Origin of the sequence: Sphingomonas sp. MM-1, assembly GCF_000347675.2 — a bacterium.
In the GTDB taxonomy this organism is placed as follows: Bacteria; Pseudomonadota; Alphaproteobacteria; order Sphingomonadales; family Sphingomonadaceae; genus Sphingomonas_E; species Sphingomonas_E fennica.
Window position 1 is genome coordinate 2,087,501 of record NC_020561.1, and the last position, 110,577, is coordinate 2,198,077.

General features: G+C 68.5%; 113 protein-coding genes and 1 pseudogene (2 of these 114 only partly in view). 61 read left to right on the top strand and 53 right to left on the bottom strand.

Features of this window, described 5'->3' with window-relative positions:
- Positions 1–545 carry the 3' portion of an SDR family oxidoreductase gene (locus tag G432_RS10100; RefSeq protein ID WP_015458721.1) on the top strand. The gene continues 187 nt to the left of window position 1, outside the view, so only the last 545 of its 732 coding nucleotides appear in the window; the start codon falls outside the window, past its left edge; its stop codon occupies positions 543–545.
- A 13-nt stretch (positions 546–558) separates the two neighbouring features.
- Here the strand turns inward: G432_RS10100 and pdeM are convergent, their stop codons facing one another.
- The gene (gene pdeM / locus G432_RS10105) at positions 559–1,221 is read right to left on the bottom strand and encodes a ligase-associated DNA damage response endonuclease PdeM (protein WP_015458722.1); all 663 of its coding nucleotides are present in this window, start codon (positions 1,219–1,221) and stop codon (positions 559–561) included.
- A gap of 34 nt (positions 1,222–1,255) precedes the next feature.
- Entirely contained in the window at positions 1,256–1,969 is a 714-nt protein-coding gene (locus G432_RS10110; protein WP_015458723.1) for a dienelactone hydrolase family protein, read from the bottom strand.
- Positions 1,970–2,186: 217 nt separating this feature from the next.
- On the opposite strand from G432_RS10110, the gene gpmA reads away from it, so the two are divergent.
- The 7 genes from gpmA to G432_RS10145 all read left to right on the top strand — a co-directional run bounded on the left by gpmA (position 2,187) and on the right by G432_RS10145 (position 7,920).
- Positions 2,187–2,873: a 2,3-diphosphoglycerate-dependent phosphoglycerate mutase gene (gpmA, locus tag G432_RS10115; RefSeq protein WP_015458724.1), complete on the top strand. Its 687-nt coding sequence runs from the start codon at positions 2,187–2,189 to the stop codon at positions 2,871–2,873.
- Between the two features lie 97 nt (positions 2,874–2,970).
- A complete protein-coding gene (purE, locus tag G432_RS10120; protein ID WP_015458725.1) occupies positions 2,971–3,459 on the top strand; it encodes a 5-(carboxyamino)imidazole ribonucleotide mutase in 489 nt (162 codons plus the stop codon).
- Between the two features lie 9 nt (positions 3,460–3,468).
- Entirely contained in the window at positions 3,469–4,533 is a 1,065-nt protein-coding gene (locus G432_RS10125) for a 5-(carboxyamino)imidazole ribonucleotide synthase (RefSeq protein WP_015458726.1), read from the top strand.
- 47 nt (positions 4,534–4,580) lie between these two features.
- Positions 4,581–4,898 (top strand): hypothetical protein, encoded by a 318-nt coding sequence (locus G432_RS10130; protein ID WP_041865321.1) that lies wholly within the window; start codon positions 4,581–4,583, stop codon positions 4,896–4,898.
- A gap of 102 nt (positions 4,899–5,000) precedes the next feature.
- The gene (gene sucC / locus G432_RS10135; RefSeq protein WP_015458728.1) at positions 5,001–6,200 is read left to right on the top strand and encodes an ADP-forming succinate--CoA ligase subunit beta; all 1,200 of its coding nucleotides are present in this window, start codon (positions 5,001–5,003) and stop codon (positions 6,198–6,200) included.
- Positions 6,201–6,244: 44 nt separating this feature from the next.
- Positions 6,245–6,994, top strand: coding sequence for an electron transfer flavoprotein subunit beta/FixA family protein (locus tag G432_RS10140; protein ID WP_015458729.1), 750 nt, complete (start codon positions 6,245–6,247; stop codon positions 6,992–6,994).
- Entirely contained in the window at positions 6,991–7,920 is a 930-nt protein-coding gene (locus G432_RS10145; RefSeq protein ID WP_015458730.1) for an electron transfer flavoprotein subunit alpha/FixB family protein, read from the top strand. Before G432_RS10140 ends, G432_RS10145 begins: the two co-directional genes overlap by 4 nt.
- A gap of 81 nt (positions 7,921–8,001) precedes the next feature.
- On the opposite strand, the gene G432_RS10150 is transcribed toward G432_RS10145, so the two are convergent.
- From G432_RS10150 to uvrB, 5 genes are all read right to left on the bottom strand, one after another.
- On the bottom strand, positions 8,002–8,331 hold the full coding sequence (locus G432_RS10150) for a PilZ domain-containing protein (protein ID WP_015458731.1): 330 nt from the start codon (positions 8,329–8,331) through the stop codon (positions 8,002–8,004).
- A gap of 53 nt (positions 8,332–8,384) precedes the next feature.
- Positions 8,385–9,551, bottom strand: coding sequence for a Na+/H+ antiporter NhaA (gene nhaA, locus G432_RS10155; RefSeq protein WP_015458732.1), 1,167 nt, complete (start codon positions 9,549–9,551; stop codon positions 8,385–8,387).
- 122 nt (positions 9,552–9,673) lie between these two features.
- Entirely contained in the window at positions 9,674–9,958 is a 285-nt protein-coding gene (locus G432_RS10160) for a hypothetical protein (protein ID WP_015458733.1), read from the bottom strand.
- A gap of 104 nt (positions 9,959–10,062) precedes the next feature.
- Positions 10,063–10,620, bottom strand: a complete 558-nt coding sequence (locus tag G432_RS10165; protein WP_015458734.1) for a hypothetical protein — start codon at positions 10,618–10,620, stop codon at positions 10,063–10,065.
- A 210-nt stretch (positions 10,621–10,830) separates the two neighbouring features.
- Positions 10,831–13,026, bottom strand: coding sequence for an excinuclease ABC subunit UvrB (gene uvrB, locus G432_RS10170; RefSeq protein ID WP_015458735.1), 2,196 nt, complete (start codon positions 13,024–13,026; stop codon positions 10,831–10,833).
- On the opposite strand from uvrB, the gene G432_RS10175 reads away from it, so the two are divergent.
- Positions 12,964–13,638, top strand: coding sequence for a DUF3617 domain-containing protein (locus G432_RS10175; protein ID WP_236626753.1), 675 nt, complete (start codon positions 12,964–12,966; stop codon positions 13,636–13,638). The genes uvrB and G432_RS10175 overlap by 63 nt on opposite strands.
- Positions 13,639–13,959: 321 nt before the next feature.
- Here the strand turns inward: G432_RS10175 and G432_RS10180 are convergent, their stop codons facing one another.
- Both G432_RS10180 and G432_RS10185 read right to left on the bottom strand, forming a co-directional pair.
- A complete protein-coding gene (locus G432_RS10180; RefSeq protein WP_236626754.1) occupies positions 13,960–14,193 on the bottom strand; it encodes an arylsulfatase regulator in 234 nt (77 codons plus the stop codon).
- Between the two features lie 220 nt (positions 14,194–14,413).
- Positions 14,414–15,007, bottom strand: coding sequence for a recombinase family protein (locus G432_RS10185; protein WP_013039114.1), 594 nt, complete (start codon positions 15,005–15,007; stop codon positions 14,414–14,416).
- A 139-nt stretch (positions 15,008–15,146) separates the two neighbouring features.
- Between G432_RS10185 and G432_RS10190 the strand changes: the two are divergent.
- A pseudogene (locus G432_RS10190) lies at positions 15,147–18,120 on the top strand (Tn3 family transposase).
- 239 nt (positions 18,121–18,359) lie between these two features.
- Entirely contained in the window at positions 18,360–19,196 is an 837-nt protein-coding gene (locus G432_RS10195; protein WP_015458737.1) for a 2OG-Fe(II) oxygenase, read from the top strand.
- A 61-nt stretch (positions 19,197–19,257) separates the two neighbouring features.
- Here the strand turns inward: G432_RS10195 and holA are convergent, their stop codons facing one another.
- From holA to G432_RS10215, 4 genes are read right to left on the bottom strand one after another with little or no spacing between them, the layout of a single operon-like run.
- Entirely contained in the window at positions 19,258–20,286 is a 1,029-nt protein-coding gene (gene holA / locus G432_RS10200) for a DNA polymerase III subunit delta (protein ID WP_015458738.1), read from the bottom strand.
- A complete protein-coding gene (lptE, locus tag G432_RS10205; RefSeq protein WP_015458739.1) occupies positions 20,283–20,801 on the bottom strand; it encodes an LPS assembly lipoprotein LptE in 519 nt (172 codons plus the stop codon). The genes holA and lptE overlap by 4 nt, the downstream gene beginning before the upstream one ends.
- A complete protein-coding gene (gene leuS, locus G432_RS10210) occupies positions 20,798–23,317 on the bottom strand; it encodes a leucine--tRNA ligase (protein ID WP_015458740.1) in 2,520 nt (839 codons plus the stop codon). The genes lptE and leuS overlap by 4 nt, the downstream gene beginning before the upstream one ends.
- 13 nt (positions 23,318–23,330) lie before the next feature.
- Positions 23,331–23,777: a DUF3576 domain-containing protein gene (locus G432_RS10215; RefSeq protein WP_041865322.1), complete on the bottom strand. Its 447-nt coding sequence runs from the start codon at positions 23,775–23,777 to the stop codon at positions 23,331–23,333.
- 301 nt (positions 23,778–24,078) lie between these two features.
- Between G432_RS10215 and G432_RS10220 the strand changes: the two genes are divergently transcribed.
- Positions 24,079–24,768, top strand: coding sequence for a hypothetical protein (locus G432_RS10220; RefSeq protein WP_015458742.1), 690 nt, complete (start codon positions 24,079–24,081; stop codon positions 24,766–24,768).
- A 52-nt stretch (positions 24,769–24,820) separates the two neighbouring features.
- On the opposite strand, the gene G432_RS10225 is transcribed toward G432_RS10220, so the two are convergent.
- Positions 24,821–25,357 (bottom strand): thiamine phosphate synthase, encoded by a 537-nt coding sequence (locus tag G432_RS10225; RefSeq protein WP_236626755.1) that lies wholly within the window; start codon positions 25,355–25,357, stop codon positions 24,821–24,823.
- Between the two features lie 58 nt (positions 25,358–25,415).
- Between G432_RS10225 and G432_RS10230 the strand changes: the two genes are divergently transcribed.
- The 6 genes from G432_RS10230 to ssb all read left to right on the top strand — a co-directional run bounded on the left by G432_RS10230 (position 25,416) and on the right by ssb (position 34,173).
- The gene (locus G432_RS10230) at positions 25,416–26,105 is read left to right on the top strand and encodes a YggS family pyridoxal phosphate-dependent enzyme (RefSeq protein ID WP_015458744.1); all 690 of its coding nucleotides are present in this window, start codon (positions 25,416–25,418) and stop codon (positions 26,103–26,105) included.
- A gap of 12 nt (positions 26,106–26,117) precedes the next feature.
- Positions 26,118–26,636 carry a sigma-70 family RNA polymerase sigma factor gene (locus tag G432_RS10235; RefSeq protein WP_015458745.1) on the top strand — a complete coding sequence of 173 codons (519 nt, stop codon included), beginning with the start codon at positions 26,118–26,120 and terminating at the stop codon, positions 26,634–26,636.
- A 60-nt stretch (positions 26,637–26,696) separates the two neighbouring features.
- A complete protein-coding gene (locus tag G432_RS10240; RefSeq protein WP_236626756.1) occupies positions 26,697–27,635 on the top strand; it encodes a FecR family protein in 939 nt (312 codons plus the stop codon).
- A 41-nt stretch (positions 27,636–27,676) separates the two neighbouring features.
- The gene (locus tag G432_RS10245) at positions 27,677–30,118 is read left to right on the top strand and encodes a TonB-dependent receptor (RefSeq protein ID WP_236626757.1); all 2,442 of its coding nucleotides are present in this window, start codon (positions 27,677–27,679) and stop codon (positions 30,116–30,118) included.
- Between the two features lie 176 nt (positions 30,119–30,294).
- Complete coding sequence (locus G432_RS10250) at positions 30,295–33,525, top strand: autotransporter outer membrane beta-barrel domain-containing protein (protein ID WP_015458748.1); 3,231 nt, start codon at positions 30,295–30,297, stop codon at positions 33,523–33,525.
- Between the two features lie 96 nt (positions 33,526–33,621).
- The gene (gene ssb, locus G432_RS10255; protein ID WP_041864874.1) at positions 33,622–34,173 is read left to right on the top strand and encodes a single-stranded DNA-binding protein; all 552 of its coding nucleotides are present in this window, start codon (positions 33,622–33,624) and stop codon (positions 34,171–34,173) included.
- A gap of 309 nt (positions 34,174–34,482) precedes the next feature.
- Here the strand turns inward: ssb and G432_RS10260 are convergent, their stop codons facing one another.
- From G432_RS10260 to G432_RS10285, 6 genes are read right to left on the bottom strand one after another with little or no spacing between them, the layout of a single operon-like run.
- Positions 34,483–35,385 (bottom strand): ParB/RepB/Spo0J family partition protein, encoded by a 903-nt coding sequence (locus G432_RS10260; RefSeq protein ID WP_015458750.1) that lies wholly within the window; start codon positions 35,383–35,385, stop codon positions 34,483–34,485.
- Positions 35,382–36,176: a ParA family protein gene (locus tag G432_RS10265; protein WP_015458751.1), complete on the bottom strand. Its 795-nt coding sequence runs from the start codon at positions 36,174–36,176 to the stop codon at positions 35,382–35,384. Before G432_RS10265 ends, G432_RS10260 begins: the two co-directional genes overlap by 4 nt.
- Entirely contained in the window at positions 36,173–36,814 is a 642-nt protein-coding gene (rsmG, locus tag G432_RS10270; RefSeq protein WP_015458752.1) for a 16S rRNA (guanine(527)-N(7))-methyltransferase RsmG, read from the bottom strand. Before rsmG ends, G432_RS10265 begins: the two co-directional genes overlap by 4 nt.
- Complete coding sequence (mnmG, locus tag G432_RS10275) at positions 36,811–38,673, bottom strand: tRNA uridine-5-carboxymethylaminomethyl(34) synthesis enzyme MnmG (protein WP_015458753.1); 1,863 nt, start codon at positions 38,671–38,673, stop codon at positions 36,811–36,813. Before mnmG ends, rsmG begins: the two co-directional genes overlap by 4 nt.
- 55 nt (positions 38,674–38,728) lie before the next feature.
- Positions 38,729–40,000: a tRNA uridine-5-carboxymethylaminomethyl(34) synthesis GTPase MnmE gene (gene mnmE / locus G432_RS10280; RefSeq protein WP_015458754.1), complete on the bottom strand. Its 1,272-nt coding sequence runs from the start codon at positions 39,998–40,000 to the stop codon at positions 38,729–38,731.
- A 13-nt stretch (positions 40,001–40,013) separates the two neighbouring features.
- Positions 40,014–40,250, bottom strand: coding sequence for a DUF6489 family protein (locus G432_RS10285; protein WP_015458755.1), 237 nt, complete (start codon positions 40,248–40,250; stop codon positions 40,014–40,016).
- 63 nt (positions 40,251–40,313) lie between these two features.
- On the opposite strand from G432_RS10285, the gene G432_RS10290 reads away from it, so the two are divergent.
- The 3 genes from G432_RS10290 to G432_RS10300 are packed head-to-tail and all read left to right on the top strand — an operon-like array spanning position 40,314 to position 42,444.
- Entirely contained in the window at positions 40,314–40,769 is a 456-nt protein-coding gene (locus G432_RS10290) for a methylated-DNA--[protein]-cysteine S-methyltransferase (RefSeq protein WP_015458756.1), read from the top strand.
- Positions 40,770–40,771: 2 nt separating this feature from the next.
- The gene (locus G432_RS10295; RefSeq protein WP_015458757.1) at positions 40,772–41,467 is read left to right on the top strand and encodes a dienelactone hydrolase family protein; all 696 of its coding nucleotides are present in this window, start codon (positions 40,772–40,774) and stop codon (positions 41,465–41,467) included.
- Complete coding sequence (locus G432_RS10300; protein ID WP_015458758.1) at positions 41,464–42,444, top strand: quinone oxidoreductase family protein; 981 nt, start codon at positions 41,464–41,466, stop codon at positions 42,442–42,444. The genes G432_RS10295 and G432_RS10300 overlap by 4 nt, the downstream gene beginning before the upstream one ends.
- Positions 42,445–42,486: 42 nt before the next feature.
- Here the strand turns inward: G432_RS10300 and G432_RS10305 are convergent, their stop codons facing one another.
- From G432_RS10305 to hemE, 4 genes are all read right to left on the bottom strand, one after another.
- Entirely contained in the window at positions 42,487–43,158 is a 672-nt protein-coding gene (locus G432_RS10305; protein WP_015458759.1) for a YjbE family putative metal transport protein, read from the bottom strand.
- A gap of 130 nt (positions 43,159–43,288) precedes the next feature.
- Positions 43,289–44,545, bottom strand: coding sequence for a transcription termination factor Rho (gene rho, locus G432_RS10310; RefSeq protein ID WP_015458760.1), 1,257 nt, complete (start codon positions 44,543–44,545; stop codon positions 43,289–43,291).
- A gap of 160 nt (positions 44,546–44,705) precedes the next feature.
- Complete coding sequence (locus G432_RS10315) at positions 44,706–45,173, bottom strand: CopD family protein (protein WP_015458761.1); 468 nt, start codon at positions 45,171–45,173, stop codon at positions 44,706–44,708.
- Positions 45,174–45,184: 11 nt separating this feature from the next.
- Positions 45,185–46,246, bottom strand: coding sequence for a uroporphyrinogen decarboxylase (hemE, locus tag G432_RS10320; protein WP_015458762.1), 1,062 nt, complete (start codon positions 46,244–46,246; stop codon positions 45,185–45,187).
- Positions 46,247–46,558: 312 nt separating this feature from the next.
- On the opposite strand from hemE, the gene G432_RS10325 reads away from it, so the two are divergent.
- The 10 genes from G432_RS10325 to G432_RS10370 all read left to right on the top strand — a co-directional run bounded on the left by G432_RS10325 (position 46,559) and on the right by G432_RS10370 (position 52,649).
- Complete coding sequence (locus G432_RS10325; RefSeq protein WP_015458763.1) at positions 46,559–47,383, top strand: pyruvate, water dikinase regulatory protein; 825 nt, start codon at positions 46,559–46,561, stop codon at positions 47,381–47,383.
- A complete protein-coding gene (locus tag G432_RS10330) occupies positions 47,380–47,976 on the top strand; it encodes a Maf family protein (protein ID WP_015458764.1) in 597 nt (198 codons plus the stop codon). The genes G432_RS10325 and G432_RS10330 overlap by 4 nt, the downstream gene beginning before the upstream one ends.
- Positions 47,973–48,833, top strand: coding sequence for a shikimate dehydrogenase (gene aroE, locus G432_RS10335; protein ID WP_015458765.1), 861 nt, complete (start codon positions 47,973–47,975; stop codon positions 48,831–48,833). Before G432_RS10330 ends, aroE begins: the two co-directional genes overlap by 4 nt.
- On the top strand, positions 48,830–49,426 hold the full coding sequence (coaE, locus tag G432_RS10340; RefSeq protein ID WP_015458766.1) for a dephospho-CoA kinase: 597 nt from the start codon (positions 48,830–48,832) through the stop codon (positions 49,424–49,426). The genes aroE and coaE overlap by 4 nt, the downstream gene beginning before the upstream one ends.
- Positions 49,427–49,435: 9 nt before the next feature.
- On the top strand, positions 49,436–50,149 hold the full coding sequence (dnaQ, locus tag G432_RS10345; protein WP_015458767.1) for a DNA polymerase III subunit epsilon: 714 nt from the start codon (positions 49,436–49,438) through the stop codon (positions 50,147–50,149).
- A gap of 78 nt (positions 50,150–50,227) precedes the next feature.
- Positions 50,228–50,815 (top strand): ribosome hibernation-promoting factor, HPF/YfiA family, encoded by a 588-nt coding sequence (gene hpf, locus G432_RS10350; RefSeq protein WP_015458768.1) that lies wholly within the window; start codon positions 50,228–50,230, stop codon positions 50,813–50,815.
- A gap of 7 nt (positions 50,816–50,822) precedes the next feature.
- The gene (gene ptsN, locus G432_RS10355) at positions 50,823–51,332 is read left to right on the top strand and encodes a PTS IIA-like nitrogen regulatory protein PtsN (protein WP_015458769.1); all 510 of its coding nucleotides are present in this window, start codon (positions 50,823–50,825) and stop codon (positions 51,330–51,332) included.
- Positions 51,322–51,792 carry a PaaI family thioesterase gene (locus G432_RS10360; protein WP_015458770.1) on the top strand — a complete coding sequence of 157 codons (471 nt, stop codon included), beginning with the start codon at positions 51,322–51,324 and terminating at the stop codon, positions 51,790–51,792. Before ptsN ends, G432_RS10360 begins: the two co-directional genes overlap by 11 nt.
- Positions 51,789–52,127, top strand: a complete 339-nt coding sequence (locus G432_RS10365; RefSeq protein ID WP_015458771.1) for a DUF1491 family protein — start codon at positions 51,789–51,791, stop codon at positions 52,125–52,127. Before G432_RS10360 ends, G432_RS10365 begins: the two co-directional genes overlap by 4 nt.
- A gap of 36 nt (positions 52,128–52,163) precedes the next feature.
- A complete protein-coding gene (locus G432_RS10370; RefSeq protein ID WP_015458772.1) occupies positions 52,164–52,649 on the top strand; it encodes an MmcB family DNA repair protein in 486 nt (161 codons plus the stop codon).
- Positions 52,650–52,728: 79 nt separating this feature from the next.
- Here the strand turns inward: G432_RS10370 and G432_RS10375 are convergent, their stop codons facing one another.
- On the bottom strand, positions 52,729–53,340 hold the full coding sequence (locus G432_RS10375) for an ankyrin repeat domain-containing protein (protein ID WP_015458773.1): 612 nt from the start codon (positions 53,338–53,340) through the stop codon (positions 52,729–52,731).
- Positions 53,341–53,401: 61 nt separating this feature from the next.
- Between G432_RS10375 and G432_RS10380 the strand changes: the two genes are divergently transcribed.
- The 3 genes from G432_RS10380 to G432_RS10390 are packed head-to-tail and all read left to right on the top strand — an operon-like array spanning position 53,402 to position 55,123.
- Entirely contained in the window at positions 53,402–53,998 is a 597-nt protein-coding gene (locus tag G432_RS10380) for an SCO family protein (protein WP_041864875.1), read from the top strand.
- A complete protein-coding gene (locus G432_RS10385) occupies positions 53,986–54,426 on the top strand; it encodes a YcgN family cysteine cluster protein (protein WP_015458775.1) in 441 nt (146 codons plus the stop codon). Before G432_RS10380 ends, G432_RS10385 begins: the two co-directional genes overlap by 13 nt.
- The gene (locus G432_RS10390) at positions 54,407–55,123 is read left to right on the top strand and encodes a M48 family metallopeptidase (protein WP_015458776.1); all 717 of its coding nucleotides are present in this window, start codon (positions 54,407–54,409) and stop codon (positions 55,121–55,123) included. Before G432_RS10385 ends, G432_RS10390 begins: the two co-directional genes overlap by 20 nt.
- Here the strand turns inward: G432_RS10390 and G432_RS10395 are convergent.
- From G432_RS10395 to G432_RS10415, 5 genes are all read right to left on the bottom strand, one after another.
- Positions 55,099–57,159 carry a transglycosylase domain-containing protein gene (locus tag G432_RS10395; protein WP_236626759.1) on the bottom strand — a complete coding sequence of 687 codons (2,061 nt, stop codon included), beginning with the start codon at positions 57,157–57,159 and terminating at the stop codon, positions 55,099–55,101. The two genes, G432_RS10390 and G432_RS10395, sit on opposite strands and share 25 nt — an antisense overlap.
- 64 nt (positions 57,160–57,223) lie before the next feature.
- Complete coding sequence (gene msrB / locus G432_RS10400) at positions 57,224–57,634, bottom strand: peptide-methionine (R)-S-oxide reductase MsrB (RefSeq protein WP_015458778.1); 411 nt, start codon at positions 57,632–57,634, stop codon at positions 57,224–57,226.
- Positions 57,635–57,666: 32 nt separating this feature from the next.
- Complete coding sequence (locus G432_RS10405; protein ID WP_015458779.1) at positions 57,667–58,761, bottom strand: NAD(P)/FAD-dependent oxidoreductase; 1,095 nt, start codon at positions 58,759–58,761, stop codon at positions 57,667–57,669.
- The gene (locus tag G432_RS10410; RefSeq protein WP_015458780.1) at positions 58,740–59,435 is read right to left on the bottom strand and encodes a methyltransferase domain-containing protein; all 696 of its coding nucleotides are present in this window, start codon (positions 59,433–59,435) and stop codon (positions 58,740–58,742) included. Before G432_RS10410 ends, G432_RS10405 begins: the two co-directional genes overlap by 22 nt.
- On the bottom strand, positions 59,432–60,502 hold the full coding sequence (locus tag G432_RS10415; protein WP_443024281.1) for a type III polyketide synthase: 1,071 nt from the start codon (positions 60,500–60,502) through the stop codon (positions 59,432–59,434). Before G432_RS10415 ends, G432_RS10410 begins: the two co-directional genes overlap by 4 nt.
- Before the next feature lie 200 nt (positions 60,503–60,702).
- Here G432_RS10415 and G432_RS10420 point away from each other — a divergent pair, with 200 nt between their 5' ends.
- From G432_RS10420 to G432_RS10455, 8 genes are all read left to right on the top strand, one after another.
- Entirely contained in the window at positions 60,703–62,220 is a 1,518-nt protein-coding gene (locus G432_RS10420) for an aldehyde dehydrogenase (protein ID WP_015458782.1), read from the top strand.
- Positions 62,217–63,599 carry a glutamine synthetase family protein gene (locus G432_RS10425; protein ID WP_015458783.1) on the top strand — a complete coding sequence of 461 codons (1,383 nt, stop codon included), beginning with the start codon at positions 62,217–62,219 and terminating at the stop codon, positions 63,597–63,599. The genes G432_RS10420 and G432_RS10425 overlap by 4 nt, the downstream gene beginning before the upstream one ends.
- Positions 63,600–63,622: 23 nt before the next feature.
- A complete protein-coding gene (locus G432_RS10430) occupies positions 63,623–64,510 on the top strand; it encodes an ABC transporter permease (protein ID WP_015458784.1) in 888 nt (295 codons plus the stop codon).
- Entirely contained in the window at positions 64,507–65,346 is an 840-nt protein-coding gene (locus G432_RS10435; protein WP_015458785.1) for an ABC transporter permease, read from the top strand. Before G432_RS10430 ends, G432_RS10435 begins: the two co-directional genes overlap by 4 nt.
- Complete coding sequence (locus G432_RS10440) at positions 65,346–66,470, top strand: ABC transporter ATP-binding protein (protein WP_015458786.1); 1,125 nt, start codon at positions 65,346–65,348, stop codon at positions 66,468–66,470. The genes G432_RS10435 and G432_RS10440 overlap by 1 nt, the downstream gene beginning before the upstream one ends.
- A gap of 70 nt (positions 66,471–66,540) precedes the next feature.
- The gene (locus tag G432_RS10445; RefSeq protein ID WP_015458787.1) at positions 66,541–67,308 is read left to right on the top strand and encodes a gamma-glutamyl-gamma-aminobutyrate hydrolase family protein; all 768 of its coding nucleotides are present in this window, start codon (positions 66,541–66,543) and stop codon (positions 67,306–67,308) included.
- A gap of 2 nt (positions 67,309–67,310) precedes the next feature.
- Positions 67,311–68,717, top strand: a complete 1,407-nt coding sequence (locus G432_RS10450) for an aminotransferase (protein WP_041864877.1) — start codon at positions 67,311–67,313, stop codon at positions 68,715–68,717.
- Positions 68,714–70,060: a glutamine synthetase family protein gene (locus G432_RS10455; RefSeq protein ID WP_015458789.1), complete on the top strand. Its 1,347-nt coding sequence runs from the start codon at positions 68,714–68,716 to the stop codon at positions 70,058–70,060. Before G432_RS10450 ends, G432_RS10455 begins: the two co-directional genes overlap by 4 nt.
- A gap of 209 nt (positions 70,061–70,269) precedes the next feature.
- Here the strand turns inward: G432_RS10455 and G432_RS10460 are convergent, their stop codons facing one another.
- Positions 70,270–71,568 (bottom strand): NAD(P)/FAD-dependent oxidoreductase, encoded by a 1,299-nt coding sequence (locus G432_RS10460; protein ID WP_015458790.1) that lies wholly within the window; start codon positions 71,566–71,568, stop codon positions 70,270–70,272.
- 85 nt (positions 71,569–71,653) lie between these two features.
- Here G432_RS10460 and G432_RS10465 point away from each other — a divergent pair, with 85 nt between their 5' ends.
- Entirely contained in the window at positions 71,654–72,745 is a 1,092-nt protein-coding gene (locus G432_RS10465) for an ABC transporter substrate-binding protein (RefSeq protein ID WP_015458791.1), read from the top strand.
- A gap of 168 nt (positions 72,746–72,913) precedes the next feature.
- Here the strand turns inward: G432_RS10465 and G432_RS10470 are convergent, their stop codons facing one another.
- Positions 72,914–73,570, bottom strand: coding sequence for a DUF4893 domain-containing protein (locus G432_RS10470; RefSeq protein ID WP_041865327.1), 657 nt, complete (start codon positions 73,568–73,570; stop codon positions 72,914–72,916).
- Positions 73,571–73,795: 225 nt separating this feature from the next.
- On the opposite strand from G432_RS10470, the gene G432_RS10475 reads away from it, so the two are divergent.
- Together G432_RS10475 and G432_RS10480 are read left to right on the top strand one after the other, a co-directional pair.
- On the top strand, positions 73,796–74,770 hold the full coding sequence (locus G432_RS10475; RefSeq protein ID WP_015458793.1) for an alpha/beta hydrolase: 975 nt from the start codon (positions 73,796–73,798) through the stop codon (positions 74,768–74,770).
- Positions 74,771–74,841: 71 nt separating this feature from the next.
- Positions 74,842–75,372: a GNAT family N-acetyltransferase gene (locus G432_RS10480; RefSeq protein WP_015458794.1), complete on the top strand. Its 531-nt coding sequence runs from the start codon at positions 74,842–74,844 to the stop codon at positions 75,370–75,372.
- A gap of 42 nt (positions 75,373–75,414) precedes the next feature.
- Here G432_RS10480 and G432_RS10485 read toward each other — a convergent pair whose 3' ends face one another.
- From G432_RS10485 to G432_RS10495, 3 genes are read right to left on the bottom strand one after another with little or no spacing between them, the layout of a single operon-like run.
- The gene (locus G432_RS10485; RefSeq protein ID WP_015458795.1) at positions 75,415–77,919 is read right to left on the bottom strand and encodes an ABC transporter permease; all 2,505 of its coding nucleotides are present in this window, start codon (positions 77,917–77,919) and stop codon (positions 75,415–75,417) included.
- A gap of 28 nt (positions 77,920–77,947) precedes the next feature.
- The gene (locus G432_RS10490; RefSeq protein WP_015458796.1) at positions 77,948–78,628 is read right to left on the bottom strand and encodes an ABC transporter ATP-binding protein; all 681 of its coding nucleotides are present in this window, start codon (positions 78,626–78,628) and stop codon (positions 77,948–77,950) included.
- Positions 78,629–78,634: 6 nt separating this feature from the next.
- Positions 78,635–79,960 (bottom strand): efflux RND transporter periplasmic adaptor subunit, encoded by a 1,326-nt coding sequence (locus G432_RS10495; RefSeq protein WP_015458797.1) that lies wholly within the window; start codon positions 79,958–79,960, stop codon positions 78,635–78,637.
- Between the two features lie 235 nt (positions 79,961–80,195).
- Here G432_RS10495 and G432_RS10500 point away from each other — a divergent pair, with 235 nt between their 5' ends.
- The gene (locus G432_RS10500) at positions 80,196–81,593 is read left to right on the top strand and encodes a sigma-54-dependent transcriptional regulator (RefSeq protein ID WP_015458798.1); all 1,398 of its coding nucleotides are present in this window, start codon (positions 80,196–80,198) and stop codon (positions 81,591–81,593) included.
- Positions 81,583–82,923: a sensor histidine kinase gene (locus tag G432_RS10505; RefSeq protein WP_015458799.1), complete on the top strand. Its 1,341-nt coding sequence runs from the start codon at positions 81,583–81,585 to the stop codon at positions 82,921–82,923. Before G432_RS10500 ends, G432_RS10505 begins: the two co-directional genes overlap by 11 nt.
- Before the next feature lie 96 nt (positions 82,924–83,019).
- Here G432_RS10505 and G432_RS10510 read toward each other — a convergent pair whose 3' ends face one another.
- The 4 genes from G432_RS10510 to G432_RS10525 form a co-directional block, all read right to left on the bottom strand.
- Positions 83,020–83,217, bottom strand: coding sequence for a hypothetical protein (locus tag G432_RS10510; protein WP_015458800.1), 198 nt, complete (start codon positions 83,215–83,217; stop codon positions 83,020–83,022).
- A 75-nt stretch (positions 83,218–83,292) separates the two neighbouring features.
- Positions 83,293–83,823 (bottom strand): nuclear transport factor 2 family protein, encoded by a 531-nt coding sequence (locus G432_RS10515; RefSeq protein WP_015458801.1) that lies wholly within the window; start codon positions 83,821–83,823, stop codon positions 83,293–83,295.
- A 126-nt stretch (positions 83,824–83,949) separates the two neighbouring features.
- The gene (gene fumC, locus G432_RS10520) at positions 83,950–85,338 is read right to left on the bottom strand and encodes a class II fumarate hydratase (RefSeq protein ID WP_015458802.1); all 1,389 of its coding nucleotides are present in this window, start codon (positions 85,336–85,338) and stop codon (positions 83,950–83,952) included.
- Positions 85,339–85,474: 136 nt separating this feature from the next.
- On the bottom strand, positions 85,475–85,954 hold the full coding sequence (locus G432_RS10525) for an SspB family protein (protein ID WP_015458803.1): 480 nt from the start codon (positions 85,952–85,954) through the stop codon (positions 85,475–85,477).
- A gap of 79 nt (positions 85,955–86,033) precedes the next feature.
- Between G432_RS10525 and hisB the strand changes: the two genes are divergently transcribed.
- From hisB to G432_RS10560, 7 genes are all read left to right on the top strand, one after another.
- Positions 86,034–86,660 carry an imidazoleglycerol-phosphate dehydratase HisB gene (gene hisB / locus G432_RS10530; protein WP_015458804.1) on the top strand — a complete coding sequence of 209 codons (627 nt, stop codon included), beginning with the start codon at positions 86,034–86,036 and terminating at the stop codon, positions 86,658–86,660.
- Positions 86,650–87,273: an imidazole glycerol phosphate synthase subunit HisH gene (gene hisH / locus G432_RS10535; protein WP_015458805.1), complete on the top strand. Its 624-nt coding sequence runs from the start codon at positions 86,650–86,652 to the stop codon at positions 87,271–87,273. Before hisB ends, hisH begins: the two co-directional genes overlap by 11 nt.
- A gap of 56 nt (positions 87,274–87,329) precedes the next feature.
- Positions 87,330–88,061: a 1-(5-phosphoribosyl)-5-[(5-phosphoribosylamino)methylideneamino]imidazole-4-carboxamide isomerase gene (gene hisA, locus G432_RS10540; RefSeq protein WP_015458806.1), complete on the top strand. Its 732-nt coding sequence runs from the start codon at positions 87,330–87,332 to the stop codon at positions 88,059–88,061.
- Positions 88,058–88,819 carry an imidazole glycerol phosphate synthase subunit HisF gene (hisF, locus tag G432_RS10545; protein WP_015458807.1) on the top strand — a complete coding sequence of 254 codons (762 nt, stop codon included), beginning with the start codon at positions 88,058–88,060 and terminating at the stop codon, positions 88,817–88,819. Before hisA ends, hisF begins: the two co-directional genes overlap by 4 nt.
- A gap of 35 nt (positions 88,820–88,854) precedes the next feature.
- Positions 88,855–89,175, top strand: a complete 321-nt coding sequence (locus G432_RS10550; protein ID WP_015458808.1) for a phosphoribosyl-ATP diphosphatase — start codon at positions 88,855–88,857, stop codon at positions 89,173–89,175.
- Between the two features lie 20 nt (positions 89,176–89,195).
- Positions 89,196–89,576, top strand: a complete 381-nt coding sequence (locus G432_RS10555) for a histidine triad nucleotide-binding protein (protein WP_015458809.1) — start codon at positions 89,196–89,198, stop codon at positions 89,574–89,576.
- A gap of 99 nt (positions 89,577–89,675) precedes the next feature.
- Positions 89,676–91,238 (top strand): amino acid permease, encoded by a 1,563-nt coding sequence (locus G432_RS10560; RefSeq protein WP_015458810.1) that lies wholly within the window; start codon positions 89,676–89,678, stop codon positions 91,236–91,238.
- Positions 91,239–91,321: 83 nt separating this feature from the next.
- Here the strand turns inward: G432_RS10560 and G432_RS10565 are convergent, their stop codons facing one another.
- Together G432_RS10565 and hisC are read right to left on the bottom strand one after the other, a co-directional pair.
- A complete protein-coding gene (locus tag G432_RS10565; RefSeq protein ID WP_015458811.1) occupies positions 91,322–92,230 on the bottom strand; it encodes a prephenate/arogenate dehydrogenase family protein in 909 nt (302 codons plus the stop codon).
- Positions 92,230–93,342 (bottom strand): histidinol-phosphate transaminase, encoded by a 1,113-nt coding sequence (hisC, locus tag G432_RS10570; RefSeq protein ID WP_015458812.1) that lies wholly within the window; start codon positions 93,340–93,342, stop codon positions 92,230–92,232. The genes G432_RS10565 and hisC overlap by 1 nt, the downstream gene beginning before the upstream one ends.
- 118 nt (positions 93,343–93,460) lie before the next feature.
- On the opposite strand from hisC, the gene G432_RS10575 reads away from it, so the two are divergent.
- Positions 93,461–93,748, top strand: coding sequence for a hypothetical protein (locus tag G432_RS10575; protein WP_144062030.1), 288 nt, complete (start codon positions 93,461–93,463; stop codon positions 93,746–93,748).
- A gap of 192 nt (positions 93,749–93,940) precedes the next feature.
- The gene (locus G432_RS10580; protein ID WP_041864879.1) at positions 93,941–94,162 is read left to right on the top strand and encodes a hypothetical protein; all 222 of its coding nucleotides are present in this window, start codon (positions 93,941–93,943) and stop codon (positions 94,160–94,162) included.
- 27 nt (positions 94,163–94,189) lie between these two features.
- Here the strand turns inward: G432_RS10580 and G432_RS10585 are convergent, their stop codons facing one another.
- The 3 genes from G432_RS10585 to G432_RS10595 all read right to left on the bottom strand — a co-directional run bounded on the left by G432_RS10585 (position 94,190) and on the right by G432_RS10595 (position 99,817).
- Positions 94,190–95,473, bottom strand: a complete 1,284-nt coding sequence (locus G432_RS10585; protein WP_015458815.1) for a DUF445 domain-containing protein — start codon at positions 95,471–95,473, stop codon at positions 94,190–94,192.
- Between the two features lie 97 nt (positions 95,474–95,570).
- Entirely contained in the window at positions 95,571–98,642 is a 3,072-nt protein-coding gene (locus G432_RS10590; protein ID WP_015458816.1) for an efflux RND transporter permease subunit, read from the bottom strand.
- Between the two features lie 26 nt (positions 98,643–98,668).
- On the bottom strand, positions 98,669–99,817 hold the full coding sequence (locus G432_RS10595) for an efflux RND transporter periplasmic adaptor subunit (RefSeq protein WP_041865328.1): 1,149 nt from the start codon (positions 99,815–99,817) through the stop codon (positions 98,669–98,671).
- Between the two features lie 275 nt (positions 99,818–100,092).
- Here G432_RS10595 and G432_RS10600 point away from each other — a divergent pair, with 275 nt between their 5' ends.
- Together G432_RS10600 and G432_RS10605 are read left to right on the top strand one after the other, a co-directional pair.
- Positions 100,093–100,353 carry a GlsB/YeaQ/YmgE family stress response membrane protein gene (locus tag G432_RS10600; RefSeq protein WP_015458818.1) on the top strand — a complete coding sequence of 87 codons (261 nt, stop codon included), beginning with the start codon at positions 100,093–100,095 and terminating at the stop codon, positions 100,351–100,353.
- A gap of 134 nt (positions 100,354–100,487) precedes the next feature.
- A complete protein-coding gene (locus G432_RS10605) occupies positions 100,488–101,210 on the top strand; it encodes an SIMPL domain-containing protein (RefSeq protein ID WP_041865329.1) in 723 nt (240 codons plus the stop codon).
- A gap of 69 nt (positions 101,211–101,279) precedes the next feature.
- On the opposite strand, the gene G432_RS10610 is transcribed toward G432_RS10605, so the two are convergent.
- From G432_RS10610 to G432_RS10620, 3 genes are all read right to left on the bottom strand, one after another.
- The gene (locus tag G432_RS10610) at positions 101,280–101,537 is read right to left on the bottom strand and encodes a GlsB/YeaQ/YmgE family stress response membrane protein (protein WP_015458820.1); all 258 of its coding nucleotides are present in this window, start codon (positions 101,535–101,537) and stop codon (positions 101,280–101,282) included.
- Positions 101,538–101,782: 245 nt separating this feature from the next.
- Positions 101,783–102,082, bottom strand: a complete 300-nt coding sequence (gene sciP / locus G432_RS10615) for a CtrA inhibitor SciP (protein ID WP_015458821.1) — start codon at positions 102,080–102,082, stop codon at positions 101,783–101,785.
- A gap of 114 nt (positions 102,083–102,196) precedes the next feature.
- Positions 102,197–102,496 (bottom strand): hypothetical protein, encoded by a 300-nt coding sequence (locus tag G432_RS10620; protein ID WP_015458822.1) that lies wholly within the window; start codon positions 102,494–102,496, stop codon positions 102,197–102,199.
- A gap of 122 nt (positions 102,497–102,618) precedes the next feature.
- On the opposite strand from G432_RS10620, the gene mnmA reads away from it, so the two are divergent.
- The gene (mnmA, locus tag G432_RS10625) at positions 102,619–103,743 is read left to right on the top strand and encodes a tRNA 2-thiouridine(34) synthase MnmA (protein WP_015458823.1); all 1,125 of its coding nucleotides are present in this window, start codon (positions 102,619–102,621) and stop codon (positions 103,741–103,743) included.
- A 456-nt stretch (positions 103,744–104,199) separates the two neighbouring features.
- Here mnmA and G432_RS10630 read toward each other — a convergent pair whose 3' ends face one another.
- From G432_RS10630 to argH, 6 genes are all read right to left on the bottom strand, one after another.
- On the bottom strand, positions 104,200–105,162 hold the full coding sequence (locus G432_RS10630) for a zinc transporter ZntB (RefSeq protein ID WP_015458824.1): 963 nt from the start codon (positions 105,160–105,162) through the stop codon (positions 104,200–104,202).
- A complete protein-coding gene (locus G432_RS10635; protein WP_015458825.1) occupies positions 105,159–105,890 on the bottom strand; it encodes a precorrin-2 dehydrogenase/sirohydrochlorin ferrochelatase family protein in 732 nt (243 codons plus the stop codon). The genes G432_RS10630 and G432_RS10635 overlap by 4 nt, the downstream gene beginning before the upstream one ends.
- 67 nt (positions 105,891–105,957) lie before the next feature.
- Complete coding sequence (gene galU, locus G432_RS10640; RefSeq protein ID WP_015458826.1) at positions 105,958–106,824, bottom strand: UTP--glucose-1-phosphate uridylyltransferase GalU; 867 nt, start codon at positions 106,822–106,824, stop codon at positions 105,958–105,960.
- An 18-nt stretch (positions 106,825–106,842) separates the two neighbouring features.
- Entirely contained in the window at positions 106,843–108,117 is a 1,275-nt protein-coding gene (lysA, locus tag G432_RS10645; RefSeq protein WP_015458827.1) for a diaminopimelate decarboxylase, read from the bottom strand.
- 40 nt (positions 108,118–108,157) lie between these two features.
- Positions 108,158–108,397, bottom strand: a complete 240-nt coding sequence (locus tag G432_RS10650) for a hypothetical protein (protein ID WP_015458828.1) — start codon at positions 108,395–108,397, stop codon at positions 108,158–108,160.
- On the bottom strand, positions 108,394–109,770 hold the full coding sequence (gene argH / locus G432_RS10655) for an argininosuccinate lyase (RefSeq protein ID WP_015458830.1): 1,377 nt from the start codon (positions 109,768–109,770) through the stop codon (positions 108,394–108,396). Before argH ends, G432_RS10650 begins: the two co-directional genes overlap by 4 nt.
- Before the next feature lie 16 nt (positions 109,771–109,786).
- Here argH and G432_RS10660 point away from each other — a divergent pair, with 16 nt between their 5' ends.
- Both G432_RS10660 and G432_RS10665 read left to right on the top strand, forming a co-directional pair.
- Positions 109,787–110,341, top strand: coding sequence for a TlpA family protein disulfide reductase (locus G432_RS10660; RefSeq protein WP_319233311.1), 555 nt, complete (start codon positions 109,787–109,789; stop codon positions 110,339–110,341).
- Between the two features lie 188 nt (positions 110,342–110,529).
- Positions 110,530–110,577 carry the start of a P-II family nitrogen regulator gene (locus G432_RS10665; RefSeq protein WP_015458831.1) on the top strand. The gene runs 291 nt beyond the window's last position, so 48 of the gene's 339 nt are visible here — the first part of the coding sequence; the start codon lies at positions 110,530–110,532; the stop codon falls past the right edge of the window.

A 110,577-nucleotide genomic window follows, 5' to 3' on the forward strand; every position in this document is an offset into this window, starting at 1 on the left:
ACGTCACCGATCGCGCCAGCATGGAGGCCTTCGTCGCCACCGCTCTGGAGAAGCACGGCCGTGTCGACGTGCTCGTCAACAATGCCGGCCTGATGCCGCTTTCGCCGATCGCCGCGCTGAAGGTCGACGAATGGGACCGGATGGTGGACGTGAACATCAAGGGCGTGCTGAACGGCATCGCCGCGGCCCTGCCGCGGATGAAGGCCCAGGGCAGCGGCCATTTCGTCAACATCTCCTCGATCGCCGGCCACCGGGTGATGGAGACGGGCGCCGTCTATTCGGCGACCAAATATGCGGTGCGTGCGCTTTCGGAAGGGTTGCGGCTGGAAAATCAGGATATCCGCGTCACCGTGGTCTCGCCGGGCGTGACCGAATCCGAGCTGGCCGGCACCATCACCCATGCCGACACCCGGACGATGATCGAACGCTATCGCGAGACCGCCATCCCGGCCGATGCGATCGCCCGCGCCATCGCCTTTGCCATCGAGCAGCCCGGCGATGTCGATGTGAACGAGATCGTCGTCCGCCCCACCGCGGCGCGCTGAGCGCCGGTGGCGCTCAGGCCGCGAGCGGGAAGCGGAGCATCCGATCGGCGAGCGGCACCCAGGCCTGGGCGGGGCCGCCGACCGCGCGGAGGATTTCGGGATGGCCGGCATCGAGCCCGCCGGTGAGCGCGCCGAAGGCCGGCAGGATCAGCTTGGTGGCGCTGGCGACGAAGCAGCGGCGGGCCACCTGCCGGCCGCGCATCGAAACGCGCAGCTTCGGGTGATAATGGCCCGACAGCTCCGGCCGGGGATCGGCGGGGTCGGCTTCGTGGCGGAGCAGCAGGCCCTCCACCTCGGCTTCCGCCGTCACCGCCCCGCCGCAGCGATCGACCATGCCGGCATCGTGATTGCCGGTGATCCAGGTCCAGCACATCGCGCCCGCCATCCGGCGGAGCAGCGCCTCCGCCGGCGCAGGCAGCCGGTCGCAGCCGGCGGAATCGTGAAAGCTGTCCCCCAGGCACCATATCTCCGCCGCATCCACATCGCGCGCGATGCGATCGAGATCGGTGAGGGTGGCCATGGAATCATAAGGCGGCAGCATCTGCCCGCCGGCGGCGAACCAGCTCGCTTTTTCGAGATGGAGATCGGCGACGAGCAGCGCGCGCCGGCCCGGCAGGAACAGGGCGCCGTGCGGCAGCGCGGCCAGATCGACTCCACAGAACGAAAAGCGAACCATGGGAGGCGCTATAAGGCGAGCCCCCCGCCCCGCGCTACCCCCACAATTCGCCGAGGAAGTTGCCGAACGCCTGCCAGGAGCGGCGATCGGCATCGGGCTGGTAGGCAAGGCCAGGCCCGCTCGCCTCGGGCGAGGTGAAGGCATGGCCGGTGTGGCCATAGGCATGGATCTGCCAGTCGGCCCCGGCGGCCGTCAGCTCCCGCGCGAGCGCGACGGTCGCCTCCGGCGGGCAGAGCGGGTCGTCCCAGCCGTGGAACACGATCAGCCGGGCGCGGATCGGATCGGCATTGGCGAAGGGCGGCGGATCATAGACGCCGTGGAAGCTCGCCACCCCGTCCACGTCCGCGCCCGAGCGGGCGAGATCGAGCACGCACTTGCCGCCGAAGCAGAAGCCGATCGCGGCGACGCGCGCGGCGTCGGTTTCGGGCTGGGCGCGGATCGCCGCCAGCGACGCGAGCAGGCGGCCCTGCAATATCCTCCGGTCGCCGCCGGCTTCCTGCATCAGCGCGAAGGCGGATTCCCGGTCCGCCGGCCGCCTGCCCTTGCCATAGACGTCGGCGGCGAAGGCGACATAGCCTTGCGCCGCCAGCGCCTTGCCACGTTCGATGTCGAAGGCCTTGAGCCCCATGACATTGGGGAAGACCAGCACGCCGGGGCGCGGGCCGGAAACGGCATCATCCCATATATAGACGCCTTCGAACGGGCCGCCGGGGCCGTCATGCTCGACGGGTCGGGTCTGGATCGTCATGGGGCCTTCCTCCGGCAGGGCGGGTTCGTCCGCGTTCCTAGAGCCTTTTCGAAGCAGGTGGAATCTCCCATGGCGCGGAAGGGCGCACCGGGCGGGCCGTTCGGCGCCGACGGCCCGGAAAGTGCGCCCGCCCCGACGGCAATCGTGCCGAGACACGTTGCGCCCGCCGCACGAGCCGCTAGTTAGCGGCCCGAATCGTCAAAATCCGGGAGCCGCCATGCCCACGCTCGTTCTGATCCGCCACGGCCAGTCCGCCTGGAACCTCGAAAACCGCTTCACCGGCTGGTGGGACGTGACGCTGACCGAGCAGGGAATCGCCGAGGCCAAGGCCGCCGGCGAGCTGATGGCCGCCAAGGGCCTGGATTTCGACATCGCCTTCACCAGCCTGCAGACCCGCGCGATCAAGACGCTGAACATCGCCCTGGAGGCGATGGGCCGGCTGTGGCTGCCGGTGGAGAAGGACTGGCGGCTGAACGAGCGCCATTATGGCGGGCTGACCGGCCTCAACAAGGCGGAGACCGCCGCCAAGCATGGCGATGCGCAGGTGAAGATCTGGCGCCGCTCGTTCGATGTGCCGCCACCGCCGCTGGAAGCCGGCAGCGAATGGGATCTTTCCGGCGATCGCCGCTATGCCGGCATCGCCATCCCCAATACCGAAAGCCTGAAGGACACGATCGCCCGCGTGCTGCCTTATTGGGAACAGCGGATCGCGCCCGCGCTGCGTTCCGGCCAGCGGGTCGTGATCTCCGCGCACGGCAATTCGCTGCGCGCGCTGGTGAAGCATCTGTCGCACATCCCGGATGACGAGATCACCGAGCTGGAGATCCCGACCGGGCAGCCGATCGTCTACGAGCTTGCCGACGATCTTTCCGCGAGGGACCGTTACTATCTGTCCGAACGCTGAGGTGGCGCCCGCCGGCGCCGGCGGGCCGCAGACCCAGTTGCATCTAGCGCGCCGCGCCGTCCCGCATTAAGGACCGCGCTTTGCCGGGGGAACGAGAATGGCCGATGCCGGGCCGCTGATCGGGATCATCATGGGCTCCCGCTCCGACTGGGAGACGATGCGCCATGCCGCCGAGACGCTCGACGCGCTCGGCATCGCGCACGAATGCAAGGTCGTTTCCGCGCACCGCACGCCCGAGCGGCTTTATGATTATGCAAAGTCCGCCGCCGGGCGCGGCCTGCGCGTGGTGATCGCGGGTGCCGGCGGCGCCGCCCACTTGCCGGGCATGGCCGCATCGATGACGCGCCTGCCCGTGCTGGGCGTGCCCGTGGAATCCAAGGCGCTGAGCGGCATGGACAGCCTGCTTTCCATCGTCCAGATGCCGGCGGGCATCCCGGTGGGCACGCTGGCCATCGGCCGGGCCGGCGCGGTCAACGCCGCCCTGCTCGCCGCCGCGATCCTCGCCACCACCGACGAGGCGCTGGCCGCCCGGCTGGACGCCTGGCGCGCGCGGCAGACCGCCGACGTCGCCGAAACGCCGGAGTAAGGGCTGAGAATGATCGTTCCCCCCGGTTCGCGCATCGGCATCATCGGCGGCGGCCAGCTGGGCCGCATGCTGGCCCTGGCGGCGGCGCGACTCGGCTATCGCTGCCATATCTACGCGCCCGAGCCGAGCGGACCGGCCGCCGACGTTTCGGCAAGCTGGACGCAGGGCGCCTATGAGGATGCCGATGCGCTGGCCACCTTCGCCGCCACCGTCGACGTCCTGACCTACGAGTTCGAGAATGTGCCCGTGGCGCCGGTGAAGCTGCTGGCATCGCGCCTCCACCCCAATCCGATCGCGCTGGAAGTGGCGCAGGACCGGCTGGCCGAGAAGGATTTCGTCGCCGGGCTCAACCTGCGGCCAGCGCCCTATCGCGCGGTGGACGATCTGGAGGGCTTGCGCGCCGCGATCGCCGATCTCGGCGCGTCCGCGATCCTCAAGACGCGCCGCTTCGGCTATGACGGCAAGGGCCAGGCGCGCATCGCCTCCCCCGCCGATGCCGAGGCCGCCTGGGCGGCGATCGGCAGCCGGCCGGCGGTGCTGGAGGGATTCGTCCGCTTCGACCGGGAATTCTCGATCATCGCCGTGCGCGGCATCGATGGCGCCTTCGCCACCTGGGACGCACCGGACAATGTCCACGAAAACGGCATCCTCGCCCTTTCCACCGTGCCCGCCGGGCCGCTGGTGCAGGCGCAGGTGGAGGAAGCCGTGGCGATGACCCGGCGAGTCGCCGAGGCGCTGGATTATGTCGGCGTGCTCGCGGTGGAATATTTCGCCACCGCCGGCGGGCCGGTGTTCAACGAGATGGCGCCCCGCGTCCACAATAGCGGCCACTGGACGATCGAGGGGGCGGTGACCTGCCAGTTCGAAAACCATATCCGCGCGATCTGCGGCCTGCCGCTCGGCTCCACCGCGCTCGCCGCGCCGCGAGTCGAAATGCGCAACCTGATCGGCGCCGAAGCGGACGACTGGCCCGCGATTCTCGCCGATCCGACCGCCCATCTCCACCTCTACGGCAAGGGGGCGCCGCGCCCCGGGCGCAAGATGGGCCATGTCACCCGGCTGCTCGCCGGCTGATTCCCGCTCAGCTCCGATTCATCGGTTCGGACAAAATAAGCATGGCCATGAAGACATATTTCCCCGTGATCGCCGGCGCGCTCGCACTTGCCGGCTGCGCCTCCACCTCGCCCGAGGCCCGGGTGCGGGCATCGCTGATCGACGCCGGGATCGCCCCGCCGATCGCCGGCTGCATGGCGGAACGCATGGTCGACAGGCTTTCGATAACCCAGCTCAAACGCTTGCAGTCGCTGGCGAAGATGCCCGATCGCGATATCGGATCGATGACCATCGACCAGTTCCTCCACCACCTGCGCGCATTGAAGGACCCGGAGATATTCGCCGTGGTCAGCCGGGCAGGCATAGGCTGCGCCATAGCCGGCTGACCGGCCCATCTTTGCGCCGGATGCCGCGCGTGCGGGCTTTCATTCGCGACACTTTCATGCTTTAGCCCGGCGGATTTTGAACCGGAGCAGGCTGGGAGCGTCATGAACATCCACGAATATCAGGCCAAGGAACTGCTGGCGAAGTTCGGCGTCGCGATTCCCGCGGGGCACGCCGCCCTGACGGTCGACGAAGCGGTCGCCGCCGCCGGCAAGCTCCCCGGACCGCTTTATGTGGTGAAGGCCCAGATCCACGCGGGCGGCCGCGGCAAGGGCAAGTTCAAGGAACTGCCGGCCGACGCCAAGGGCGGCGTGCGCCTTTCCAAGACCCTGGACGAAGTGCGCGCCAATGCCGCCGACATGCTGGGCAACACCCTCGTCACCATCCAGACGGGCGAAGCCGGCAAGCAGGTGAACCGCCTCTACATCACCGACGGCGCGGACATCGCCAAGGAATATTACCTCTCCATGCTGGTCGATCGTAAGACCGGCCGGATCGCCATGATCGTCTCCACCGAAGGCGGCATGGACATCGAGGAAGTGGCGCACAGCACGCCCGAGAAGATTCGCACCATCACCATCGACCCGGCCGAAGGCTTCCAGCCGCACCATGGCCGCGCCGTGGCCTTCGCGCTTCAGCTCAAGGGCGATCTCAACAAGCAGGCCGTGAAGCTCGCCGGCCAGCTCTACGAGGCGTTCACCGCCACCGACATGGCGATGCTCGAGATCAACCCGCTGATCGAGACGACCGACGGCAAGCTGCTGGTGCTCGACGCCAAGGTGAGCTTCGACTCGAACGCCCTCTTCCGCCACCCGGACATCCTGGCGCTGCGCGACGAGACCGAGGAGGATCCCGCCGAGGTCGAAGCGTCGAAGTATGACCTCGCCTACATCAAGCTGGACGGCAATATCGGCTGCATGGTCAACGGCGCCGGCCTCGCCATGGCGACGATGGACATCATCAAGCTCAATGGCGCCTTCCCGGCCAACTTCCTCGACGTGGGCGGCGGCGCCAGCAAGGAGAAGGTGACGGAAGCCTTCAAGCTGATCCTCAGCGATCCGGCGGTGGAAGGCATCCTCGTCAACATCTTCGGCGGCATCATGCGCTGCGACATCATCGCCGAGGGCATCGTCGCGGCCGCCAAGGAAGTGAATCTTTCGGTTCCGCTGGTCGTCCGCCTCGAAGGCACCAACGTCCAGCAGGGCAAGGACATCCTCGCCAATAGCGGCCTGCCGATCGTGGCCGCCGACGATCTGGGCGACGCCGCCAAGAAGATCGTGGCGCAGGTGAAGAAGGCCGCCTGATCGCTCCTCCCCAGGGAAGATCGGAAGGCTCAAGGAGACAGCTCATGAAGCTATTGGTGCCCGTGAAGCGGGTGATCGATTATAATGTGAAGCCGCGGGTGAAGATGGACGGGACCGGCGTCGATCTGGCCAACGTCAAGATGTCGATGAACCCGTTCGACGAGATCGCGGTCGAGGAAGCCATCCGTCTGAAGGAAAAGGGCGTGGCGACCGAGATCGTCGCGGTTTCGATCGGCGAGGCGAAGGCGCAGGAAACCCTGCGCACGGCGCTGGCGATGGGCGCGGATCGCGCGATCCTGGTGGTGGCCGAGGGTGAGGTGGAGCCGCTGGCGGTCGCCAAGATCCTGAAGGCGATCGTCGACGAGGAACAGCCCGGCCTGGTGATCCTGGGCAAGCAGGCGATCGACGACGATTCCAACCAGACCGGCCAGATGCTGGCGGCGCTGACCGGCCGGCCGCAGGGCACCTTCGCCAGCGCCGTCACCGTCGAAGGCGACAGCGTGAAGGTGACCCGCGAGGTGGACGGCGGCCTCGAGACCGTGAGCCTCAAGGCCCCGGCGATCGTCACCACCGATCTCCGCCTGAACGAGCCGCGCTACGCCTCGCTGCCGAACATCATGAAGGCCAAGTCCAAGCCGCTCGCGCAGAAGACCCCGGCCGATTACGGCGTGGACACCAGCCCGCGCCTCAAGACCCTCAACGTCTCCGAGCCGCCCAAGCGGACGGCGGGCGTGAAGGTTGCGGATGTTGACGAGCTTGTCGCCAAGCTCAAGGCGCTGGGAGTTGCGGCATGACCGTTCTGGTTCTGGTCGAACATGACAATGCGTCCGTGAAGGATGCGACGCTCGCCGCCGTCACCGCGGCGGGCAAGCTGGGCGAGGTCCACGCGCTGGTCGCGGGTTCAGGCGCGCAGGCCGCGGCCGATGCCGCCGCCAAGATCGCCGGCGTTTCCAAGGTGCTGCTGGCGGACGACGCGGCCTATGCCCATGCCCTGCCGGAAAATGTGGCGCCGCTAGTCGTGGACCTGATGGCGAATTACGATGCGTTCGTGGCGCCCGCCACGTCGAACGGCAAGAATATCGCGCCGCGCGTCGCCGCCCTGCTGGACGTGATGCAGATCTCCGACATCCTGTCGGTGGAATCGGCCGATACGTTCACCCGGCCGATCTATGCCGGCAACGCGATCGCCAAGGTGCAGTCGTCGGATGCCAAGAAGGTGATCACGGTGCGCGGCACCGCCTTCGAGAAGGCGGCGCGCGAGGGCGGATCGGCAGCCGTGGAAGCGGTGGCCGGCAAGGGCGATTCGGGGCTGTCGAGCTTCGTCGGCGCGGAAATCTCCAAGTCCGAGCGGCCGGAGCTGACGTCGGCCAAGATCATCGTCTCGGGCGGCCGCGCGCTGCAGAACAGCGAGAATTTCCACACGATCATCGAGCCGCTCGCCGACAAGCTGGGCGCGGCCGTGGGCGCGAGCCGCGCGGCGGTGGACGCGGGCTATGTGCCCAACGACTATCAGGTCGGCCAGACCGGCAAGATCGTCGCCCCGGAAGTCTATATCGCGGTCGGCATCTCGGGCGCGATCCAGCACCTCGCCGGCATGAAGGATTCCAAGACCATCATCGCCATCAACAAGGACGAGGACGCCCCCATCTTCCAGGTGGCGGACATCGGCCTGGTCGGCGACCTGTTCAAGGTCGTGCCGGAACTGACCGACAAGCTCTGAGCCTTCGGCCTCGTTAAAATGCGAAGGGCGGCCCGCGACGGCCGCCCTTTTGCTGTCCGGTCCCGGCCACCGGAGCCGGAATCAGTGGAGATTGGGCGCCTCGGCTACGATCCGCACCAGCATTTCGGGCGAGAGCGGCGTTTCGAACTGGCAGCCGAGCCGCTGGTCGTCGGACCAGATCACGCGCGCGGCCAGCGCCGGAAAGCCCGGCACGCGCAGCCAGATCGGCCGACCCGGCTCGACCCGCGCATAGCTGCGCGCCATGAAGCCGGCGAGCGAGATATTGGATAGCACGCAGCCGATGCCGCGCGCGCCGGCCATGCGCAGGCTGGCATTGATATCGACCGGACGGCGCGTGTCGTTGCGCGAATCTTCCGCCCGCTGTTCGTGAATCACCGCCAGTATACGCACGATCGTCCATCCGATTCCCAGGGGGAAGAACGAACGGAGGTAGCGATGGATGCTTAATTTTTTCCTTTTGCCGGCGCGAGGCGCAGCAGCGTGAAGCCGGCCAGCGCCGACAGCAGCGAGCCGCCGAGAACGCCGATCTTCACCTCGTCCATCAGCAGCGGATCGGCGAAGGCGAGGCCGCCGATGAACAGGCTCATCGTGAAGCCGATGCCGCAGAGCAGCGACACCCCATAGACCTGCAGCCAGGTCGCCCCGGCCGGGCGATCGCCGATCCGCAGCGCCACCGCCAGCCGGATGCTGGCGAAGATGCCGGCCTGTTTGCCGAGGAACAGGCCGAGCGCGATGCCGAGCGGCAGCGGCGCGAAAAGCTGCTCGGCCCCTACTCCCTTGAGCGAAACGCCGGCATTGGCGAAGCCGAACAAGGGGACGATGGCGTAGGCGACCCAGGGATGGAGGCCGTGTTCCAGCCGGTGCAGCGGCGAATCATCGGCATCGGGCGCGGCCGGCGTGACGCGCAGCGGAATCGCCATCGCCGCCAGCACGCCGGCGATCGTCGCATGCACCCCCGACGACAGCACCGCGAACCACAAGGCGGCCGCCAGCAGCAGATAGGGCCAGAGCCGCATCACCTTCAACCGGTTGAGGACGAACATCGCCGCCCACAGCATGGCGGCGGCCAGCAGCGCTGCTCCCCCGATGCTGGCGGTATAGGCGACGGCGATGATCACCACGGCCCCCATGTCGTCGACGATCGCCACGGTGGTGAGGAACAGCTTGAGCGATGTCGGCGCGCGGCTGCCGAGCAGCGCCAGCACGCCGATGGCGAAGGCGATGTCGGTGGCCGAAGGGATCGCCCATCCCCGGACCAGTGCCGGCGCCGCGCCGGTGACGGCGAGATAGACGATGGCCGGCGCGATCATGCCGCCGGCGGCCGCGACGATCGGCAGGCCGCGATTCTTCCAGGTGGAAAGATGGCCGTCGAGAAACTCGCGCTTTATCTCCAGCCCCACCAGCATGAAGAACAGCGCCATCAGCGCGTCGTTGATCCACAGATGCACCGTCATCGGCCCCAGCTTGTCGCTGAGCACCGGCCCGGTCCGGTGATGGAGCAGGTGGAAATAGGATTCGGCCAGCGGGCTGTTGGCGACGATCATCGCCAGGATCGCGGCGGCGATCAGCAGGATGCCGCCGGACGCCTCGGACCGCAGGAAATCGCGCAATGCGGAGTTCGCGCCCCGCCGGGGAAGTGGGGCTCTCGTCACTGCCGGTCCTCATCAGCCTGGAATGGATCGCGATCCAGCCTAGCCGATGATCCGGGCGAACTGAACCGCCGTGCGGCGGCTCAGGGCAGGTCGACCGGCATCTTCAGTTTGACGCCGGCCCCCCGCAGCCGCCAGCGGATGGCCGGCGGATCGGGCGCCGCGATGCGCAGCGGTTCGCCCAGCAGCCAGCGATCCCGCGCCATATCGGCCGGGCTCTGCCTTTCGACCGGCGATTTCCAGGCATCGGCAAGCAGCACCGGCATCGCCCCATGCCGGCCGGCCGCCGGCCTTTCCGGCGCGGCCGCCGCTTCGGCGGAAAGGCCGAGCGGCACGAATCCCAGGATAAGGACCGTCCTCCAGTCCATGGCACGCTCCCTTACGGCGCATGCGGGTAGAAAGCGCGGAGAGGCCCGGCGGTTCCCTTCGGCCCGGAAGGGCAGGCCCGGCGGCAACCGGGCCTGCCACGAGATCAGAAGTGGTAGATGATGCCGGCGGTCGGCCGGATGCTCTGGAAATCATAGGTGCTGGCTTCCAGCCGCAGGCGGACGCCGCTGGCGCGGGTGAGGCCGCCAAGGCCGATATCCTGCGGCCCGACCTCGACGCCCATGCCGTAGGACCAGTCGTCATCCTTGTTGCCGGGGCCGTCGGGATCGATCCACTGGCGGCCGCCCTTCACATAGATCAGCCCACTCTTGCCGGCGCGGGCGCCGAAGCGGCCATAGACGCCATATTCCCAGTCTATGCCGCTGAAGCCGCGCGCCCAATTGCCCTCGACGCCGACGAAGACCGGCCCGACCGGCACGTTGACGCCGCCGACCGCCTCGATCACCGCGCCGTCCACGCAGCCCGACGCGCCGTTGCAGTTGCGGGTAAGCGGGCCGCGATTGTCGCTGTCGAAATCATGATAGCCCGCCATCAGGCCGATATAGGGTTCCATGCCCAGCGGCAGGGAGCTGCCATCCTGGGCATATGCCGCGGCCGGCGCCAACAGGGCGGCGGCGGAGGCGATCATCAACATTTTGCGCATACTCATGATCCTTGCTGCCAAGGAGACGCGACGGTCATCCGCGCGCCGAGGACTCGCCCCCAAGCCCTCGCCCCGCACAACGCGGCGCGGTGTCATCCTGTTGCAAGATCATGGTTTTCGCCCGGAAACTGTGGCCCCAGCGCAACGCCGTGGAGACGGCAGGTGCGATTCCGGCGGCGGGCCGATCCAATGGCGGACGGAACGGAGGGCCTAGCGCCCCCGCCGGGCTGACCGTGCCGCCTTGGCCTTGCCGTAACGGGTGGTGCGGGTGCCGGGCCGGCCGCTGGAAGCATGTTCCCTGAGCGGGGCGCGATGCTCCTCGACCGGCAGGCCCAGCTCCTGCTGCTCCAGCCGGCGGATCTCGTCGCGCAGCCGGCCCGCTTCCTCGAACTCGAGATCGGCGGCCGCCTTGCGCATGCGGCCTTCCAGCTCCTCGATATAGGCGCGCAGATTATGGCCGACCATGTGCGGCCGTTCCTCGATGCCGGTATCGACCGTCACCTGGTCCTTGGACGCGAGATGGCCGACGATATCGGCGACCGCACGCTTCACGCTTTCCGGCGTGATGCCATGGGCGGTGTTGTAGGCCATCTGCTTTTCGCGGCGGCGCTGGGTTTCCGCCATGGCGCGTTCCATCGATCCGGTGATGCGATCGGCATAGAGGATCACCTTGCCGTCGGCATTGCGGGCGGCGCGGCCGATCGTCTGGATCAGCGAGGTTTCGGACCGCAGGAAACCTTCCTTGTCCGCATCGAGGATCGCCACCAGCCCGCATTCGGGGATGTCGAGCCCCTCGCGCAGCAGGTTGATGCCGACCAGCACGTCATAGACGCCCAGGCGGAGATCGCGGATCAGCTCGATACGCTCCAGCGTCTCGACGTCGGAATGCATGTAGCGGACCTTGAGCCCCGCCTCGTGCAGATATTCGGTGAGGTCCTCGGCCATCCGCTTGGTCAGCGTCGTCACCAGCGCGCGATAGCCCTGCGCCGCCACCGCCCGGCATTCGCGGACGAGATCGTCGACCTGGTCCTCGACCGGGCGCACCTCCACCGGCGGATCGATCAGCCCGGTCGGGCGGATCACCTGCTCGACGAAGACGCCGCCGGTCTGCTCCATCTCCCACGAACCCGGCGTCGCCGAGACGGATACCGTCTGCGGGCGCATCGCATCCCATTCGTTGAAGCGCAGCGGCCGGTTGTCGATGCAGCTCGGCAGGCGGAAGCCATATTCGGCCAGCGTGATCTTCCGCCGATGGTCGCCGCGCGCCATGCCGCCGACCTGCGGCACCGTCTGGTGGCTTTCATCGACGAACAGCAGCGCGTTTTCCGGCAGATATTCGAACAAAGTGGGCGGCGGCTCGCCCGGCAGGCGGCCGGTGAGGAAGCGGCTGTAATTCTCGATGCCGGCGCAGCTTCCCGTCGCGGCGATCATCTCCAGATCGAAATTGGTGCGCTGCTCCAGCCGCTGGGCCTCCAGCAGCTTGCCCTCGGCCTGCAGCTCCTTCAGCCGCTCGGCCAGCTCATGCCGGATCGCCTCGCTCGCCTGCTTCAGGGTCGGCCCCGGCGTCACATAATGGCTGTTGGCATAGACGCGGATATGATCGAGCGAGGCCGCCTTCTTGCCGGTCAGCGGATCGAACTCGACGATCTCCTCGATCTCGTCGCCGAAGAAGGCGATGCGCCAGGCCGAATCCTCATAGTGCGAGGGGAAGATTTCCAGATTGTCGCCGCGCACGCGGAAGGTGCCGCGGGTGAAGGCCTGGTCGTTGCGCTTATATTGCAGCGCCACCAGCTTGCGGATGATCTCCCGCTGGTCGACCGTCTGGCCCTTCTTCAGGTCGAAGATCATCGCCGAATAGGTTTCGACCGATCCGATGCCGTAGAGGCAGGAGACCGAGGCGACGATCAGCACGTCGTCGCGCTCCAGCAGCGATCGGGTGGCCGAATGGCGCATCCGGTCGATCGCCTCGTTGATCGACGATTCCTTCTCTATGTAGGTGTCGGTGCGCGGCACATAGGCTTCGGGCTGGTAATAGTCGTAATAGCTGACGAAGAACTCAACCGCGTTGTCCGGAAAGAAGCTCTTGAATTCGCCATATAATTGCGCGGCCAGGATCTTGTTGGGCGCCAGCACCAGCGCCGGGCGCTGCAGCGCCTCCACCACCTTGGCCATGGTGAAGGTCTTGCCCGATCCGGTGACGCCCAGCAGCACCTGATCGCGCTCGCCCGCCCTCGCCTGCTCCACCAGCTCCGCGATCGCGGCCGGCTGGTCGCCCGCGGGCTGGTAGTCCGAAACGAGCTTGAACGGCTTGCCGCCTTCCGCCTTGGGCGGCCGCTCGGGCCGGTGGGGGACGAAGCCTTCGCCGGTTTCCGGCTCGGCAAGGCTGGTGCGAATCTGGATTGCCATCGGGTGCGAATATGGGATGTTGCCAACCTGTTCGCAATCAGGCGGGCATTCGCAAAGGGGGCCCGGATGAAAATCGCCTATCTGCTGGTGCCGGCGCTGCTTGCCACCGCCGCCTGCGGCAAGAGCGGAACCGGCAACGAAACCGCCGGAACCGCGCCTGCCGCCACGGCTACGGCACCGTCCGGCGGAACCGTGAAGCTGAAGCCCGGCGCCTGGAACGGCACGTCCGAGCTGATATCCATGGAGATGCCGGGCGTGGACCCGGCGCTGCTGAAGAACGGCATCGGCCGGAAGACCGAGTTCCACAATTGCGTGACGCCCGAGCAGGCGGAGCGGCCGCCCGCCGATTTCTTCGCACATCCCGACGTGAAAAATGGAAACTGCACGTCGGAAAAATTCGACATGGCCGGCGGGAAAATCGACGCCGTGGTCGTCTGCGGCGCGCGCGAAGGGCAAGGCGAGCCGCTGCGGATGGAGATGTCGGGCACGTATGCGGCCGATTCCTACGACATGACCGTGCGGATGACGAGCCAGGGCGGCCCCGGCAGCAAGGGCATGACGATGGTGGCGCGTTCGTCCGGCCGGCATGTGGGCGACAGCTGCGAGGGTTGACGCTGGGCTGGCGGATCGTAGGATCGGTGTGCGGTGCACCATCCGCACCGCCGGACAAGCCCCGGCCCGCCTCGATCGAGGCCGATCCTGCTGAGTAGCGAGAAAGCCGATGCCTTTGCTGAATGTTCGCGACGTCCAGGGCTATTGTAGGTGCTTGCAATCGTAGCGGCGTTTGCTTGCAAACAGAGCCTTTTTTTGCTCGGATTATCTGACAACCGGCTCGGCGATCTGCTCGCGCTATCTGCCAATGTGCTCGCCATCATCCTGCGCTGCTCGCAATCATAAAGGTCTGCTCACATCCCCTGCCAGCGAAACAGGGCGTCAGCGCGGCACCCGGATGGAACCTTCCGCGATCCCCTCGGCGACATTGGAGAGCATGACGGCGTAGCGATGCAAACCGGGGAAGCGACCAGCGTTCTTGTCGATTTCACCGCCGTATCCGGCGTCGAGCAACGCCTTGAAGTCGGGCATCACGTCGAACATGCCGCCGAGCAGATCGATATCGGAGGCCCCGGTAAGCAACAGGGCGTTCGCATGGGCGTCGAGACGCTTCATCGTTTCCAGCATTTCGGTCCTGGTCATCGCATCCTGTCCGCTTGCGGGGTTCCATCGCCTAGCACGACGCGCCGGCCCTGTTCGCGAAAACCTTCCTTTCTGACGACCTCGCGGGCGGGCCATGACGACAACGCATTTCTGCGGCCCGCCGCTTGTCAGAACTGTTCTGGAAACCTGCTTCGCAAAAGGGGTGACTGCACGAAAGTGACTTATCTGCACGCTAAGAGCGAACGGACCGGGAACGCTGGGACTTTGTGTTCTTCTCCGTGGCTTCGAGGGCTTTGTAGAGGGCGGTTTTGCCGATCTTGAGGCGCGCGGCGGCCTCGCGAACTGTGAGGCCGGAAGCGATATGTTCGCGCGCCTTGCGGAGCTTGTCAGGTGTGACCACTGGCCGCCGCCCACCGGGGCGACCTCGCTCGCGAGCGGCCTTGAGGCCTGCATGGGTGCGCTCCCGGATCAGATCGCGCTCAAACTGGGCAAGCGAGCCGAAGATGTTGAACACCAGCATCCCGCCCGAAGTGGTGGTGTCGATGTTCTCGGTGAGCGAGCGGAACCCGATACCTCGCGTCGCTAGCTCGCCGACCTTCTCAATCAGATGGCTCATCGAGCGCCCAAGACGGTCGAGTTTCCAAACCACCAGCGTGTCGCCGCTGCGCAGATAGGCGAGCGCCTCGGCCAGGCCGGGCCGATCGGCTTTTGCACCAGATGCGTGATCGTCGAATATCCGGTCGCACCCGGCCGCGTTCAGCGCGTCGAGCTGGAGTGAGAGCTTCTGGTCTGCCGTCGAGACGCGCGCATAGCCGATCAACGCCACATGCAGCCCAATCCTGTCCGTTTTCCCATCATTATCTGATCTTGTCCGAATCGCCGTTATAGGTCCAGAGTTAACGGACATATTCCTGCTGGCCGCCAGAGGACCGTCTGACGGACACGCAAAGCGAAGGAGATGATGCTTGGCGAGACGGCGACTGGTGAGCCTGGAAATCTGGGCGAGGCATTATGGCGCGCCGCTCGATGAGCGCGAGATCGCGCGTCATTATACGCTGACCAGCGACGACCTGGAAATTGTCGGCCGCCGTCGCGGCGATGCCACCCGGCTCGGCTATGCGATGCTCATGCTATATATGAGATGGCCTGGCCGTGCGCTGGAAGCGGGCGAAGTCCCGCCCGCTCCTGTGCTCGCCTATGTGGCGCAGCAACTCGGCGTCGCGCCGGCAGCCTTCGCGGATTATGCCCATCGGGACCAGACCCGTCGCGAGCATCTCGTCGAAATCCGACGATCGCACGGGTTCAGGATTTTTGACCGCAACGCTTTCCGTGAAGTTGTCGCCTTCTCGGTCCCAATCGCGCAGACCATCATACACCCCGGCCAGATGGCAGACGTCATCGTCGATGAACTCCGGCGCCTGCAGATCCTCCTGCCTTCTCCGTCGATTCTCGAAGCGGTGCTGCGGCGGGCGCGCCAGCAAGCCGAACAGCTTACCTATGAAGTGCTCACGAATGGCCTGCTGCCTGACACCCTTCAGGGCCTGGACGATTTGCTGGCCCGACGACCGGGGCAGGTCGCGACATGGCTATCCTGGATGCGCAATGCGCCACAATCGCCGGCAGCGCGCAACATCCTGCGCCTGATCGAACGGCTCGCCTATATCCGCGCGCTGGGCCTCGATCGCGCCCGTGCCGACATGATCCCGGCTTTGACTTTTGACAGGCTGGCGGACGAAGGCAGCCGCATCACACCCCAGCACCTTGGCGAACTCAATGCCCTGCGCCGCCATGCGACGCTGGCGGCAACCGGCATCCGGCTTGAGGAAAGCCTGACCGACGCCACCCTGACGATGTTCGACAAGCTGTTGGGCAGCATGGCGCGGCCTTGTGGAGAGAGCTTTTGGCATTGGGCCCTCGGCGCTGACGGAGGCCAAGACGGTGCGCGAGTTGCAAGGCCACCTCCGGACGCTCACGGGGTCTTGCCGCCTCCTCATCGACGCGCGCAGCAAGGGCGTGGATTCTCTGGCGCAGATCGAGGCGCTGGACTGGCAGCACTTCGCCGTGGCCGTCGAGCAGGCCGAAGTGCTCGGGCGACCGGAAACCGTCGATCGCACCGCCGAATTGATCGAGCGGCATCGGACGGTGAAGCTCTTTGTCGGCGCTTTTCTCAACGCCTTCGAGTTTCGCGGCGCCGGCGCGGTTCAGGGGCTCCTGTCAGCGCTGGCCATCATCGCGGAGCTATATCGGACCGGCAAACGGCGCTTGCCTGATCGCGTGCCGCTACGCTTTGTGCCGCCCGCATGGCGCCCGTTCGTCCTGCGGGATGGCATCGTTGATCGTGCCGCTTATGAACTATGCGCCTTGTCGCAACTACGCGAGCGGTTGCGAGCCGGGGATATATGGGTCGCGGGAAGCCGGCAGTTTCGCGATTTCGACAGCTATCTCATACCGCCGGCGACCTTTGCGGCGCTGCGCGAGAAGGGGCCGTTGCCGCTCGCCATCGAAACGGATTTCGAGCGCCATATCGAGGAACGGCGCACCAGGCTCGACACGGCGATCGAGCAGGTAACGGTCCTTGCACGGCAAGGGGAGCTGCCCCAGGTTAAGCTTGACGAAAACGGTCTCATCATCTCGCCGCTGAAGGCGGCAACACCGCCCGCCACCGAGATTGCCCGTCGCGCCGCCTATGATCGACTGCCGCGCGTGAAGATCACCGATCTTCTGCTGGAGGTCGATGCCTGGACCGGGTTCAGCGAATGCTTCATCCATCGTCGTTCGGGCCGGGAAGCCGACGATCGCAATGCGCTGCTCACGGTCATCCTCGCCGATGGCATCAATCTCGGCCTCACACGCATGGCGGAAACCTGCCGGGGCGCAAGTCTGCGTCAGCTCGCCCATCTTCACGACTGGCACATCAGCGAAGCCGCCTATGGCGAAGCGTTGGGAAGGCTGATCGACGCCCATCGCGCCATGCCGCTCGCCGCGCTGTGGGGAGACGGCACCACTTCGTCGAGCGACGGACAGCAATTTCATGCCGGGGGCCGTGGGGCCGCGATCGGCGACATCAACGCGCGCAGCGGCAACGAACCAGGCGTTGCCTTCTACACCCATGTCTCGGATCGATATGACCCCTTCGCAAGTCGGGTGATCGCGGCGACCGCTGGCGAAGCGCCCTATGTGCTGGATGGCTTGCTGTATCACCAGACCGGCCTGACGATCGAGGAGCACTACACCGATACGGGCGGGGCATCGGACCATGTGTTCGGCCTCATGCCCTTCTTCGGCTACCGCTTCGCGCCGCGCCTGCGCGACATCAAGGAGCGTCGTTTACACCTCCTTCCCGGCCAAGAATCCGGCCCCTTGCTTGCCGGCATGACGGCCGAACCGATCGCATTGGGTCATGTCGCGGCGCATTGGGACGAACTGCTGCGGTTCGCCACGTCGATCCGCACCGGCACCGTCACTGCTTCGGCAATGCTGCGCCGCTTGTCCGCCTATCCGCGACAGAACGGACTGGCCCTCGCACTACGCGAGCTGGGCCGCCTCGAACGCTCCATTTTCATGCTCGACTGGCTGCGCGACATCGACCTGCGCCGGCGCACCCAGGCGGGCCTCAACAAAGGCGAAGCCCGCAACGCGCTCGCCCGCGCGCTCTTCTTCAACCAGCTCGGCGAACTGCGCGATCGTCGGTTCGAGAACCAGACCTATCGCGCCTCCGGCCTCAACCTGCTCGTCGCCGCCATCATCTTGTGGAACACTCGCTATCTCGAAATGGCGCTGGCGGACATCGGCACAGCCGACGAAATCGCACGCCACATCGCGCCATTGGGCTGGGAGCATATCTCGCTGACCGGTGACTATAGCTGGAATGTTGAAGATCAACCCGATCCGGACGCCTTGCGACCGCTGCGCGCCGTCAACTCCCTACTTGCCGCGTGACGTTCGCTATCCGTTCGCCCTTTCCGTGCAGATACGTCACTTTCGTGTAGTCACCCCCAAAAGCGCTTGCCGGCTACGGGTTTGGAGAGCCCATTGGCACGGAGCGTGAGCACAACGCCCCGTTTGCAAGCAGCGCCGGATGATGGCGAGCACACTGGCAGATAATTCGAGCAGGACGCTCCCCGCCAGTGGCAGAAAGCGTGAGCAGGAAATCAGGCTGTTTGCGAGCACACGCCGCTATGATTGCAAGCGCCTACAGCTATCTGCATTTCGATCCCGAGGAATGCCGCGCCGCCGGCGAGGCGCTGGCGGCGGACTATGCCGCGGCCGATCCCTTTCCCCATGCGGTGATCGACGATTTCCTGGATGCGGATCTGCTGCGGCGGATCGTCGCCCAATTCCCATCCACCGAGGGACGCGACTATTTCAATCGCGCGCAGGAACGGCTGAAATACCAGTTCCATCCCAAGTCGATCGAAAGCGCGCTGATCCGCAACCTGCTGGCCGAGCTGAACAGCGATGCCTTCCTGCGCTTCATCGAGGGGATATCCGGCATCAAGGGGCTGATACCCGATCCTTATTATTCGGGCGCCGGCCTGCATGAGATCCATGCCGGCGGGCATCTTTCCGTCCATGCCGATTTCAACATCCACGGCCGGATGAAGGTGGAGCGGCGGCTGAACCTGCTGATCTACCTCAACGACGACTGGCCCGAGGAATATGGCGGCCATCTGGAATTGTGGGACCGGGGCATGAAGGCGCGACAGAAGGTGATCGCGCCGCTGCTGGGCCGCGCCGTGCTCTTCAACACCGCGCTCGACAGCTATCACGGCCATCCCGAGCCGCTGGCCTGCCCGCCCGATCGGGCGCGGCGATCGATCGCGCTTTATTATTACACCGCCTTCCCGGACGGGGCGGCCGCCGTTCCCGAACGCACGACCGTGTTCAAGCCGCGCCCCGGCAGCGGCGACAAGACCGACTGGCAGGTGCGCGGCCGGCATTTCGTGAACGATTGGGTGCCGCACCGGCTGCAGCCCTGGGCGCGCAAGGTGCTGGGACGCGTCGGCCTGAGCTGATCGGGACGGGCAGAAAGCCCGTGGCGGGGCGATCCGGCCAGGGGGCCGGGCTGGATCCGGGCTAGCGCAGGCGGCTGGCGGCGCGGGCCAGCGCCAGTATCTCGGTTTCCATCGCGATGATCCCCGGCCCGCCGGAGCGCATCACCTGCCGGCCGGTATCGGCCATGCGGCCGAGCGCGGTGGCCAGCGCCTCGGGCGTCCAACGGGTCAGGAGCCGGGCCACCCGGTCCTTTTCCTTCCAGAACACCGCGCGTCCGGCCGGGCCCGCCATCACCGCGTCGATCGACTTGCCCTCGGCCACCTCGGCGCGGAGCTGGATCAGCAGCAGCAACTGGCGCTGGAAGGCGCGGACGATCGGGATGGCATCGGTGCCGAGCGCGATCAGCCGGGAAAGCTCGTCATCCGCGGCGGCGACGTCGCCGGCCAGCGCCGTATCGACGAGGCGGCTGAGATCGCCTTCCTCGCTGTCGGCCCCCAGCCTGTCCAGCGCTTCATGGTCGAGCGGCCTGGGATGGTCCCGATCGGCATCGAGGAAAGCCGCGAACTTGTCCAGCTCCTGCCCCAGCACCGCGCGGTCGCCGGCGCTGGCGGCCGCCAGCCGCCGGGCGACGTCGGGCTCGATCAGCAACCCCATCTCCCGCCCCAGCGCCACCGCGATGCGATCGGCGTCGCGCCCCTCGGGCACATAGCTGGCGAAGGCCATGGCCGCGTCGTCCGCCGTGGCGAGCTTCAGCAGCTTCGAATCCTTCCGCAGCGCGCCGGCGACGGCGACCACGGGATTGCCGGCCCGGGCAAGCGCCAGCAGCGCCTCGACCGCCTCCAATATCTCGTCGCCGGCCGGATCGATCAGGATATGCCGGGGACCGCCGAACAGGGCGATGGCGGCCGCCTCGTCCGCCAGCAAGGCGGGATCGGCCTTCAGCGTGGCCCCGGCCAGCGCCACCTTCTCGGCATCGGCGCCCAGCGCCTTGGCCAGCCGCTTCGCCAACGCGCGCGACGCCGATTCATCGGGGCCGTGGAGCAGGTAGAAACGGATCGCGGGATCGGCGCGGTCCAGCGCCTGCTCGATCTGCCGCTGGCTGGCCTTCATTGCTCCGTCTGGGTGCGCTTGGCGTAGAGCGCGAGGCGGGCGACGATCTGGTCGGCGATCTGGTTGGAGAGATTCTCGAGCGCGGTCTGTTCGGCCGCGATGGTCGCATATTCCGATCCGACCACGTCGATGCCGGCATCGGAGCCGGCGGTGGCATCCAGCAGCACGGCGGTGCCGTCGATCAGCTTGTAGCGGGCGCGCAGCGTCCGCCGCTCGCGCGTCACGGCATTGTCGGTGCGGACGCCGAAGCCGGTGAGCTGGTCGTCCAGCTCGATCTCCAGCCGGTAGCGCTTCTCCCCCGGCCCGCTGGCGGCCAGCCGGTCGTTGATCGCGTTGCGCACCAGCCAGCCGGCCTGCCCCGGAATCGGCGCCACCTCGATATTGGCCAGCGATTGCGCCACCGCGCCCTTGCTGCCGCCGGCATAAAGCGGCTGCAGCCCGCAGCCCGACAGCATCGGCGCGGCAAGGCCGAGCAACGCCAGCGCCAGCAGGGAGGCGGGGCGCGCCGGCCTCATGCGACCAGATTCACCAGGCGATCGGGCACCACGATCACCTTCTTGGGCGTCTTGCCTTCCAGCAGGCGGATCACCTTGTCCGATCCCAGCGCCAGCGCCTCCAGCGCCGGCCGGTCGGTGCCCTTGGGGGCGACCAGCGTGTCGCGCAGCTTGCCGTTGATCTGGATGGCGATCGTCACCTCGTCATCGACCAGCAGCGCCGGATCGGCCTCGGGCCAGGGCGCATCGGCGACGAGGCCGGTTTCGCCCAGCAGGCTCCAGGCTTCCTCGGCGAGGTGCGGCACCATCGGCGCGACGAGGCGCACGATCGTCCGCACCGCGAAATCGCGCGAGGCCGAAGGCTGGGCCTTCTCTATGGCGTTGGCGAGCTCGTAGAGCTTGGCGACGGCCTTGTTGAAGGACAGCGCCTCCACATCCTCCGCCACGCCGGCGATGGTTCGGTGGAGCTTGCGGTCCAGGTCCCTGTCCTCGCCCTCGGCGCCCGCGATGCTGCCGGCCAGGCGCCACAGCCGCTGGACGAAGCGCCACGCGCCCTCGATGCCGGCCTCGCTCCAGGCGAGATCGCGCTCGGGCGGGCTGTCGGACAGCATGAACCAGCGCACCGCGTCCGCGCCATATTGATCGACGATAGGCCCCGGATCGACGACGTTCTTCTTGGATTTTGACATCTTCTCGACACGGCCGGGCGTCACCGCCTCGCCGGTCTCGACGATCACCAGCCCGCCGTCGCGATTTTCCACCTCTTCGGGGCTCAGCCAGCGGCCGTCGGGCGCCTTATAGGTCTCGTGCGTCACCATGCCCTGCGTGAACAGGCCGGTGAAGGGCTCGGCAATGTCGATCCGGCCGATCCGCTTGAGCGCCCGCGTCCAGAAGCGCGAATAAAGAAGGTGGAGGATCGCATGCTCCACCCCGCCGATATACTGGCCCACCGGCAGCCACTGCTCGGCCACGGCGCGATCGAATGGCCTGTCCTTGGGCGCGCTGGCGAAGCGGATGAAATACCAGCTCGAATCGACGAAGGTGTCGAGCGTGTCGGTCTCCCGGCGCGCGGGCGCGCCGCAGGACGGGCAATCGACATTCTTCCAGGTCGGATGGCGGTCCAGCGGATTGCCCGGCACGTCGAAGGAAACATCCTCGGGCAGCACCACGGGAAGCTGGTCCTTCGGCACCGCCACGGGCCCGCAGGCGTCGCAATGGATGATCGGGATCGGCGTGCCCCAGTAACGCTGGCGGGAAACGCCCCAGTCGCGCAGGCGCCACACGGTGGTGCCGCGGCCCCAGCCTTCGCCCTCGGCCCGGGCGATCACCGCCGCCTTCGCCCCTTCCACCGACATGCCGTCGAGGAAGCGGGAATTCACCAGCCGGCCGGGGCCGGTATAGGCCTCGTCGCCGATCGGCGCGTCCGCCTCCTCGGGCGAAGGGGCCACCACCCGTTCGACCGGCAGCGCATATTTGCGGGCGAAATCAAGGTCGCGCTGGTCGTGCGCCGGGCAGCCGAACACCGCACCGGTGCCATAATCCATCAGCACGAAATTGGCGACGAACAGCGGCAGCTTCCACGTGGGATCGAGCGGGTGGATCACCGAAAGGCCGGTGTCGTAGCCCAGCTTCTCGGCGGTCTCGATCTCGGCCGCGGCGGTGCCGGTGCGGCGGCATTCCTCCGAAAAGGCGGCGAGCCGGGCGTCCTGCTCCGCCAGCGCCAGCGCGATCGGATGATCGACCGAGATGGCGGCGAAGCTGGCACCGAACATCGTATCCGGCCGGGTGGTGAACACGTCGAAGCCGTCATGGCCGGCGGCCGGCGCGTCCAGCTTGAAGGTGAAGCGCAGGCCCTGGCTCTTGCCGATCCAGTTTTCCTGCATCAGCCGCACCTTTTCGGGCCACTGGTCCAGCGTGGAGAGGCCTTCCAGCAGCTCGTCGGCGAAATCGGTGATCTTGAGGAACCACTGGCTGAGCTTGCGCCGCTCCACCAGCGCGCCCGAACGCCAGCCTCGCCCGTCGATCACCTGCTCGTTGGCGAGCACCGTCATGTCGACGGGGTCCCAGTTGACCGCCGATTCCTTGCGATAGACGAGGCCGGCCGCATAGAGATCGAGGAACAGCGCCTGTTCCTGCCCGTAATAATCGGGCTCGCAGGTCGCCAGCTCGCGGCTCCAGTCGAGCGCGAAGCCCAGCCGCTTCAGCTGGGCCTTCATCGCGGCGATATTCTCGCGCGTCCAGCTGCCGGGATGGACCTTCTTTTCCATCGCCGCATTCTCGGCCGGCATGCCGAAGGCGTCCCAGCCCATCGGGTGGAGCACCTCATGCCCCGTCATCCGCCGGAACCGGGCCAGCACGTCGCCCATCGTATAGTTGCGCACATGGCCCATGTGGATGCGCCCCGAAGGATAGGGGAACATCTCCAGCACATAGCTTTTGGGCTTGGGGCTGGCATCGTCGGCGCGGAAGGTCTGGCCCTCGTCCCAGGCCGCCTGCCAGCGCTTGTCCGCCGCCTGCGGGTTGAACCGCGTGGTCATGGGGCGTCCGTCCTCAGCCGGCGACCGCGGCGCGGCGCAGGTCGCGCGCCTTGGTGAGGATGATCTCCTCCAGCTTCTGCACCGTCGCCGCCTGGACGGGCGCATCCGCCCACTGGCCGTTCTGCATCACCTGGCGCGAGGCCGCGACCCGCAGCGCATCGGCGCGCAGATCCTGGTCGAGCACCGTCACCGTCACCTTCATCCGCTCGGTGGCGAGCGCGGGGTTCACATACCAGTCGGTCACCAGCACGCCACCATTGGCGTCCGCCTGCACCATCGGCATGAACGACAGGGTGTCGAGCGCGGCCCGCCACAGATAGGCGTTCACGCCGATCGTGGTGACGCGCGAGGCGGCGAGGTCCGTCTTCGGCCGCTCCTTGCCGCCACCGCAGGCGGAAAGCGCCACCAGCGCGGAAAGCGCGGCGGCCAGGGCAAGGGGAGAAACGGACGAGCGGGCCATGAAATAGTCCTTGGAAGGCATATGGTGTCGCGGGCCGTTATAGATGCTCCCGTCCGCCCCGCAAGCGCGGCATGCGGGGCGGAATCCGTCCGCCGTGCGGCGGCGCGCTTGCGTCGCGCGGGCGCTTGGCCGGGCGGCGGGATGCTGGCATGCCCGCGCCGCGCCCTCCCCGGGTTGTGGAGTTGGTGCAACAGGCCGTGGGAATTTGCAGACGAGTGGTGGAACCCGCCTGCCCGTTCATGTTAGGCGCAAGTTGCAGGGAGAGTATGCAACCGTGTCTGTGAGTCGCAAAACTGCTGGATTGGCGGGGGTCGCTGCGGCGGCCTGCGCCCTGGCGTTTGCGCCCGCGATCGCCGCGTCGGTCAAGCCCGCGAAACAGCGGGCGCCGGCCATCAGCCTGACGGCGCCGGGGAGCCTCGGCTCCTTCACGCCCGCCGCCGCCAATCCGAAGCTTGCCGCCGCCTTCAACGGCGCGGGGCTGTCGGGCGGCGGGGTCGGCGGCGCCTTCCGCTTCACGCCCGCTTCCTCCGCCACGAATCGCCGGGGCGTGACGGTGGCGGTCCGCGCCCGTGCGACCACCAAGGAAGAAGCCCAGCGCCTGGCGATCACGCCTTCCACCAGCATCACGCCGACCGCCTATAATCTGGGCGTCGCGGTGGGCTGGAAGCGCTTCGCCCTTTCGGGCGAGGTCGCCCGCGTCGATGGCGGCCTGCTGCCGGGCCGCGAGGCGGTGGATGTCGGCGTCAGCTATAACGCGCCCAAGTGGAGCACCAAGTTCCAGCTCGGTGCCGATCGGCCCACCGACGTCCGATCCGGCCTGATCGGCGTGGATGAGGCGGTCTCGGCCGATCTCAGCGGCTCCTACGCGATCACCCGCAATCTGGAGGTCACCGGCGGCGTCCGTTACCGCCTCCAGCGCGATCGCCTGTCGATCGAGGATGACCGGCGCGACAGCCAGGCCGTCTATATCGGCACCGCCTTCAAGTTCTGATCGCCCGGATAGCGCCTGATCGCCGGGCGGTGCGGAGCTTCCGCACCTGAATTCAGCCCTTCGCCGCTCCGATCCCCTGAGAATCCGGGCCCGTAAAGGCATCGATCCCCGCCCAGCCCGATGCGCCCAGGGCGCGCAGCCGCCGGTATCGCGGCGCATCCATGCCACCCAGGGCAATCACCGGAAGGCGGTCGCGCCCGGCCAGCAGGCCGAAGCGCACCGGCCCCAGCGCACGGGCGCCGGGATGGGATCGGGTGGCGAATGCGGGGGACAGGAAGACCAGGTCGGCCCCATGCCGCGCGGCGGCGGCCTGCTCCACCGCATCATGCGCCGGGGCGGTGCGCAGCAGCGGGCGCGCGGCAAAGCGGTGCGGGGAGCGGCCATGCGCGCCGTCCGCCTTCCAGGCAACCGCCTCGCGCGGCGATCCGGCCAGCACCAGCACCAGCCCGCGCGCCCGCGCGATCCGGCGGACGCGCTCATAGATGGCGCGGCGATCGGGCAGGCCATAATGGCGGAAGACGATGCCCGCCCCGCGCGGCAGCCGGCCGAGCGCGGTCCACAGCACCTCGCCCATCCGCGCATCGGTCATCAGCCAAAGGCGCGGGCAAGGCTGGCGGCAAGTCATGCGGCTCCCTATAGCAGCGACCATGGTTCCACACGAAGACTCCAGAGACGATGATGGCCTGCCGGCGCTTGAATCGGTGCGCGCGCGCATTGCCCGCGCCGCCCGCGTCGCCGGACGCGACCCTTCCGAGATCGAGCTGATCGCCATTTCCAAGACCCAGCCGGTGGACGCGATCCTCGCGCTCGCCGCGCAGGGCCAGGCGAGCTTCGGCGAGAATCGGGTGCAGGAGGCGCAGGCGAAGTGGCCCGCATTGCGGGATGCGGTGCCGGGGCTCCGGCTCCACCATGTCGGCCAGCTCCAGTCGAACAAGGCCGACGATGCCGTCGCCCTGTTCGATGCGATCCACGGCGTCGATCGCCCGTCGCTCGTCACCGCGCTCGCCCGGGCGATGGAGCGGGCCGGCCGCCGGCCGGATTGCTTCATCCAGGTCAATATCGGGGAGGAGCCGCAAAAGGGCGGCTGCGCGATCGCCGATGTGCCCTCGCTCCTCGCCGAGGTCCGCGCGGCGGGGCTGCCGCTCGCCGGGCTGATGGCGGTGCCGCCGGCCGATACGGAGGCCGCGCCCTATTTCGCGCTGCTGGCCAAGATCGCCCGCGATCATGGGCTGGCCGGCCTCAGCATGGGCATGTCGGGCGATTATGAGACGGCGGTGATGCTGGGCGCCACCCATGTCCGCGTGGGCACCGCCCTGTTCGGCGCGCGATTGGGCTGATAGCAAGCGGCCATGCGGAACAGCGGCGGCCTCGAAACGGTTTTTCTCGAGAATCGCGATCGGCTGCTTCGTTTCCTCGCCGCCCATGGCGCCGGCGAAGGCGCGGAGGATCTGCTGCAGGAATTATGGGTCCGCATCTCGGCGGCGCCGGCCGGGCCGGTGGCGCAACCGCTGGCCTATCTCTACCGGGCGGCCAACAATCTGATGGTCGATCGCCATCGCGCGCTCCGCACGGCGGAACGGCGCGACCATGAATGGAGCGAAGCCACTGGCGCCACGGTGCCGGGGGTTTCGGACATGCCGGGCGGCGAGCGGACGCTGATCGCGCGGGAAAGGCTGCGCCAGGCGGAGGCCGCGCTGGCGGCGCTGGGGACGCGGGCGGAAACCGTGTTCCGGCGGCATCGGCTGGACGGGGTTTCGCAGCGCGAGATCGCCATGGAGCTGGGCGTCAGCCTCTCCACGGTCGAAAGCGACCTGCGCCGCGCCTATCGCGCGATGATCGAGCTCAGGAGCCGTCTCGATGCCGAATGAAACGGGGCTGAGGCTGGCGGCATGTGATTCCGTCTACAGGGCGTGGCAATGATGGATGACATGACAATGCGCGAAGCGGCGCTCGACTGGCTGATCCGCCAGCGCGATCCCGCGTTCGGCGAATGGGAGGCGTTCGGCGACTGGCTGGCCGCCGATCCCGATCGCGCGCGCGTCTATCATGAACTTGCCGCCGCCGACGCCGATGTCGGGGAATGGTTCGCCGCCGCGCCGCCGGCGGCCGCGCCTGTCGAAGCCCCGCCGGTCGCCAATCCGGTCACGCGCCGTCGCTTCGGCGGCTGGCTGGGCGGCGCCATCGCGGCGTCGCTGGTCGCGGTCTCCGGCTATACGGTGCTGCAGAACCGGGCCGATCCCTACAGCATCGAAACCGCGCCCGGCGAACGGCGCAGCATCGCGCTGGCGGATGGCAGCCAGGTGGACCTGAACGGCGGATCGCGGATCACCCTCGATCACCGCAACCAGCGCATCGCCACGCTCGATCGCGGCGAGGCGCTGTTCACCGTCGTCCATGACGATCGCCGCCCCTTCATCGTCCATGCCGCCGGCGCGGAATTGCGCGACGTCGGCACGGTGTTCAACGTCGTCAGCGATCGGGCCGGGCTTTCGGTCGCGGTCGCGGAGGGCGCGGTGGTCTATAACCCGCGCGGGGAATCGGTGGAGCTTGGCGCCGGCCGCACGCTCCATGCCCGCGCGAACGATTCGGTGGTCACGCTGGGCACGGCCGATCCCGCCGCGATGGTGGCGTGGAAGCAGGGCCGCCTGATCTATGACGGCACCCCCATCGGCGTGGTGGCGGAGGATATAAGCCGCAATCTCGGCCTGCCGGTTTCGGTCGCGCCCGACGTCGCGGCCCGGCCCTTCCGTGGCGTCATCGCGCTGGACGGCCAGCGCGATCGCTTCCTGGAGCGGCTGGGGCCATTGCTCGACGTCCGCATAGAACGGGGCGGGAAGGGATGGGTTCTGACCGCCAAGCAGAAGTGAGCCGCTCCGCGCCTTCATGGATGATGCTCCCGGCGTTGCTGATGGCGGCGCCGGCCGTAGCCGCGTCCGCGCCGTCCGTTTCGCTCCAGATTCCCGCCGGGCGGCTGGGCGATGCCGTGGCGGCCCTGGCCGGGCAGGCCGGGGTCAGCGTCAGCGTGCCCGATGCCGCGCTCTGGGCGCGGCCGGTGCCGGCGCTCAACGGGCGGATGACGGTGCGCGATGCGGTGCGGCGGCTGGCCACCGCGGCCGGCGGCCGCGCCGTCGCGCTCCCCGGCGACGGCTGGCGGATCGTCGCCGCGGCGCCTGCGGCCGCGGCCCGCCCCGCGCCGCAAAGGGCGCCGGCGGCGGCTCCCCCGCCCGCCCCCGCCCCGGAAAGCGGCAGCGACATCATCGTCACCGCCAGCAAGCGCGATGCGCGGCTGGGCGATTATCCGGCCACCGTCAACATGATCGACGGGCGGGATCTGGCCTTCGGCGGGGAAGGCGGCACGGATTCGATCCTCGCGCGGCTTGCCAGCCTGTCCTCCACCCATCTTGGCGCGGGGCGCAACAAGCTGTTCATCCGGGGCATCGCCGATTCCAGCTTCACCGGCCCCACGCAGGCGACGGTCGGCCAGTATTTCGGCGACGTGCGGCTCAGCTACAACGCCCCCGATCCCGATCTGAAGCTCTACGACATCGCCCAGGTCGAGGTGCTGGAAGGCCCCAACGGCACGCTCTACGGCGCGGGATCGCTGGGCGGCATCATCCGCGTCGTCCGCAACGCGCCACGGCCCGGCATGCTCGAAGGCGCGCTCTCGGCCGGCGCCAGCCTCACCCAGCATGGCGATCCCGGCGCGGATATCGGGGGCATGATCAACCTCCCGATGGCCGACGACAATATGGCGCTGCGCCTCGTCGGCTACGGTGTCACCGAAGGCGGCTATATCGATAATCCGCTGCTCGACCGGAAGAACGTCAACCGCACCGATACCTATGGTGGCCGGGCCACGCTGCGGATCGCGCCGGGCGATGGCTGGACGATCGATATCGGCGCCACCTATCAGGACATTCACGGCGCCGACAGCCAATATGCCGATCGCGATGGCCCGCGCCTCACCCGGTCCACCCGGGTCGACCAGGGTTTCGACGGCAGCTATGCGCTCGGCGATCTGGTGGTGACGAAGGATTGGGACGATCTCCGCCTCGTCTCCTCCACCGGCATCGCCCGCCAGAAGCTGGGCGAACGTTATGACGCGACCGTGCCCGACGGCCCCGCCGACGACGGCACCGCGATCAACCGGCTGTGGCCGCTGCTCGCGGTGCGGGTCGCGGGTGTCACCGAAGGCGTGCCGATGGCCTTCACCCAGCACAATAATACCCGCTTCTTCTCGCACGAGACCCGGCTGTCGCGGCCGACGCGCGACGGCTTCGGCTGGGTGGTGGGGGCAAGCTATCTCGACAATCGCGCCAAGCTCCGGCGTTCGCTGGGGCCGGACGGGCTGGCGGTCCCGCTGACCGGCGTGATCAACCGCATCCGCGAATATACCGCTTATGGCGAGGCGAGCGTGGAGGTGCTGCGCGATCTCACCTTCACCGCCGGCGGCCGCGTCACCCATTCCCGCCTGTCGGGCGAGGGCGTGGACATCGCGCTCCCCTATCTGGCGCCGGAAAATCAGGACGAGGGCACCGCGCTCCAGCTTGCCGCCGCCAATGCGCGGCTACGCGCGGCGCGCGGCGAAACCAACGTCTCGCCCTCGCTCGCCCTGTCGGCGCAGCTTATGCCCGATCTCGTCTTCTTCCTGCGCTATCAGGAAGGGTTCCGCCCCGGCGGCCTGGCGATCGAGGACCAGTTCGTCCGCCGCTTCAAGGGCGATCAGGTGAAGACCTGGGAAAGCGGCTTCCGCCACGGCGGGCCGGGCGATGCCTTCATGCTCGCGACCAGCTTTTCCTACACGCGCTGGCAGGACATCCAGGCCGACTATATCGACGCCACCGGCCTGCCCACCACCGCCAATATCGGCGACGGCCGGATCTATTCCATCGCCGCCAATGCCGGCTGGCGGCCGTTCGCCGGGCTCGGCATCGACGCCGCCATCATCTACAATGACAGCAAGGTCAGCGATCCGGCGCCGGCCATCACCCTCGGCCGCCTGTCGCAGCTTCCCAACGTGGCGGAATGGTCCGCGCGCGGCGGCGTGGACTATCGCGCGATCCTCACCGACGATCTCGATCTCCGGGTCGGCGCCAACCTCCGCTATGTCGGCCGGTCGCGGCTGGGCGTGGGGCCGATCCTGGGGGAGGCGCAGGGCGACTATGTCGATACCGCGCTCAGCGTCCGCATCGGCCGGCCCGATCTCGGCGTCACGCTCACCTTGACCAACCTCGCCGACGCGGTCGGCAACCGCTTCGCGCTCGGCACGCCCTTCCTCATCAACCGTATCGACCAGATCACGCCCCTGCGGCCGCGCACGGTCCGCCTCGGCCTCGACGCGCACTTCTGAGCAGGCCCCACGCGGAAATCCGCTTTCCGCGCATTTCCAAATACTCATCAAAGACGATTTCTGTGGCGCACGATCAAGGTTCCGTGCTTTCGGCACCGTCTTCGCCATGACGGCCGGTCTCGTCTTCTATCCCGGAGACGAAGAATCCGCCGCGAGGGAAAAGGGAAAGTTCTTCGATGCGCAGCCTTCTTGCCACGACCTGCCTTACACCGCTCGGCCTCCTCATCCTGGCCGCCCCCGTCCAGGCCGAAACCACCATTGGAGACAAGCGCACGGCGGGCGTGGCGACGGCCACCGTCAATTCCGGCGCCGCCGACGACATCAAGATCAGCAGCGCCGGATCGATCGTCCCCACCGCCAGCGGCGCGGCCGTCACCGTCAACAGCGCCAACAAGGTCACCAACGAAGGCGCGATCACCTTCAGCGACGTGAACGACGCGACCGGCATCCTCGTCAACGATGGCATGACCACCACGATCACCAACAGCGGCAAGATCACCATCGACGAAACCTATGCGCCCACCGATACGGACAAGGACGGCGACCTCGATGGTCCGCTGGCGCAGGGCAGCAACCGCTTCGCCATCCGCACCGCGGGTGCGATGACCGGCAATATCGTCAACGGCGGCACCATCGCGATCGAGGGCAATAATTCCGGCGGCATCGTGCTGGGCGGCACGCTCACCGGATCGCTCACCAACAGCGGCTCGATCAACGTGATCGGCGACAATGGCTACGGCATCCGCACCCGCGACGTGAGCGGCGATGTCCGCGTGCAGGGCGCGATCAACGTGCAGGGCGCCAATTCGGTGGGCCTCGCCGTCGACGGCAATGTCGGCGGGGCGATGGTGGTGCAGGGCGCCATCACGGCGACGGGCTATCGCAGCACCTCGGTTTCCGATCCCAGCAAGCTCGATGCGGACGATCTGCTCCAGGGCGGGCCGGCCGTGCGCGTCGCCGGCAACGTCGCGGGCGGGATCGTCTTCGCCGCCCCGCCCAAGGACACCAATCCCGACGACAAGGATGAGGACAAGGACGGCATCGAGGATTCGAAGGAGGGCACGGCCGCCATCACCTCCTACGGCTCCGCCGCGGCGGTCGAGATCGGATCGGCCGCGCAGGACGTCGCCATCGGCGCCGTGGCGGGCAACGCCAACGGCCATGGCCTCGTCGTCGAAGGCGCGATCGCGGGCAACGGCGTCTTCGCCGGCATCGACGGCAATGCCATGGTGATCGGCGGACAGGGCAAGGCGGTCACCATCGCCGGCGGGATGACGGTGAGCGGCACGATCACCGCCACCGGCGCCGGGGCGGGATCGTCCGCCACCGGCCTGCGCATCGGCAGCGGCGCCACCGTGGCCGAGATCCGCAACAGCGGCGGCATCGGCGCGGGATCGGGCACCGGCGCGGAGGGCAAGGCCACCGCGATCCGCATCGATGCCGGCGCCAATGTCGGCACGATCCGCAACAGCGGCCAGATCAAGGCCTCGGCCGGCGGTGCGGACGGCGCCGCCACCGCCATCGTCGACAAGGCCGGCACCGTCACCCTCGTCGAAAATAGCGGCTCGATCGTCGCCACCGGCGCGCTCGCCACCTCCGATCGCAACGTCGCCATCGATCTGTCCGCCAATAATGGCGGCACCACCGTGAGGCAGATCGCCGCCGCCCAGGGCGCCGCCGCCCCGGCCATCCAGGGGGATATCCTCTTCGGCGCGGGATCCGACACGCTCGACATCGCCGACGGCGCGGTTTCGGGAACGACCCGCTTCGGCGCGGGCGCCAACCGGCTCCAGCTTTCGGGCGACGCCGCTTATGCCGGCAAGGCGGAGTTCGGCGCGGGCAATGACGTCATGGCGCTGTCCGGAACGTCGATCTTCAGCGGCACCGCCGATTTTGGCGGCGGGACGGACAGCCTCACCCTCAGCGATACCGCCCGGTTCAGCGGCACGCTCGCCGGCTCGCAGGGGCTGGCGGTGAACGTCGCGGGCGGCACGCTCGATCTCGCCAACACCGGCACCGTCGCCCTGGCCTCGCTCAACGTGGGCGGCACCGGCGCGATCCGCGTCAACGTCGATGGCGCGGCGGGCACCGGCACGCTCTACCAGGTCGCGGGCGACGCCAGCTTCGCCGCCGGATCGAAGGTGGTGGTGAAGCTCGCCAACGTCTCCGATTCCGAAGGCGTCTACACCTTCCTGCGCGCCGGCAGCGTTACCGGCGGCGATCAGCTCGCCTCGGCCGATACGGCGCTGCCCTACATGTTCAAGAGCAGCGTGGTCGCCGGCGCCAACGCCAACGAGCTGGCGATCGACATCCAGCGCAAGAACGCGACCGAGCTTGGCCTCAACCGTTCGCAGGCCGCCGCTTATGACGCGGTGTTCAAGGTGCTGGACAAGGACGCCAAGATCGCCGGCGCCTTCCTCGACATCGCCGATGGCGATCGCTTCCGCCGCCAGCTCCGCCAGATGCTGCCCGATCATGCCGGCGGCACGTTCGAGGCGGTGACCTCCGGTTCGCGCGCCAGCGCCCGCATGCTCGCCGATCCGCGCGCGCCCTTCGCCGATCAGGGCGGCTGGGGCTTCTGGCTGCAGCAGGTGGCCTGGGGCACGTCCAAGAGCCTGGGGGATACCGCCTCCTACGACATCACCGGCTGGGGCGCCTCCGGCGGCGCCGAGGCCAAGACGGACGGCTTCGGCAATTTCGGCGTGTCGCTCGCCTATCTCTACGGCAAGGATGCCGATGGCGGCACGGACAACGAGGTCCAGTCCAACCAGTTCGAGCTGGCCGGTTACTGGCGGGCCGATTTCGGCGCCCTCCACACCTTCGCGCGCGCATCCGGCGCTTATGTGAAGTTCAAGGGCCGGCGCGATTTCGCCGGCACGTTCGGGGACGAGGAGGTCACCCGCCAGACCAGGGGCAAATGGAACGGCACGCTCTTCTCGGCGGCGGGCGGCGCCTCCTACGAGATGCAGTTCGGCCGCGTCAGCGTGCGGCCGGTGGGATCGATCGATTATTACCGCCTGCATGAGAAGGGCTATGACGAAACCGGGGGCGGCGATGCCTTCAACCTGATCGTCGACAGCCGCACCAGCGACGAGTTCGCCGCCAACGGCACCGTCGCCGTCGGCCTGAACTTCGGTGGCAAGGATCCGGACGCCGGCTGGTTCCGCACCGAGATCGAGGGCGGCCGCCGCCAGATCATCGGCGGCAAGCTGGGCAGCACCACCGCCCGCTTCCGCGATGGCGAGGCCTTCACCCTGGTGCCGGAAGACCGCACCAACGGCTGGGTCGGCCGCCTCAGGCTGCTCGGCGGCAATAGCGGCTTCACCGCCGGCGGCGAACTGAGCGCCGAGGAACAGCAGGGCCACGCCGCCATAGCCTTCCGCGCCTCGATCAACATCGGTTTCTAGGCTCCCCGATCCCGCCCGTGCCGCAAGATGGAACGGGCGGGATTGCAGCGCGGGCTCCCGATGCTTAGAGCAGGCGACTGTTATCGGGAGACGGACATGGCTGGCAGCGTGAACAAGGTAATTCTGGTCGGTAATCTCGGCCGCGATCCTGAATCACGCAGTTTCCAGAATGGCGGCAAGGTGGTGAACCTGCGCATCGCCACCTCCGAAAGCTGGAAGGATCGCGCCACCGGCGAACGGCGGGAAAAGACCGAATGGCATTCGGTCGCGATCTTCAACGAAGGCCTCGCCCGCACGGCCGAGCAATATCTGCGCAAGGGCAGCAAGGTCTATATCGAGGGCCAGCTCCAGACCCGGAAGTGGCAGGACCAGTCCGGCCAGGATCGCTATTCCACCGAAATCGTCCTCCAGGGCTTCAACGCCCAGCTCGTCATGCTCGACGGGCGCGGCGAAGGTGGCGGCGGCGGCAGCCGGGGCGGCGGTGCCGGCGGCGGCTGGGGCGATGACGATCCCGATTACGGATCGACCGGCATGGGCGGCGGTGGCGGCTTCGGCGGCGGCAACCGGGGCGGCAGCCCGGCCGGCGGCGGCGCGGCGCGCCCCTCCAACCCGTTCGACAACGATCTCGACGACGACGTTCCCTTCTGATCCGCCTCCCTGCGATCGGCTGAGCGGGTCCCGCCCGTTCGAAATCCGGCGAGCAAACCAGTGAAGTCCAGCGCGCACTAGCCCCGAATGCGGCCTTCCGCTTCCGGGGCGGTGCCCGATTGAGCGGGCGAGCCGGCGGCGGGAAGCAATCGGCGTTCCCGGCGTCGAACGCCCGTCACGCGCCGGCGTCAGGCCGGACGATGGCCTGCCCGCCGCGACCGGCGCCCCACAGCAGCATTATATTGCGACAGGCCGCGCCAAGGCGCCCGATCCACGCGGATCGGCCGGATCAACCGCCGGAAATGCCTGTCAGATCGGTTCGCCGCTCAGCCGCTGGCAGACCATGTCGAGCTGGTCGAGCGAGGAATAAGCGAGCGTCACCGTGCCCCCCTGCCCGGCATGCTGGATCGAGACCTTCAGCCCCAGCATGTCGCCCAGTTGCCGCTCCAGCGCCGCGATATCGGCATCGTTGCCGGCCTTGGGCTCGATCTGGGCCGCCGCCCGGCCCGTGGCGCCCTTGGCCTTGCGCGCCAGCCCCTCGGTGTCGCGCACGGATAGCCCCCGCTGCACCACCTCGCGCGCGAGGGTTTCGGGATCGGCGGCGGTGATCAGCGCGCGGGCATGGCCCATGGAAAGCGCGCCATCGGCCACCATCGTCCGCACCGGCGCCGGCAGGTCGAGCAGGCGCAGCAGGTTGGCGACATGGCTGCGCGATTTCGCCACCAGCCGGCCCAGCGCCTCCTGGGTATGGCCATAATCGCGGATCAGCCGGCTATAGGCTTCCGCCTCTTCGATCGCATTCAGGTCCTCGCGCTGGATATTCTCGATCAGCGCGACTTCCAGCGTCTCCGCCTCGCTGAAATCGCGAATGATGACAGGGACTTCGTGAAGCTGCGCGCGCTGCGCCGCCCGCCAGCGCCGTTCGCCGGCGACGATCTGGAAACCGGTGCCGTGCGGCCGCACCACGATCGGCTGGATGACGCCGCGCGCGCGGATCGACTGGGCGAGTTCCTCCAGCGCTTCCTCGTTGAAGCGGCGGCGCGGCTGGCCGGGATGCGGGCGAATGGTGGCGACGGCGACGATCTGCACGCCGGGGGCGCGCTGCTCGCCATCGGCGGCGATCGGCTGTTCGCGCGCGGCCTCCCCCAGCAGGGCGGAGAGACCGCGGCCGAGGCCGGATGGACGGCGGCGGGCGGCCGCTTCCTCGCTCATGCCGCAACTCCGGCGCTGGCGGCGATCTTGGGCAAGCGGGCGATCAGTTCACGTGCCAATGCCATATAGGCTTCCGATCCAGCGCAGCGATAATCGTAGATCAAGGCGGGAACCCCATGGCTCGGCGCTTCGGAAAGGCGGACGTTGCGGGGAATGACCGTCTGGAACACCACCGGCCCCAGCGTTGCCCGCACATCCTGCGACACCTGTTCCGACAGGCGGTTGCGGCGATCATACATGGTGAGCGCGATACCGAGGATGCGCAGCTCGGGATTGAAGCGCGCGCGCACGCGTTCGATGGTGGTGAGAAGCTGGCTCAACCCTTCGAGCGCGAAGAATTCGCACTGGAGCGGCACCAGCAGCGATTGCGCGGCGACCAGCGCGTTGACAGTGAGCAGCCCCAGCGAGGGCGGGCAATCGATCAGGCAGATGTCCCAGCGGCCGGCCGGCGCCTCCGCCAGCGCGGTATCCAGGCGATGGGTGCGGTTGTCGAAATCGATAAGCTCGATCTCCGCCCCCGATAGATCGACGGTCGCGGCGATCAGATCGAGGCGCGGCACCTTGGTGGCGATCACGGCTTCGGCCACGCTGGCGTCGCCGGTGAGCAGTTCGTAGGAGGAGCGCACCCGCGCCGCCTGATCGACGCCGAGGCCCGTGGAAGCATTGCCCTGCGGATCGAGATCGACCAGCAGCACCCGCGATCCCGTGGCGGCGAGCGCGGTCGCCATGTTGATGGCCGTGGTCGTCTTGCCCACCCCGCCCTTCTGATTTGCGATCGCAATCCGGATCATCGCGCTTTCCCTGGCCTGATGGTCTTGGGCCGGACATCCGTGGCAACGATGACACCGGCTTCCGGATCGGTGACGCTCGGTTCGATCCGGAACGCACCCTGCCATGTTATCCGCGCGGTATCCAGTTCCGCCTGCGCGCTCCGCCCCTTGGGGAGCACCCAAATCGTATCAGGCGTGGCAAAACGGGCGGCGAGCGGCAGCAGCCGGTCCAGCGGGGCGAAGGCCCTGGCGCTGATCGCGGCGAAGGGCCGGCTTTCGATCTGCTCCAGCCGTTTGTCGATCACCGTCACGCGATCGGCAATGCCGAGGCGCTCCGCCGTCCGGGCCAGGAAGTCCGCGCGGCGGCGGCGCGATTCGACCAGGGTGACGGGAAAATCCCCCATCGCCGCGATCACCAGCCCCGGAAAGCCCGGCCCCGATCCCAGATCGATCCAGGGGCCGACCGGCGCATGGCGCAGAAGCTGGGCGGAATCGACGATATGGCGGGCCCAGATTTCCGGGATCGTCGCCGCCGATATCAGATTCTGATGCTCGTTTTCCGCAATGACTTCGGCCACGAAGCGTTCGAGCCGGTCAGATGTTTCACGTGGAACATCGAAATTGGCGGACAGCCAGCGCCGCGCCTCATCTTCGGTCATGCCGCCGCCCGGCGCCGGGCGTGGACGAGGATGGCGGCCAGCGCCGCGGGCGTCACCCCCCTCACCCGGGCCGCCGCCCCGATCGACGACGGCCGGGCCTTGCCTAGCCGCTCGACCATCTCGTTGGAGAGGCCCGGTATCCCGGCGAAATCCATGTCGGCCGGCAAGGCAATGCCGTCGTCCGACTTGAGCCGCTGTATCTCATCCTCCTGCCTGGCGAGATAGGGCGCATAATGCGCATCGGTGCGGAACTCCGCGATGATTTCGCCGTCGATATCGGCAAGCGCGGGGCGAAGCGCGAGAAGCGTGTCCGGCCCGACACCGGGGAAGCGCAGCCATTCGCCGAGCGATCGCACGCTCCCGTCGCGCGTCACCTGCGCACCGGTATCGGCGATGCGATCGGCCGAGAGCTGCTCGGTCGTCGCTTCCTCCAGCCGTTCGCGCGCGGCCATCCGGCTTTCGAACCAGGCGCGACGCTCGGGCCCCACCATTCCGGCCGCGATCGCCGCGCCGGTCAGCCGCGTCGGCGCATTGTCCGCACGCAGGCGCAGGCGATATTCGGCGCGCGCGGTCAACATCCGATAGGGTTCCGAGGCGCCATGCAAGGTCAGATCGTCGATCATCACCCCGATATAGCTTTCGGTGCGATCGAAGCGCATCGGCTGCGTGCCACCGGCAAAGGCTGCCGCGCTCATCCCGGCGACGAGGCCCTGCGCGGCCGCTTCTTCATAACCGGTCGTCCCGTTGATCTGCCCGGCAAGGAACAGGCCCTCCATCGCCCGCACCGCGAGGCCGGAATCGAGCGCGCGCGGGTCGATATGGTCATATTCCACGGCATAACCCATCTGCACGATCTCGGCGCGATCGAGCCCGGCGATACTCCGGACGAGGGCGGTCTGCACATCTTCCGGCAGCGAGGTGGAGATGCCGTTCGGATAGACGAGATGCGTGTCCAGCCCTTCCGGCTCGAGAAAGATCTGATGCCCGTCGCGATCGCCGAAACGGACCACCTTGTCCTCGATCGAAGGGCAATAACGCGGCCCCTGCCCCTCGATCACCCCCGCGAACAGCGGCGAGCGATCCAGGCCGCCACGGATGATCGCATGTGTCTCGGCATTGGTGCGGCTGATCGCGCAGAAAAGCTGGGGTGCGACCCGGCCCTTGCCCAGCGGCGACATCGCCCACGGATCGGCATCGGATTCCTGCCGATCGAGCGCCGCCCAGTCGATCGTCCGGCCGTCGAGCCGGGGCGGCGTTCCCGTCTTGAGGCGGGCCATCGGCAGGTCGAGCGCGCGGAGCTGTTCGGCGAGCGGCACCGATGCCCCCTCGCCCACCCGCCCCCCGGCGACATGACGCATGCCGAAATGGAGGCGGGCATTGAGGAACGTGCCTGTCGCCAGCACCACGGCGCGGGCAGCGAGCATACGGCCGTCGGCCAGCACCAGCCCTTCCACCCGGCGCCCCTCCGGCCCGCCGAGGCGAAGCGATGCCGCTTCGCCCTCGACGATCTCCAGCGAGGGCAGGTCCGCCAGAAGTTCGTGGATGGCCGCGCGATAGCGGACCCGATCGGCCTGCACGCGCGGTCCCTGGACGGCCGCGCCCTTGCTGGCATTGAGCATGCGATAATGGATCGCCGCATGATCGGCCGCGCGCGCGATCAGCCCGTCGCAAGCATCGACCTCGCGGACGAGATGGCCTTTGCCCAGGCCGCCGATGGCGGGATTGCAGGACATCGCGCCGATCATGTCGCGCCGCATCGAGACCAGGGCGACGCGCGCGCCCATCCGTGCGGCGGCAGCGGCGGCCTCCGTGCCGGCGTGACCACCGCCGACGACGATGATGTCAAAGCTATCGGGCATGCGGCCCGCTAGGCCAGCGGCCGGATCAAGTCAAAGCTGTTCCACGTGGAACATGTCATTTGCCGATGCAGAAGCGGCCGAACAGGCCATCCAGCATATCCTCGATTCCCGCCCGCCCGGTGATGCGATCCAGCGCCACCCGCGCCAGCCGCAGCCCCTCCGCAAAGAGCAAGGCATCGGGCGAGGTGGCCAGATGCAGACCCTCCAGAGCTTCCTCCAGCGCGGCCCGCTGCCGCGCATTGACGGCAAGGTCGGCCTCGCGCGGCAGCAAGGCCCGGACATGATCGATCAGCAGATCGCGTAACCGATCCATCCCCTCGCCCGCATGCACCGAAACCGACAGGTCGACACCCACCCTGTGCCCGGTCGCATCGCAGCGCGCGCCGATGCGGATCAGGCCGGGATGGTCGGGCGCCGCGCCGGGATCGCCAAGCCACAGCACGATGTCCGCGCCGGCCAACGCATCCTCCGCGCGGGCCACGCCGATCCGCTCCACGGGATCGTCGCCATCGCGAAGGCCGGCCGTGTCGATCAGCAGGATCGGCTGGCCCGCCAGCACGATCGGCGCTTCGATCACATCCCGCGTCGTGCCCGGAATATCGGTGACGATCGCCGCCTCGCGCCCGGCGAGCGCATTGAACAGCGTCGACTTGCCGGCATTGGGCGGGCCGGCGAGCACGACGCGGACGCCATCCCGCAGCCGCTCCGCCGGGGGCGCGGCAAGCAGGCGGGCGACGCCGGCGGCAACCCCGTCGGCGATCGCGCGGGGCCGTGCCTCATCGGCGTCGACATCCCCCTCGTCGCCGAAATCCAGTATCGCCTCGATCCGGGCGGAAGCCTCCAATATCGCCTGCTGCCACGCCTCGACCTGGCGGCTCAGCGCCCCGCCCGCAATGGCCAGCGCGTGCCGCCGCTGCCCTTCCGTCTCGGCGGCGAGGAGATCGCCGAGGCCCTCCGCCTCGGCAAGGTCGATCACGCCATTGGCGAAGGCCCGGCGGGTGAATTCCCCCGGCTCGGCGGGGCGCAGCCCGTCCATGGCGCCCAGCGCGGCCTGCAGCGCCGCCACCACGGCCCGGCCGCCATGAACGTGAAGCTCCGCCAGATCCTCGCCGGTCGCGGTGCGCGGGCCGGGAAACCACAATATCAGCGCGCGATCCAGCCGATCGCCCCGCCCGTCCACCAGCCAGCGCAGGGCTGCGGTGCGGGGCGCCGGCAAGGGTCCGGCCAGCGCCTCCAGCGCCGCGCCGGCGCGCGGGCCGCTGATCCGGATCACGCCGATCGCCGCGGGCGGCGATCCGCTCGACAAGGCGAAGATCGTGGAAGTCATCCGGCGCGGCGCCTCATTTCTTGCCGGTGCCGCTCATCTGCTCGAACAATTGCCGCCACATGCCCATTCCGGCCTCGCCCATGGGCGCCCAGCTCTGGATCATGCTGGTCAGCGTATCCGGGGTGATGCCGTCCTCGATCGTGCGGCGCATCTTTTCTAGATAGACGTCATGCACGCTGCTAAGATCGGGCAAGCCCATGAAACGGCGGGCTTCCTCGGGCGTGCAATCGACATCGACGCTGATCTTCATATTCGCCGTCTCCTGTTGAGCGAGCGCTATGCATGCTGGTAAAGCGTTCTCGGGAAAGGGTCCATGTCGCACGCAACCTATCTGAGCCCGATCGGACCGATATTCGTCACCGCGCGCGATGCCGCGCTGACCCGCCTGACGATCGGCAAGGCCGGCGGGGATGACCGATCGGATGCGATCATCGACGAGGCGCTGGCCCAGCTCGACGCCTGGTTCGCCGGGCGGCTGGTGGATTTCGATCTGCCGCTCGATCCTCTCACGACGCCACGTGGCGAGGCGCATCGCGCCGCGATGATCGCCATCCCCTATGGCGAAACCCAAAGCTATGGCGAGATCGCGCGGCGCATCGCATCGTCGCCCCGCGCGGTGGGCCAGGCCTGCCGCCGCAACCCCCTGCCGATCATCGTCCCCTGCCATCGCGTGCTCGCCGCCGGCGGCGCGATCGGCCATTATAGCGCCGGAGACGGCGTCCCCACCAAGGCGTGGCTGCTGCAACACGAACGACAACGGAAAGGCTGAACATGGGAAAGACGATCACGATCGAGGCGCTGGACGGCAGCGGCACCTTCAACGCCTATGTCGCGGAGCCCGCCGGCGGATCGCCCAAGGCGGCGGTGGTCGTGATCCAGGAAGTGTTCGGCATCAACGCCGGCATCCGCGACAAGGCGGACAGCCTGGCGAAGGAAGGCTATCTGGCGATCGCGCCGGACCTGTTCTGGCGGCTGGAGCCGGGCATCGAGCTTGATCCCGATACCCAGCTGCAGCAGGCGCTGGACCTGTTCCCCAGATTCGATCAGCAGAAGGGCATCGAGGATATCGAGGCCACCATCCGCACCGCGCGCGCGCTGGTGAATGGCGGCAAGGTGGGCGCCGTCGGCTACTGCCTGGGCGGGCGGCTGGCCTATATGACCGCCGCCCGCACCGATATCGATGCCAGCGTCGGCTATTATGCCGTGGGGATCGACGGGCTGCTCGGCGAAAGCCACGCGATCGCCCGGCCGCTGATGCTGCACATCGCCGGCAATGACGGGTTCGTGCCGCCGGAAGTGCAGAAGAAAATGCACGAGGGGCTGGACAATCATCCGCGCGTGACGCTCTGGGACTATCCCGGCCTCGACCACGGCTTCGCCACCCAGTTCGGCAAGCGCCGCGTGGACGATGCCGCCAGGCTCGCGGATTCGCGGACCTCGGCCTTCTTCGCCGAACATCTCGCATGAGCGGCGCCTGGCGGATCGTGGCCCGCCGCACCGGCGGGCCCGAGGTGCTGGAGCGGGAGGACATCGCGCTTCCCGTCCCCGGCCCCGGTGAGGCGAGGGTCAGGCACGAGGCCGTCGGCGTCAATTTCATCGATACCTATCATCGGGGCGGGCTCTATCCCCTGCCCCTCCCCACCGGCCTCGGCACCGAAGCCGCCGGCATCGTCGAGGCGGTGGGCGAAGGCGCGGACCCGGCATGGGTCGGCCGCCGGGTGGCCTATGTCGCGCAAGCGCCGGGCACCTATGCCACGCATGGCCTGGCGCCCGTGGCGCGCCTCTTTCCGCTGCCCGATGCCGTCTCCGCCGAAACGGCGGCCGCCCTGCTGCTCAAGGGCCTTACCGCCTGGATGCTCGTGGAACGGTGCGCCAGGGTGCAGCCGGGGCAGAGCGTGCTGGTCCATGCCGCCGCCGGTGGCGTGGGATCGGTGCTGGTTCCCTGGCTGAAGGCGGCGGGCGCGACGGTGATCGCCCATGCCGGCAGCGCCGCCAAGGCCGCACGCGCCCGCGACAGCGGCGCGGACCATGCCCTCCACCTCCCCTTCGACCAGCTCGCCGGGGAGGTCCGCGCGCTTACCGGCGGGCGCGGCGTCGATGCGGTGCTGGACGGCGTCGGGGCCGATAGCTGGGCAGCCTCGCTCGCCAGCGTCGCTAAGCGCGGCATCCTCGTCACCTACGGCAATGCCTCCGGCCCCGTGCCGGCGATATCGCCGCTGGACCTGCTGCGCGCGGGATCGATCTTCCTCACCCGGCCGACGCTGTTCGACTATATCGAAACGACGGACGACCGCCGGGCGGGCGGCGAACGTCTGTTCGGGCTGATCGCCGACGGCACGATCCGGGCCGATATCGGCCAGCGCTTCGCCCTCGCGGCGGCGGCCGATGCCCACCGGGCGCTGGAAGCGCGGGCGACGACGGGATCGACGATCCTGATCCCCTGAACGCAAGCCCTTCCCCGGCGGCGCGGGCCACCGGGGAGGGTTTCAGGCGAAGATGCGCATGAGGCCGACGCTGGGGTCGATCCAGCCTTCGTAGATCATCTTGACCGCGACGTAGAGGATCACGAGCAGGCCGACATAGGCGATCCAGCGGAACCGCTCGATATATTTGGCGATGATGTTCGCCGCGACGCCCATCAGCGCCACCGACAGGATCAGGCCGACGATCAGGATGCCGGGATGCTCGCGCGCCGCGCCGGCCACCGCCAGCACATTGTCCAGGCTCATGCTCACGTCCGCCACCGCCACCGCCCAGGCGGCCGCCGCGAAGCTCTTGGCCGGCGCCACGCCCGATCCTTCGTCGCCGGCGATCTCGGGCGATCCGGGGCTGTTCGGGGCGGGATGCAGCTCGCGATACATCTTCCACGATACCCACAGCAGCAGCAGGCCGCCGGCGAAGATCAGCCCGACGATCTGCATCAGCTGGGTCACGACCAGCGCGAAGGCGATGCGCAGCACCAAGGCGGCGATGATGCCGATCATTATCACCTTGCGGCGCTGATCGGCCGGCAGGCCCGCCGCCAGCGCGCCGACGACGATCGCATTGTCGCCTGCCAGCATGATGTCGATCATCAGCACCTGACCGAACGCCGCCAGGGCCGACGGCGAGCCGATGTTCGAAAAATCCGCGACGATGTGATGCCAAAGCTCAAGCATGATGCGTCCTTAGCGGATTCGAAAGTCCGCGCGCCACAGCCTTCCTCCGCCGTGACGCGCCAGACACATTAGGTTTCAAATGCCCGCGCGCGGATCGCGGCGGGGGATGGGGGAAGAACCGTCGATGGCCTTACTGGTTCATCGAATCGAAGAAGTCCTCGTTGGTCTTCGAATCCTTCATCTTGTCGAGCAGGAACTCCATCGCGTCGATCGTGCCCATCTGCATCAGGATGCGGCGCAGCACCCACATCTTGGAAAGCTTGGCCTTGTCGACCAGCAGCTCTTCCTTGCGGGTGCCGGACTTGCCGACGTCCATCGCCGGGAAGATACGCTTGTCGGCAACCTTGCGGTCGAGGACGATTTCCGAATTGCCGGTGCCCTTGAACTCTTCGAAGATCACCTCGTCCATGCGGCTGCCGGTGTCGATCAGCGCGGTGGCGATGATCGAGAGCGAGCCGCCTTCCTCGATATTGCGGGCCGCGCCGAAGAAGCGCTTGGGCCGCTGCAGCGCATTGGCGTCGACGCCGCCGGTCAACACCTTGCCGGAGGACGGGACCACCGTGTTGTAAGCGCGGCCGAGGCGGGTGATCGAATCGAGCAGGATCACCACGTCCTTCTTGTGCTCGACGAGGCGCTTCGCCTTCTCGATCACCATCTCGGCGACCTGGACGTGGCGCTGCGCCGGCTCGTCGAAGGTGGAGGAGATCACCTCGCCCTTCACCGAACGCTGCATGTCAGTGACTTCCTCGGGCCGCTCGTCGATCAGCAGCACGATCAGGAAGACTTCCGGATGATTGTCCGTGATCGCCTTGGCGATGTTCTGGAGCAGCACGGTCTTGCCGACGCGCGGCGGCGCCACGATCAGCGCGCGCTGGCCCTTGCCCTGCGGCGCGACGATGTCGATCACCCGGGCCGACTTGTCCTTGACCGTCGGGTCCTGCGGATCGAGCGTCAGCTTCTGCTCGGGATAGAGCGGGGTGAGGTTGTCGAAATTGACGCGATGGCGGACGACGTCGGGATCGTCGAAATTGACCGATACGAGCCGCGTGAGCGCGAAATAGCGTTCGCCGTCCTTCGGGCCCCGGATCTCGCCTTCCACCGTGTCACCGGTCCTCAGGCCGAATTTGCGGACCTGATTGGGCGAGACGTAGATATCGTCGGGACCGGCCAGATAATTGGCCTCCGGGCTGCGCAGGAAGCCGAAGCCGTCGGGCAGCACCTCGATGGTGCCCAGCCCCATGATCTGCTCGCCATTTTCGGCCTGCACCTTCAGGATCGCGAACATCAGATCCTGCTTGCGCAGCGTCGATGCGCCCTCGACGCCCAATTCCTCGGCCATGCCGACGAGTTCGGCGGGGGTTTTCTTCTTCAAATCCTTGAGGTGCATCGGATATTCCCGGGCAGGAAGCGCTGGAGGCGCGCAAGACGTAAGAATGATCAGGAAAATGGCCTAACACGGACGGCAGGCCTCGGTTCCGCGCGGTAAAGCAAGGCGGTGATTCAAGTCAAGCAGGCAGCGTCCGATTCAGCCGGAGCCGGCGGCCCGATCAGAAGGGCCGCACGATCACCAGGATCACGATCACCGCGGTGGCGATGCCGGGGATCTCGTTCATGATGCGCAGCGGCTTGTCGCTTGCCGGGCGGAAGCCGTCGGCCATTTTCCTGGCATAGCCGATCATCCAGCCATGATAGGCCGAAAGGCCCAGCACGGCCGCCAGCTTCGCGTGGAACCAGCCTTCCTGGAAGGCGCCGACATTGACGGCCAGCGCCAGCCCGATCACCCAGACGATGATCATCGAAGGGTTGATGATGATCTTGCGCAGCCGATCCTCGCGATTGATCCACAGCCTGTCCTCGGCCGATCCCGGCGGCACGGGCTGGTGGTAGACCAGGAAGCGCGGCAGCATGAACAGGCCCGCCATCCAGAAGATCACGAAGATCAGGTGGGCGGCCTTCACCCACGGATAGGCCGCGCCCATGAAACCGATTCCGGGAAGCAGGCTGGCGATGTCCATGGCGGCAAGCTCTAGCGTGACCTGAGGAGCGCGAGCAAGCGTTCGACATGCGCGATCGGCGCATCGGGCAATATGCCATGGCCGAGGTTGAAGACATGCGGCCGCCCGGCCAGCGCTGCGCGGATCGCGGCCACCGCCTCGTCCAGCGCCTCGCCGCCGGTGATCAGCGCCAGCGGATCGAGATTGCCCTGCACGGGAAGCCCCTCCGGCAGGCTGCGATGCGCCCAGTGCGGATCGACGGTTTCGTCGAGGCCGAGCGCGTCGACCCCGGTTTCGCGGGCATAGGCCGGCAATTTGCCGCCCGCGCCCTTCGGAAAGCCGATGATCGGCGTATGGGGATGGCGGGCCCGGAGCGCCTCGACGATGGCGACGGTGGGCGCGATCACCCAGCGTTCGAACTGGGCGGGGGCAAGGCTGCCGGCCCAGCTGTCGAAAAGCTGGACGGCATCGACCCCGGCCGCGATCTGCCCGGAAAGATAATCCACCGTCGCCGCCACGATCGCGTCGATGATCGCCTGGAAGGCGGCGGGATCGCGATAGGCCAGCCGGCGGGCTTCGGCCTGCTCCCGGCTCCCCTGCCCCGCCACCATGTAGGTCGCGACCGTCCAGGGCGAGCCCGCGAAGCCGAGGAAGGTGGTCGCGGCCGGAAGCTGCGCGCGGACCAGCCGCACGGTTTCGTAGACCGGATCGAGCCGTTCGGGCACCGCCGCCAGCCCGCCCAGCGCATGATCGACCAGCCGGGGGGCAAGCCTCGGCCCCTCGCCCGCCTCGAACCACAGGTTCTGGCCCAGCGCATGCGGGATGACGAGGATGTCGGAAAACAGGATCGCGCCGTCGAATCCGAAGCGGCGGATCGGCTGGAGGGTCACCTCGGCCGCGGCGGCGCTGTCGTTCACCAGCTCGAGGAACCCGCCTTTCTCGGCCCGGAGCGCGCGATATTCGGGAAGATAGCGGCCGGCCTGGCGCATCAGCCAGACGGGGGGTGGATCGCGCCTTTCCCCGCGCAGTACGGCGAGAAGGGGGCGATCTTGCGCCAGCGCGGCGTCGCGCGGCGTCGCGGGTTCGGACTCCATAACTATCCAATCTTAAGAATCTTAGAGATTCTGTAGAAGATTGTAGGGCGGTGGCAAACCGGGGTTAATTTCCTGGCCCCGATTCCGCCAACAGCTTGACTCGGCTGACTCATATCGATTCCCCGCAGAGTCGTTGAATCGCTCCCCGTTATCCACAGGCACCGATTCCGCTGGATAGCCTGTGGAGGAATCGCTGAATCGAGTCAGAATGGCGGGCATGGAATCCTCCGCTTGAATCCATGCCCAGCTTCACGCTAGCGCCATCCCCATGGTTTTCCACAGGGCTGTGCCCACAGATCGCCGGGGGGCGCTATGATCCGGCTCCATTTACATCTCCTCTCCGATTCCACGGGCGAGACGCTGGAGAATATCGCCAAGGCCGGCCTCGCCCAGTTCGACGGGGTGGAGACGATCAAGCATTTCTGGCCGATGGTGCGATCGGAAGGGCATCTCGATCGCGTGCTGGTCGAGATCGCGCAGCGACCCGGCCTCGTCATCTTCACCTTGGTCAATCACGAGGTGCGCCAGCGGCTGGAAACGCGCTGCCACGCGCTGGGCCTGCCGACGGTTTCGGCGCTGGACCCGGTGATCGAGGCGCTTTCGCGCGTGCTGGGGCAGGAGGCGATGGAGCGGCCCGGCCGCCAGCACATGCTGGACGCCGCCTATTTCGCCCGCGTCGAGGCGATCCAGTTCACCATCGCCCATGACGACGGCATCGCCGCCGAGGATTGGGAGGAGGCCGATGTCGTGCTGGCCGGCGTCTCGCGATCGTCGAAGACGCCGACCGCCATCTATCTCGCCAATCGCGGCTACAAGGTCGCCAATATCCCGCTGGTGCCGGAATCGCCGCCGCCGGCCTCCCTGTTCCGGCTGAAGCAGCCGCTGGTCGTGGGCCTCACCACCAGCCCGGACCGGCTCGTCCAGATCCGGCGCAACCGCCTGCTCTCGCTCAACCAGGCGCCGGAAACGCCTTATGTCGATCAGGAGGCGGTGGCGGCCGAGCTGGCCTTCGCCCGGCGGATATTCTCGGACAATGGCTGGCCGGTGATCGACGTCACCCGCCGGTCGATCGAGGAAACGGCGGCCGCGATCATCAATCTCGTCAACGAACGGCGCAAGCCGGAGAATGGGGAATGACGCTGATCCTCGCCTCGCAATCCGCCGCGCGCCGCGCGATGCTGTCCGATGCCGGCGTGCCGCATGACGCCATGGCGCCGGGGGTCGACGAGGATGCCGCGAAACAGGCGCTGCGGGCCGAGGGCAATGATGCCCGCCGCATGGCCGATGCGCTGGCGGAGCTCAAGGCGCTCAAATTGTCCCGCCGTTTCCCGGAGGCGCTGGTGCTGGGGTGCGACCAGACATTGGCGGCGGCCGACGGCGCGATGTTCGACAAGCCCGAGACCCGCGACGAGGCCGCGGCTCAGCTCCGCGCGCTGCGCGGCACCACCCACCGGCTGATCAGCGCGGCGGTGATCTGCCTGGGCGGCGAGCCGATCTGGCGCCACGTCGATGTCGCCAAGCTCGCCATGCGCGATTTTTCGGACGGCTGGCTGGAAACCTATCTCGACGCCGAATGGCCGGCGATCGCGGGGTGCGTGGGCGGCTATCGCCTGGAAGGGCTCGGCGCGCAGCTCTTCGCGCGGATCGACGGCAGCTATTTCACCGTGCTCGGCCTGCCGCTGCTGCCGCTGCTCGATTATCTGCGCGTTCGTGGAGTGCTGGGATCGTGACCGCCGCCGCCATTCCCCATGCCGAGGTGATCGGCGATCCGATCGCGCACAGCAAATCGCCGCTGATCCACGGCTTCTGGCTGGAAAGGCTGGGGATTGCCGGCCGCTACGGCAAGAGCCTGGTGCATGGGCCGGATCTCGGCGCCTTCCTCAAGGGCCGGCGGCAGGATGCCCTGTGGCGCGGCTGCAACGTCACCGTGCCGCACAAGCAGGCGGTGATGCCCTTCCTCGACCGGATCGATCCGGTCGCCCGGCGGATCGGCGCGGTGAACACGGTCGTCCATGACGGCGATCACCTCGTCGGCCACAATACCGATGCGGCCGGCTTCCTCGAACCGCTGCTGCCGCTGCTCGCCACCCGCCATCTCTACCGCATGGCCCGCATCCTCGGCGCGGGCGGCGCGGCGCGCGCGGTGGCGCATGCGCTGGCCGGCGAAGGCTTCACCCTGGTGATCGCCGCGCGCAAGCTGGAACAGGCCGAGGCGCTGGCGGCCGAGATCGAGGGCGTCGACACCCATGTCGCCACGCTCGATCATTTCGCCCGGCCCACCGATTTCGCCTTCGACGATCGCGAGGGCATCCTCGATATCGTCGTCAACACGACCCCGCTGGGCATGACCGGCCAGCCCCCCCTGCCCTTCGATTACAGCCATGTCCCGCCCGGCGCGCTGATCTACGATATCGTCTATGCGCCGCTGGAAACCGCCCTGCTCGGCGAAGCGCGCGCGCGCGGGCTCGTCGTCGTCGATGGCCTCGCCATGCTGATCGGCCAGGCGGCGGCGGCGTTCCGGCTTTTCTTCGGCCAGCCGGCGCCGCGCCAATATGATGCCGAATTGCGGGCGCTGCTCACGGCATGAAGATATTGGGCCTCACCGGATCGATCGGCATGGGCAAGTCCACCGTCGCGGCCATGTTCCGCGCCGAAGGCGTGCCGGTGTTCGATGCCGATGCCGAGGTGCACCGGCTGCAGGGGCCGGGCAGCCCGCTCCTCCCGGAGATCGAGGCGCTCCATCCGGGGACCACGCATCCCGATCGCGGCGTCGATCGCGCCGCGCTGCGCAAGGCGGTGTGGGGGAATGACGAGGCGCTCGGCCGGCTGGAACATATCCTCTACCCGGCCCTGCACAAGGTGCGGCGGCGCTTCCTGCTGCGCCATCGCGCCCGGCCTCTGGTGGTGCTGGACATACCTTTGCTGTTCGAAAAGGGCGGCTGGCGCAAGGTGGATGCCATCGCCGTGGTCTCCGCCCCGGCCTGGGTCCAGCGCCGCCGCGTGCTGGCGCGGCCCGGCATGACGGCCGGCCAGCTCGGCCATATTTTGTCACTCCAGACGCCAGACGCCGAAAAGCGGCGGCGGGCGGACTTCATTATCGATACGGGGGGGACACTCACCGTAACGAGAGCACAGGTTCGCCGTGTGATCGCTTGCCTCAGCCGTTCGGGAGGCCGATAACAGACTCAAATGCGTGAGATCGTCTTCGACACCGAAACCACCGGGTTCAATCCAGCGGATGGGCATCGCCTCGTCGAAATCGGCTGTGTGGAGCTGGTGAACCGGGTCGAGACCGGCCGCACCTTCCATGCCTATTTCAACCCCGGCCGGGCGATGCCCGCCGAGGCCGAGGCCGTCCACGGCCTTTCCGACAGGTTCCTGTCCGACAAGCCCTTCTTCCCGGATGGGGTGCGGGAGCTGCTGGAATTTCTGGGCGATGCGCCGCTGGTGGCGCACAATGCCACGTTCGACTTCACCTTCCTCAATGCGGAACTGGGTTGGTGCGGCCATGACGCCATCTGCCTGACCCGCATGGTCGATACGCTGGCCCTGGCCCGGCAGAAGCATCCCGGCGCCAAGCATTCGCTCGATGCGCTCTGCTCGCGCTACGGCATCGATCGCAGCCATCGCGTCAAGCATGGCGCGCTGCTCGACGCCCAGCTTCTCGCCCAGCTTTATGTCGAGCTTACCGGCGGCAGGCAGATCGGCCTGTCGCTTCGCAACGAACCGGCGGCGGATGCGTCGTCGGACGTACGCGCCGTGCCGATCCTGGAACGGCGCGTGGCCCGGCCGCTGCGGCCGGCAAGGCCGCACGCCCCCAGCGAGGAGGAAATCATCCGCCATCAGGCGTTTGTCTCCAAGCTGAGCAACCCGCTCTGGGAAAGCGCCGGGCCGCCCGGTTGACCGGGCAGAAGACCGGGCCTAAGGCGCGGCCGCTCCCGAACCACGGTGCGGTCGCACAGACTAATCGGAGGTGAAGCCATGGAAATCCGCGTTTCGGGTCATCAGGTCGACACCGGCGATGCGCTGCGCGCGCATGTCGAGGAACGGCTGCAGGGCATCGCCGACAAATATTTCTCGCGCAGCCTGTCGGCGCAGGTCACGTTCGGAAAAGGGCCTCACGACAACGGTTTTTCCTGCGATATCATCGCGCACGTCATGCAGGGCGTGATCCTGAAGGGATCGGGCCAGGCGATGGAGGCCCATCCGGCCTTCGATCTGGCGGCCGACAAGATCGAAACGCAGCTTCGCCGCTACATGCGCCGCCTGAAGGATCGCCACAGCAGCGGCGCCGGCGCCGTTAACGGCGTGGAATATGATGCCGGCTATACCGTCTTCGATGCCGGTGACGAGGAAACCGAGGCGGATAATCCGGTGGTGATCGCCGAAACCCGCGTCGACGTGCCCGAAACCAGCGTCTCCGATGCGGTGATGATGCTCGATCTGCGCAACACCACCGCGCTCCTGTTCCGCAACAGCGGCACGGGCGCCTATAACATGGTCTATCGCCGCACCGATGGAACGATCGGCTGGGTTGAACCCCAACGGGCGGTTTCAGCGGGAAATTGATCCTATCGTGAACAATGAAGTGAATGCGGTGGCGGGGCTCGCCCGGGCGCCTGACGATCTGAGCGATCTGCTGGCGCCCGAGGCGATCCTGGCGACCCTGCCCGTGCCCAACAAGAAGGTGCTGTTCCAGCAGCTCGGTTCGATCGCGGCGAAGCTCGCCGGGCTCGATGCCAAGCAGGTGGTGGAACGGCTGGCCGAACGCGAACGCCTGGGCTCCACCGGCTTCGGCGGCGGCGTGGCCATTCCGCACGGCAAGATCGACGGGCTCGATCGGGTGGTGGGCGCGTTCGTGCGCCTGGCCGCCCCGATCGATTTCGCCGCGATCGATGACATGCCGGTCGATCTCGTCTTCCTGCTGCTGTCGCCGCCCGATGCCGGGGTCGAGCATCTGAAGGCGCTCGCGCGGGTCAGCCGCCGGCTGCGCGATCGCGCCTTCGTCGCCAAGCTGCGCGGCGCGGGCTCGGAAGACGCGCTCTATGCGCTGTTCGCGACCGGCGAGGCGCGCAATGCCGCCTGAGGATGCCGTGGCGGAACATCCGGGGGAAGCGCATTTCCGCGCCCTGGAATCGCTCTACGCCGCGGCGCCGATCAACCAGATCTTCCATTCCCGGCTCGAGATCGTCGAGCCCGGCTTCGCGCGCATCCGCTTCAAGGTGGATGAAAGCGTCCACCATGCCGCCGGCGCGGTGCACGGCACCACCTATTTCAAGATGCTGGACGATGCCGCCTTCTACGCCGCCAACAGCCTGGTGGCGGAGCATTTCCTGCTGACCACCGCCTTCAACCTCTATTTCACCCGGCCGATCCTGGGGGGCGAGCTGGTGGCCGAGGGCAAGTGGATCAGCGGCCGCCGCCGCGTGCTGGTGGCCGAGGCCCGGCTGGTCGATGCCGATGGCGAGGAGGCCGCGCGTGGCACCGGCACCTTCATGCGATCGCGCATCCCGCTCGCCGAGCTGCCCGGCTACCGCCTGCCATGACGGCGCGGCTGGCGGCCGGGGTCCTCGTATCGGCGCTGATCCGCCGGGTCGAGGCCACGGGCGGCAGCGGCATGGTGCTGGCCAGGGGCGATCCGGTTTCGGGCGCGATCCTGCTGGTGATCCTCGATCGCGGGAGGACGCTGGCGGTGCTCCAGCGCACGCTCGATGCCGAAGGCCGCTATCGCTGGGCGGAAACCGGCCCCGCGGACCCGGATGCCCCCGGCGTGCTCGCCGATTATATCGCCCGGCAGCGGCGGTTCGATCCCGATCTCTGGGCCGTCGAGCTGGACGGGCCGGACGCACGCGCCATCGCCGATGAGATGACGGGCGGCTGACCTTGGATTTGTTCCCGTGATGTTCTAGAAAGCGGCATGGCCGCCACAGCCGAATCCTGTTTCGACGATATGCCGCTGGTCGCGCGCGACGTGGCGCGCGGCGTTTCCCGCCTGCTCTTCCGGCAGGACAGCTATGCCCTGTGCGAGGTGCCGCTGGCCAATGGCCGCCGCGCGGACCTGTTCGCGATCGATGCCAAAGGCGGCATCACCATCGTCGAGATCAAGGTTTCCCGCGCCGATCTGCGCGGCGACTGCAAGTGGCAGGAATATCTGGATTATTGCGATCGCTTCTTCTGGGCGGTGCCCCAGGGATTCGATCTCTCGCCCTTCGATGAACCCGGCTTCCTGCCCGAGACGGCCGGGCTGATCGTGGCCGATCGCTACGATGCCGCCGTGATGCGCGATGCCGCCCACCGGCCGATGCCGGCGCCCCGGCGCAAGGCGGAAACGCTGCGCTTCGCCCGGCGCGGCGCGCTCAGGATGCTGGGCGCGCTCGATCCGGGGCTGGCGGGCATGGATTAGGGCGATCTCGCCGCGATCGGCATCGATCGCCGGCCGGGAAATCGCGAACGCAAGAACGCCCGCGCCCGGCCACCCGCTACTACAGGGTCGGGCCGGCGACGGGGCCCTTGGGCTTGGTGCCCTTCGCGTCCTCGATCATCTTCAGGATGATGTCCGACCGCCCGTCCTGCCGGGCATAATCGCGGGCCGACATGCCGGCGATGCGATCGGGCATGCTGGCGTCGGCGCCCGCCGCCAGCAGCAGCCGCACCGATGCGACGTCGCGATTCTGGACGGCGATGATCAGTGGCGATTCGCCCCGGCTGTTGGTGGCGTTCACGTCGCCCTTGCCGGCGATCAGCGTCTGGATGCCGTCGGCGAAGCGCAGCTGGGCGGCGGCGATCATCGGCGTATTGCCCTCGCCGTCGCGGATATTGGGGTTGGCGCCCTTGGAAAGGAGGAAGTTGAGCCAGGTCGCGTCCCGCCGCTTCACCACGATATGGAGCGCGGTGTCGCCGGACGTCGTCTCCTTGGTGTTGATGATGGTCGATCCGGGCTTTTCGACCATCTCGGTCACGACATTGCCGTCCCGGTCGCGCACCGCCTTCAGAAACTTGTAGGAATCCGAAAATTGGGCCGCCGCGGGCGTCGCCGCGATCATCATGGCGGCCGCCGCCGCCACCCATCGACCCCAAAAGCCAGAACCCCGCATAACCACTCGTCCTGTCCTGCCGGCGCACGCGCCTCACTTGCACTCGGGCCAATAGCAAAGCATGGCTGGTCATGCCATGAACAAAGCCCGTCTCGCCGCCATCCTGCTGCCCCTGCTGTTCGCCGCCTGCCAGGCGCCGCCCGGCGAGGCGCCGCTGGCCGGCGCCCGCATCGGCGGCCCCTTCACCCTCACCAGCCAGACCGGCGCGAAGGTCAGCGACACCCAATTCGCCGGCAAATACCGGCTGATCTATTTCGGCTACAGCTATTGCCCGGATGTCTGTCCGGTCGATCTGCAGAAGCTGATGCAGGGCCTTGCGCGGCTGGAGAAGAGCGATCCGGCGAAGGCCGCCAGGATCCAGCCGATCTTCATCACCGTCGATCCCGCGCGCGATACGCCCGCGGTGCTGGCGCAATATGTCCCGGCCTTCCACCCGCGCCTGATCGGCCTTACCGGCACGGAGGCGGAAATCGCCGCCGTGGCCAAGGAATATGCGATATATTATCGCAAGGCCGATGGCGGCACGGCCGATGCCTATCTGGTGGATCACGCCCGGCAGGCGACCTTGTTCGGCCCCAAGGGCGAGCCGATCGCCCTGATTCCGCAGGAAGGAACGCCCGATGAGATCGCGGCGGAGCTGGCGAAATGGGTGAGCTGAAACCCTTCTGGGAAACCACGCCGCTCGACCGCATGAGCCGGGACCAGTGGGAATCGCTCTGCGACGGCTGCGGCAAATGCTGCGTCCACAAGCTGGAGGATGACGATACCGGGGAATTATTCCCCACCAACATCGCCTGCCGCCTGCTCGACCGGCGCAGCGGCCAGTGCCGGGACTATAAGCATCGCCGGGCCTATGTGCCCGAATGCGTGCGGCTCACGCCCACCCTGCTCCGCAAGATCGACTGGCTGCCGTCGACCTGCGCCTATCGCCTGGTGGACGAGGGCAAGCCCTTGCCCGAATGGCATTATCTGGTCTGCGGCGATCGCGAGGCGGTGCACCGGGCCGGCGAATCCGTGCGCGGCTGGACGGTTTCGGAAGACGAAGCGGGCGATTACGAGAATCATATTGTCGATCGACTCCTCTGATCCCGTCTTCACCGGCGGGGGGCGGACACGGCGGCTGGAGGTGCGGCGCATGGCGCAGGCGCGCGCGCTCAGGCTCGCCATCGATCCGCGCGACGGCGCCGTGCGGCTGACGCTGCCGAAGCGCGCCGCCCTGCGCCACGCGCTGGACTGGGTGGAATCGAAGCGGGACTGGATCGAGGCGGCCCTGGCCCGCCTGCCGGCGGCGGTGCCGATCGTCGCCGGCGGCGAGGCGCCGTTCGAAGGCCGGCTGCGCCTGATCGACTGGCGCGAAGGCGCCCCGCGCGCGGTGCGGCTGGAGGAGGATCGCTTCGTGCTGGGCGGGCCGGCCGATACGATCGCCGCCCGCCTGCTGCGCTGGATGCGGGCGGAGGCGCTCATCCGGCTCGATCGCGAAACGCGCGCCATGGCGGACGGCGCCGGCGTCTCGATCGCGCGGGTGGCGGTGGGGGATCCCCGCACGCGCTGGGGAAGCTGCTCGGCCACGGGCGACATACGCTATAGCTGGCGGCTGGTGCTGGCGCCGGTCGAGGTCCGCGAGGCGACGGTGGCGCATGAGGTGGCGCACCGGCTGCACATGGATCACAGCCCCGCCTTCCACGCCGCCGTCCGCCGCCTGCTCGGCCGCGATCCCGCGCCAGAGCGTGCCTGGCTGCGCGCCAACGGCGCCGCGCTTTACTGGTTGGGCCGGGTCGGCTGAGGCGGCCGCTCGCCGCGCGGCGAGCGGCCCAGGGCATTGTCGAGCCAACGATCGTCCAGCCGCTCCTCGGGCGCGGCCGGCTGCTGCGCGTCCTCCGGTTCGGGGGCGGGGGGGGCCGGCTGGGCGTCGGGCTCGGGCGCCACCGGCATGCCGTTCTCGTCCACGAAGCCCTCGGTCGGCTCGCCATAATAGGCTTCGGCGTCAGGCTCGAGCTGCCAGTCGGGCAGCGTCACCTCGGTATCGAATTTCTCGATCGGGCGGTTGGCCACCGCCACCTTCATGAAATCGCGGAAGGCGGTGGCGGGCGCGCGGCCGCCCTGCAGGCCGCCGACCGGCTTGGCATCGTCGCGGCCCATCCACACGCCGGTGGTGATCCCGCTCGAAAAGCCGAGGAACCAGCCGTCCTTGTTCGACGATGTCGTGCCCGTCTTGCCGGCGACGGGCCGGTCGATCTGCGCGGCGCGGGCCGTGCCGGTGTTGACCGCCGTCTGGAGAAGATCGGTCATCTGCGCGGCGACATAGGGCGCCACCAGCACGCGCTGGTCGTCGGGCTGATGCTCATACAGCACCTCGCCATTGCCGGCCGTCACCTTGATGATGCCGTAAGGCACCACCGCCACGCCCTTGCGGCTGACGGCGGCGAAGGCGCGGGTCATGTCGATCAGCCGCACGTCGGAGGTGCCGAGCACCATCGAGGGGTGGGTGTTGATCGGCGTGGTGATGCCGAAGCGGCGGGCCATGTCCGCCACGGTGGAAAAGCCCACCTCCTGCCCCAGCTTCGCCGCGACCGTGTTGATCGAGAAGGCGAAGGCGGTGCGGATGTCGATCTCGCCGGCATAGCGGCGGTTCGAATTGCGGGGGCTCCAGCCGTTGATGTCGATCGGCTCGTCGACCACGATGTCCTTGGGCGTGTGCCCGGCCTCGAGCGCGGCCAGATAGACGAACAGCTTGAACGCCGATCCCGGCTGGCGCACCGCCTGGGTGGCGCGGTTGTAGATCGACGACACATAATCCTTGCCGCCCACCATCGCGCGCACCGCGCCGTCCTGGTCCAGCGATACCAGCGCGCCCTGCAGCCCTTCGGGCGTGTTCGCGCGGATCGCCGCGTCGGCGGCGCGCTGCATGTTGATGTCCAGCGTCGTCCACACGTCGATCGGCTGCACCGTCTCCTCGATCATCGTGTCGAGCTGGGCGAGCGCCCAATCGGTGAAGTAGCGGACGCTGTTCTGCTTCGGCTCGGGCGCGAGCTTGACGTTCATGGGATCGGCGGCGGCCATTTCGGCCGGCGTGATCATGCCCTGCTCGCGCATCAGGCCGAGGACGACGGAGGCGCGGCCCACGGCGGCCTCGGCATCGGCGGTCGGCGAATAATTGGACGGCGCCTTCACCAGCCCGGCGATGATCGCCGCCTCGCCCAGGCTCAGGTCCGTGCCGGGATGGCCGAAGAATTTGCGGCTGGCCGCGTCGATGCCATAGGCCCCGCCGCCGAAATAGACGCGGTTCAGGTATAGCTCGAGGATCTCGTCCTTCGAGAATTTGCGCTCCATCGCCAGCGCGAGGATCCATTCGCGGAACTTGCGGCCGAAGGTGCGGGTGTTGGTGAGGAAGATGTTGCGGGCGAGCTGCTGGGTGATCGTCGATCCGCCCTGCGCCCAGCGCCCGCGCTCGACGCGCACCATCACCGAACGGATCATGCCGATCGGATCGATGCCGGGGTGCAGGCGGAAGCGCCGGTCCTCGGTGGCGACCATCGCATCCTTCATCGCCTGCGGGATGCGGTCATAGGGGATCCACTGGCCGTAGCTCGGCCCCATCGACACGATCACGGTGCCGTCGGCGGCGTGGACGCGGATCATCTGCCCGTTGGGCGAGGATTGCAGCTCCTGATAGCCCGGCAGGGTCGATCGCGTGACGAGCACCGCGACCACCAGCGCCGCGAACGCGGCAAGGCCCGCGAAGAAGCCATATTTGGCCACCTTCACGGTCGCGCCCCAGATCGGGCCTCTTTGCGGTCGGGGACGCTTCCTGGATGCCATCTTCGCTGTGGGGGATTAGAGCCTATCCGGTCCCGCCACAAGCCGGGATGGGCCGAAGCGTTGTTCAGCCGCCATGGCCCCTGGAACGGCCCCTGAAGTCCAGCGACACGCTGTTGATGCAGAATCGCAGGCCATCGGGGCCGGGGCCGTCGGGGAACAGGTGGCCCAGATGCCCGTCGCAGCGCGCGCAGCGCACCTCCACCCGGCGCATGCCGTGGCTGTCGTCGGCATGCTCGGTCACCGCGTCGGGGTTGAAGGGGTGGGTGAAGCTGGGCCAGCCGCTGCCCGAATCGAACTTGGCGTCGCTGTCGAACAGCACCGCCCCGCAGCCGGCGCAGCGATAGGTGCCGGGGGCCTTGTTGTCGGTCAGCAGCCCGGTGAAGGCGCGTTCGGTGCCGGCCTCGCGCAGCACATGATATTGCTGCGGGGTCAGCCGTTTCCGCCATTCCTGCTCGGACAGGTCGAGTCGCTCCATGGCGGGAAATGTGGAAGCCGGCCGGTGGGCGGTCAATGGCCGACGCGGGTGAGGCGCGCGGCCAGCGCCGCCGCGCCGGGCAGGGCGGCGGCGCGGAGCAGTAGCGCGCGGTGCGGGCCTTCGGCGAGTCGGCGGATCGCGCCGGCGATGGCGATCGGCCGGCGGGTGCGGGCGGCCAGCGCGCGGGCATGGTCCGCGGGCGACCGGCCGGCCAGGAAGGCGCGCGCGGCGATCGCGCCGCTGGCGAGCGCGATGGCGATGCCGTCGCCGGCCAATGAGGCGATGACGGCGGCCTGATCGCCCACGCGGTAGAGCGCCTCCTCTGCGCCGAGGGGCTGTTGCCACCCATAGGGCACCGCCGCGATCGCCTGCCAGGCTTCGCCGGTCGCCGCCGCCCCGCCGATGCGCGCGGCGAAACGGGGGGAGGCGGCGGCCAGCGCGGCGATCAGGCGGGCCGGGTTCCCGTCCGCCTCCGCCAGCCGCGATCGGGCGACGGAAAGGCACAGATTCACGCTGCCGTCCTCCTGCACCAGCAGGCCGGCATAGCCGCGATCGAACAGATGAAGCTCGATCCGGCCGGCAAGATCGGGGTCGGCCGGCAGCACGGTGCGCAGGCCGACGGCGGGATCGGCGCCCGGCGCGGGGCGGGGCCGGGGGCTGCCGCGCAGGTCGTGCTTGCCGGTGGCGAGGAAGACGGCCGGCGCGGCGATGGCGCTGCCGTCGTCGAGGCGGACGATGGCGCCGCCTCCGGGCCGGTCCTCGATCGCGCGGGCGGCCCGGCCGGTTTCGACGATCGCGCCGAGCGCCAGGGCGCGATCGCGCAGCGCGGCGTCGAGCGTGGCGCGCGACAGGCCGGCGGCGGCGAAGGGCAGGCGGCGTTCGACCATATGGCCGTGGGCGACGATGCGGAGGCGGTGGATCGGCCGCGCGCCCAGCGCCGGGGCATCGATGCCGAGCGCGGCGAGGGCGGCCAGCGCATCGCCGCCGAGGAAGCCGCCGCACACCACCGGCCGGGGCGTTGCCGCGCGCTCGATCAGCAGCGGCGGCCGGCCGGCGGCGGCGAGCGTTATCGCGGTGGCCGCGCCCGCCGGCCCGCCGCCGACGATCAGCGCATCCGTTCGACGCATAGCCGGAAGGGGAAGCGGCGGACGATGCGGGCGCCGTCTATCCCCGCCTCCGCCAGGATCGCCCGCCATTCGGCCGGGCGGAAGGCGCGCGCGATCGAAAGCCGGCCGTCCGCCGCGACGATCGGGTGCCAGCGCATCAGGGCGGCGAGCAGGGGGAAGCCGGCATGGGCGAAGCCGTGGCGGTGGAGGTCGTTGACCAGCCAGCCGGCCCGCGCCTCGGCCTCCATGAAGCGCAGGAAGGCGCGCAGCTGCGCATCCGTCATATGATGGGCGACGAGGCTGGAGACGATGAAGTCGAAGCCCGCGCCGGCAAGGTCGGCATAGTCGCCGGTGCGATAGTCGATGGCGGCGCCGATGCCGGCCGGCGTCGCCGCGCGGGCGGCGGGCGCGCTGTTGGGGTTGAGGTCCACGCCGACGAGATCGGCGGCGATCCCGCGCCGGGCCGCCCAGCGGGCGATGCGGCGCAGCATGTCCCCCTCGCCGAAGCCGACGTCGAGCAGGCGGAAGCGATCGCGGCCGCGCAGGCCCCGCGCGAGGAAGGACAAGGTGGGCCGGGCGGCGAAGGTGACGCGGTTGACCTGGGCGAGATCGGCGAGGACGGCCGCATAATCGGCCGCCGGCAGGCTGGGATCGTCCATCCGCTCCTCGGTCCGGGCGCGGATGGCGAGGCTCATGCCGCGCGCCCGAAGCCGAAGCCCTCGGCGGCGAGGCCGGGGCCGAAGGCGAGCGCCACGCCCGGCCCCTCGGCCCCGGCGGCGAGCAGGTCGGCCAGCACGAACATCAGCGTCGCGGAAGACATGTTGCCGAAGCGCCGCAGCACCGATCGCGACCCTTCCAGCGCCCCGCCGGCGAGGCCGAGGCCATGTTCCACCGCGTCGAGTATGGATCGGCCGCCGGCATGGACCGCCCAGGCGGCGACGGCGGCGGGATCGGCGCCGGCGGTGAGGGCGGCGCGGAAGCCGGGATCGGCGAGCGCCGTCGCGATGCGGCCGGGCACCTCGCCCGAAAGGTGCATGGCGAAGCCGTGATCGCCGATCCGCCAGCGGATCAGCCCGGCCGAATCGGGCAGCGTGGCGGCGAAGAAGCGATCGAGCGTAAGCCCCGGCCCCTCGGCCGTGACGAGGGCGGCGGCCGCGCCGTCGCCGAACTGGAGCATGGCCAGCAGCGCCTCCAGCTCGTCGGCGGGCTGGAGGTGGAGGCTGGAAAGCTCCACCGTCACCACCAGCACGCGCGCCGCCGGCTGCGACCGGGCGATATGATGGGCGACGCGCAGCGCCGCGACCGCCGCATAGCAGCCCATGAATCCCACCAGCGTCCGCTCGATCCCGCCGTCCAGCCCCAGCCGTTCGGCGATGATCTGGTCGATGCCCGGCGCGGTGAAGCCGGTGCAGCTTGCGACGACGAGGTGGGTGATGCCGTCCAGCCCCGTCCTGCGGCCGAGCGCGGCGACGGCTTCCAGCGCGAGCGCGGGGGCGGCGCTGGCGTAAAAGTCCATGCGGGCGCCGGTGCCGGGCATGCCGGCCGCGTAGAAGCCGCCGGGATCGACCGGCGATCCGCCGTCCGTGCCGTGCGGCAGGATCGACCAGCGATGGTCGATGCCCGATCGCGCCGCCATGCGCCGGAAGAGCGCGCCTTCGCGCGTCCCCAGCCGCGCCTCGGCCCAGCCCTGGAAGGCGGCGTGGATATCGTGATCGGGAACCGCGGTGCCGATGGCGGTGATACGGGCACAGGATCGATCCAAGGGCGGCATCCCGCAATGCGCCGCGCCTGCCGCGCGACGGGCAGGATATAGTGTCTCCCAAGGGGCAGGACAACGCCGCCGCCAAAGTCGCGCCGCGCGACTCGGGGGCCTAGGGGGAAGCGGATTTTGGCGGCTTCCCGTGCCGCCCGCCGCCGCTTATGGTGGGGCGGGGATTTGGAGGGCAGGATCGTGAGGGATCTGTGACGGAGCGCCCGACACCCGGCCTGACCGATAATCTGGCGCGGATCGCCGGCCTGGCGCCGCCGTCGCTCGCGGTGATCGACGGGGAGCTGCGGCCGGCGCGGGCCGGCGGCACCTTCGCCAACCTCTCCCCCCGCGACGGCAGCCTGATCGCGGAGGTGGCGTCGGGCGGGGCCGCCGATATCGACATCGCCGTGGCCGCCGCGCGGCGCGCTTATGCGGACGGGCGCTGGCGCAACCTGCCGCCGCGCGACCGCAAGCGCATCCTGCACGCCCTGGCCGATCTGATGGAGGCCCATGCCGAGGAGCTGGCGCTGCTGGAGACGCTGGATACCGGCAAGCCGATCCACGATGCCCGCGCGATCGATATCCCGCTCGCCACCGGCACCGCGCGTTATTATGCCGAGGCGGTCGACAAGCTCTATGGCGAGGTGGGGCCGCACCATCCGGCGCGGCTGTCCTATGCGGTGCATGAGCCGCTGGGCGTGATCGGCGCGATCGTGCCGTGGAACTTCCCGCTGCACATGGCGCTGTGGAAGGTGGCGCCGGCGCTGGCGATGGGCAATTCGGTGGTGCTGAAGCCGGCCGAGCAATCGCCGATGACGGCGATCCGCCTGGGCGAGCTGGCGCTGGAGGCGGGGCTGCCGGCGGGCGTGCTGAACGTGGTGCCCGGCCTGGGCGGGACGGCGGGCAAGGCGTTGGCGCTCCACATGGATGTGGACATGATCGCCTTCACCGGATCGGGCGCGGTCGGCCGGCTGCTGATGGGCTATGCCGGCCAGAGCAACCTGAAGCGGGTGAGCCTGGAGCTGGGCGGCAAATCCCCCCAGATCGTCTTTCCCGACTGCCTGGACATGGAAGCCGCCGCGCAATCGGCGGCGTGGAGCATCTTCTTCAACCAGGGGCAGGTGTGCACCGCCGCCTCGCGCCTGCTGGTGCATGAATCGATCCGTGGCCCGTTCCTCGATGCGGTGATCGCCGTCGCGCGGAAGATCGCGGTGGGCGATCCGCTCGATCCCGCCACCCGCTTCGGCGCGATGGTGAGCGCGGAGCAGATGGAGCGCGCGCTGGCCTATATCGCCACGGCCGGGGCGGAGGGCGCCGATCTGGTGCTGGGCGGCGGCCGGGCGCGGGCGGAAAGCGGCGGATTCTATGTGGAGCCCACCATCTTCGATCGCGTCGCCCCCGATGCGACGCTGGCGCGCGAGGAGGTGTTCGGCCCGGTGCTGGGCGTGATCGGCTTTGCCGGCGAGGCGGAAGCCTATGCCATCGCCAATGACAGCGTCTATGGCCTCGCCGCCGGGGTGTGGACCGCCGATGTCGATCGCGCCCACCGCGCGACGCGGGCGCTGAAGGCCGGCCTCGTCTGGGTGAACGGCTGGGATGCGTGCGACATCACCATGCCCTTCGGCGGCTTCCGGCAATCGGGCTTCGGCCGGGATCGCAGCCTGCACGCGATGGAGAAATATGCCGATCTGAAGGCGGTGAGCTTCACTATCCGGGGAGGGGCCGTTTGAACCGGGCGCCGCCCGCCGGCTTCGTCGCCGATCCGGCGGAGCTTGCCGCTTTCCTGGCGGCCCATCCGCAGGTCGCGCTGTTCGAGATCCTCTATACCGGCCTTTCCGGCGTGCCGCGCGGCAAGAGGGTGCGGCGGCACGAAATGGCGCCGGTCTACGATTATGGGCGCTTCCTGCCGGGGTCGATCCAGGTGGTGGACATCACCGGGCGCGATTGCGAGGAGACGGGCCTGGTCTGGGATGATGGCGATGCCGACCGGCGGGCCAGGCCGGTGCCCGGCGGCATCGTGCCCGCCCCCTGGCTGGGCGCGGACGTGGCGCAGGTGACCTGCTCGCTTCACGAGCTGGACGGCACGGTCTGCGCGCTCGATCCCAGGGCGATATTGCAGCGGGTGATCGATCGGTTCGCCGCCGACGGGCTGACGCCGGTGGTGGCGTGCGAGCTGGAATTCTACCTGATCGACGGCCGGCGCGGGCGCGACGGCGCGATCCGCCTGCCGCGCGGCGCGGGCATGGGCGTGGAGGTCTATGGCCTGCCGCAGCTTGAGGAAGCGTCCCCCTTCCTGCGCGATCTGTGGGCGGCCTGCGACGCGCAGGGGATTCCGCTGGAAGGGGCCATATCCGAATGCGCGCCGGGCCAGCTCGAACTCACGCTGCGCCATCGGGCGGATGCCCTGCGCGCGGCCGACGATGCCGTCGCCTATAAGCGCGCGGCCAAGGGCGTGGCGCGGGCGCATGGCTGCGATGCGACCTTCATGGCCAAGCCCTGGGCGGACCGGGCGGGAAGCGGCCTCCACCTCCATCTCAGCATCGCGGATGCGGCGGGGACGAACCTGTTCGCGGCGGACGATCCGGCGGGCACGCCGATGCTGCGCCACGCGATCGGCGGCATGCTGGCGCTGATGGCGGAAAGCGTGGCGATCCTCGCCCCCAATGCCAACAGCTATCGCCGCTTCCGCCCCAACAGCTACGCGCCCACCGCGCCCACTTGGGGAATCAACAACCGCACCGTGGCGCTGCGCGTGCCGGCGGGCCCGGCGCCGACGCGGCATATCGAGCATCGCGTCGCCGGGGCGGATGCCAATCCCTATCTGGCGGTGGCGGCGCTGCTGGCGGCGGCGCATCACGGCATCAGCCGGGGGATCGATCCCGGCCCGCCCGTCACCGGCGATGGCTATGCCGCGGCGGCCGGCGCGGGATCGCGGCTGCCGGGCGACTGGTTCGATGCGCTGCGCCTGTTCGATCGGTCGGCGATCCTGCGCGATTATCTGGGCGATCGGACGGTGGACATGTTCGCCACCGTCAAGCGGACCGAGCAGGAACGCTTCCACGAACATGTCACGGCGCTTGATTACGACTGGTATCTGCATAACGCGTGAAACCGGCGGAAACCGGGGGACGGATGGCGACGAGCGAGGAACAGGACTGGAAACGGGCGAGGGGGCCGTTCGCGGCGGTGTTCACCGCGCCGGCGCTGTGGCTGCTCGCCTTCTTCGTCGTGCCGCTGGCGATCGTCTGGGCCTACAGCTTCGGCGAGACGACGACCCCCACGACGATCGAGATCAGCGGCACCTTCCGCCATTATGTCCGCGCCTTCGATCCCGTCTATCTGGAGATATTCCTGAAATCGGCGTGGATGGCGGCGCTCACCACCGCGCTCTGCCTGGTCGTCGGCTTCCCCGTGGCGCTCGCCATCACCTTCGCGCCCGAACGGGCCAAGGCGTGGCTGCTGCTGCTCATCATGCTGCCCTTCTGGACCAACCTTCTGATCCGCACCTATGCGCTGATGGCGGTGCTCCGGCGCGAAGGCTATGTGAATGCGGGCATCGGCCGGATCGCCGAGGCGCTGGGCTGGCAGTTCGATCCGCTGCCGCTGCTCCACAACAATTTCGCGGTGGTGCTGGGGCTGGTCTACGTCAACCTGCCCTTCCTCGTGCTGCCGCTCTATGCCGCGCTCGACCGGCTGGATCGGTCGCTGCTGGAAGCCAGCCTCGATCTCGGCGCCGGGCATCTGCGCACCATCCGGGAAATCGTGGTGCCGCTGGCGATGCCGGGCATCCTTTCGGGCCTGCTCATCACCTTCATCCCGGCCCTGGGCAGCTATCTGACGCCGGACCTGCTGGGCGGGCCGGACAGCCAGATGATCGCCAACGTGATCGAACGCCAGTTCAAGCGCGCCAATGACTGGCCGTTCGGGGCGGCCCTGTCCTTCATCCTGATGTATCTCACCTTCATCCTGATCGCGGGGCAGACGGTGCTGGCCGGGCGCCGGCGGCGGAGGGAGCCGTGAGGCGGGAGGCGGCCGGGCCGCTCGATTATCTCGCCCGCTGGCCGCTCCGGCTGTGGATCGGGCTGGTGGCGCTGTTCCTCTATGCGCCGCTCGTCACGCTGATGCTGTTCAGCTTCAACGAATCGAAGCGCAACATCGTCTGGACCGGATTCACCTTCGATTGGTATTTCAAGGCGTTCCGCAATGCCGGCCTGCTGGAGGCGTTCACCAATTCGCTGGCGATCGCGGCGATCGCGACGGCGATCAGCGTGGTGCTGGGGGCGCTGGTGGCGGTGGCGTGCTGGCGCTTCCGCTTCCCGCTGAAGCCCGCGTTCGAAGGGGTGCTGGCGCTGCCGATCGTGGTGCCGGAAATCTGCATGGGCGTGGCGATGCTGGTATTCTTCGCCCGCGTCATGCCGTGGCCGGCGGGGCTGCCCTGGCCGTTCAACCTGGGCGCGATCATCATCGCCCACGTCTCCTTCTGCTTCCCCTTCGTCGCGGTGATCGTCCGCGCGCGGCTGGCCTCGTTCAACCGCGAGCTGGAGGAAGCGGCCAAGGACCTGGGGGCCAGCGAATGGCGCGCCTTCATCGACGTGCTGGTGCCGCACATGCGCCCGGCGCTGGTGGCGGGCGCGCTGCTGGCCTTCACGCTCAGCCTCGACGATTTCGTCATCACCTTCTTCACCGCCGGGCCGGATACGGTGACCTTCCCGGTCAAGGTCTATTCGATGGTGCGCTTCTCGGTGACGCCGGAGGTGAACGCCGCCTCGACCGTGCTGATCCTGCTGACGGTGGCGCTGACGGCGGTGGGGCTGAGGTTGCAGGGCCGCGACATGGCCCGGAGCAGGGGGATTTGATGGCGGAAAAGGCGCTGATCCGGATCGAGGGCGTCACCAAGCGCTTCGGCCAGTTCGCGGCGGTGGACGATGTGACGCTGGACATCGCCGAGGGCGAGTTCTTCGCGCTGCTCGGCCCTTCGGGCTGCGGCAAGACGACCCTGCTGCGCATGATCGCGGGGCTCGAGGTGCCGAGCGAGGGCCGCATCCTGATCGATGGCGAGGACATGGCCGGCGTGCCGCCCAATCGCCGGCCGGTGAACATGGTGTTCCAGTCCTACGCGGTGTTCCCGCATATGAGCGTGGCGGATAATGTCGCTTATGGCCTGCGCATGGAAGGCGTGCCCAAAGCGGAACGGGCCGATCGGGTGGCGGAGGCGCTGGCGCTGGTGAAGCTCGACGGGCTGGAGGCGCGCAGGCCCGATCAGCTTTCCGGCGGGCAGCGACAGCGCGTGGCGCTGGCCCGCGCGCTGGTGAAGCGGCCGCGCGTGCTGCTGCTGGACGAACCGCTTTCCGCGCTCGATGCCAAGCTGCGCGAACAGATGCGCTTCGAGCTGGCGCAGATCCAGGACGAGGTGGGCGTCACCTTCGTGATGGTGACGCACGATCAGGATGAGGCGCTGGCGCTGGCCACGCGCTGCGCCGTGATGAATCGCGGCCTGTTGCAGCAGGTGGCGACGCCCGACGATCTCTACGAATATCCCGCCAGCCGCTTCGTCGCCGATTTCATCGGCAGCGTGAACCTGTTCGAGGGCGAGCTGGCCGTGGACGAGCCCGGCCACGCGATGGTCACCTGCCCCACGCTCGCCGCGCCCATCTATGTCGATCATGGCGTGACGGGCGGCACCGGCACCACCGTCTGGGCGGCGATCCGGCCCGAGAAGATCGAGATGCTCCACCGCCCCGAAGGCGGGCTGCCGCCCACCGTGGCGGGGGTGCCGGCGGGCAGCAACGTGGTGGCCGGCATCATCCGCCACATCGCCTATCTCGGCAGCGAGACGGTGTATGAGGTGGATGCGGAAGGCGGCGCGCGGGTCAAGGTGCTGCGGCCCAATGTCGCGCGCTACGAGGAACGCGGTTTCGACTGGGACGAGCCGGTCTGGCTCGCCTGGCATCCGCGGTCGCCGGCGGTGCTGCTGTCATGAGCCGCCGCCCGCGAACGGAGGAGGCGACGATGCCGGGCCCGGTTCGGGGGGATGACATGAAGGGGCCGGCATGGCCGCCCGCCCGCTGATCGGCATCACCGCCTGCAACCGCCCCTTCGGCGAGGAGGCGGCGCAGGTGGTGATCGATCGCTACATGGAAGCGGCGGTGCGCCACGCCGATGCCGCCGCCCTGCTGATCCCCGCCCGGCCGGATCTGATGCGCGCAGGCGAGGCGGCGGCGCGGATCGATGGCCTGCTGCTGACGGGCAGCCCGTCCAACGTGGGGCCCGCGCTTTACGGCGACGCCGACGGCAAGGGCCCATTCGATCCCGCCCGCGACGAGATGAGCCTGGCGCTGATCGCGGCGATGATCGACCTCGGCAAGCCGGTGTTCGGCATCTGCCGCGGCTTTCAGGAGATCAACGTCGCGTTCGGCGGCACCCTGGACCGGGGGCTGGGCGATCCGGGCCGCCCGCTGGTCCACCATGCCCCCGATGGCGTGCCGATCGACGCGATGTTCGCGCACGGCCATGACGTCACCCTGGCGCCGGACGGCGTGCTGGCCCGCGCCCTGGGGCGCGAGGCGCTGACCGTCAACTCGGTCCATTTCCAGGGGGTGAAGCGGCTGGGCGAGGGGCTGGCGGTGGAGGCCCGCGCGCCGGACGGCGTGATCGAGGCGGTTTCCGCCGCGCCCAACGGCGCGCATATTCTGGCCGTGCAGTGGCATCCCGAATGGCAGGCCGACCGGGATGCATCCTCGCGGGGCTTCTTCGGCATCATGGGCCGCATGCTGCGCGGCGAGCCGATCGGGGGCGATCGCCTGAAGGAGGGCGCGTGACCATGCGCAACCACGACATAACCGAGCTGCGCCGGCAGGACGTGGCCCATCACCTGCCGGCCCAGGCCAATTACAGGCTGATCGCCGACATGGGCGGCAGCCGCATCATCACCCGCGCGGAAGGATCGACCATCTGGGACGGCGACGGCAACGCCATCCTCGACGGCATGGCCGGGCTGTGGTGCGTCGACGTGGGCTATGGCCGCAAGGAACTGGCCGAGGTCGCCTATGAGCAGATGCTGGAGCTGCCTTACTACAACAGCTTCTTCCGCACGGCGACGGTGCCCGCGATCGCGCTGGCCGCGAAGGTGGCGGGGCTGCTGGGCGGGGAATTGCAGCACATCTTCTTCAACTCCTCCGGCTCCGAGGCCAATGACACGGTGTTCCGGCTGGTCCGCCATTATTGGACGCTGAAGGGCCGGCCCGAACGGCGCATCTTCATCAGCCGCCACAATGCCTATCACGGATCGACGGTGGCGGGCGCGAGCCTGGGGGGCATGGCGGCGATGCACGCGCAGGGCGGGCTGCCCATTCCGGGCATCGAGCATGTGATGCAGCCTTATGCCTTCAACGAGGGCTTCGGCGAGGAAGCGGAGGCCTTCGCCGCGCGGGCGGCCGACGCTGTCGAGGCGCGCATCCTGGCGGTGGGGCCGGACAATGTCGCGGCCTTCATCGGCGAGCCTGTGCAGGGCGCGGGCGGCGTGATCGTGCCGCCGCCCGGCTATTGGCCGCGCGTCGAGGCGATCTGCCGCAAATATGGCATATTGCTGGTGTCGGACGAGGTGATCTGCGGCTTCGGCCGCCTGGGCCGCTGGTTCGGCTTCCAGCATTTCGGCTACACCCCGGATATCGTCGCGATGGCGAAGGGCCTGTCGTCCGGCTACCTGCCGATATCGGCGACGGCGGTGAGCCGCGAGATCGTCGAGACCCTGCGCGCGAGCGATCGGGATTTCGTCCATGGCTACACCTATTCGGGCCATCCGGTCTCGGCCGCCGTGGCGCTCCGCAACCTCGAGATCATCGAGCGGGAGAAGCTGGTCGATCGCGTGGCGCACGATATCGGCCCCCATTTCGCCCGCGCCGTCGCCAGCCTCGACGATCATCCGCTGGTGGGCGAGACGCGGACCTGCGGGCTGCTGGGCGCGATCGAGATCGTGGCGGAGAAAGGCACCAACCGGCGCTTCGGCGGGGCAGAGGGCGCGGCCGGCCCGGTGGTGCGCGATGCCTGCATCGCCGGCGGGCTGATGGTCCGCGCGATCCGCGATTCGATCGTGATGTGTCCGCCCTTCGTCATCACGCATGCGGAGGTGGACCGGATGGTCGCCATCATCCGCGCCGCGCTGGACGAGGCCGCGCCCGCGCTGGCGGCGCTGGAGACGGCGGCGGAAAAGCAGGAGGGCGGGCGATGAGAAGCTTCCGCGAATGGATCGCCGCCAACGGCATCAGCGAGGTGGAATGCCTCGTCCCCGACATGAACGGGGTGATCCGCGGCAAGGTGTGGCCGGCGCAGAAATTCCTGCAATCGGTGCACAACGGGTCGCTCAGGATGCCCAGCAGCATCTTCAACGTCACCGTCACCGGCGAATATGCCGACGAGCCTTCGGAGGCGGCGAGCTACAGCGATCCGGACGTGTCGCTCCACCCCGATCCCGCCTCGCTCTGCGTGGCGCCGGGGTTCAAGACGCCGACCGCCTTCGTCTTCGCCGATGCGCATCACAAGAATGGCGATCCCTACGAGATCGCGCCGCGCCATGTGCTGAAGAAGGTGCTGGCTTATTATGAGGCGATGAGCTGGGAGGTGGTGGTCGCCCCCGAGCTGGAATTCTACCTCACCAAGGTCAACACCGATCCCGATCTGCCGCTGGAGCCGCCGGCCGGGCGGTCGGGCCGGGCGGAAACCGCGCCGCAACCCTATGGGCTGGAGGCCGTGACCGAATATGAGGACCTGATCGAGGACATCTACGAGCAGGCGGAGGCCGCCTCGCTCCACCTCGATACCATGATCCACGAGGCCGGGACCGCCCAGCTCGAAATCAACTTCAACCATGGCGAGCCCATCCACCTGTGCGATCAGGTGCTGGTGTTCAAGCGCATCGTCCGCCAGGTGGCGCTGAAGCACGGCGTCTACGCCACCTTCATGGCCAAACCGATGGAGCATCAGCCGGGCAGCGCCATGCACCTCCACATTTCCGCCAGGGATCGGCTGACCGGGCAGAATCTGTTCGGCGAGGGGCCGGACGGTCTGTCGGAGACGTTCCGCCACTTCGTCGGCGGGCTGCAGCGCTATCTGCCCGAATGCGCGCCGCTGTTCGCGCCCAACATCAACAGCTTCCGCCGGATGCGGCCGGGCCATGCCGCGCCGATCAACCTGCAATGGGGCTATGACAACCGCAGTTGCGGGCTGCGCGTGCCGATCACCGATCTTCCCAATACCCGGATCGAGAACCGCACGCCGGGCGCGGACGCCAACCCCTATCTGGCGCTCGCCGCCTCGCTGGTCTGCGGCTATATCGGCGTGCGTGACCGGATCGCGCCCGCGCCGATGGTGGAAGGCAATGCCTATCTCCACCTGCGCACCCTGCCGCGCAACCTGGACGAGGCGCTGGACCGCTTCACCGAATGCCCCGAGGTGATCGAGCTGCTGGGCGAGAGCTTCGTCCGCGCCTTCCTGCTCATCAAGGCGGACGAGCTCAACGCCTATCAGGGGGTGATCAGCAGCTGGGAACGCGATCACCTGCTGCTGAAGGTCTAGGCGGCGGAACACCCGACCCGTCCTTCCTGCGCAGGCGAGAATCCATTGTGTCGGGAGCCATCGACTCCATCGCGCCGGCCGTGCCCATGGATTCCCGCCTTCGCGGGAATGACGAGGGGACGGATCGACGCGAGAAAGCCGTCACCCGGACCAAGCCCGGAGGGCCATCGTGCGACCGGTTGGAGGAATGGCCGCCCAAACCAGCCCCCTCAAAGCCGGTCGCGCAGCGCCGCCAGCGACATCGCCGCCGCCAGGATCGGCCAGCGCAGCCATCGCCCGCCGGGAAAGGCCGGCACCGGCAGGCGGGCGAGGCGGTCGAAATCCGGGCTGCCGCCAAGCATCGCCTCCGCCACCAGCCGCCCGAAATAGGGCGCCAGCACCACCCCCAGGCCGGAATAGCCGCCGATCGCGATCAGGCCGGGCGCAACCTCCCGCAACAGGGGCAGGCGGTTGGGGGTGACGGCCAGCGTGCCGCCCCAGCCATGGTCTAGCGCGACATCGGCGAGCTGGGGGAAGATGCGCAGCACGTGCGGGCGGACGAAGGCGCGGATATCGGCGGGAAAGCGCCAGCCATAGGTCTCGCCGCCGCCGAGCAGCAGGCGATGGTCGGGGGTCAGCCGGAAATAATAGACGACGAAGCGCGAATCGGAGACGGCGACATTGTCGCGGATCAGCGATCGCGCGCGGCCGGCGCCCAGCGGCTCGGTGACGGCGATATAATTGTTGATCGGCATCACCCGCGCCTCCGCCGGGCGCGACAGGCCGTGGAGATAGCCGTTGCCGGCCAGGATCACGCGATCGGCGGATATCGCGCCGCGCGGCGTTTCCACCCGCCAGCCGCCGCCGGCGCGGGCAAGGGCGGTGGCGCGGGTTCCTTCGTGTAGCCGGGCGCCGGCGGCCATGGCGGCGCGGGCGAGGCCGATCGCGAGGTTCAGCGGGTGGAGATGGCCGCCGCGCCGGTCGATCATCCCGCCATGATAGCCGCGCGCGCCGATCATCCCGGCAAGGGCGGGGCCGTCGACATAATCGACATGCGGATAATCATATCGGTTGCGGAGGTGCTCCACCGTCGCCCGGCTGTGGGCAAGGTCGCGGCGGCGATGATCCACGTGGAGCAGGCCGGGGGTGAAATCGCAGGCGATGCCATGGCCGGCGATCAGCCGGTCGAGATCGGCGCGGGCGTCCAGCGCGATCCGCCAGAGGTGGAGCGCATCCTCCGCGCCCAGCACCTTCTCCAGCCAGAAAGGGTCGCGGCGCTGGCCGACATGCGCCTGCCCGCCATTGCGGCCGGATGCCCCCCAGCCGATCCGCGCCTGATCGATCAGGCGGACGTCGGCGCCCGCCTCCGCCAGCCGCAATGCCGCGCCGATCCCGGTATAGCCCGCGCCGACGATGCAGACGTCGCAGCGGGCATCGCCTTCCAGCGGCGGCGCAAAGGGCGGATCGGCGGCGGTCGCGGCATACCAGGAAGGCGGCCAGCGGGTCGGGTCTTCGTCAGTGCCGCGCATGCCGGGCGTCCCATGCTGCATTGCGGCGTTGACGGCCGCGCGCCGTGATCCTAGCTTCCCGCCCACATAGCAGAAGGGGGCTTTGATGACCGACCTGCCGACGATCGTGCCGCCCTCCCGCCGGGGGTTTCTCGCGGGGCTTGGCATCGCCGCGGTGGGATTGAGCTTCGCCCCGCTTGCCGGCTGCGGCAAGGGCGGCGATGGCGGGGCCAAGGCCAGGACGCTCAATTTCTACAATTGGGATACCTATATCGGCGAAACGACGCTGGCCGATTTCAAGGCGGCCAGCGGCGTCGACGTCAATATGAGCCTGTTCGCCACCAATGACGAGCTGTTCGCCAAGCTGCGCGGCGGCAATCAGGGCTATGACGTGATCGTGCCGACCAACGATTTCGTCCAGCGGATGATCGCGGCGAACATGCTGGAGCCGCTCGATCACGCCAAGATCCCCAATTTCAGGAATGTCGATCCCGAATTCCAGGATGCGGTGTTCGATCCCGGCCGCAAATATTCCATGCCCTATACGTGGCTGGTGATGGGCATCGGCTATCGCAAGTCGAAGGTGGATGGCGTTCCGGACAGCTGGAAATGGATGTTCGATTCCGATCGCTACAAGGGCCGGATCTCGCTGGTGTCCGAAGCCGGCGATCTGGTGCGGCTGGCGATGAAATATCTCGGCAAGCCGATGAACACGAGCGACGACGCCACGCTGAAGCAGGTGGAGGCGCTGCTCATCAAGCAGAAGCCCAATGTCGCCGTCTATCACGAGGATAACGGCCAGGATCTGCTGCTGGCCGGCGATGTCGATCTCGTCATCGAATTCAACGGCGACATCGCCCAGGTGATGCGCGAGGACAAGGATATCGATTTCGTCGTGCCCAGGGAGGGCAGCCAGATCTCCTCGGATTGCCTCGCCATCCCCAAGGGCGCGCCCAATCCCGATCTCGCGCACGAATTCATCGACTATCTGCTCGATGCCAAGGCGGGTGCGGAGATCGCCCGCACCATCCAGTATCCCACCCCCAACGCGGCGGCCAAGGCGCTGATGGACGAAGCTTATCGCGACAATAAGGTGATCTTCCCGCCGGACCTCAAGAACAGCGAATATGCCGAATATACGAGCGAGGAACTGTCGCGGAAATATGAGGAAATCGTAACCCGCGTCCGCGCGGCATAAGGTCGCTTCCCCGGACCCTCATACTTCCCACGTTCGTCCTTCCCGCGAAGGCGGGACTCCATTGTGCCGGAACCTGTCGGCTCAATCGGGCCGACCGTGTCCGCCGATTAGCTGCGCTGGCCCATGCCTCCCGCCCGTGCGGAAGACAGCGCTCCCCGCATTCTCAGCTTACCGCGCTGTCCCCGCCGGCGGCGGCACGTCCGGCACCAGCTCCAGCACGTCCAGCCCCGCCGCGCCGCGCGGGAGGACGAGCCGCCACTGGAAATCGGCCACGCGCTCGACCACGCCCACCGTGTCGGCCTCCGCCTTGTCGCCATAGGCCGGCGGCGCCGGCTCCGCGTCGAAGGCGGTGGCGCCGATGAACACCATGCGGCGGTCGCCGTCGGGCCAGAGCCGGCCGGCCGGCCGGTCGCTGCCATCGGCCTTGGACAGCGTGGTGAGGTCGCCGTCGTCGCCGACGAAGCAGAACCAGGACTGGTAGGCCTGGAAGCCGCCGGGACGATCGGGGGCGAAGCGCAGGGTGCGGCAGCGGTAGCGGCCGGTGGGCGGCATCGGCCGGACGAGCGCGGCGCCGGGTTCCAGCAGCGCGCCGAAGCTTGCGACCAGCGCCTGGCGGCTCTTGCCCAGGCCCGCGCGGGCGGCCACCCAGCGATCGGGCAGGCCGTCGATCAGCCCGGCATGTTCGGGGCGGGCGATGGCGCGCCATTGCACCGGAATGGCCGGCGGCGGCGCTTCCGCGGCTGTCGCCGGCGGCGGCGCGGGGGCTGCGCAGGCGGAGAGGCAATACAGCCCGATACCAAGCAGGCACAGGATCCTCGACGTCATGAAACGCTCCGCCGCGATCTTCCAGCCCATCGGATTGCCGCCAAATGGTTAACAATTCCCTAATAACCGGCTCCCGCGGCGGCAGTTGCGCCAGGATCGTGCAATATTTTCCGAAGAAGACGGAATTGGCAGGAGCGGCCATCCACTGCCGGCGCCCGCGCGACAGCATTGGCGGCGCGCGATAGCCTCGGCCCCACAGGACAAGACCGGGAGGAGAGGGCGGCCATGGCCCAATGGATGCATCGCCACGCGCGGGTGAACGGGATCGCCATGCATTATGTGGAGCAGGGGGAGGGGCCGCTCGTCATCCTCGCCCACGGCTTCCCGCACCTCTGGTATAGCTGGCGCCACCAGATCCCCGCGATCGCGGCCGCCGGCTGGCGGGTGGTGGCGCCCGACATGCGCGGCATGGGGCAGACGGAGGCGCCCGCCGATCCCGCGCTCTACGATTGCGATCATACGGTGGGCGACCTGATTGGCCTGCTCGATCATCTGGGCGAGGAGCAGGCGGTGTTCGCCGGTCTCGATTTCGGGGTGTTCGCGGTCTACGACCTCGCCGTCCGCCATCCCGATCGCGTGGCCGGGATCATCGGCCTGCAGAATCCCCACACCCCGCATCTGCCGCACCTCTCCCCGCTGGCCGAGGCGGCGGAGATGGCGGAGCGCCATTTCTCGCACATCCATTATTTCGTCGATCGGCCCGGCGTGGCCGATGCCGCGCTCGATGCCGATCCGCGCGATTTCCTGGGCGCGGTCTTCTGGGGGCTGAGCGGCGCGCACCATCTGCTGGACATGTGGAACCACCCGCCCGGCACCGCCTATCGCGCGGCGCTGCCCGATCCGCCGCCCTTGCCGTGGGGCTGGCTGAGCGAGGAGGAAATGGAATATTATGTGTCCGAATATAGCCGCTCGGGCTTTACCGGCGGGCTGAACTGGTATCGCGCTATGGACCATCGCTGGCGGCAGCGCCGCGCCTATGAAGGCCGGCGGACCGAGGCGCCCTTCTACTTCATCGGCACCGAGCAGGACGTGGACCTGGAGGGCTTCCACGGCGACGATCCGCTGGGCGCGATCGGCCGCCACCATGCCGATGTCCGCGCGGTGGAGATGATCCCCGGCGCCGCCGGCCACCTCGTCCAGATGGAATGCCCGGAGGCGGTGAACCGGCTGATGCTCCGCTTCCTGGCCGAGCTGCGCTGACGGCGGGGCTTCCCGTCGCGGCGGAAGCGGGCGATAGTCCCGCCGGAGACAGGATCGGGCGGGGAGAGCGGATGGACTGGACCATAAGGCAGGCTTCGGCCGGGGATGCTGATCGCCTCGCCCTGATCGGCGCCGCGACCTTTCTCGAAACCTTCGCCGGCGTGCTGGACGGCACGGCGATCGTGGCCCATTGCCAGCGCGAGCACGGCCCCGATGCCTATCGGCGCCATCTGGCGGCGGGATGCCATGCCTGGCTGGCCGAGGCGAAGCCGGGCGGCGCGCCGGTGGGCTTCGCCCTCGCCGGCGCCGCCAACCTTCCGGGCGGCGCGGCCGACGGCAGCGATATCGAGCTGAAGCGCATCTACGCCCTGTCGCGCTTCCACGGTTCCGGCATCGGCGCGGCGCTGATGCGCCAGGCGGTGGATCATGCGGCCGGGCTGGGGGCGCGGCGGCTGTTGCTCGGCGTCTATGCCGGCAATGCCCGCGCGCGGGCCTTCTATGCGAAAAGCGGCTTCACGCAGATCGCCGACCGGCGCTTCCGGGTCGGCGATCGCGAATATGACGATGTCGTGCTGGCCCGGCCGGTGGAACCGGGGCGCTGACGGGGGCGGCCGGGCCTCCCGCCGCGCCCGCGCCCCGGCCCGTCATTCGTATCGCAGCGCGTGCACCGGGTTGGCGCGGGCGACGCGGAAGGCGTGGCTGCCGATCGTGGCGATCGCGATCAGCAGGGCCAGCAGGCCCGCCAGCAGGAAGGGCGCCGGCCCCAGCGTGATGCGGCTGTCGAACTCGTTCAGCCAGTTGCGCATCACCCACCAAGCGATCGGCCAGGCGACGAGGTTGGCGACCAGCACCGGCTTCGAGAACTGCCACACCAGCAGGCGGACGATATCGCGGGTGCGCGCGCCCAGCACCTTGCGGATGCCGATTTCCTTGGTGCGGCGTTCGGCGGTGAAGGTGGCCAGCCCGAACAGGCCGAGGCAGCCGACGATCACGGCCAGGATCGCGAAGGCGGCGAACATCTTCGCCCGCGCGGTTTCGGCCTGGTAAAGCTCGCGGACGATATCCTCGCTGAACTCGGCCTCGAACGGCACGTCCGGCGCCATCTGCTTCCACACCCGCTCGATCCGGCTGCGCACTTCGGCGGGGTTGCCGTGGTAGCGCACGTCCAGCACGTCGATCGCATTGTCGTTCCGGGTGAACATCAGCGGATCGATCGGCGTGCGCACCGAACGGAAGCGGGTATCCTCGACCACGCCGACGATGTTGACCGGGGTCAGCCCGTAATCCTCGCTCTCGACCATGGATGTGCGGACCTGCTTGCCCACCGCATCGGCCGGATCGGTGAAGCCCAGCCGGCGTGCGGCCAGCTGGTTGATCACGGCGTTGACGCCGCGCTTGGCCAGCGCCGCCTCGACCACGGGGTCGGACGGGAAGGGCACGGTGGCGTCGTCCACCGTCCGGTTGCGGTCCAGCTTGCGGCCGGCGATCAGCTTGATGCCCATCACGTCGAAGAATTCGGGATCGGCGACATAGGTGCCCAGATTCACCAGATCGGCCCGGCCCGGCACCTGGATGCCGCGGCTGCTGTTGTTGCGCGTGGCCACGCCGATGCTGGTGGCGGCCACCCCGGTCACGCCGTCTATCCGCGCGATCGCGTCGCGCAGCGGCTGCCGCATCGTATCCAGCTGGCGGCGGCCGAAATTGTCGATCTGGAGGATGCCGTCGCGATGATAGCCGGGGTCGGCCGTCTGGGCATAGACCGTCTGGGCATAGATCACGCCCGTGCAGATGATGAGGCCGATGGAGACGGCGAACTGCGCCACCACCAATATGCCGCGCAGCCGGCCGGAACCTTCCGCCTCGGATGCCGATCGATTGGCCTTGAGCACGCGGGCCGGCTGGAAGCGGGAGAGGAAGAAGGCCGGATAGAGCCCGCCGGCCAGGCCCACCAGCAGCACCAGCGCCACCACCGGCAGCAGGATGCCGCCCTGGCCGAAATAATGCAGCTTCAGATCGGCATCGAGGAAGCGGGAGAAATACGGCAGCGCGATCTCGGTCAGCGCCAGCGCCACCAGCATGGCGATGGCGGCGACGAGGATCGATTCGCCGATGAACTGGACGATCAGGTCCCGGCGGCTCGCGCCCAGCACCTTGCGCAGCGCCACCTCGCGGGCGCGCTGGCTGGCGCGGGCGGTGGCGAGGTTGGTGAAGTTGACGCAGGCCATGCCCAGGATCAGCAGCGCCACCAGCCCGAAGGTATAGACGGCGCGCCGGTCGTTGCCCGGCGACATCGATGCGCCCTGCGCCTCGCCCAGATGGATGTCGGCCAGGTTGACGATGCGCCAGTCCTGCTCGTCGCCGGCATTGTAGCGTATGCCGTTCAGGTCCTGGTCGGGGATGTTGCGCTTTTCCCAGGCCGGCAGCTGCGCCGCGATCGCCTTGGGATCGGTGCCGGGGCGCAGCGTGAAGAAGAACCAGCCCGATTGCCAGCCCCATTCCCGCATGAAATCGGGGGCATCGGAAAAGAAGCTCGGAAAGTCGATCCGCCCGACGATCGACAGGCGGAAGCTGCTGTTCTTCGGCACGTCCTTGATGACGCCGGTGATGCGGTAATCGGTGGCGCGGCCGCGGCTCACCATCGTCAGCGTGCGGCCCATCACGTCGGTGGTGCCGAACTGGCGGACCGCTTCCTTCTCGGTGATCACCGCCGCTCCGGCCTCGGCCAGCGCGGTGGCGGGATTGCCCTTGACGAAGGGGAAGCGGACGACGTCGAAGAACGGCCCGTCCACCAGGATCACGTCCTCGCCCATCGATGACTGGCCGTCCTTCAGGATCACCGGCGATCCCGACAGCGCGAACACCGTCTTGTCGACCTGCGGGAAATCCTTCTTCAGCCGCTCGCCCGCGACATAGGCGGTCATCTGGATGTTGAACTTCTGCCCCGTCTGCTTGGATGTGTAGAAGGACTGGAGCTCATATGTATCCTCCACGCCCGGCAGGAAGCGGTCGTAGCTCAGCTCGTAGCGGACGAAGAGCAGGATCATCAGGCAGGCGGCCATGCCGATGGCCAGCCCCAATATGTTGATCAGCGCATAGGCCCGGTTCTTGGCGAGCGAGCGGATGCCGACGGTAAGATAGTTGCGCCACATGGCCGGGCTTCCTTCCTTGGGCGTGGGCTCAGGCCGCGCGGCGGCGTTCGACGAGGACGCGCCCGTCCAGCATGTTGACGACGCGGCTCGCATAATCGGCGTGCGCGGGCGAATGGGTGACCATCACGATGGTGGTGCCGTCGCGGTTCAGCGCCTGCAGCATGTGCATCACCTCCTCGCCATGCTGGGTGTCGAGGTTGCCGGTGGGCTCGTCCGCCAGCACCAGCGCCGGCTTGCCCACCACCGCGCGGGCCACGGCCACGCGCTGCTGCTGGCCGCCGGAAAGCTGGCTGGGGCGGTGGTCGGCGCGATGCGCGATGCCCACGCGGTCCATCACCTGCTCCACCCGCTTGCGCCGCTCGGCCGCCGGGATGCCGTGATAGAGGAGGGCAAGCTCCACATTCTCGCGCACGCTCAGCTCGTCCACCAGGTTGAAGCTCTGGAAGATGAAGCCGATGTGGCGCTTGCGGATGTCGGCCAGCTTGGGCTCGGGCAGCCCCGCCACCTCGGTGTCGCGGAACTTGTAGGAACCCCCCGTCGGGCTGTCGAGCAGGCCGAGGATGTTGAGCAGCGTCGATTTGCCGCAGCCCGAAGGCCCCATGATGGCGAGGAATTCGCCCTCCAATATATCGAGGTCGATCGCGTCGAGCGCGGTCGTCTCCACGGTATCGGTGCGATAGGCGCGGGAAAGGTTGCGCAGGCTGAGCATGGGCTTTCAGTCCTTGTCCGAGAGGTCGAGCCGGGCCTTGTCCGTCAGGCCGGTATAGGGGGAGGTGACGATGCGTTCGCCGGGTTCCAGCCCGTCGAGCACCTCGATGAAATCGCTGTTGCGGCGGCCCAGGCGGACGCTGCGCTTCTCCGCGCTGCGGCCGTCGGGGGACACCACGAACACCCAGGCGCCGCCGGTGTCGTTGTAGAAGGCGCCGTTGGGGATGATGCGGGCGGGCGCGGGATCGCTCAGCGTCAGCTTCGCCTGCAGGCCCTGGCCGCGCTGGATGCCGGCGGGCTCGGGGCCCACGAACTGCAGGTCCACCTCGAACTGGCCGTCGCGCACCTGCGGATAGATCTTGGCGACCTTCAGCCGATAGGGCTTGCCGCCATGGTCCAGCACCGCCGTCTGGCCGGGCTGGATGCGGCCCAGATAGAATTCGTCGACGCCGGCGACCAGCTTGTTGCGGCCGGGGCTGTCGATCTGGCCGAGCCGCTCGCCCTGCTTCATCGACTGGCCGACCTGGATCGAAAAGGCGGTGAGCTGGCCCGAAACCGGCGCCCGCAGGTTGAGCGCATCGAGATTGGCGTTGGCGATGGCGAGGCTGGTCTGCAGCGATTCGGCCGATCGGCGGAGCTGGGCGAGCTGCTGGGATTGCAGCCGCTCGTCGGTGGCCTGCGCCACGCGCAGCACCTTCGCCCGGCGCTGCTGGAAATTATAGTCCTCGGCGGTGTCGGCGAAGGTCTTCTTGGCGACCCAGCCTTTCTCGACCAGCGCGGCCTCGCGCTCATATTGGCGGTGGGCCTTGGCGGCGGCGGCATCCGATTCGATGATGGCGCGCTGGTTGTCCAGCCGGTTGCGCTCCAGCGCCAGCTCCTGGCTGCGCATGTTGTTGAGCTGCTCGGTCACTTCCGTCTGCCGCGCCAGCACCGAAAGCTGGAGGTCGGCATTGGAAAGCACGGCGAGAAGCTGGCCCTGGACGACGGTGGCGCCGTCCTCCACCAGCACCTTCTCCACCCGGCCGCCCTCCACCGCATCCAGATAGACGGTGACGAGCGGGGTGACGCGGGCGCGCAGCGGCAGGAAATCCTCGAACACGCCCTGCCGCACCTCGCCGATGGCGACGTGCGATGCGGCCACCGTCTGGCTGCTGCCCGAAGGCGCCAGCCACCAGGCGCCGGCCAGCACCACGGCCCCGGCCGCGGCGCAGAGGCCGATCTTGATCCGCGCCGGCAGGCGCTTGCGCTCGACGATGCGGTCCATCGCGCCGCCCGAAGGCGGGGTGGCGGCGGTGTCGCCGGCATCGCTGGATTTGAGGGTTACGACAGGCATGGCCTCCGGCGTCGCAAGCTTCGTGCCAGCATCGCGATCCACGGATTTCAGCGCTTTGGCCGCCGGTCGCGGTGGCCGGGTGTCCGTTTCCGGACAGATGATGTGTCCGGTCGCGGACAGTGGCCGGCCATCGCCGCGAAACGGGCCGGCGGGCGCGGGGCCTTGCGGAAATGGCACGCTATTTGATTGTCCGGTTTCGGACAGGCCCTAGAAGGGGCGCTGGAAAGGGAGCGGAATGGCGGGCGAACGATCTTTTGACCTCTGCCTGGTGGTGGACGATGACGAGGATATCCTCCTCGCCGCGCGGCTGCTGCTGCGCCAGCTCTTCCGGGATGTGGTGACGACCACCTCGCCGGAGGAAGCGCTGGCGCTGATGCGCGCGCGTGAGCCGGATGTGATCCTGCTCGACGCCAATTTCGCGCGCGGGGCGACCGACGGGGCGGAAGGGTTCCGCTGGCTGGGGCGGATGCTGGAGGCCGATCCCCAGGCGGTGATCGTGCTCATCACCGCCCATGGCGGGGTGCAGGTGGCGGTGAACGCCATGAAGCAGGGGGCGACCGATTTCGTCACCAAGCCCTGGGCCAACGAACGCCTGCTCGCCACCGTCCGCACCGCCGCGGCGCTGCGCGCCTCGCGCCGGGAGACGGGGGTGGAAAAAGCGCGCGCCGCCGCGATCGCCGCCCCGCCGGCGGGCGAAACGCCGCTGCTCGGCCGGTCGCCGGCGATGGCGCATGTGCTGTCCCTGATCGAACGCGCCGCGCCCACCGACGCCAACGTGCTGATTCTGGGCGAAAACGGCACCGGCAAGGAACTGGTCGCGCGCGAGATCCACCGCCGCTCCCGCCGCGCCGATGGCGTCATGCTGTCAGTCGATCTCGGCGCCGTGGCGGACAATCTGTTCGATTCGGAACTGTTCGGCCATGTAAAGGGTGCCTTCACCGACGCCCGCGCCGATCGCATCGGCCGGATGCAGGCGGCGGACGGCGGCACGCTGTTCCTCGACGAGGTGGGCAATCTGCCCCTCCACCTCCAGCCCAAGCTGCTGACCGCGCTCGAACAGCGCAGGGTGACGCCGGTGGGCGCCAACCGCCCCGTCGACATCGACGTCCGCGTGGTTGCCGCCACCAACCTCGCCCCGGATCGGCTGGCCGACGAGTCTGTCTTCCGCCCGGACCTCCTGTTCCGCCTTAACACCGTGGAGATCGAACTGCCGCCGCTCCGCCGCCGGCGCGAGGATATTCCGCTGCTGCTCGATAATTTCCTGCGCTTCTACGCCCGCAAATATGGCGCGCCCGAACGCGCCGTGCCGGCCGATCTCCTGGCGGAGCTGGTCGCCTATGACTGGCCCGGCAATGTCCGCGCGTTGCGCCATGCGGCCGAACGCGCGGTGGTGCTGGCGCGGGGCGACAGCTTCGCCGTCGCCGATTTCCCGCTGCCGCGCGCCAGCGCGCCGATCCGGCTTTCGCCCGCCGCCGCCCCGCCGCCCGCGCAGGACCTCAACCTCGAACGCGCCGAGCGGCAGATGATCGAACGCGCCCTGAAGAAGCATGCCTACAATATCTCGGCCGCCGCGGCCGAGCTGGGGCTGACGCGGGGATCGCTCTATCGCAGGATGGAAAAGCATGGGCTTTAGGCGCGCCTTCGCGATCGGCCTCGCCTGGCGGGTGGCGCTGCTGCTGGCGGCGGCGATGCTGCTGATGTGGACGTTGCACCAGCCGGATCTCGGCGCCACGCGGATCGTGGCGGGCGCGGCGGTGATCGCGGCCGCCGTTCATCTCTGGGGCCATATCCGCCGCACCAACATGGAAGTGGCGCGCTTCGTTGAAAGCCTGGGCCATGGCGATCTTTCGCAGGCTTTCGGCCGGGCGGGCGCGGGCAGCGGCTTCGACGAGCTTGGCCGCACGCTCGACCAGGCGATGCGCCGGCTGCGCGAGGAACGGCTGGCGATCGCGGACGAGGGCCGGTTCGCGGCCGCGCTGGTGGATGAATCGCCGACCGCGCTCCTCACCATCGACGATGAAGGGCGGATCGATCTGGCGAACAAGGCGGCGCGCAAGCTGTTCCGCCGTGTGGCCGGAGTCCGGCGCGAGGATTTCGCCATCCACGGATCGACCTTCACCACCGCGCTGGAGGCGATCCGCCCCGGCGAGCGGCGGCTGACGACGATGCTGCTGGATGGTGCCGCCCAGCGGGCGATGCTGGTCGCCGCCGGAATCGCCCGCATGGGCGCGGAGATGCGGCTGGTTTCGGTGCAGCCGATCCAGAGCGAGCTCAACGCCGTGGAGATCGGCGCGCAGGCCGATCTGGTGCGGGTGCTGACGCATGAGATCATGAATTCGATGACGCCCGTCACCTCGCTCGCCGCCAGCGCCGCCGGGCTGATGCGCGAGGTGGATGACGGCCGCGATCCCGCGATCGGCGATGCCCGCCTGGCGGTGGAGACGCTGGCCCGGCGCGCGGCCGGGATCATGCATTTCGTGGAAACCTACCGCCAGTTCATCCGCACGCCCGAGGTGGCGGTGCGCCGCTTCGCCGGGCGGCCCTGGGCGGAGGAGATAGGCCGGCTGTTCGCGGCGTCGGCGCAGGGCGGGGACGTGCGGCTGGACGTGGCCGTGCCCGATGACATGCTGGTCGATGGCGATCCCGATCTGCTGGCGCAGGTGGCGATCAACCTCCTCAAGAACGGGGCCGAGGCGGCCGCCGGCCATGCGGCGGAGCCCGCGGTACGGCTGGAGCTGACGCCGATGCCCGGCGGCCGCACGCTGATCGCGATCACGGACAACGGCCCCGGCGTGCCGGCGGGGTTCCGCGACGACGTGTTCCTGCCCTTCTTCACCACCAAGTCCAATGGCACCGGCGTCGGTCTCAGCCTCGCCCGCCGGATCGTGGTGGCGCATGGCGGCACCATCGCGCTGGCGCCGCCGGAAGAAGCAGACGGCGCGCGCTTCGAGATTTTGATTTGAAACGGCACCGCCCGCTCCCCACGGCCACCCACGGCAATATCCTATGGGTGGCCGGGTAGGGGAGCGGGCTGGTGCCGCTACACGCCGTCGGCCCTCTCAGATGCGCGTGCGATCCCGGTGCCGATCATACGCCTTCTTCGCGACATAGCCCGCGCCGAGGGCGAGGCCGATCGGACCCAGCCGGCGCAGGCCGCCGGCCACCGCCGCGCCGATCACCGCGCCCTTGATGCCGCGGCCGCCCTCGCGCCGTTCGATCTCCCCGCCGACGAGCGCGCCAATCAACTTGCCGATCATTCCATTCCTCCGCCTTACGCGACGGAACAGCGCGTGAAGGCCCCTTGCGGTTCCGTCAAGCGGCGAGGCGGGGGATCAGGCCGCCCAGGATATCATGTGCGAGATATCGGTGCGGTCGGCCGGCTTGCGGCCGGTGCGGGCCAGCAGGTTGGACTTGATCTCGACATCGGCGGGCAGCTTGTCGACGAATTCGATCACGCGATCATATTCGGTGCGGGCGAGCTTCCACGTGCCGTCCACCCGGCGATACTGGTCGCGATAGATCGCCGTGCCTTCGGTGCGGGTGCGATCGGTGAGGTTCACGAAGATATCCTCGAGATACCAGATCCCCTCGGCCGTATCCTCGCCGGTCAGCGTGATTTCGGGCTGGTGGCCCTGGTGCATCGCCGCGCAATCGGAATTGAAGGAATTGGCTAGGAATTCCAGCATGTTTTCCCGGCCCTGCAGCTTCACCTTATAGCCGCCGCCGCGATATTCGACCGAGATGTCGTCGGTGAACATGTCGCTCAACAGGCCGATGTCGGCGGTGTCGATGCCACGGAAGTAGCGATATTTGAGGGTGCGGATATCCTCGAAATCCGAAAGCTGCTGCAGGGTGTAGGCCATGATGCTCTCTCCTAATCGCCCAAGGGCTAGACCCGGCGGCCCCCGCGCGCAATCGCGGGCGCCACTCCCATGGCCGCCCCGCGAAAGCCCGTCGCTTTCGGGGAAAGGACGGGCGGGATCGCCCGATCAGCCGATCATGGTTTCGGGCCGCACCACGCGGTCGAAGGTCGCCTCGTCCACCAGGTCGAGCGCCAGCCCCGCCTCGCGCAGCGTGAGGCCGTTGGCATGGGCATGCTTGGCGATCCTGGCGGCATTGTCATAGCCGATCTCGGGCGCGAGCGCCGTCACCAGCATCAGCGACCGATCGACCAGATCGGCGATGCGGGCGCGGTTCGCCTCCAGCCCCTCGACGCAGCGCCCGGCGAAGCTGTCCATGCCGGTCGCCAGCAGATCGATCGACCGCAGCACGTTCGCGCCGATCATCGGCTTGAAGACATTGAGTTCCAGATGCCCCTGCAGCCCGCCGACGGTGATCGCCTGATGGTTGCCGATCACCTGCGCCGCCACCATCGTCAGCATCTCGCACTGGGTGGGGTTGACCTTGCCGGGCATGATCGAGCTGCCGGGCTCGTTCGCCGGCAGGTCGATCTCGCCCAGTCCCGAGCGTGGGCCAGAACCCAATAGCCGGATATCGTTGGCGATCTTGGTGAGCGACACGGCCAGCGTCGAAAGCGTGCCGGATAAGTGGACGATCGGATCGTTGGAAGCCAGCGCCTCGAACTTGTTGGGCGCGGTCTCGAAGGCGAATCCGGTCAGCCGCGCGATCTCGGCCGCGATCGCCTCGCCGAAGCCCGCTGGCGCGTTGAGCCCGGTGCCCACCGCCGTTCCGCCCTGCGCCAGCAGCGCCATGCCGTGGCGCACCGCCGGCTCGATCCGGCGGCGGTCGCGATAGATCTGGTGGGCATAGCCGGAAAATTCCTGGCCGAGAGTGAGCGGCGTCGCATCCTGCAAATGGGTGCGGCCGATCTTGACGATATCGGCCCATTCTTTCGCCTTGGCCTCCAGCGCGGCATAAAACCGGTCGATCGCCGGGAACAGTCGCCGCTCGGCGGCGAGCGCGGCGGCGACATGCAAAGCGGTGGGAAAGCTGTCGTTGGAGGATTGGCCGCGATTCACGTCGTCATTGGGGTGGACGGGGCTCTTGCCGCCGCGCGTGCCGGTCAGCAGCTCGTTGGCGCGGCCGGCGATCACCTCGTTCACGTTCATGTTCGATTGGGTGCCCGATCCCGTCTGCCAGATGACGAGGGGGAACTGGTCGTCCAGCTTGCCGGCGGCGACCTCGGCGGCGGCGGCCTCGATCGCATCCGCCTTCTCGCCCGCCAGCCCGCGCGCCCGGTTAACGTGCGCTGCCGCCTGCTTCACGATGGCGAGCGCATGGACGATGCCGATCGGCATCCGCTCCGTGGCGCCGAAGGGGAAATTCTCGATCGAACGCTGGGTCTGCGCGCCCCAATAGGCGTCGGCGGGAACCTCGATCGCGCCCAGGCTGTCGGTTTCGGTGCGGGTAGCGGACATGCTCGTCTCCGTATGCCGGCGGACGGCCCCGCCGTGCCTGCGAAGATGGCGCGTGACGGCACCGGATTCCAGCGCCGCCCGGAAAATTCCGGGGCGCCGACGGCCGATACCGCTACGGAGGCCCGCCGGCCGCCGCTTATTTCTTGCGGGTGAAATCCACCGAGACGACGTTGGAGCCGTCCTCGATCGGCTCGGCGATCGGGGCGTCGTTGCCGGCGGCGGCGGTTTCCTGCGGCTCGTCGTCGTCCTGCGCCTGGAACTGCAGGGCGAAATTCACGGCCGGATCGACGAAGCCCGTCACCGCCGCGAAAGGAATCACCAGCTTGGCCGGCATCTGGTTGAACGAAAGGCCCACCTCGAACGCGTCGGGGCGCACCTTCAGGTCCCAGAAACGGTGCTGGATGACGATCGTCATCTCGTCCGGGAAGCGTTCCGTCAGGTGCTGCGGAATGTCCACGCCGGGCGCATGCGTCTTGAAGGTGATGTAGAAATGGTGCTGGCCGGGCAGCCCGCCATTGGCCTGCACTTCGCCGAGCACGCGGCCGACGACGGCGCGCAGGGCCTCCTGCACGATCTCGTCATAGGGAATCAGGCTGTCGGGCGGTGTCTCGCTCATGCCTGCCTTCGTGGACATTGTGCCATTCAGGGTCAATAGCCTCGTTGCGTGATCGGGTGACGACGCTATAGCGACGGCCATGCGCACGGCCACTATCCAGCGGACGACCAGCGAGACCGACATCCGCGTCGAACTGAATCTCGACGGGACCGGCAGCTATGAGGTGTCGACCGGCATCGGCTTCCTCGATCATATGATCGAGCAGCTTTCCCGCCACTCGCTGATCGACCTCAAGGTCGCGGTGAAGGGCGATCTCCATATCGATCAGCATCATACGGCGGAGGACAGCGCGATCGCGATCGGCGAGGCGCTGACCAGGGCCCTGGGCGATCGCCGGGGCATCACCCGTTACGGCACGGCCTATGCGCCGATGGACGAGACGCTGACCCGCGTCGCCATCGACATTTCGGGCCGGCCCTATCTGGTGTGGCGCACCGAATTTTCCCAGGCCCGGCTGGGCGAGATGGATTCGGAGCTGTTCGAGCACTGGTTCCACAGCTTCGCGCAGGCGGCCGGCATCACGCTGCATGTCGAGACGCTCTACGGCCGCAACAATCATCATATCGTCGAAAGCGCCTACAAGGCGCTGGCCCGCGCGCTCCGCATCGCGGTGGAGATCGACCCGCGCAAGGCGGATGCGGTGCCCTCGACCAAGGGCACGCTCGGGGGGACCGGCGGGAACGAGATCGGGGATCATGGCGGCTGAGCGCATCGCGCTCGTCGATTATGGCGCGGGCAATCTGAGATCGGTGGAAAACGCGCTCCGGGCGGCCGGGGCGGAACGGGTGGACGTCACCGCCGATCCCGCCATGGTGCTGGCGGCCGACCGCATCGTGCTGCCCGGCGTCGGCGCCTTTGCCGCCTGCATGGGCGCGCTTTCGGCGATTCCCGGCATGGTCGATGCGATGGCGGAGGCGGTGCGGGTGCGCGGCCGGCCCTTCCTGGGCGTGTGCGTGGGCATGCAGCTGCTGGCCGATGCGGGCGAGGAACATGGCCGCCATGCCGGGCTCGGCTGGATCGGCGGCACGGTGCGCGCGCTGGAACCCGCCGATCCGGCGCTCAAGGTGCCGCACATGGGCTGGAACGACGTGCGGCCCACCGGCATCGCCCCGCTGATCGAGGTGGGCGAGGCCTATTATCTCCACAGCTTCGCCTTCGACGGCGTCGATCCCGCGCATCTGGCGGCGACCACCGATCATGGCGGCCCGGTGACGGCGGCGGTGGCGCGCGACACGATCGTCGGCGTGCAGTTCCACCCGGAAAAGAGCCAGGCCTACGGCCTCGCCTTCCTCGCCCGCTTCCTCGGCTGGCGGCCGTGAACGGGCAAGCGGGGCGACAGCATCGTGCAGGATAACAGGAAGATGGGTCGAACCGCATGAGCCTTATCGTCTTTCCCGCCATCGATCTGAAGGACGGGCAGGTCGTGCGCCTGGCCGAAGGCGATATGGCCCGCGCCACCGTCTATGGCGACGATCCGGCGGCGCAGGCGGCGATCTTCGCGGAAGCGGGTGCCGATCATCTCCACGTCGTCGATCTGGACGGCGCCTTTGCCGGCCGCGCGGTGAACGCCGATGCGGTCGAAGCGATCATCCGCGGCTTCCCCGGCAAGGTGCAGGTGGGCGGCGGCATCCGCGATCGCGCGGCGGTCGATCGCTGGCTGGGGCTCGGCGTCGATCGGGTGGTGATCGGATCGGCGGCGCTCGACGATCCCGAATTCGTGAAGCAGGCCGCGCGCGATCTGCCCGGCCGCATCGTCGTCGGCGTCGATGCGCGCGACGGCATGGTCGCCACCCATGGCTGGGCGGACGTGTCCGACGTGCCGGTGGTGGAGCTGGCCCAGCGCTTCGCCGATGTCGGCGTGGCGGCCCTGCTCTTCACCGATGTCGGCCGCGACGGCCTGCTCAAGGGCTGCAATGTCGATGCGACGGTCCGCCTGGCGCGGCACACGCGGATCCCGGTGATCGCCTCGGGCGGCGTCGCCGATCTCGGCGACATATTGGAACTGGCCCGCAATGCGAGCGAGGGGATCGAAGGCGTCATCACCGGCCGCGCCCTCTATGACGGCCGGCTCGATCTGCGCGCGGCGCTTTCGGTGGCGCGGGGATGACGGTCCGCACCCGGATCATCCCCTGCCTCGACGTGGCCGGCGGCCGCGTCGTCAAGGGCGTGAACTTCGTCGACCTCGCCGATGCCGGCGATCCCGTGGAGCAGGCGCGCGTCTATGACGCGGCCGGGGCGGACGAGCTTTGCTTCCTCGACATCACCGCCACGCACGAAGGGCGCGGCACCATCCTCGATGTGGTGGCGCGCACCGCCGCCGTCTGCTTCATGCCGTTGACGGTGGGCGGCGGCGTCCGCAGCGCCGATGATGCGCGCGCCCTGCTGCTGGCGGGCGCGGACAAGGTGGCGGTGAATTCCGCCGCCGTCGCCCGGCCGGAGCTCGTCGCCGAAATGGCCGAGCGGTTCGGCGCGCAATGCGTGGTGGGCGCGGTGGATGCCCGCGCGGTGGCGCCCGGCCGGTGGGAGATCTTCACCCATGGCGGCCGCAAGCCCACCGGGATCGATGCCGTTGCCCATGCCGTGCGGCTGGCGGAACTGGGCGCGGGCGAGCTGCTCGTCACCTCGATGGACCGGGACGGCACGCGCGACGGCTATGATCTGGCGCTCACCCGCGCGATCGCGGACAGGGTGCGCGTGCCGGTGATCGCCAGCGGCGGCGTCGGCGCGCTCGACCATCTCGTCGCCGGGGTGGTGGAAGGCCATGCCAGCGCCGTGCTCGCCGCCTCGATCTTCCATTTCGGCCAGCATTCCATTGCCGAGGCCCGCGCCGCGCTGCGCGCCGCCGGCCTGCCCGTCCGCGCGTGATTGACGGCGGCGGGGGGCACGCGGCAGTTAGGCACATGGCCGATACCCTCACCCGCCTGGAAGCCACCGTCCGCGCCCGCAAGGGCGGCGATGCCGCGACCTCCTATGTCGCTCGCCTGTTCACGCGCGGGCGGCCCAAGATCGCCCAGAAACTGGGGGAGGAGGCGGTGGAGACCGTGATCGCGGCCATGGCCGGCGATCGCGCGGAGGTGATCAAGGAATCCGCCGACCTCCTGTTCCACCTCACGGTGCTGCTGGCGGAGATGGACGTGCCGCTGGCCGACGTGCTGGCCGAGCTCGATCGGCGCGAGGGCCTGTCCGGTCTCGCCGAAAAGGCGGCGCGGCCGGCGGAATAGGATAATCAAGGAACGGAAAGATGCCGATCGACGCCACCCAACCCTATGACGACGGCAATATCTTCGCCAGGATATTGCGGGGCGAGCTGCCGGCGAAGCGCGTCTATGAGGATGATTTCGCTCTGGCTTTCCACGATATCAATCCGCAGGCGCCGACCCACATATTGGTGATCCCCAAGGGCGCCTATGTCTCGTGGGACGATTTCAGCGCCAGGGCGAGCGATGCCGAGATCGCCGGCTTCGTCCGCGCCGTCGGCCAGGTCGCGCGCGCGGCCGGGCTGGTGGAGCCGGGCTACCGCCTCCTCGCCAATACCGGCCTCGACAGCCATCAGGAGGTGCCGCACCTCCACGTCCATATCTTCGCCGGGCGGCCGCTGGGGCCGATGCTCGCCCACATATAATCTGTTGCGCGGTGAAGATTAGCCTTTAGGCTCACGCCAACGTCATTCCGGGCGCGGCCGCGCATTGCCGCAGCCCGTCTGCTTCGGGGAAAGCACCTCATGATATTCGGGCGCGTCAAATCACTCGACGCCATTCTGCGAACCGCAGAGAAAAAATCGCTGCACCGCTCGCTGGGCGCGCTGCAGCTCACCTTGCTCGGCGTCGGCGCCATCATCGGCACCGGTATCTTCGTCCTCACGTCGGAAGCGGCGCAGAAGGCCGGGCCGGGCATGATGATCAGCTTCGTCATCGCCGGCGCGGTCTGCGCGGTGGCGGCGCTCTGCTATTCGGAACTGGCGTCGATGGTGCCGGTCTCGGGATCGGCCTACACCTATACCTATGCGGTGATGGGCGAATTGCTCGCCTGGCTGGTGGGCTGGGCGCTCGTCCTCGAATATGCGGTCGCGGCATCGGCGGTGTCGGTCGGCTGGTCCGGCTATTTCGTCGGGCAGATGCGGGGCTGGTTCGGCATCGATCTGCCGCCGGAACTGGTCAGCGGCCCGTTCGCGGGCGGCATCATCAACCTGCCGGCGGTGGTGATCGCGATGCTGATCACCGCGCTCCTGATCCGCGGCACCACCGAAAGCGCGCGGGTGAATGCGGTCCTCGTCGCCATCAAGGTGACGGCGCTCACCATCTTCATCGTCCTCGCCATCCCGGTGATGCGGATGGAGAATTTCGAACCCTTCACGCCGATGGGCTGGGCGGGCAGCAACGGCGCCGGCGTGATCGGCGCGGCGGCCTCGATCTTCTTCGCCTATGTCGGCTTCGATGCGGTCTCGACCGCGGCGGAGGAGACCAAGAACCCGCAGCGCAACGTGCCGCTGGGCCTGATCGGATCGCTGGCGATCTGCACCATCTTCTACATGCTGGTGGCGGCAGGCGCGATCGGATCGCCGCTGGGGTCGCAGCCGGTGATGAGCGCGCTGGGCGACTGGCTGGCGCCGGGATCCAAGGAACTGGCCGATCGCTGCCAGGTGCTGGCCGGCATCGGCAGCGAGCCGCTCAGCTGCTCCAAGGAAGCGCTGGCGCACGTGCTGCGCGAGATCGGCTATTTCAAGGTTGGCAACCTGATCGGCCTCGCCGCCTTCCTGGCGCTGCCGTCGGTGATCCTGGTCATGATCTACGGCCAGACGCGCATGTTCTTCGTGATGTCGCGCGATGGCCTGCTGCCGGAACGGCTGTCCACCGTCCACCCGACCTGGAAGACGCCACATATCATCACCGCGATCACCGGCATCGGCGTCACCCTGGCGGCCGCCTTCCTGCCGGTGGGCAAGCTCGCCGACATCGCCAATGCCGGCACGCTCTTCGCCTTCATCGCGGTCGCGATCGCGGTCGTGCTGCTGCGCCGCCGCGATCCGGCCCGCCACCGCCCGTTCCGCACGCCGGCGCTCTGGTTCGTCGCGCCGGCGACGGTGATCGGCTGCGTCGGCCTCTATCTCAGCCTGCCGTTCGAGGCGCAGATGGTGCTGCCGATCTGGGGCGGCGTCGGCCTCATCCTCTACTTCGCCTATGGCTATCGCAAGAGCCATGTCGGCCGGGGCCTCGTCGAGGTGCCGGAGCTGGACGCCGATGCCCCGCCCTCGCCGGGCGAGGTGGAGCGGCCGTTCAACAGCTGACCGGACAAGCCTCCGGCAAAGAAAAAGGCCCGCCCCCGGACAAGGGGCGGGCCTTTCTCGTTTTCGGGGCGGTGCGGCCCGGCCTATTCGTGGCTGCGGCCGAAATCGGGGCGGGCGTCGTCCTGCCCCTGCTCGATGATCGAACGGCGGATCGCTCGGGTGCGGGTGAACAGGTCGAACAAGGCGTCGCCGTCCCCCCAGCGGATCGCGCGCTGGAGCGCGGTCAGGTCCTCGGAGAAACGTTGGAGCATCTCCAGCACCGCATCCTTGTTGGCCAGGAACACGTCGCGCCACATCGTCGGGTCGGATGCGGCGATGCGGGTGAAATCGCGGAAGCCGCCGGCCGAATATTTGATCACCTCGCTCTGCGTCACCTCCTCCAGGTCGGAAGCGGTGCCGACGATGGTATAGGCGATCAGGTGGGGCAGGTGGCTGGTGATGGCGAGCACGAGGTCATGGTGCCGCGCGTCCATGATCTCCACCTTCGCGCCCAGCCCTTCCCAGAAGGCGGTGAGCCGGACGATGGCGGCCTCGCCCGCGCCTTCGGGCGGGGTGAGGATGCACCAGCGGCCGTGGAACAGCGTGGCGAAGCCCGCGTCCGGCCCGCTATTCTCGGTGCCGGCCACCGGATGGGCGGGGATGATGGTGGCGCCGGGCAGGGCCGCCTGCAGCGCGGCCTCCACGCCCGCCTTGGACGATCCGACGTCGCTGACGATCGCGTCCGCCGGCAGGTCCGCCGCGATCGCCGCCGCCACCGTCGCCATCGCGCCCACCGGCACGCACAGGATCACCAGATCGGCATCGGTGACGGCCGCGCCCGGCGTATCGGCGACATCGTCGACAAGGTCGATCGCCACCGCCCGCGCGCGGACGCCGGGATCGGCATCATGGCCGGTCAGCCGCACCGTCGGCATGTGCTGGCGCACCGCGCGGGCGATCGAGGAGCCGATCAGCCCCAGCCCGATGATCGAAACCCGCGCGAACGGCAGCATCAGGCCGCCTCGGTCGCGCTCGCGCCGACGATCCGGCGCAGCGCGTCGGCCAGGCCGCGCGTCTCCGCCTCGGTCCCGATCGATATGCGCAGCGCCTGCGGCAGGCCCTGGCCGGGCAGCCAGCGGACGATATAGCCGTGATCCATCAGCGCCTTATAGGCCTGCTCCGCCGTCACCTCGCCTTCGAACAGGACGAGGATGAAATTGGCCTTGGAGGGCACCGCGCGCAGGCCGGCATTGCCGAGGCTCGCGATCTCGCCCTCCAGCCAGGCGCGCCAGCGATCGTTATGCGCGCGGCTGTGGGCGACGAAGGCCTTGTCCTCCAGCGCCGCGACCGCCGCCATCTGGCCGGCGGTGGTGACGTTGAAGGGCGCGCGGATCTTGTGCATCGCCTGGATCACCGGCGCCGGGCCGTAACCCCAGCCGATCCGTTCCGCCGCCAGCCCGAAGATCTTGGAAAAGGTGCGCGTCACCAGCACGTTGGATGCGGTCTGCGCCAGCTCGAAGGCGCCGTCGTCATCGGCGGGATCGAGATATTCGGCATAGGCCTGGTCGACGACGAACAGGCAGTCCGAAGGCAGGCCGGCATGCAGGCGCATCAGGTCCGCGCTCGGGATGAAGGTGCCCGTCGGATTGTTGGGATTGGCGATGAAGACGACGCGGGTGCGATCGGTGACATGCGCCAGCAGCGTATCGACATCGGTGGCGAAATCCGTGTCCGGCGCCTCCACCGGCGTCGCGCCCACGCGGCGCGCGGCGATGGGATAGACGGAAAAGCCGTAGCGGACGAACAGCACCTCGTCGCCCACGCCGGCGAAGGCGCCGGCGGCGAGGTGGAGCACCTCGTCCGATCCGGTGCCGTGGATCACGCGCGCGGGATCGAGGCCATAATGCGCGGCGATCGCCTCGCGCAGCGCGACCGCGCCGGCATCGGGATAACGATCGAGCGACGCGGCCCCGGCGGCGAAGGCGGCCCGCGCCGCTTCGCCCGTGCCGAGCGGATTCTCGTTCGAGGAAAGCTTGGCGACCTTGCGGCCGTCATCGGTGGTGGACCGGCCGGGCACATAGGGCGCGATGGCATCGATCCAGGGCTTGGGGGCAGGCGCAGTCATGGCCCGCGCTTTAGCGCAGCGATGCGGGGAAATACATAGCATCGGGCGGCCTTGCGGTAGCATATTTACGCGACACGCGAATCATGCCAGCAGACGGCGTTCAACTTGGGGGTTGGTAATGAGGCTTAAGCTTTTACTTGGGGCGATGTTGTTGGCGGGGACGGTGCAGGTGCAGGCGCAAACCACGCCGGCGCCACAGGACAATCCCGACGCACCCGAACGGACGGCGGACAACGAGGATCGAATCGTCTGCAAGCGCTTCCAGAAGATCGGCTCGCTCGTCGCATCCTATAAGACCTGCAAGACCGTGCGGGAATGGCGGCGGGAGCGCGATAATATCCGGACCAATAGGGGGGGCGGTGCGTGCGGCGGAACTGCCGAAACGGGGATGTGCGGCGGTTCATAGGAATAATATTGAATAAGATCGCGCGTTCGCGGCCAACCGGATAACTATGCTTTAGCCGTATCTTGGCAACCGCGACACTTCGCCGCGCCGCGGCCTCGCTTCATGGCGGCGGCGGGCCGGATGCGTTTTTCGCAAGGAACCGGCGCGCGCCTTGCCGCATTGCAGCATCGTCCAGAGGCGGAGGCTGCATTGATGACATCATCCGAACTGCGCGCGCATGCCGACCGCTGTCGCGATGTCGCGCGGAGCTTGCCGGCCGGGGCGTGCCGGCAGGTGCTGATCGATGCCGCGCGGGATTATGATCGCCGTGCCGACAGGCTCGACCTGCTGGCGCGCACTCCGGTGGCGCGCTGGCTGGATCGGTGGGACCATCGGCCCGGATCGGAGATTCCGAACCGGGCGCGCCTCGCTTAAGGACAGGATTCCCAGAGGCTTGTGGGCTCAGCGCAGCGCCGGCAGCCAGGCGTTGGCGGCGTGGATCGCCACGCCGACCAGGCCGCCCACCACCGTGCCGTTGATGCGGATATATTGAAGGTCGCGGCCGACGGCGGCTTCCAGCCGGTCGGTCACCGTCCGTGCATCCCAGCCGCGGATCGTATCCGAAACCAGCCGGACGATCGAATCGCCATAGGCGGCCACCGCGCCCACCGTGGCGCGGCGGGCGAACTGGTTGATGGTGCGGCGCAACCGTTCATCCTGTTGCAGCGTCTCGCCCAATTGGCGCAGCGCCTCGCCCAGGCGGCCGGCCATCGCCGCGTGGGGATCGCGCGCGGCGTTGAGCAGCGCCTCGCGCGCCTGCCGCCACAGGCCGTCGATCCAGGCCGCCACCGCCGGATTGGCGATGATCTCCGCCTTGAACGCGGCCACCTTCGCCTGCATCGCCGGATCATGCTGGAGGTCGAGCGCCAGCGTGGCGAGACCCTCCTCCGCCTTGGCGCGAAGCGGATGGGTTGGGTCCTCCGCCATCTCGGCGAGCAGCTTGTTGAGCCCGTCGACGATGGCGTTGGCCAGCCGCTCATCCAGCCCCGTCCAGCGCATGATCGCGCCGGCGCGCTTGTGCACCATGTCGCGGATCATCGCTTCATTGGCTTCCAGCGTCCGCGCGGCCCACAAGATGATGCCGTCGAGCAGCGGCACATGGCGGTCCTCGGCGATGGCGGCCCGCAGCGACTGGCCTAGCAGCGGCGCGATATCGAGCGCCTTCAGCCGCGCGGCCACGGCGCCCTTCACCATGCCGCCCAGCCTCTGGTCGTCCAGCGATTCGAGGATGGATGCGGCCAGTTTGGACGCGCCTTCGCGCAGCCGTCCTTCGCCCGAAGGCGGCTGGGCGAGGAAACGGCCCGCCGCGGCCGCCACGTCCGCCCGCCGCAGCCGGCGCGCGACCACCGAGGGGATCAGGAAATTATCCCGCAGGAAGGTGGCGAGCGCGCCGCCGATCCTGTCCTTGTTGCGGGGGATGATGGCGGTGTGGGGAATGGGCAGGCCCAGCGGGTGGCGGAACAGCGCGGTGACGGCGAACCAGTCGGCCAGCCCGCCGACCATCGCCGCCTCGGCAAAGGCGCGGACATAGCCCCAGGCCGGCATCCCCCGCGCTTCCTGGCTGCGCGCCAGCACATAGGTGGCGGCCATGGCGACAAGCAGCCCGGTGGCGACGATCCGCATCCCGCGCGTTCCCCCCTGGGCGGGGTTGAAACGGTCGAGTCCGATACGCGCGAGCAATGCCATGTCCGTAACAATGACCGTTACGGCCGAAGGTTCAAGGCGGGGCGGTGTTTTCCTGCCGGGGCGAGGGGGCGGAGCATGGGCGCCGCCCCCATTTCCGTCACTCGGCCGGCTGCGGCGCGGGCCGGCCTTCCTCGCGCGGCTCGTTGTTGGTGAGCCAGCGGCTGAGCTTCGGCGCCAGCCGGCTTTCGAAGCCGATCGCCAGGCTGAAGGCGGCCGGCACGATCACCAGCGTCAGCAAGGTGGAAAGGATCAGGCCGCCGATCACGACGATGCCCATCGGCGCCCGCCAGCTGCCGTCGCCGGAGATCGCCAGCGCCACCGGCAGCATGCCGGCGACCATCGCCACCGTCGTCATCACGATCGGCTGGGCGCGCTTGTGGCCGGCGTCCATGATCGCCTCGAACTTGGGCACGCCCTTGTACATCTCCTCCAGCGCGAAATCGACGAGCAGGATCGAGTTCTTGGCGACGATGCCCAGCAGCATCAGCAGGCCGATCAGCACCGGCATGGAGATGGGGTTGCCGGTGAGGTGGAGGGCGAGGCCGCCGCCCAGCGGCGCCAGCAGCAGCGACCCCATGTTCACCAGCGGCGGCATGATCCGCTTGTAGAGCAGCACCAGCACCGCGAAGACCAGGAACACGCCCGCGATCACCGCGATGATGAAGTTGTTGACCAGCTCGGCCATCATCTTGGTGTCGCCGAAGGACACGCGCTCCACGCCCTGCGGCAGGTTCTTCATCGTCGGCAGCGCGTTGATCTCATTCTCTGCGGTCACGGCGCCGGGCGCCAGATCGGCGCTGATGACGATGCGGCGATTCTGGTTGAAGCGCCGCAGTTCCGACGGTCCCGCGCCGAACCCGATCTCGGCCACCACCTTCAGCGGCACCGATCCGCCGTTGGCGGTCGGCACGGGCAGGTTCTCGATCGTCGAAAGATCGCGCCGCGATGCTTCCTTCAGCGCCACCCGGATCGGAATCTGGCGATCGCTGAGCGAGAATTTCGCGACATTCTGGTCGATATCGCCCTGGGTGGCGATGCGGATCGTCTGGCTGAGCGCGGCGGTCGTCACGCCCATGCTGGCGGCGAGATCAAGGCGCGGCTTGATCGTGATTTCAGGCCGCTGCAGATCGCCATCGACGCGCGGCGCGCGCAGCTGCGGCAGGTGCGCCATCTCGGCGACCAGCCTGTTGGCGGTCGCGTTCAGCTTGTCCGGATCGCTGCCCGCCAGCATCACGGTGATGTCGCGGCCAAGCCCGCCCGATTGCGAACGGAAGCTGACACGGGCGTCGGGTATGTCGCGCAGCTTGGGCGCCAGCGCACGCTCGAATTCCACGCTGGTGCGTTTCCGATCCTTCTTGAGCGTGATGAAGACATTGGTATCGGAACCGACATTCACGTCGGCGAAGGCGGCGGCCACCTCGGGCGCCTCGTTCAATATGTCGGTGACGTGCTGGGCGACCGCCTTGGTCTGCTCCAGCGTCGCGCCCGGCACCATCTGGATCTGCACCTGGCTGTAATCGGTGTTGATCGTCGGCTGGTTGGTGAACGGCAGCGTCATGAAGGTGAAGATCATCGCCACGAAGGAAAGCGCGCCGATGCCCATCGTCTTCCAGCGGTTGGTGATCGACCAGTGCAGCGCCCGCATATAGGCGTCCATCAGCCAGCCCTCGCCATGGCTTTCCTCGCCATGGGCCTTGAGGAAATAGGCCGCGATCATCGGGGTGATGAGGCGCGCGACCGCGAGGCTGAGCAGCACGGACACCACGACCGTGAGGCCGAACTGCTTGAAGAACTGGCCGGATATGCCACCCATCACGCCCACGGGCAGGAACACCGCGACGATCGCCATCGTCGTCGCCAGCACGGCGAGGCCGATCTCGTCGGCGGCGTCGATCGCGGCCTGATAGGCCGTCTTGCCCATGCGCATGTGGCGGACGATATTCTCGATCTCCACGATCGCGTCGTCCACCAGCACGCCCGCCACCAGGCTGAGCGCGAGGAGGCTTACCGTGTTGAGCGTGAAGCCCATCAGGTCCATGAACCAGAAGGTGGGGATGGCGGAAAGCGGGATGGCCAGCGCCGCGATCACGGTGGCGCGCCAGTCGCGCAGGAACAGGAAGACCACGATCACCGCCAGCACGGCGCCCTCGATCATCGCATGGATGGCGGAGGTATATTGCTCGCGCGTATATTCGACGCTCGTATAGAGCTCGGTGAACTTGATCTTGGGATTTTCCTTCTCGATCTTCGCCAGCATCGCCTTGGCTTCGTCATAGACGGCCAGGTCGGATGCCCCCTTCGACTTCTCCAGCGCGAAGCTCAGCACCTGCCGGTTGTTCATCATCGCGACCGAGCGCTGCTCGGCATAAAGATCGCGGACGTCGGCGATGTCGGCGAGCTTGATCGAGCGGCCGTCGCCGACGGCGATCTGCGACTGGCCCAGCTCGTAGGCGTTGCGGGCGTTGCCCAGCACGCGCACGGACTGTTCGGCGCCGGCGATCTCCGCCCGGCCGCCGGCCGCGTTCACGTTGGTCTGGCGGAGCTGGGCGTTGACCTGCGCGGCGGTAAGGCCCTGCGCCTGCAGCTTGACCGGATCGAGGATCACGCGGATCTCGCGGCTCACGCCGCCGCCGCGCCGCACCGCGGACATTCCGGGAATGGTCAGCAGCCGCTTGGCGACGGTATCATCGACGAACCAGCTCAGTTCCTCGAGCGTCATGTCGACCGCTTCGGCCGAGACATAGGCGATCGGGCCGCCGTCCACGTCGACGCGCTCGACCTGCGGCTCCAATATGCCTTCGGGCAGGTCGGAACGGATGCGGGCCAGCGCGTCGCGCACGTCGTTGACGGCGCGGTCCACCGGCGTGCCGATGTGGAACTGCACGAAGGTGCGCGAATTGCCCTCGCTCACATAGGAGGACATTTCGTCGACGCCGTTGATGCCGCGGATCGCGGCCTCGACGCGCTGCGTCACCTGCGTTTCCAGCTCGGTCGGGGCCGCGCCCGGCTGGGAGATGACGACCTGCGCGGCCGGGAAGCTGATGTCGGGATTCTGGTTCACGTCCAGCCGGCTGAACGCGATCATGCCGGCCAGCGTGAGCGCGATGAACAGCACGATCGGCGCCACCGGATTGCGGATGGCCCAGGCGGATATATTGCGGAAGTCCATTTATCTTCGCCTTTTACCGCCGGCCGTTACGGCCGCGCCTTCGCGCGTTCGGGAATCACCTTGTCGCCGGGATTCAGGAAGGCGCCGGCGGAAAGCACGACATGCTCGTTGCCCGTGAGCCCGGAAAGGATGGCGATCCCGGCATTGGAAACGGCACCCGTCTTCACGTCGCGGCGCACCACCTTGTTCTCGCCATCGACGATATAGACGAAATTGCCCTTCTCGTCGCTCTGCACGGCGGATTCGGGGAGCAGCGGCGCCTGGACATGGCCGCTGGTGATTTCCGCCGCGGCAAAGCCGCCGGGGCGCAGCGCCTTGTCGTAATGGAGCGCGATGCGCACCGTGCCCTGCCGGGTCAGCGGATCGATCACCGGCGAAAGCTGCCAGATCTGGCCGGTGAAGCTGGTGGTGGTGCCCACCGGCGTCACCAATGCGGTCTGGCCGACCGCGAGCGTCGCGAGATCGCTTTCGGCCAGGCGGGCCAGCATCTCCATCTCGCCGCCCTTGGCCATGCGGAACAGCGCGGTGCTGGCCGAGCTCACGATCTGGCCGGGTTCCACCGCGCGGGCGAGGACGAGGCCGGCCTCCGGCGCGCGGATGTCCAGGCGGCCCAGCCGGGCGTTCATCTCATTATATTGGGCGCTGGCCAGCCGCACCTTGGCGAGGGCCGCGTCGCGCGTGGCCGTCTTGCGTTCGATATCGGCCTGGCTCACGAAGCCGCGCGCCACCAGCTTCTGGGCGCGTTCCAGCTCGTTCTGGGCCAGCCGGGCATCGGCCTCGGCCGCGGCGATCTGGGCATGCATCTGCGCCGATTGCTGGACCTGCACCTGCCGGTCGACCGTCGCCAGCACCTGGCCCTTGCTCACCCAGTCGCCCGGTTCGACGAGCACGCGGGTGACGATGCCGCCCTCGCCCGCCACGCCGACGGGCATTTCGCGCCGCGCGGCCAGATTGCCGGTGGCGGAGATGAGGTTGGTCACGCTCTGGCGGCCGGGGGCGACCACGGTGACGCGGGGCAGGGACGGCCCCTGGGCGGCCGGTCCTTCGCCGCCGCGCAGGGCGAAGAAGGCGATCAGCGCCAGCACCGCCACCGCGATGCCCGCCAGAATCAGCAGCTTGCGCCGCCGGCCGTTCCCCACATCCTGGCCGCCCTCGACGGATTCGATCGTCTCCATCCGCTTGCGCCAGAAACCCTGTTCGACGTTCATCGCCTTCATCTTTCCACCCTGCGGCACACGGCCCCACGCCTATCCGCCGCCCGCTGTATTATCTGAATATATCACCCACCTCAAGCGCCCACCGCAAGCGGGTATTTTCGTTGCCGCTCCTTACCACGTCTTTCGCGCACAGGAAGGTACGGATCGGCCCGATTTTCGCTTGTCAGGCGCTTCGCGGCGGGGCCAGATGCCGGAACGGGCGCACCGAAAACCAGAATATGGGAACCAGAACAATGAATCATGGGGTGATGGGGTGGCTGCTGATCGGGCTGGTGGCCGGCGTGCTGGGCAAGCTGCTGATGCCGGGGCGCGATCCCGGCGGATTCGTGGTGACGATCCTGCTCGGCATCGCCGGCGCGCTGCTGGCGGGCTATGTCGCGGTGATATTGGGGCTTGGCGTCGATGGCTGGATGCGCCAGTTCGGCGCGGCCACGCTGGGGGCGATCGCGCTGCTGGTCCTCTACCGGATCATCATGCACGTCCGCAGCCGTTGACGGCAATCCCCTGAAATCTTTCAGCCGGCTGTCGGCATCGTTCAGCCGGCAGCCAGCGGCGCGGTGGAAGAAGCCGTGCCGAAACGGCCGCCAGTTCCGGCGGCGTTCCGACCAGGGAGCAGCATATGGCGGGCATGAAGGCGATGATGGCGATGGCGGGCGTCGCGGCGGCCGGGACGATGGGGCTCGCGGCCGCGGCCCATGCCCAGGCGGCGCCGACGGCGACGATCCAGGGCACCCGGCTGGACGTGGTGGCCGAAGGCGAGGTGACGCGCGTTCCCGATATCGCCACGATCAGCGCCGGCGTCGTCACCCAGGCGCCCACGGCGGGGGCGGCGATGTCGGAAAATGCCGAACGCATGGCGGCGGTGGTCGCGGCGCTGCGCAAGGCCGGCGTGGCCGATCGCGACATCCAGACGAGCACGCTCAACCTCAGCCCGCAATATCGCTATGGCGACAACAAGCCGCCGGTCATCACCGGCTATCAGGCGTCCAACCAGGTGAGCATCCGCTTCCGCGACGTGAAGCGGTCGGGCGCGATCCTCGATACGCTGGTGGCGCAGGGCGCGAATCAGATCAGCGGCCCGGCCCTGTCCGTGGACAAGCCGGAGGCCGCGCTGGACGAGGCCCGCGCCGCCGCGATCCGCACCGCGCGGGATCGCGCCGCCCTCTATGCCCAGGCGGCCGGGCTCCGGGTGAAGCGGATCGTCTCGATCAGCGAGCAGGGCGGGGGCTATCAGCCGCCCATGCCGATGGTGCGGATGGCGGCGATGAAGGCCGAGGCCGCCGACACGGCGGTGGAAGCGGGCGAGCAGAGGCTCAGCGTCAGCGTCGCCGTCAGCTTCGAGCTGGAATAAGGCCTGCCCGAATGGCGGATGAGGGCCGCGCCGGCGAAAGCCGGCGTGGCCCTTTCCGCATCGGAAGGGTCAGCGGACGCTGCCGCGCCGCACCAGGTTGACGATCGCCAGCAGCACGATCGCGCCTAAGAGTGACACCAGGAACGAATAGAGCGACAGGCCCGCATTGTTGATCGAACCGCCGGTGAAGATCAGCCCGCCGATGAATGCGCCGACGATGCCGACGATGATGTTCAGGAAAATGCCCTGCTGGGCATCCGTCCGCATCACGATGCTGGCGAGCCAGCCGATGATTCCACCCATGATCAGCCAGAGAATGAAGTTCATCTTGCCCTCCTTGGCCGGCACGCGATGCGGGGGCAGTGCGCCGTCCGGGCGTGCGGCTCCTCATGCTGATACGCTTGGGTAACGAATTTGGTTCCCTGGAAGGCGTCGAACGGAGCCGATCCATGTCCCGTCGCGGGCATAAAAAGACCCGCCGGCATCGCGGCCGGCGGGTTCGGAACCGGCGGAGCGAGGGGCCCCGGCCGCCGGCGGCGAAGGATTGGATGGAAAAGCGGGCGCGCGGCCCCTCAATATTTCTGCTGGCGCTCGTACAGCGACTTGTAATGCTGGATGCGCGTCACCCGCAGGCCCGGCATGCCGGACCGGTCGACCGCGCGCTGCCAGCCGGCGAATTCCTCCACCGTCAGGCCGTAGCGCTCGCACACCTCGTCGACGCTCAGCAGACCGCCATTCACCGCCGCGACGACCTCCGCCTTCCGGCGCACCACCCAGCGGGTCGTGCTCGGCGGCGGCAGCGTCTCCAGCGTCAGCGGCTCGCCGAGCGGGCCGATAACCTGGGCTGGGCGGATCTTCTGGTTTTCGATCATACTTAACCTCGAACTCGGCCGTTTTCGGCCTTGAGTGATTGCAGGAGCACCTAATAGCTTCGTCTCGTTGAACGAAGCCTAACGCGTGACGGTAAAGGCGATCTTTACAAAGGTTTACACCTCATCCTCTTCGGGGCCGCGCCGGCGTGCGGCCAACGGGTTGAAACTGCCGCCCAATGCATCGGGCGCGGCGGACCAGCCGCGATCGGCGGCCAGCAGCGTCACCAGCATGTCCACGGGATCGGCCTCGACGGGCGCGGGCGCGGGCAGGCGCGCGGCGACACGCGCCGTCGGCGTCGATGCCTGGGCGGCCGCGAGCCCCGCGATCAGCCGCGCGTGGGTGATGCGGATGTTGGTCCGTCCCGTCACGATGGCGCGCAGCGCGGCCCCGTGAAGGGAGAAGCTCAAATCCATCGGGCGGCTGCCCTCCTTCTGCCGTTCGACCCTGTTTGGCGGGCATGTTAGGGCGGATGTCTGAAGGCCCGGTAAAGGCGATGCGGTTTTGTTTGCGCCGCCGATACCCTATGTGGGCGGCCATGAACGTGGATTTCCAGCTTACGGGTTTCGAGTCGGGCGCATCGCTCAAGGGCGCGCGGATCGTCGTCGCCATGTCCGGCGGGGTCGACAGCTCGGTCGTGGCCGCGCTCGCGGCGAAGAGCGGCGCCGAGGTGATCGGCGTCACCCTCCAGCTCTACGATCACGGTGCCGCCACCGGCCGCACCGGCAGCTGCTGCGCGGGGCAGGATATCCGCGACGCCCGCGCCGTCGCCGACAGGCTGGGCATTGCGCATTATGTGTTCGATTATGAAAGCGCCTTCCGCCAGGGCGTGATCGATCGCTTCGCCGACGATTATATGGCCGGGCGCACCCCCATACCCTGCGTGCGCTGCAATCAGGGGGTGAAGTTCACCGATCTGTTCGGCATTGCCCGCGATCTCGGCGCCGATTGCCTGGCGACGGGCCATTATGTGCGGCGCGTGATCGGCGCCAACGGCCCGGAGCTACACCGCCCGGCCGATCCCGCCCGCGACCAGAGCTATTTCCTGTTCGCCACCACGCGCGCGCAGCTCGATTATCTGCGCTTTCCGCTGGGCGACCTGCCCAAGCCCCGCGTGCGGGAGATCGCGGCGGAGCTGGGCCTGGGCGTCGCCGCCAAGCCCGACAGCCAGGATATCTGCTTCGTGCCCGACGGCGATTATGCCGGCGTCGTCCGCAAGATCCGGCCGGAGGCGGAAGAAAGCGGCGATATCGTCGACCTCGAAGGCCGCGTCATCGGCCGCCATCGCGGGCTGATCCATTATACGGTCGGCCAGCGGCGCGGGCTGGAGATTGGCGGCCAGGCCGAGCCGCTCTATGTCGTCCGCCTCGATGCCGAACGGCGCCGCGTCGTCGCCGGCCCCCGCCGCGCGCTGGCGGTCAGCGCCGCGCGGATCGAGGAGGTGAACTGGCTGGCCGAGGGCTTCGACGGTCCGATGACGGTCAAGGTGCGCTCGATGGCCAGGCCCGCCCCCGCCCGCTTCGATGGGCGGATGGTGACGTTCGACAGCCCCGAATATGGCGTCGCCCCCGGTCAGGCGGCGGTGCTCTATGCCGGCGATCGCGTATTGGGCGGCGGCTGGATCGAGGAAACGGTGCCGGCCGAGGCGCTGGCTGCCGCCTGAGGGGCGGTTTCCCGGTCCGCGCGATCAAGCCGCCGGGATGGGCCGGTCGCCGCGGCGAAAGGGGATCGAGGGAGCGCGCGGCCACAGTGAAGGCGCGGTGGAGCCTGACAGGAAGGCCCCGTCTGCCGAGGTAGACGGGATTGAGCGCGCACCCGGACAGGCCCGGAATACGCCACAATCAGGCTCCGACATCAGCATAGCATGGCGGAAGGCGCTGTCGACGGTTGCCTGCCTGCTCTTTGGAGCGTCGATGGGCACGCCGGGCGCGGGTGATCGCCGGCATCTCAACCCGCCCGGTCGGGCATGTCCTCGAAGAGATCGTGCAAAAGCGGGCTTCCTCTGCCGCGGCTTCGATTGTCATCGCACCGCCGAATTCCCGATCCGCATTCGATGCTCTCGGCTTTGCGCGGTGTGAGGAGGCTGGTTTTCCTTCGGCGATCGGGTCGCGCGGGCGCCCTATCCCCGGAACCAGTGGGCGCGCAGGAAATATGCCGTGATCAGGCCGGCGATCGCGGCGCAGACGCCGACGACGCCCCAGAAGGCCCAGGGCGCCTCCGCATAGGGGATGCCGCGCACGTTCATGCCGAGCAGGCCGGTCAGGAAGGTCAGCGGCAGGAACACCAGCGCCACGACGGAGATCAGCAGCGTGCGCGTGTCGATCTGCTCGGCGCGCAGGTCGGTCAGCTGTTCGTGGAGCAGCGCCGCGCGCTCGCGCACCGCCTCCAGCTCCTCGGCCATGCGGGCGAAGCGGTCGGCCGCGTCGCGCAGGTGCAGCCGGTCCTCCTCCTCCAGCCAGTCCGCCTTCAGCACCGCGAGCCGCTCCAGCGCCTGCCGCTGCGGGGTGACGAAGCGGCGATACTGGATGGCGTCGGATCGGGTGCGGGCGATGATCCGCCGCATGGCGAAGATGCGCTCGGGATCGAGATCGGCCTCGCACGTATCGATGCTGTCGCCCATCGCCGCCACCTGCGGGTCGAGCGTCTCGGTGATCGCCATCGCCAGCGCCGCGATCAGGTCGCCCGGATCATGGATGGCGCCGGCGCGCATCTGGTCGCGCACCGTCTCGCTCGCCGCCAGCGGGCGGAAGCCCACCGAGATCACCCGCCCCTTTTCGGCCCATAGCCGGATCGAGACGAGCGGATCGGAATCCTCGTCGGGAATCGATCCCAGCCCGCGCATGTTGATGAGCGCGCCGTCGCCGATCGCCTCGGCGCGGGGCCGGGTCTCCACCGCGGTCAGCGCCGCGATCACGCCGGGGGACAGGTTGCTTTCCGCGTCCAGCCAGGCGCGTTCCTCGGCGAGCCGGCCGTCGAGGTGGCACCAGACGAAGCCATGGTCGGGCGCGCTGGCGCCGGCCCGGTCGATCGTGCGCGGAACGGCGCCGCCATTGCCGTCGGTGGCCCAGCACCAGCTCTTCATCGGTCCCATCCCAGGTCGATCGCAAGGCCCGGCCCGTCCTCGGCCGGGGCAATTTCGCAGGCGATGCGGAGCGCGTCGGCGCGGGCGCGGTCGAGGATCGCGGCCGGCACGTCGGCACGGTGGTAGAGCCTGTCGCACTGGCCGAGCAGCCGCGCCTCGCGCAGGGTGAGGTCGTCGGGATCGGGCGAGCGCAGGCGGATCAGGACGCGGCCGCCCGCCGATATGCTCTCCCCGGCGCCGGCAAGCCAGCCGGCGACGGCGCCGTCCGCCGTTTCCGCCAGCGGATCGAGCGGGCCTTGCGGCTGGAGCGCGGCATCGATCGCGCGGCGCCGGTCGCCGGCCTCGGGCCAGCGCGCCCGCAGGCTTTCGCGCGCTTCCGCCAGCTCATCGGCCAGCCGGCCGAGCGAGGCGGGCAGCAGCGCTTCCAGCCGCTGGCGGAGCGCCTTGGCGAGCCCGGCGGATGCGCCGCCCGTGCCGATCGCCACCAGCACCGGATCGCGATCGACGATCGCCGGCAGGGTGAAATCGCAGAGGTCCGGCCGGTCGGTGGCGTTCACCAGCACACCGCGCGCGCGCAGCCGCGCCACGGCCGCCGCGTCGCCATCGGCCACGATCGCTATCGCCGCCCGTCCCGCATCCTCTTCCCCCTCGCCGACGATGCGGGCGCCCGCGCGCTCCAGCAGGCGCCTCTTTGCGGCGGCGGCATCGCCCGCGCCGGTCAGGATCACCGGCCGGCCGGACAGGCGGAGCAGGATCGGCAGGCTGTGCGTGGCGTTCCTCCCCCGGCCTTCCTGGTCAGAGCGTCTTGATGAAGGCGCGCACCGCCGGGCCGATATCGTCGCGTTCCAGCGCCAGGGCGATGTTCGCCTGGATATAGCCGGCCTTGTCGCCGCAGTCATGCCGGTCGCCGGTGAAGGTCAGCGCATGGAAGGGCTGGCGGCCGATCAGCTCGGCCATGGCGTCGGTCAGCTGGATTTCGTTGCCGGCGCCGCGCTGGCCCGTCGAAAGGATGCCGAACACGTCGGGCTGGAGGATGTAGCGGCCGACGGCGGCAAGCCGCGACGGCGCCTCGCCCGTCTTCGGCTTTTCGACCAGGCCGGCCACTTCGGTGACGACGCCGTCCTGCGCGCCCGGCCGGACGATGCCGTAGCGGTTGGTATGCTCCTCCGGCACCTCCAGCACGGCGATGACGTTGCCGCCCTTGGCTTCATAGACCTCGCGCATCTGCTTCAGGCAGGGCGCGGCGGGGTTCCAGAGCAGCTCGTCCGCCAGCAGCACGGCGAAGGGCTCGTCGCCGATCAGGTCGCGCGCGCACCACACGGCATGGCCCAGGCCCAGCGGCTCCTGCTGGCGGATATAGGCGACGTTGCCCGGCGCCAGCCGGGTGCAGTCGAGCGTCGCCAATATATCGTGCTTCGCCCGCTCGTTGAGCGTGCTTTCAAGCTCGTAGGCGATGTCGAAATAGTCCTCGATCGCGTTCTTGCCGCGTCCGGTGACGAAGATGATCTGTTCGATGCCGGCCGCGCGCGCCTCGTCCACGGCATATTGGATCAGCGGCTTGTCGACGACGGGCAGCATTTCCTTCGGCACGGCCTTGGTGGCCGGAAGAAAGCGGGTGCCGAGGCCCGCGACGGGGAAGACGGCCTTGCGGACGGGTTTCATGCCTACTCCTGCCAAGCTTCACTCCAGCCACGGCGGAAGCGTGTCCGCCGCGATCAACGCCTCCACGGGCAACCTCTCCCGCACTACAGCCCAATTGTTACCGTCGACCATCACCTCGGCGGTCAGCGGGCGGCTATTGTACGTGCTGGCCATCGTCGCGCCATAGGCCCCGGCGGTCATGAAGCCGACGAGGTCGCCGGCCTCGACGGCGTCCATCGGCCGGTTCATGGCGAAGGTATCGCCGCTCTCACAGACCGGGCCGACGACGTTCGCGGCAAATCGTTGCGATCGCGGGACGATCGCCCGGATATCGTGCCACGCTTCATACAAAGCGGGGCGCATCAGGTCGTTCATCGCGGCGTCGACGATCACGAAGGGGGCGTTCGCGCCCTCCTTCACCCGGATCACGCGGGACATCAGCGCGCCGGCATTGGCCACGATCAGCCGGCCGGGCTCGAACATCAGCCGCACGTTCCAGCCGGCGGTGACGCGGGCGACCATCGCGCCATAATCGGCGGGCGTGGGCGGCGGCGGCAAAGCGGGATCATAGGGCACGCCCAGCCCGCCGCCCAGGTCGGCATGGCTGATGGCATGGCCCTCGCCCCTCAGCGTGGCGATCAGCACGCCGATCTTGGCGAAGGCCGCCTCCAGCGGGGCGAGATCGGTCAGCTGGCTGCCGATGTGCACCGCCACGCCCTGGATGGCGAGGCCCGGCAGGTCGCGCGCCATGGCATAGGCCGCGACCGCGCGGTGATAGGCGACGCCGAACTTGTTGTCGGACTTGCCGGTGGAAATCTTGGCATGGGTGCCGGCATCGACATCGGGGTTGATGCGGAAGGCGATCGGCGCGGTCATGCCCAGCGCGGTCGCCACCTCCGAAAGCATCACCGCCTCGGGTTCGGATTCGACGTTGAACTGGCCGATGCCGTGGCGCAGCGCCAGCGCCATCTCGTCGGCCGTCTTGCCCACGCCCGAAAACACGATCTTCGCGGGATCGACGCCGGCATGGATGGCGCGCAGCAGCTCGCCCGCCGAAACCACGTCCGCGCCCAGCCCCTCGCGGGCCAGCGTCGCCAGCACGCCGGCATTGGGATTGGCCTTCACCGCATAAGCGATCAGCGGCCCTTCCGGTCCCGATTCCACGCCCGCCAGCGCTTCCTGGAACACGCGGACATGCCGGCGGATCGTGGCGGTGGAATAGACGTAGACCGGGGTTCCGACCGCCTCGGCGATCAGGGTGAGGGGAACATCCTCGGCATGCATCACGCCGTCGCGAAGCTGGAAATGGTCCATTATGTCCTGGATTCTGCCGTGGGTCGGGCTGGCTCGGGGGCTATTGGGGCGGAAGGTCGAAACGGTCGTCGCGCCGTTCCTCGGATTGGCGGAGCAGCTCCTCGCTGCGTTCAGGCCGTTCCTGCGGGCGCGGGGTCAGCAGGTCGGTCGTCGTCGGCTGGGTGGGGGCCATGGCCGGCTTGGGCGGCAGCGAATTGCCCGGCGCGGGGCGCAGCGCTTCGCGCGATCCGCAGGCCGCCAGCGTCGCCAAGAGGGCGATCGCGATCGCTGCCTTCCTCATCCGTCCATCCCCAGATAGGCCCGCGCCTCGGCCACGCGGGCGCGCACCTGATCGGGCGCGGTGCCGCCGAAGCTGCTGCGGCTGGCCACCGATGCATCGACCGAAAGCGCGCCGAACACGCGGCCGTCGATGCGCTCGTCAATCTCCTTCAGCTTCTCCAGCGGCACCTTGTCCAGGGCCACGCCCAGCCGCTCGGCCAGCCGCACCGCCGCACCCGTGATGTGGTGCGCCTCGCGGAAGGGGATGTCGGCCACGCGCACCAGCCAGTCGGCCAGGTCGGTCGCGGTGGAAAAGCCCGCCTCCGCCGCCGCGCGCAGCTTCGCCGGCACGAAGGTGACGGTTTCGACCATCCCGGTCATCGCCGCGATCGAAAGCGCCAGCAGGTCGTGCGCCTCGAACACCGGCGGCTTATCGTCCTGCATGTCCTTGGAATAAGCGAGCGGCAGGCCCTTCATGGTCATGACGAGCGCGGTCATGCAGCCGGCGATCCGGCCCGAATGGCCGCGCACCAGCTCGGCCGCGTCGGGGTTGCGCTTCTGCGGCATGATCGAGCTGCCGGTCGAATAGGCATCGGGCAGGCTGACGAAGCCGTAGGGCTGGCTCGCCCAGATGATGAACTCCTCCGCCAGCCGCGACAGGTGGAGCGAGGCCTGCGTCGCCGCCATCAGATAATCGAGCGCGAAGTCGCGGTCGGAAACCGAATCGAGCGAGTTGCGGGTCGGCCCGTCGAAGCCCAGCGCGCGCGCCGTCGCCTCGCGATCGATCGGGAAGCCGGTGCCGGCCAGCGCCGCCGATCCCAGCGGGCACTGGTTCAGCCGCGCGCGGGCATCCCGGAAGCGTGATCGATCCCGCGCGATCATCTCGTGATAAGCGAGTAGGTGGTGGCCCAGCGTCACCGGCTGGGCGACCTGCAAGTGGGTGAAGCCGGGCATCACCGTCGCCACATGCTCGCCCGCGCGCGTCACCAGCGCCACCTGCAGCGCCTTGAGGCCGGCATCGACCGCGTCGATCGCGTCGCGCACCCACAGGCGGAAATCGGTCGCCACCTGGTCGTTGCGGCTGCGCGCGGTGTGGAGGCGGCCGGCGGCGGGGCCGATCAGCTCGGCCAGCCGGCTCTCGGTGGCCATGTGGATATCCTCGAGCGCGAGGTCCACGGGCACGCCGTCCGCCTCATATTCGCCGGCGATCCGGTCCAGCCCGCGGGCGATGGCGGCGCCGTCCTCGGCGGTGACGATGCCGTTGGCGGCGAGCATGGAGACGTGGGCCTTCGATCCCGCTATGTCCTGCCGCCAGAGTCGCTGGTCGAAGGGTATCGAGGCGTTGATCTCGCGCATGATCGCCGCGGGCCCTTCGGCGAAGCGCCCGCCCCACATCGAATTGGAGCTGTCCGTGCGGTTGCTAATGGTCCTGATCCTCGCTCTTGCGCTCGGTGCCTGCGATAGGGAGAAGAGCCAGTCGCCGCAAGCCGACGCGAAGGAACCGATCGGCAAGGTCGATATTTCCCACGCCGGGCAGCAAGCCCCCGCCATCCCCTTCGAAGGGCCGGACGGCGGCCCCGCCACGCTCGCCACCTTCCGTGGCAAGCCGCTGATCGTCAACCTCTGGGCCACCTGGTGCGCGCCCTGCGTGCACGAGATGCCGACCCTCGATGCGCTGGCCGGGCGGGAGAAGGATCGCCTGCAGCTGATCGTCGTCAGCATGGACATGGCCGGGCGCCGCGCCGTCGATCCCTATTTCGCCAAGGCGGGGTTCAAGGCGCTCAGGCCCTATCTCGACAAGCAGAACGTGCTGATGGAAGCGCTGAAGACGGATACGCTGCCGACCACGCTCTTCTACGACGCGCATGGCCGCGAGCAGTGGCGCGTCGTCGGATCGATGGACTGGTCGGGCGAGCGTGCGAAGACGCTGATCGAAGGCGCGCTCAACCCGCCCGGAAAGCCCTGATTTCGACCCGCGCCGCTGCCTAATTATTGGGCAGCGGCTTTTTCCTGCCCAATTGCTGGGCGATCGTTTCGCCTCCATTATGTGCGTTGCAGCAACCCTTTCGCTGCAACGCAACGGAATCATTCCGAAACCGCAAGCTGGCATGGCCCTTGCGATACGCATCCTCGCCAGAATGCGAGGGAGGCGTAATGAAACTCGTGATAGCCGTCATCAAGCCGTTCAAGCTCGACGAGGTG

Bases quoted from the DNA above. Each gene is read 5' to 3' on its own strand.
- G432_RS10110 (WP_015458723.1), bottom strand. From the start codon at position 1,969: ATGACGATCCAGACCCGACCCGTCGAGCATGACGGCCCCGGCGGCCCG.
- hisH (WP_015458805.1), top strand. From the start codon at position 86,650: ATGGCGGCTGAGCGCATCGCGCTCGTCGATTATGGCGCGGGCAATCTG.
- G432_RS10440 (WP_015458786.1), top strand. From the start codon at position 65,346: ATGGCGGAAAAGGCGCTGATCCGGATCGAGGGCGTCACCAAGCGCTTC.
- G432_RS10180 (WP_236626754.1), bottom strand. From the start codon at position 14,193: ATGAAGCGTCTCGACGCCCATGCGAACGCCCTGTTGCTTACCGGGGCC.
- G432_RS10145 (WP_015458730.1), top strand. From the start codon at position 6,991: ATGACCGTTCTGGTTCTGGTCGAACATGACAATGCGTCCGTGAAGGAT.
- G432_RS10505 (WP_015458799.1), top strand. From the start codon at position 81,583: ATGGGCTTTAGGCGCGCCTTCGCGATCGGCCTCGCCTGGCGGGTGGCG.
- G432_RS10480 (WP_015458794.1), top strand. From the start codon at position 74,842: ATGGACTGGACCATAAGGCAGGCTTCGGCCGGGGATGCTGATCGCCTC.
- fumC (WP_015458802.1), bottom strand. From the start codon at position 85,338: ATGTCCGCTACCCGCACCGAAACCGACAGCCTGGGCGCGATCGAGGTT.
- mnmG (WP_015458753.1), bottom strand. From the start codon at position 38,673: ATGCCCGATAGCTTTGACATCATCGTCGTCGGCGGTGGTCACGCCGGC.
- rsmG (WP_015458752.1), bottom strand. From the start codon at position 36,814: ATGACCGAAGATGAGGCGCGGCGCTGGCTGTCCGCCAATTTCGATGTT.
- G432_RS10450 (WP_041864877.1), top strand. From the start codon at position 67,311: ATGCGCAACCACGACATAACCGAGCTGCGCCGGCAGGACGTGGCCCAT.
- G432_RS10215 (WP_041865322.1), bottom strand. From the start codon at position 23,777: ATGGCCCGCTCGTCCGTTTCTCCCCTTGCCCTGGCCGCCGCGCTTTCC.
- G432_RS10260 (WP_015458750.1), bottom strand. From the start codon at position 35,385: ATGAGCGAGGAAGCGGCCGCCCGCCGCCGTCCATCCGGCCTCGGCCGC.
- G432_RS10510 (WP_015458800.1), bottom strand. From the start codon at position 83,217: ATGATCGGCAAGTTGATTGGCGCGCTCGTCGGCGGGGAGATCGAACGG.
- G432_RS10585 (WP_015458815.1), bottom strand. From the start codon at position 95,473: ATGGCATTGCTCGCGCGTATCGGACTCGACCGTTTCAACCCCGCCCAG.
- G432_RS10380 (WP_041864875.1), top strand. From the start codon at position 53,402: ATGGCTGGTCATGCCATGAACAAAGCCCGTCTCGCCGCCATCCTGCTG.
- G432_RS10525 (WP_015458803.1), bottom strand. From the start codon at position 85,954: ATGAGCGAGACACCGCCCGACAGCCTGATTCCCTATGACGAGATCGTG.
- G432_RS10365 (WP_015458771.1), top strand. From the start codon at position 51,789: ATGACGGCGCGGCTGGCGGCCGGGGTCCTCGTATCGGCGCTGATCCGC.
- galU (WP_015458826.1), bottom strand. From the start codon at position 106,824: ATGAAACCCGTCCGCAAGGCCGTCTTCCCCGTCGCGGGCCTCGGCACC.
- G432_RS10600 (WP_015458818.1), top strand. From the start codon at position 100,093: ATGAATCATGGGGTGATGGGGTGGCTGCTGATCGGGCTGGTGGCCGGC.
- G432_RS10465 (WP_015458791.1), top strand. From the start codon at position 71,654: ATGACCGACCTGCCGACGATCGTGCCGCCCTCCCGCCGGGGGTTTCTC.
- gpmA (WP_015458724.1), top strand. From the start codon at position 2,187: ATGCCCACGCTCGTTCTGATCCGCCACGGCCAGTCCGCCTGGAACCTC.
- G432_RS10460 (WP_015458790.1), bottom strand. From the start codon at position 71,568: ATGCGCGGCACTGACGAAGACCCGACCCGCTGGCCGCCTTCCTGGTAT.
- hisB (WP_015458804.1), top strand. From the start codon at position 86,034: ATGCGCACGGCCACTATCCAGCGGACGACCAGCGAGACCGACATCCGC.
- mnmA (WP_015458823.1), top strand. From the start codon at position 102,619: ATGAACGTGGATTTCCAGCTTACGGGTTTCGAGTCGGGCGCATCGCTC.
- G432_RS10265 (WP_015458751.1), bottom strand. From the start codon at position 36,176: ATGATCCGGATTGCGATCGCAAATCAGAAGGGCGGGGTGGGCAAGACG.
- G432_RS10455 (WP_015458789.1), top strand. From the start codon at position 68,714: ATGAGAAGCTTCCGCGAATGGATCGCCGCCAACGGCATCAGCGAGGTG.
- holA (WP_015458738.1), bottom strand. From the start codon at position 20,286: ATGAAGGCCAGCCAGCGGCAGATCGAGCAGGCGCTGGACCGCGCCGAT.
- G432_RS10475 (WP_015458793.1), top strand. From the start codon at position 73,796: ATGGCCCAATGGATGCATCGCCACGCGCGGGTGAACGGGATCGCCATG.
- lptE (WP_015458739.1), bottom strand. From the start codon at position 20,801: ATGAGGCCGGCGCGCCCCGCCTCCCTGCTGGCGCTGGCGTTGCTCGGC.
- G432_RS10230 (WP_015458744.1), top strand. From the start codon at position 25,416: ATGGTTCCACACGAAGACTCCAGAGACGATGATGGCCTGCCGGCGCTT.
- G432_RS10580 (WP_041864879.1), top strand. From the start codon at position 93,941: ATGACATCATCCGAACTGCGCGCGCATGCCGACCGCTGTCGCGATGTC.
- G432_RS10285 (WP_015458755.1), bottom strand. From the start codon at position 40,250: ATGAAGATCAGCGTCGATGTCGATTGCACGCCCGAGGAAGCCCGCCGT.
- G432_RS10300 (WP_015458758.1), top strand. From the start codon at position 41,464: ATGAGCGGCGCCTGGCGGATCGTGGCCCGCCGCACCGGCGGGCCCGAG.
- G432_RS10140 (WP_015458729.1), top strand. From the start codon at position 6,245: ATGAAGCTATTGGTGCCCGTGAAGCGGGTGATCGATTATAATGTGAAG.
- lysA (WP_015458827.1), bottom strand. From the start codon at position 108,117: ATGGACCATTTCCAGCTTCGCGACGGCGTGATGCATGCCGAGGATGTT.
- hpf (WP_015458768.1), top strand. From the start codon at position 50,228: ATGGAAATCCGCGTTTCGGGTCATCAGGTCGACACCGGCGATGCGCTG.
- G432_RS10295 (WP_015458757.1), top strand. From the start codon at position 40,772: ATGGGAAAGACGATCACGATCGAGGCGCTGGACGGCAGCGGCACCTTC.
- G432_RS10195 (WP_015458737.1), top strand. From the start codon at position 18,360: ATGATTGCAAGCGCCTACAGCTATCTGCATTTCGATCCCGAGGAATGC.
- G432_RS10375 (WP_015458773.1), bottom strand. From the start codon at position 53,340: ATGCGGGGTTCTGGCTTTTGGGGTCGATGGGTGGCGGCGGCGGCCGCC.
- G432_RS10605 (WP_041865329.1), top strand. From the start codon at position 100,488: ATGAAGGCGATGATGGCGATGGCGGGCGTCGCGGCGGCCGGGACGATG.
- G432_RS10550 (WP_015458808.1), top strand. From the start codon at position 88,855: ATGGCCGATACCCTCACCCGCCTGGAAGCCACCGTCCGCGCCCGCAAG.
- rho (WP_015458760.1), bottom strand. From the start codon at position 44,545: ATGCACCTCAAGGATTTGAAGAAGAAAACCCCCGCCGAACTCGTCGGC.
- G432_RS10650 (WP_015458828.1), bottom strand. From the start codon at position 108,397: ATGAGGAAGGCAGCGATCGCGATCGCCCTCTTGGCGACGCTGGCGGCC.
- G432_RS10485 (WP_015458795.1), bottom strand. From the start codon at position 77,919: ATGTGGCGCAACTATCTTACCGTCGGCATCCGCTCGCTCGCCAAGAAC.
- leuS (WP_015458740.1), bottom strand. From the start codon at position 23,317: ATGACCACGCGGTTCAACCCGCAGGCGGCGGACAAGCGCTGGCAGGCG.
- sciP (WP_015458821.1), bottom strand. From the start codon at position 102,082: ATGATCGAAAACCAGAAGATCCGCCCAGCCCAGGTTATCGGCCCGCTC.
- G432_RS10630 (WP_015458824.1), bottom strand. From the start codon at position 105,162: ATGAAGAGCTGGTGCTGGGCCACCGACGGCAATGGCGGCGCCGTTCCG.
- hisA (WP_015458806.1), top strand. From the start codon at position 87,330: ATGAGCCTTATCGTCTTTCCCGCCATCGATCTGAAGGACGGGCAGGTC.
- ssb (WP_041864874.1), top strand. From the start codon at position 33,622: ATGGCTGGCAGCGTGAACAAGGTAATTCTGGTCGGTAATCTCGGCCGC.
- G432_RS10595 (WP_041865328.1), bottom strand. From the start codon at position 99,817: ATGGAGACGATCGAATCCGTCGAGGGCGGCCAGGATGTGGGGAACGGC.
- G432_RS10290 (WP_015458756.1), top strand. From the start codon at position 40,314: ATGTCGCACGCAACCTATCTGAGCCCGATCGGACCGATATTCGTCACC.
- dnaQ (WP_015458767.1), top strand. From the start codon at position 49,436: ATGCGTGAGATCGTCTTCGACACCGAAACCACCGGGTTCAATCCAGCG.
- coaE (WP_015458766.1), top strand. From the start codon at position 48,830: ATGAAGATATTGGGCCTCACCGGATCGATCGGCATGGGCAAGTCCACC.
- G432_RS10405 (WP_015458779.1), bottom strand. From the start codon at position 58,761: ATGCGTCGAACGGATGCGCTGATCGTCGGCGGCGGGCCGGCGGGCGCG.
- purE (WP_015458725.1), top strand. From the start codon at position 2,971: ATGGCCGATGCCGGGCCGCTGATCGGGATCATCATGGGCTCCCGCTCC.
- hisF (WP_015458807.1), top strand. From the start codon at position 88,058: ATGACGGTCCGCACCCGGATCATCCCCTGCCTCGACGTGGCCGGCGGC.
- G432_RS10130 (WP_041865321.1), top strand. From the start codon at position 4,581: ATGAAGACATATTTCCCCGTGATCGCCGGCGCGCTCGCACTTGCCGGC.
- G432_RS10125 (WP_015458726.1), top strand. From the start codon at position 3,469: ATGATCGTTCCCCCCGGTTCGCGCATCGGCATCATCGGCGGCGGCCAG.
- argH (WP_015458830.1), bottom strand. From the start codon at position 109,770: ATGTGGGGCGGGCGCTTCGCCGAAGGGCCCGCGGCGATCATGCGCGAG.
- G432_RS10165 (WP_015458734.1), bottom strand. From the start codon at position 10,620: ATGCGCAAAATGTTGATGATCGCCTCCGCCGCCGCCCTGTTGGCGCCG.
- G432_RS10235 (WP_015458745.1), top strand. From the start codon at position 26,118: ATGCGGAACAGCGGCGGCCTCGAAACGGTTTTTCTCGAGAATCGCGAT.
- G432_RS10590 (WP_015458816.1), bottom strand. From the start codon at position 98,642: ATGGACTTCCGCAATATATCCGCCTGGGCCATCCGCAATCCGGTGGCG.
- G432_RS10620 (WP_015458822.1), bottom strand. From the start codon at position 102,496: ATGGATTTGAGCTTCTCCCTTCACGGGGCCGCGCTGCGCGCCATCGTG.
- G432_RS10160 (WP_015458733.1), bottom strand. From the start codon at position 9,958: ATGGACTGGAGGACGGTCCTTATCCTGGGATTCGTGCCGCTCGGCCTT.
- G432_RS10430 (WP_015458784.1), top strand. From the start codon at position 63,623: ATGGCGACGAGCGAGGAACAGGACTGGAAACGGGCGAGGGGGCCGTTC.
- G432_RS10395 (WP_236626759.1), bottom strand. From the start codon at position 57,159: ATGGCATCCAGGAAGCGTCCCCGACCGCAAAGAGGCCCGATCTGGGGC.
- G432_RS10490 (WP_015458796.1), bottom strand. From the start codon at position 78,628: ATGCTCAGCCTGCGCAACCTTTCCCGCGCCTATCGCACCGATACCGTG.
- G432_RS10330 (WP_015458764.1), top strand. From the start codon at position 47,380: ATGACGCTGATCCTCGCCTCGCAATCCGCCGCGCGCCGCGCGATGCTG.
- G432_RS10445 (WP_015458787.1), top strand. From the start codon at position 66,541: ATGGCCGCCCGCCCGCTGATCGGCATCACCGCCTGCAACCGCCCCTTC.
- G432_RS10575 (WP_144062030.1), top strand. From the start codon at position 93,461: ATGAGGCTTAAGCTTTTACTTGGGGCGATGTTGTTGGCGGGGACGGTG.
- G432_RS10565 (WP_015458811.1), bottom strand. From the start codon at position 92,230: ATGCTGCCGTTCGCGCGGGTTTCGATCATCGGGCTGGGGCTGATCGGC.
- G432_RS10555 (WP_015458809.1), top strand. From the start codon at position 89,196: ATGCCGATCGACGCCACCCAACCCTATGACGACGGCAATATCTTCGCC.
- mnmE (WP_015458754.1), bottom strand. From the start codon at position 40,000: ATGACTTCCACGATCTTCGCCTTGTCGAGCGGATCGCCGCCCGCGGCG.
- G432_RS10250 (WP_015458748.1), top strand. From the start codon at position 30,295: ATGCGCAGCCTTCTTGCCACGACCTGCCTTACACCGCTCGGCCTCCTC.
- msrB (WP_015458778.1), bottom strand. From the start codon at position 57,634: ATGGAGCGACTCGACCTGTCCGAGCAGGAATGGCGGAAACGGCTGACC.
- sucC (WP_015458728.1), top strand. From the start codon at position 5,001: ATGAACATCCACGAATATCAGGCCAAGGAACTGCTGGCGAAGTTCGGC.
- G432_RS10240 (WP_236626756.1), top strand. From the start codon at position 26,697: ATGACAATGCGCGAAGCGGCGCTCGACTGGCTGATCCGCCAGCGCGAT.
- G432_RS10225 (WP_236626755.1), bottom strand. From the start codon at position 25,357: ATGACCGATGCGCGGATGGGCGAGGTGCTGTGGACCGCGCTCGGCCGG.
- G432_RS10325 (WP_015458763.1), top strand. From the start codon at position 46,559: ATGATCCGGCTCCATTTACATCTCCTCTCCGATTCCACGGGCGAGACG.
- G432_RS10610 (WP_015458820.1), bottom strand. From the start codon at position 101,537: ATGAACTTCATTCTCTGGCTGATCATGGGTGGAATCATCGGCTGGCTC.
- G432_RS10305 (WP_015458759.1), bottom strand. From the start codon at position 43,158: ATGCTTGAGCTTTGGCATCACATCGTCGCGGATTTTTCGAACATCGGC.
- hisC (WP_015458812.1), bottom strand. From the start codon at position 93,342: ATGACTGCGCCTGCCCCCAAGCCCTGGATCGATGCCATCGCGCCCTAT.
- G432_RS10515 (WP_015458801.1), bottom strand. From the start codon at position 83,823: ATGGCCTACACCCTGCAGCAGCTTTCGGATTTCGAGGATATCCGCACC.
- G432_RS10560 (WP_015458810.1), top strand. From the start codon at position 89,676: ATGATATTCGGGCGCGTCAAATCACTCGACGCCATTCTGCGAACCGCA.
- G432_RS10495 (WP_015458797.1), bottom strand. From the start codon at position 79,960: ATGCCTGTCGTAACCCTCAAATCCAGCGATGCCGGCGACACCGCCGCC.
- G432_RS10370 (WP_015458772.1), top strand. From the start codon at position 52,164: ATGGCCGCCACAGCCGAATCCTGTTTCGACGATATGCCGCTGGTCGCG.
- G432_RS10385 (WP_015458775.1), top strand. From the start codon at position 53,986: ATGGGTGAGCTGAAACCCTTCTGGGAAACCACGCCGCTCGACCGCATG.
- G432_RS10360 (WP_015458770.1), top strand. From the start codon at position 51,322: ATGCCGCCTGAGGATGCCGTGGCGGAACATCCGGGGGAAGCGCATTTC.
- G432_RS10500 (WP_015458798.1), top strand. From the start codon at position 80,196: ATGGCGGGCGAACGATCTTTTGACCTCTGCCTGGTGGTGGACGATGAC.
- uvrB (WP_015458735.1), bottom strand. From the start codon at position 13,026: ATGGCAATCCAGATTCGCACCAGCCTTGCCGAGCCGGAAACCGGCGAA.
- G432_RS10315 (WP_015458761.1), bottom strand. From the start codon at position 45,173: ATGGACATCGCCAGCCTGCTTCCCGGAATCGGTTTCATGGGCGCGGCC.
- G432_RS10245 (WP_236626757.1), top strand. From the start codon at position 27,677: ATGGCGGCGCCGGCCGTAGCCGCGTCCGCGCCGTCCGTTTCGCTCCAG.
- G432_RS10470 (WP_041865327.1), bottom strand. From the start codon at position 73,570: ATGACGTCGAGGATCCTGTGCCTGCTTGGTATCGGGCTGTATTGCCTC.
- pdeM (WP_015458722.1), bottom strand. From the start codon at position 1,221: ATGGTTCGCTTTTCGTTCTGTGGAGTCGATCTGGCCGCGCTGCCGCAC.
- G432_RS10410 (WP_015458780.1), bottom strand. From the start codon at position 59,435: ATGAGCCTCGCCATCCGCGCCCGGACCGAGGAGCGGATGGACGATCCC.
- hemE (WP_015458762.1), bottom strand. From the start codon at position 46,246: ATGGAGTCCGAACCCGCGACGCCGCGCGACGCCGCGCTGGCGCAAGAT.